The 115,343-nt window shown below is 53.1% G+C and carries 100 protein-coding genes and 2 tRNA genes (2 of these 102 cut by a window edge); 71 read left to right on the top strand and 31 right to left on the bottom strand.

Annotated features, from left to right (window positions below):
- The 7 genes from OGX99_RS13675 to OGX99_RS13645 all read left to right on the top strand — a co-directional run.
- Positions 1-196, top strand: partial view of an ankyrin repeat domain-containing protein gene (locus tag OGX99_RS13675; RefSeq protein WP_252838629.1) — the 3' end only. Its footprint begins 410 nt before the window's first position; 196 of the gene's 606 nt are visible here — the last part of the coding sequence; its start codon lies off the left edge, out of view; it ends in the stop codon at positions 194-196.
- An 84-nt stretch (positions 197-280) separates the two neighbouring features.
- Complete coding sequence (locus tag OGX99_RS13670) at positions 281-1,111, top strand: oxamate carbamoyltransferase subunit AllH family protein (protein WP_252838630.1); 831 nt, start codon at positions 281-283, stop codon at positions 1,109-1,111.
- Positions 1,089-2,636: an acyl-CoA synthetase FdrA gene (fdrA, locus tag OGX99_RS13665; protein WP_151224291.1), complete on the top strand. Its 1,548-nt coding sequence runs from the start codon at positions 1,089-1,091 to the stop codon at positions 2,634-2,636. Before OGX99_RS13670 ends, fdrA begins: the two co-directional genes overlap by 23 nt.
- Entirely contained in the window at positions 2,636-4,051 is a 1,416-nt protein-coding gene (locus OGX99_RS13660; RefSeq protein WP_151218301.1) for a YlbE family protein, read from the top strand. The genes fdrA and OGX99_RS13660 overlap by 1 nt, the downstream gene beginning before the upstream one ends.
- A gap of 120 nt (positions 4,052-4,171) precedes the next feature.
- Positions 4,172-5,722: a permease family protein gene (locus OGX99_RS13655; RefSeq protein WP_286538377.1), complete on the top strand. Its 1,551-nt coding sequence runs from the start codon at positions 4,172-4,174 to the stop codon at positions 5,720-5,722.
- A 26-nt stretch (positions 5,723-5,748) separates the two neighbouring features.
- On the top strand, positions 5,749-6,699 hold the full coding sequence (locus OGX99_RS13650) for a carbamate kinase family protein (RefSeq protein ID WP_151218300.1): 951 nt from the start codon (positions 5,749-5,751) through the stop codon (positions 6,697-6,699).
- Positions 6,700-6,711: 12 nt separating this feature from the next.
- Positions 6,712-8,094, top strand: a complete 1,383-nt coding sequence (locus OGX99_RS13645; RefSeq protein ID WP_286543880.1) for an amidohydrolase family protein — start codon at positions 6,712-6,714, stop codon at positions 8,092-8,094.
- 45 nt (positions 8,095-8,139) lie between these two features.
- Here OGX99_RS13645 and OGX99_RS13640 read toward each other — a convergent pair whose 3' ends face one another.
- Positions 8,140-9,027, bottom strand: a complete 888-nt coding sequence (locus OGX99_RS13640; RefSeq protein WP_151218298.1) for a nickel/cobalt efflux protein RcnA — start codon at positions 9,025-9,027, stop codon at positions 8,140-8,142.
- Positions 9,028-9,147: 120 nt separating this feature from the next.
- Between OGX99_RS13640 and rcnR the strand changes: the two genes are divergently transcribed.
- Positions 9,148-9,420, top strand: a complete 273-nt coding sequence (gene rcnR / locus OGX99_RS13635; RefSeq protein ID WP_003825567.1) for a Ni(II)/Co(II)-binding transcriptional repressor RcnR — start codon at positions 9,148-9,150, stop codon at positions 9,418-9,420.
- A 54-nt stretch (positions 9,421-9,474) separates the two neighbouring features.
- On the opposite strand, the gene OGX99_RS13630 is transcribed toward rcnR, so the two are convergent.
- Together OGX99_RS13630 and OGX99_RS13625 are read right to left on the bottom strand one after the other, a co-directional pair.
- Positions 9,475-10,704, bottom strand: a complete 1,230-nt coding sequence (locus OGX99_RS13630; protein ID WP_187253155.1) for an amino acid permease — start codon at positions 10,702-10,704, stop codon at positions 9,475-9,477.
- 142 nt (positions 10,705-10,846) lie between these two features.
- Positions 10,847-11,302, bottom strand: a complete 456-nt coding sequence (locus tag OGX99_RS13625) for a multidrug/biocide efflux PACE transporter (protein ID WP_040232158.1) — start codon at positions 11,300-11,302, stop codon at positions 10,847-10,849.
- Positions 11,303-11,403: 101 nt separating this feature from the next.
- On the opposite strand from OGX99_RS13625, the gene OGX99_RS13620 reads away from it, so the two are divergent.
- From OGX99_RS13620 to araE, 5 genes are all read left to right on the top strand, one after another.
- Positions 11,404-12,288 (top strand): LysR family transcriptional regulator, encoded by an 885-nt coding sequence (locus OGX99_RS13620; RefSeq protein WP_210905335.1) that lies wholly within the window; start codon positions 11,404-11,406, stop codon positions 12,286-12,288.
- A 102-nt stretch (positions 12,289-12,390) separates the two neighbouring features.
- A complete protein-coding gene (locus OGX99_RS13615; RefSeq protein ID WP_151224288.1) occupies positions 12,391-13,569 on the top strand; it encodes an acetyl-CoA C-acetyltransferase in 1,179 nt (392 codons plus the stop codon).
- A gap of 468 nt (positions 13,570-14,037) precedes the next feature.
- Entirely contained in the window at positions 14,038-14,874 is an 837-nt protein-coding gene (gene kduI / locus OGX99_RS13610; RefSeq protein WP_151218295.1) for a 5-dehydro-4-deoxy-D-glucuronate isomerase, read from the top strand.
- Positions 14,875-14,932: 58 nt separating this feature from the next.
- The gene (gene kduD, locus OGX99_RS13605; RefSeq protein WP_003033923.1) at positions 14,933-15,694 is read left to right on the top strand and encodes a 2-dehydro-3-deoxy-D-gluconate 5-dehydrogenase KduD; all 762 of its coding nucleotides are present in this window, start codon (positions 14,933-14,935) and stop codon (positions 15,692-15,694) included.
- Positions 15,695-16,009: 315 nt separating this feature from the next.
- Positions 16,010-17,428: an arabinose-proton symporter AraE gene (gene araE, locus OGX99_RS13600; RefSeq protein ID WP_151218398.1), complete on the top strand. Its 1,419-nt coding sequence runs from the start codon at positions 16,010-16,012 to the stop codon at positions 17,426-17,428.
- Positions 17,429-17,507: 79 nt separating this feature from the next.
- Here araE and OGX99_RS13595 read toward each other — a convergent pair whose 3' ends face one another.
- Entirely contained in the window at positions 17,508-17,834 is a 327-nt protein-coding gene (locus tag OGX99_RS13595) for a cupin domain-containing protein (RefSeq protein WP_151218294.1), read from the bottom strand.
- 141 nt (positions 17,835-17,975) lie between these two features.
- Here OGX99_RS13595 and OGX99_RS13590 point away from each other — a divergent pair, with 141 nt between their 5' ends.
- Complete coding sequence (locus OGX99_RS13590; RefSeq protein WP_151218397.1) at positions 17,976-18,683, top strand: aspartate/glutamate racemase; 708 nt, start codon at positions 17,976-17,978, stop codon at positions 18,681-18,683.
- Here OGX99_RS13590 and OGX99_RS13585 read toward each other — a convergent pair.
- Positions 18,655-19,590, bottom strand: coding sequence for a LysR family transcriptional regulator (locus OGX99_RS13585; RefSeq protein ID WP_151218293.1), 936 nt, complete (start codon positions 19,588-19,590; stop codon positions 18,655-18,657). The genes OGX99_RS13590 and OGX99_RS13585 overlap by 29 nt on opposite strands.
- A 118-nt stretch (positions 19,591-19,708) precedes the next feature.
- On the opposite strand from OGX99_RS13585, the gene lysA reads away from it, so the two are divergent.
- The gene (gene lysA / locus OGX99_RS13580; protein WP_210905333.1) at positions 19,709-20,965 is read left to right on the top strand and encodes a diaminopimelate decarboxylase; all 1,257 of its coding nucleotides are present in this window, start codon (positions 19,709-19,711) and stop codon (positions 20,963-20,965) included.
- A 40-nt stretch (positions 20,966-21,005) separates the two neighbouring features.
- On the opposite strand, the gene OGX99_RS13575 is transcribed toward lysA, so the two are convergent.
- Positions 21,006-22,016: a LacI family DNA-binding transcriptional regulator gene (locus OGX99_RS13575; RefSeq protein WP_151218291.1), complete on the bottom strand. Its 1,011-nt coding sequence runs from the start codon at positions 22,014-22,016 to the stop codon at positions 21,006-21,008.
- A gap of 13 nt (positions 22,017-22,029) precedes the next feature.
- Positions 22,030-23,058, bottom strand: a complete 1,029-nt coding sequence (galR, locus tag OGX99_RS13570; RefSeq protein ID WP_187253150.1) for an HTH-type transcriptional regulator GalR — start codon at positions 23,056-23,058, stop codon at positions 22,030-22,032.
- Positions 23,059-23,655: 597 nt separating this feature from the next.
- Between galR and aas the strand changes: the two genes are divergently transcribed.
- Together aas and lplT are read left to right on the top strand one after the other, a co-directional pair.
- Complete coding sequence (aas, locus tag OGX99_RS13565; protein ID WP_187253149.1) at positions 23,656-25,815, top strand: bifunctional acyl-ACP--phospholipid O-acyltransferase/long-chain-fatty-acid--ACP ligase; 2,160 nt, start codon at positions 23,656-23,658, stop codon at positions 25,813-25,815.
- On the top strand, positions 25,808-27,001 hold the full coding sequence (lplT, locus tag OGX99_RS13560; RefSeq protein ID WP_151218290.1) for a lysophospholipid transporter LplT: 1,194 nt from the start codon (positions 25,808-25,810) through the stop codon (positions 26,999-27,001). Before aas ends, lplT begins: the two co-directional genes overlap by 8 nt.
- 87 nt (positions 27,002-27,088) lie before the next feature.
- Here the strand turns inward: lplT and OGX99_RS13555 are convergent, their stop codons facing one another.
- The 4 genes from OGX99_RS13555 to mutH form a co-directional block, all read right to left on the bottom strand.
- Positions 27,089-28,129, bottom strand: a complete 1,041-nt coding sequence (locus OGX99_RS13555; RefSeq protein WP_151224285.1) for an NADP(H)-dependent aldo-keto reductase — start codon at positions 28,127-28,129, stop codon at positions 27,089-27,091.
- 106 nt (positions 28,130-28,235) lie between these two features.
- Positions 28,236-28,454 carry a lipoprotein YgdR gene (ygdR, locus tag OGX99_RS13550; protein WP_000758660.1) on the bottom strand — a complete coding sequence of 73 codons (219 nt, stop codon included), beginning with the start codon at positions 28,452-28,454 and terminating at the stop codon, positions 28,236-28,238.
- 144 nt (positions 28,455-28,598) lie between these two features.
- Positions 28,599-29,312 (bottom strand): TerC family protein, encoded by a 714-nt coding sequence (locus tag OGX99_RS13545; RefSeq protein WP_187253148.1) that lies wholly within the window; start codon positions 29,310-29,312, stop codon positions 28,599-28,601.
- Between the two features lie 74 nt (positions 29,313-29,386).
- Positions 29,387-30,082 (bottom strand): DNA mismatch repair endonuclease MutH, encoded by a 696-nt coding sequence (gene mutH, locus OGX99_RS13540; protein WP_210905331.1) that lies wholly within the window; start codon positions 30,080-30,082, stop codon positions 29,387-29,389.
- Between the two features lie 684 nt (positions 30,083-30,766).
- On the opposite strand from mutH, the gene rppH reads away from it, so the two are divergent.
- The 12 genes from rppH to recD all read left to right on the top strand — a co-directional run bounded on the left by rppH (position 30,767) and on the right by recD (position 49,146).
- The gene (gene rppH, locus OGX99_RS13535) at positions 30,767-31,297 is read left to right on the top strand and encodes an RNA pyrophosphohydrolase (protein ID WP_003825602.1); all 531 of its coding nucleotides are present in this window, start codon (positions 30,767-30,769) and stop codon (positions 31,295-31,297) included.
- A 12-nt stretch (positions 31,298-31,309) separates the two neighbouring features.
- Positions 31,310-33,556: a phosphoenolpyruvate--protein phosphotransferase gene (ptsP, locus tag OGX99_RS13530; RefSeq protein ID WP_151218287.1), complete on the top strand. Its 2,247-nt coding sequence runs from the start codon at positions 31,310-31,312 to the stop codon at positions 33,554-33,556.
- 189 nt (positions 33,557-33,745) lie between these two features.
- The gene (gene lgt, locus OGX99_RS13525) at positions 33,746-34,621 is read left to right on the top strand and encodes a prolipoprotein diacylglyceryl transferase (protein WP_100271949.1); all 876 of its coding nucleotides are present in this window, start codon (positions 33,746-33,748) and stop codon (positions 34,619-34,621) included.
- 6 nt (positions 34,622-34,627) lie between these two features.
- On the top strand, positions 34,628-35,422 hold the full coding sequence (gene thyA / locus OGX99_RS13520) for a thymidylate synthase (protein ID WP_151218286.1): 795 nt from the start codon (positions 34,628-34,630) through the stop codon (positions 35,420-35,422).
- Between the two features lie 183 nt (positions 35,423-35,605).
- A complete protein-coding gene (locus tag OGX99_RS13515) occupies positions 35,606-36,076 on the top strand; it encodes a prepilin peptidase-dependent protein (RefSeq protein ID WP_151218285.1) in 471 nt (156 codons plus the stop codon).
- On the top strand, positions 36,067-36,630 hold the full coding sequence (locus tag OGX99_RS13510; protein ID WP_151218284.1) for a prepilin peptidase-dependent protein: 564 nt from the start codon (positions 36,067-36,069) through the stop codon (positions 36,628-36,630). Before OGX99_RS13515 ends, OGX99_RS13510 begins: the two co-directional genes overlap by 10 nt.
- Positions 36,627-37,034, top strand: a complete 408-nt coding sequence (locus tag OGX99_RS13505) for a DUF2509 family protein (RefSeq protein ID WP_286543858.1) — start codon at positions 36,627-36,629, stop codon at positions 37,032-37,034. Before OGX99_RS13510 ends, OGX99_RS13505 begins: the two co-directional genes overlap by 4 nt.
- Positions 37,019-37,342, top strand: coding sequence for a prepilin-type N-terminal cleavage/methylation domain-containing protein (locus OGX99_RS13500; protein ID WP_151218282.1), 324 nt, complete (start codon positions 37,019-37,021; stop codon positions 37,340-37,342). Before OGX99_RS13505 ends, OGX99_RS13500 begins: the two co-directional genes overlap by 16 nt.
- A gap of 12 nt (positions 37,343-37,354) precedes the next feature.
- Positions 37,355-40,723, top strand: coding sequence for an exodeoxyribonuclease V subunit gamma (recC, locus tag OGX99_RS13495; RefSeq protein ID WP_286543855.1), 3,369 nt, complete (start codon positions 37,355-37,357; stop codon positions 40,721-40,723).
- A 179-nt stretch (positions 40,724-40,902) separates the two neighbouring features.
- Positions 40,903-43,791: a pitrilysin gene (gene ptrA, locus OGX99_RS13490; RefSeq protein WP_187258942.1), complete on the top strand. Its 2,889-nt coding sequence runs from the start codon at positions 40,903-40,905 to the stop codon at positions 43,789-43,791.
- Positions 43,784-47,329, top strand: a complete 3,546-nt coding sequence (gene recB / locus OGX99_RS13485) for an exodeoxyribonuclease V subunit beta (RefSeq protein ID WP_151218279.1) — start codon at positions 43,784-43,786, stop codon at positions 47,327-47,329. The genes ptrA and recB overlap by 8 nt, the downstream gene beginning before the upstream one ends.
- A complete protein-coding gene (gene recD, locus OGX99_RS13480; RefSeq protein ID WP_286543851.1) occupies positions 47,326-49,146 on the top strand; it encodes an exodeoxyribonuclease V subunit alpha in 1,821 nt (606 codons plus the stop codon). Before recB ends, recD begins: the two co-directional genes overlap by 4 nt.
- 47 nt (positions 49,147-49,193) lie before the next feature.
- On the opposite strand, the gene argA is transcribed toward recD, so the two are convergent.
- Complete coding sequence (argA, locus tag OGX99_RS13475; RefSeq protein WP_008785703.1) at positions 49,194-50,525, bottom strand: amino-acid N-acetyltransferase; 1,332 nt, start codon at positions 50,523-50,525, stop codon at positions 49,194-49,196.
- 233 nt (positions 50,526-50,758) lie between these two features.
- Here argA and amiC point away from each other — a divergent pair, with 233 nt between their 5' ends.
- Positions 50,759-52,012, top strand: coding sequence for an N-acetylmuramoyl-L-alanine amidase AmiC (gene amiC, locus OGX99_RS13470; RefSeq protein WP_032937467.1), 1,254 nt, complete (start codon positions 50,759-50,761; stop codon positions 52,010-52,012).
- Positions 52,013-52,086: 74 nt separating this feature from the next.
- Here the strand turns inward: amiC and OGX99_RS13465 are convergent.
- Positions 52,087-52,163, bottom strand: a tRNA-Met gene (locus OGX99_RS13465).
- Positions 52,164-52,211: 48 nt separating this feature from the next.
- Positions 52,212-52,288, bottom strand: a tRNA-Met gene (locus tag OGX99_RS13460).
- Between the two features lie 205 nt (positions 52,289-52,493).
- Here OGX99_RS13460 and mltA point away from each other — a divergent pair.
- Together mltA and tcdA are read left to right on the top strand one after the other, a co-directional pair.
- On the top strand, positions 52,494-53,591 hold the full coding sequence (mltA, locus tag OGX99_RS13455; protein ID WP_187253140.1) for a murein transglycosylase A: 1,098 nt from the start codon (positions 52,494-52,496) through the stop codon (positions 53,589-53,591).
- A 108-nt stretch (positions 53,592-53,699) separates the two neighbouring features.
- Positions 53,700-54,506: a tRNA cyclic N6-threonylcarbamoyladenosine(37) synthase TcdA gene (tcdA, locus tag OGX99_RS13450; protein WP_286543848.1), complete on the top strand. Its 807-nt coding sequence runs from the start codon at positions 53,700-53,702 to the stop codon at positions 54,504-54,506.
- 44 nt (positions 54,507-54,550) lie between these two features.
- Here the strand turns inward: tcdA and csdE are convergent, their stop codons facing one another.
- Both csdE and csdA read right to left on the bottom strand, forming a co-directional pair.
- Positions 54,551-54,994 (bottom strand): cysteine desulfurase sulfur acceptor subunit CsdE, encoded by a 444-nt coding sequence (csdE, locus tag OGX99_RS13445; RefSeq protein WP_286543845.1) that lies wholly within the window; start codon positions 54,992-54,994, stop codon positions 54,551-54,553.
- On the bottom strand, positions 54,994-56,199 hold the full coding sequence (csdA, locus tag OGX99_RS13440) for a cysteine desulfurase CsdA (RefSeq protein ID WP_286543842.1): 1,206 nt from the start codon (positions 56,197-56,199) through the stop codon (positions 54,994-54,996). Before csdA ends, csdE begins: the two co-directional genes overlap by 1 nt.
- A 192-nt stretch (positions 56,200-56,391) precedes the next feature.
- On the opposite strand from csdA, the gene OGX99_RS13435 reads away from it, so the two are divergent.
- The 4 genes from OGX99_RS13435 (at position 56,392) to rlmM (ending at position 59,411) form a co-directional block, all read left to right on the top strand.
- Complete coding sequence (locus tag OGX99_RS13435; RefSeq protein WP_151218272.1) at positions 56,392-56,619, top strand: YgdI/YgdR family lipoprotein; 228 nt, start codon at positions 56,392-56,394, stop codon at positions 56,617-56,619.
- Between the two features lie 366 nt (positions 56,620-56,985).
- Positions 56,986-57,903, top strand: a complete 918-nt coding sequence (gcvA, locus tag OGX99_RS13430) for a glycine cleavage system transcriptional regulator GcvA (protein WP_151218271.1) — start codon at positions 56,986-56,988, stop codon at positions 57,901-57,903.
- Between the two features lie 19 nt (positions 57,904-57,922).
- Entirely contained in the window at positions 57,923-58,318 is a 396-nt protein-coding gene (locus OGX99_RS13425) for a DUF423 domain-containing protein (RefSeq protein ID WP_005130969.1), read from the top strand.
- Positions 58,311-59,411 (top strand): 23S rRNA (cytidine(2498)-2'-O)-methyltransferase RlmM, encoded by a 1,101-nt coding sequence (gene rlmM / locus OGX99_RS13420; protein ID WP_003034040.1) that lies wholly within the window; start codon positions 58,311-58,313, stop codon positions 59,409-59,411. The genes OGX99_RS13425 and rlmM overlap by 8 nt, the downstream gene beginning before the upstream one ends.
- Positions 59,412-59,445: 34 nt before the next feature.
- On the opposite strand, the gene fucR is transcribed toward rlmM, so the two are convergent.
- The 5 genes from fucR to fucP form a co-directional block, all read right to left on the bottom strand.
- Positions 59,446-60,174, bottom strand: coding sequence for an L-fucose operon activator (gene fucR / locus OGX99_RS13415; protein ID WP_151218270.1), 729 nt, complete (start codon positions 60,172-60,174; stop codon positions 59,446-59,448).
- 57 nt (positions 60,175-60,231) lie between these two features.
- Positions 60,232-60,654, bottom strand: a complete 423-nt coding sequence (gene fucU, locus OGX99_RS13410; RefSeq protein WP_187253135.1) for an L-fucose mutarotase — start codon at positions 60,652-60,654, stop codon at positions 60,232-60,234.
- A gap of 1 nt (position 60,655) precedes the next feature.
- Positions 60,656-62,074: an L-fuculokinase gene (gene fucK, locus OGX99_RS13405; protein ID WP_278238605.1), complete on the bottom strand. Its 1,419-nt coding sequence runs from the start codon at positions 62,072-62,074 to the stop codon at positions 60,656-60,658.
- 105 nt (positions 62,075-62,179) lie between these two features.
- Positions 62,180-63,955 (bottom strand): L-fucose isomerase, encoded by a 1,776-nt coding sequence (gene fucI / locus OGX99_RS13400; RefSeq protein WP_151218267.1) that lies wholly within the window; start codon positions 63,953-63,955, stop codon positions 62,180-62,182.
- 31 nt (positions 63,956-63,986) lie between these two features.
- Complete coding sequence (gene fucP / locus OGX99_RS13395) at positions 63,987-65,297, bottom strand: L-fucose:H+ symporter permease (RefSeq protein ID WP_151218266.1); 1,311 nt, start codon at positions 65,295-65,297, stop codon at positions 63,987-63,989.
- Between the two features lie 562 nt (positions 65,298-65,859).
- Between fucP and fucA the strand changes: the two genes are divergently transcribed.
- Positions 65,860-66,507: an L-fuculose-phosphate aldolase gene (gene fucA / locus OGX99_RS13390; protein WP_151218264.1), complete on the top strand. Its 648-nt coding sequence runs from the start codon at positions 65,860-65,862 to the stop codon at positions 66,505-66,507.
- Between the two features lie 12 nt (positions 66,508-66,519).
- Entirely contained in the window at positions 66,520-67,668 is a 1,149-nt protein-coding gene (gene fucO / locus OGX99_RS13385; protein ID WP_151224279.1) for a lactaldehyde reductase, read from the top strand.
- Positions 67,669-67,742: 74 nt separating this feature from the next.
- On the opposite strand, the gene xni is transcribed toward fucO, so the two are convergent.
- From xni to queF, 5 genes are all read right to left on the bottom strand, one after another.
- Entirely contained in the window at positions 67,743-68,498 is a 756-nt protein-coding gene (gene xni, locus OGX99_RS13380) for a flap endonuclease Xni (protein ID WP_187253131.1), read from the bottom strand.
- Between the two features lie 110 nt (positions 68,499-68,608).
- On the bottom strand, positions 68,609-69,976 hold the full coding sequence (locus tag OGX99_RS13375) for an L-serine ammonia-lyase (RefSeq protein ID WP_151218261.1): 1,368 nt from the start codon (positions 69,974-69,976) through the stop codon (positions 68,609-68,611).
- Positions 69,977-70,029: 53 nt separating this feature from the next.
- Positions 70,030-71,319, bottom strand: coding sequence for an HAAAP family serine/threonine permease (locus OGX99_RS13370; RefSeq protein WP_151218260.1), 1,290 nt, complete (start codon positions 71,317-71,319; stop codon positions 70,030-70,032).
- Between the two features lie 562 nt (positions 71,320-71,881).
- Positions 71,882-73,246 carry a nucleotide 5'-monophosphate nucleosidase PpnN gene (gene ppnN, locus OGX99_RS13365; protein ID WP_151224277.1) on the bottom strand — a complete coding sequence of 455 codons (1,365 nt, stop codon included), beginning with the start codon at positions 73,244-73,246 and terminating at the stop codon, positions 71,882-71,884.
- Between the two features lie 113 nt (positions 73,247-73,359).
- On the bottom strand, positions 73,360-74,208 hold the full coding sequence (queF, locus tag OGX99_RS13360; protein WP_151218259.1) for an NADPH-dependent 7-cyano-7-deazaguanine reductase QueF: 849 nt from the start codon (positions 74,206-74,208) through the stop codon (positions 73,360-73,362).
- A gap of 68 nt (positions 74,209-74,276) precedes the next feature.
- Between queF and syd the strand changes: the two genes are divergently transcribed.
- The 8 genes from syd (at position 74,277) to OGX99_RS13320 (ending at position 82,647) form a co-directional block, all read left to right on the top strand.
- Positions 74,277-74,822, top strand: coding sequence for a SecY-interacting protein (syd, locus tag OGX99_RS13355; RefSeq protein WP_286543837.1), 546 nt, complete (start codon positions 74,277-74,279; stop codon positions 74,820-74,822).
- Between the two features lie 632 nt (positions 74,823-75,454).
- Complete coding sequence (locus OGX99_RS13350) at positions 75,455-75,784, top strand: YqcC family protein (RefSeq protein ID WP_151218257.1); 330 nt, start codon at positions 75,455-75,457, stop codon at positions 75,782-75,784.
- Positions 75,784-76,566, top strand: a complete 783-nt coding sequence (truC, locus tag OGX99_RS13345; RefSeq protein ID WP_151218256.1) for a tRNA pseudouridine(65) synthase TruC — start codon at positions 75,784-75,786, stop codon at positions 76,564-76,566. Before OGX99_RS13350 ends, truC begins: the two co-directional genes overlap by 1 nt.
- 19 nt (positions 76,567-76,585) lie before the next feature.
- Positions 76,586-77,035, top strand: coding sequence for a flavodoxin (locus tag OGX99_RS13340; RefSeq protein WP_003846536.1), 450 nt, complete (start codon positions 76,586-76,588; stop codon positions 77,033-77,035).
- A 342-nt stretch (positions 77,036-77,377) separates the two neighbouring features.
- Complete coding sequence (gene gudP, locus OGX99_RS13335) at positions 77,378-78,730, top strand: galactarate/glucarate/glycerate transporter GudP (RefSeq protein WP_003034105.1); 1,353 nt, start codon at positions 77,378-77,380, stop codon at positions 78,728-78,730.
- Positions 78,731-78,732: 2 nt separating this feature from the next.
- Positions 78,733-80,061, top strand: a complete 1,329-nt coding sequence (locus OGX99_RS13330; RefSeq protein WP_286543833.1) for an enolase C-terminal domain-like protein — start codon at positions 78,733-78,735, stop codon at positions 80,059-80,061.
- 20 nt (positions 80,062-80,081) lie between these two features.
- Positions 80,082-81,422: a glucarate dehydratase gene (gudD, locus tag OGX99_RS13325; RefSeq protein ID WP_151218254.1), complete on the top strand. Its 1,341-nt coding sequence runs from the start codon at positions 80,082-80,084 to the stop codon at positions 81,420-81,422.
- 82 nt (positions 81,423-81,504) lie between these two features.
- Complete coding sequence (locus OGX99_RS13320; RefSeq protein WP_151224275.1) at positions 81,505-82,647, top strand: glycerate kinase; 1,143 nt, start codon at positions 81,505-81,507, stop codon at positions 82,645-82,647.
- Positions 82,648-82,690: 43 nt separating this feature from the next.
- On the opposite strand, the gene barA is transcribed toward OGX99_RS13320, so the two are convergent.
- Positions 82,691-85,447, bottom strand: coding sequence for a two-component sensor histidine kinase BarA (gene barA, locus OGX99_RS13315; RefSeq protein WP_278238607.1), 2,757 nt, complete (start codon positions 85,445-85,447; stop codon positions 82,691-82,693).
- A gap of 57 nt (positions 85,448-85,504) precedes the next feature.
- Here barA and rlmD point away from each other — a divergent pair, with 57 nt between their 5' ends.
- The 5 genes from rlmD to eno all read left to right on the top strand — a co-directional run bounded on the left by rlmD (position 85,505) and on the right by eno (position 93,251).
- Positions 85,505-86,803 (top strand): 23S rRNA (uracil(1939)-C(5))-methyltransferase RlmD, encoded by a 1,299-nt coding sequence (rlmD, locus tag OGX99_RS13310; protein ID WP_286543827.1) that lies wholly within the window; start codon positions 85,505-85,507, stop codon positions 86,801-86,803.
- A 100-nt stretch (positions 86,804-86,903) separates the two neighbouring features.
- Positions 86,904-89,138 carry a GTP diphosphokinase gene (gene relA / locus OGX99_RS13305; protein ID WP_151218250.1) on the top strand — a complete coding sequence of 745 codons (2,235 nt, stop codon included), beginning with the start codon at positions 86,904-86,906 and terminating at the stop codon, positions 89,136-89,138.
- A gap of 73 nt (positions 89,139-89,211) precedes the next feature.
- Positions 89,212-90,003, top strand: coding sequence for a nucleoside triphosphate pyrophosphohydrolase (mazG, locus tag OGX99_RS13300; protein ID WP_151218249.1), 792 nt, complete (start codon positions 89,212-89,214; stop codon positions 90,001-90,003).
- 224 nt (positions 90,004-90,227) lie between these two features.
- A complete protein-coding gene (pyrG, locus tag OGX99_RS13295) occupies positions 90,228-91,865 on the top strand; it encodes a glutamine hydrolyzing CTP synthase (RefSeq protein WP_003034127.1) in 1,638 nt (545 codons plus the stop codon).
- Between the two features lie 87 nt (positions 91,866-91,952).
- Positions 91,953-93,251: a phosphopyruvate hydratase gene (gene eno, locus OGX99_RS13290; RefSeq protein ID WP_151218248.1), complete on the top strand. Its 1,299-nt coding sequence runs from the start codon at positions 91,953-91,955 to the stop codon at positions 93,249-93,251.
- 55 nt (positions 93,252-93,306) lie between these two features.
- Here the strand turns inward: eno and OGX99_RS13285 are convergent, their stop codons facing one another.
- Entirely contained in the window at positions 93,307-94,131 is an 825-nt protein-coding gene (locus OGX99_RS13285) for a MurR/RpiR family transcriptional regulator (protein ID WP_151218247.1), read from the bottom strand.
- A gap of 166 nt (positions 94,132-94,297) precedes the next feature.
- Here OGX99_RS13285 and OGX99_RS13280 point away from each other — a divergent pair, with 166 nt between their 5' ends.
- The 3 genes from OGX99_RS13280 (at position 94,298) to queE (ending at position 97,286) form a co-directional block, all read left to right on the top strand.
- Complete coding sequence (locus OGX99_RS13280) at positions 94,298-95,854, top strand: maltose/glucose-specific PTS transporter subunit IIC (RefSeq protein ID WP_151218246.1); 1,557 nt, start codon at positions 94,298-94,300, stop codon at positions 95,852-95,854.
- On the top strand, positions 95,854-96,543 hold the full coding sequence (locus tag OGX99_RS13275) for an N-acetylmannosamine-6-phosphate 2-epimerase (RefSeq protein WP_151224267.1): 690 nt from the start codon (positions 95,854-95,856) through the stop codon (positions 96,541-96,543). Before OGX99_RS13280 ends, OGX99_RS13275 begins: the two co-directional genes overlap by 1 nt.
- Before the next feature lie 71 nt (positions 96,544-96,614).
- Entirely contained in the window at positions 96,615-97,286 is a 672-nt protein-coding gene (gene queE / locus OGX99_RS13270; protein WP_187253124.1) for a 7-carboxy-7-deazaguanine synthase QueE, read from the top strand.
- Positions 97,287-97,382: 96 nt separating this feature from the next.
- Here queE and queD read toward each other — a convergent pair whose 3' ends face one another.
- A complete protein-coding gene (gene queD, locus OGX99_RS13265) occupies positions 97,383-97,745 on the bottom strand; it encodes a 6-carboxytetrahydropterin synthase QueD (protein ID WP_151218235.1) in 363 nt (120 codons plus the stop codon).
- 305 nt (positions 97,746-98,050) lie between these two features.
- On the opposite strand from queD, the gene cysJ reads away from it, so the two are divergent.
- From cysJ to cysH, 3 genes are all read left to right on the top strand, one after another.
- Positions 98,051-99,850 (top strand): NADPH-dependent assimilatory sulfite reductase flavoprotein subunit, encoded by a 1,800-nt coding sequence (gene cysJ / locus OGX99_RS13260; protein WP_286543822.1) that lies wholly within the window; start codon positions 98,051-98,053, stop codon positions 99,848-99,850.
- A complete protein-coding gene (cysI, locus tag OGX99_RS13255) occupies positions 99,850-101,562 on the top strand; it encodes an assimilatory sulfite reductase (NADPH) hemoprotein subunit (protein WP_286543819.1) in 1,713 nt (570 codons plus the stop codon). Before cysJ ends, cysI begins: the two co-directional genes overlap by 1 nt.
- An 81-nt stretch (positions 101,563-101,643) precedes the next feature.
- Complete coding sequence (gene cysH / locus OGX99_RS13250) at positions 101,644-102,378, top strand: phosphoadenosine phosphosulfate reductase (RefSeq protein WP_286543817.1); 735 nt, start codon at positions 101,644-101,646, stop codon at positions 102,376-102,378.
- 44 nt (positions 102,379-102,422) lie between these two features.
- Here cysH and OGX99_RS13245 read toward each other — a convergent pair whose 3' ends face one another.
- Entirely contained in the window at positions 102,423-103,466 is a 1,044-nt protein-coding gene (locus OGX99_RS13245) for an aminopeptidase (protein ID WP_252838655.1), read from the bottom strand.
- A 254-nt stretch (positions 103,467-103,720) separates the two neighbouring features.
- Between OGX99_RS13245 and cysD the strand changes: the two genes are divergently transcribed.
- The 12 genes from cysD (at position 103,721) to rpoS (ending at position 113,539) form a co-directional block, all read left to right on the top strand.
- Positions 103,721-104,629, top strand: a complete 909-nt coding sequence (gene cysD, locus OGX99_RS13240) for a sulfate adenylyltransferase subunit CysD (protein WP_151218231.1) — start codon at positions 103,721-103,723, stop codon at positions 104,627-104,629.
- 9 nt (positions 104,630-104,638) lie between these two features.
- Complete coding sequence (gene cysN / locus OGX99_RS13235; protein WP_252838656.1) at positions 104,639-106,066, top strand: sulfate adenylyltransferase subunit CysN; 1,428 nt, start codon at positions 104,639-104,641, stop codon at positions 106,064-106,066.
- A complete protein-coding gene (gene cysC / locus OGX99_RS13230; RefSeq protein WP_187253121.1) occupies positions 106,066-106,671 on the top strand; it encodes an adenylyl-sulfate kinase in 606 nt (201 codons plus the stop codon). Before cysN ends, cysC begins: the two co-directional genes overlap by 1 nt.
- A gap of 47 nt (positions 106,672-106,718) precedes the next feature.
- Positions 106,719-107,042 carry a DUF3561 family protein gene (locus tag OGX99_RS13225; RefSeq protein WP_151218229.1) on the top strand — a complete coding sequence of 108 codons (324 nt, stop codon included), beginning with the start codon at positions 106,719-106,721 and terminating at the stop codon, positions 107,040-107,042.
- A 214-nt stretch (positions 107,043-107,256) separates the two neighbouring features.
- Positions 107,257-107,568, top strand: a complete 312-nt coding sequence (ftsB, locus tag OGX99_RS13220; protein ID WP_252838657.1) for a cell division protein FtsB — start codon at positions 107,257-107,259, stop codon at positions 107,566-107,568.
- A gap of 18 nt (positions 107,569-107,586) precedes the next feature.
- Entirely contained in the window at positions 107,587-108,282 is a 696-nt protein-coding gene (ispD, locus tag OGX99_RS13215) for a 2-C-methyl-D-erythritol 4-phosphate cytidylyltransferase (RefSeq protein WP_151218227.1), read from the top strand.
- A 66-nt stretch (positions 108,283-108,348) separates the two neighbouring features.
- The gene (gene ispF, locus OGX99_RS13210) at positions 108,349-108,828 is read left to right on the top strand and encodes a 2-C-methyl-D-erythritol 2,4-cyclodiphosphate synthase (RefSeq protein ID WP_151224260.1); all 480 of its coding nucleotides are present in this window, start codon (positions 108,349-108,351) and stop codon (positions 108,826-108,828) included.
- Positions 108,825-109,874, top strand: coding sequence for a tRNA pseudouridine(13) synthase TruD (gene truD / locus OGX99_RS13205; protein WP_151224259.1), 1,050 nt, complete (start codon positions 108,825-108,827; stop codon positions 109,872-109,874). The genes ispF and truD overlap by 4 nt, the downstream gene beginning before the upstream one ends.
- A complete protein-coding gene (surE, locus tag OGX99_RS13200; RefSeq protein ID WP_151218225.1) occupies positions 109,855-110,616 on the top strand; it encodes a 5'/3'-nucleotidase SurE in 762 nt (253 codons plus the stop codon). Before truD ends, surE begins: the two co-directional genes overlap by 20 nt.
- Positions 110,610-111,236, top strand: a complete 627-nt coding sequence (locus OGX99_RS13195; protein WP_286543804.1) for a protein-L-isoaspartate(D-aspartate) O-methyltransferase — start codon at positions 110,610-110,612, stop codon at positions 111,234-111,236. The genes surE and OGX99_RS13195 overlap by 7 nt, the downstream gene beginning before the upstream one ends.
- Before the next feature lie 120 nt (positions 111,237-111,356).
- A complete protein-coding gene (gene nlpD / locus OGX99_RS13190; protein ID WP_151218223.1) occupies positions 111,357-112,484 on the top strand; it encodes a murein hydrolase activator NlpD in 1,128 nt (375 codons plus the stop codon).
- Positions 112,485-112,546: 62 nt separating this feature from the next.
- On the top strand, positions 112,547-113,539 hold the full coding sequence (gene rpoS, locus OGX99_RS13185) for an RNA polymerase sigma factor RpoS (RefSeq protein WP_000081498.1): 993 nt from the start codon (positions 112,547-112,549) through the stop codon (positions 113,537-113,539).
- Positions 113,540-113,636: 97 nt separating this feature from the next.
- On the opposite strand, the gene OGX99_RS13180 is transcribed toward rpoS, so the two are convergent.
- Positions 113,637-114,041, bottom strand: a complete 405-nt coding sequence (locus OGX99_RS13180; RefSeq protein ID WP_151224257.1) for a MarR family winged helix-turn-helix transcriptional regulator — start codon at positions 114,039-114,041, stop codon at positions 113,637-113,639.
- A gap of 157 nt (positions 114,042-114,198) precedes the next feature.
- Here OGX99_RS13180 and OGX99_RS13175 point away from each other — a divergent pair, with 157 nt between their 5' ends.
- Together OGX99_RS13175 and OGX99_RS13170 are read left to right on the top strand one after the other, a co-directional pair.
- A complete protein-coding gene (locus OGX99_RS13175) occupies positions 114,199-114,792 on the top strand; it encodes a non-oxidative hydroxyarylic acid decarboxylases subunit B (RefSeq protein ID WP_252838659.1) in 594 nt (197 codons plus the stop codon).
- Positions 114,792-115,343, top strand: the 5' end (the start) of a protein-coding gene (locus OGX99_RS13170) for a non-oxidative hydroxyarylic acid decarboxylases subunit C (protein WP_187258912.1). 876 nt of this gene lie beyond the right edge of the window; 552 of the gene's 1,428 nt are visible here — the first part of the coding sequence; its start codon is at positions 114,792-114,794; the stop codon falls past the right edge of the window. The genes OGX99_RS13175 and OGX99_RS13170 overlap by 1 nt, the downstream gene beginning before the upstream one ends.

Below are 115,343 nucleotides of genomic sequence, written 5' to 3'. Positions count from 1 at the left end.
TGTCGGCTGGACGCCGCTGCTGGAAGCCATCGTGCTGAATGATGGTGGTGCGAAGCAGCAGGAGATCGTCAAGCTGCTGCTCGACCATGGTGCGAATCCGCACATGACGGATAAATACGGTAAATCCCCGCTGGAACTGGCGCGGGAGAAAGGTTACCACGAAATTGCCGAGCTGCTGATTGCGGCCGGAGCCTGACCGAGGAGCGCCACTATCGCTACGCCATCACGGCGATGTGTACGGGCGTTAACCGCAGACGGCGCGTTTCTCGCTTTCCGGGGAATGGCACGGGTTGAACAGGTTTTTTCCCGCGCAGTAAACCTGTTAATACCTGAACAGCAGCAACTGCTGACGTTACTGAGTGAAGATTGTGATAACGCGCCTAACAGCTGTCGGCTGGCGCTGACGCATTGTGAAGACCTGTTTCACTCTGGTGAATGGGTCAGTTTTTCCGAGTCGGGGATAGCCGTTGGCAACGATAAATGGATAGAAACCTCCGGTTGTCTGCGGTGGCGCATACCACGGTGGACGCCAGATACAGTAAGCCTCGCTACAGTCTACTGGCAGCGCTGGGAAGGGGTTATCCGCCAACAGCTAACAAGCGACGACACATTATTTCTGTACCAGGGTGATAACCCGTTTTATCAGGAAATCACCCGTCAATTACTCAATCGCCGACAAAGATTACTGACGGCGTTGCATACAGGAGAAAATATCTCTACAGCGGTCAGTTATTTAATTGGTCTGGGGATTGGTCTGACGCCTTCATCTGATGATTATTTAGTGGGCTTAAGCACTATTCTATTTATTCCTGGACATCCGCTGAGGAAATATCGTGAAGATTTTTTAGCAGCCTTACAATGTGCCGGAAATAATACGACGCTACTCAGCAAAATAACGCTGGAGGAAGCTTTTCATCAACGTTTTCGGGAAAGCGTTGGGCGGCTGGTAAAACATATTATTACTGAGCAACACCCCGTTTCTACACAATATATTATTGACATTAAAAATATTGGCTCAAGTTCTGGCTGCGACATGCTGTATGGCATGGCGGATGCCTGTGCCCTGAGCTACAGGTCCGGAGGGAATTATGTCGATCAGGATAGTTGTTAAAAAGAATACGTATTTTGATTCTGTCTCACTGATGTCTATCTCTACACGCGCAAATAAGCTCGATGGCGTTGAGCAGGCGTTCGTAGCTATGGCGACAGAAATGAATAAGGGCGTGCTGAAGAATCTTGGCTTGCTCACGCCTGAGCTGGAAGAGGCGAAAAGTGGCGATCTGATGATTGTCATTAAAGGTGCCAGCGAAGCGGCGAACGACCAGACGCTGGTGGCGATTGAAGAACTGTTTACGCATAAAGAGCAGGGCGGCCAGCATGAAGCGCGCTATGCCACGCTCGCCAGCGCGAAGAAACATGTTCCTGACAGCAACCTGGCGGTGATCTCGGTCAATGGACTGTTTGCTGCGCGTGAAGCGCGTCAGGCGCTGCAAAATAACCTCAACGTGATGCTGTTCTCTGACAACGTCTCTCTTGAGGACGAGCTGGCACTCAAGCAGCTGGCGCATGAAAAAGGGCTGTTGATGATGGGGCCAGACTGCGGAACCGCCATTATTAACGGCGCGGCGTTGTGTTTTGGCAACGCGGTGCGTCGCGGCAACATCGGAATTGTCGGTGCGTCTGGTACCGGAAGTCAGGAACTGAGCGTACGCATTCACGAGTTTGGCGGCGGGATTTCCCAACTGATTGGTACCGGTGGACGCGATCTGAGTGAAAAGATTGGCGGCCTGATGATGCTTGACGCGATTGGCATGCTGGAGGCTGATCCGCAAACGGAGATCATTGCGCTGATCTCCAAACCGCCTGCGCCAGCGGTGGCGCGCAAGGTGCTGGAACGCGCGCGCGCTTGCCATAAGCCCGTTGTGGTGTGTTTCCTTGGGCGTGAAGCCGCTCCTGCGGATGAAAAAGGCCTGCTGTTTGCACGCGGCACCAAAGAAGCGGCGCTGAAAGCGGTGCTGCTGACCGGCGTTAAAAAAGAGAGTTTGGATCTACATCCGCTCAACTGGCCGCTGATTGAAGAGGTCCGCGCCCGTCTGACCCCGCAGCAAAAGTATATTCGCGGCTTGTTCTGCGGTGGCACGCTGTGCGATGAGGCGATGTTTGCCGCCATGGAAAAACACGCGGAAGTTTACAGCAACATTCATCCGGATCCGGCGTTCCGCCTGCAAGATCTCAACCGCAGCGTCGGGCATACCTTCCTCGATTTCGGTGATGATGATTTCACCAACGGTAAACCGCACCCGATGATCGATCCCACCAACCGCATTAGTCGTCTGTTGCAGGAAGCGCGCGATCCTGAAGTCGGCGTGATCGTGATGGACTTCGTGCTTGGATTTGGAGCGCATGAAGATCCGGTCGGTGTGATGCTCGACGCGATCGTTGAAGCCAAAGCGATCGCTGCCGCAGACGACCGTCCGCTGGAGATCCTCGGCTACGTGTTGGGCACCTCCCTCGATACGCCGTCACTGGAAAAACAGTGCCAGATGCTGACCGATGCTGGCGTCATCTGGGCGAGCAGTAGCACCAACACCGGATTGCTGGCGCGTGAATTTATCTGTAAAGGGGAGGAAGCCTGATGAGCCAGACACTGTTTAACCAGCCGCTGAATGTGATTAATGTCGGCATCGCGATGTTCAGCGATGACCTGAAAAAGCAGAACGTACCCGTGACTCAGCTCGACTGGACACCGCCGGGGCAGGGCAACATGCAGGTAGTGGCCGCCCTGGACGAGATTGCCGATTCGCCGCTGGCAGACAAAATCGCTGCCGCTAACCAGCAGGCGCTGGAACGTATTATCCAGTCGCATCCGGTGCTTATTGGCTATGACCAGGCAATCAATGTCGTGCCGGGGATGACCCGCAACACCATCCTGCACGCCGGACCGCCGATCCGCTGGGAAAAAATGTGCGGCGCAATGAAGGGCGCGGTAACCGGGGCGCTGGTGTTTGAAGGCCTGGCGAAAGATCTGGATGAAGCCGCCGAGCTTGCCGCCTCCGGCGAAATTATCTTCTCTCCGTGCCACGAGCATGACTGCGTTGGTTCTATGGCGGGTGTGACGTCGGCGTCGATGTTTATGCACATCGTAGAGAACAAAACCTACGGCAACCGCGCATATACCAATATGAGCGAGCAGATGGCGAAGATCCTGCGCATGGGAGCGAACGATCAGAGCGTTATAGATCGTCTGAACTGGATGCGTGATGTGATGGGACCGATGTTGCGCGATGCCATGAAGCTGGCGGGAGAAATCGATCTGCGCCTGATGTTGGCACAGGCGCTGCACATGGGCGATGAGTGTCATAACCGCAACAACGCCGGGACGGCGCTGCTGATTCAGGCGCTGACGCCGTGGATTATTCAGACCGGTTATCCGGTTGAGCAGCAGCGTGAGGTGTTCGAATTCGTCCTTAGCAGCGATTACTTCTCCGGGCCGACCTGGATGGCAATGTGTAAAGCGGCAATGGACGCCGCCCACGGTATTGAATACAGCACCGTGGTGACGACGATGGCGCGTAACGGCGTTGAGTTCGGTCTACGCGTCAGCGGGTTGCCGGGGCAATGGTTTACCGGTCCGGCGCAACAGGTGATAGGTCCGATGTTTGCGGGCTATAAGCCGGAAGATTCCGGTCGTGATATCGGCGATAGCGCGATTACCGAAACCTACGGCATTGGCGGTTTTGCCATGGCGACGGCACCGGCTATCGTGGCGCTGGTGGGGGGAACGGTCGAAGAGGCGGTCGATTTCTCTCGCCAGATGCGCGAAATCACCCTCGGTGAAAACCCCAACGTCACGATTCCGCTGCTGGGTTTTATGGGGGTACCGACCGCGATAGATATTACACGCGTAGGCAGCACCGGTATTTTGCCGGTGATTAACACCGCAATTGCGCACAAAGACGCAGGGATCGGCATGATCGGCGCCGGAATAGTCCACCCGCCGTTCGCCTGTTTTGAAAAGGCGATCCTCAACTGGCGTGACCGCTACTGCTAATAACAATAATCGGGGCTAACGGCGTTAGCCCCACAGTAGCAAAGCGCAAAACGTTGCTTACCTGCAGGGCTGGGCGATCCCTGAGATCGCAAACGATGCTTAACCTGTGAAGGATATTCCATGAACAGCATAAAACTAGAATGGAAACGTGGTGACTGGGCGGCTTACTTCGGGCTGATGACCAACAACCTGACTAACCTGCTGACAATGATGGGGCTGCTCATTTTTGTCGTCGGGATCCCTACCGAAATTGTGTATGGGCGCATTGCGCCTGCCTTTGGTCTGGCGGTGCTGGTGGCCAGTGTCTGCTATGCCTGGTTTGGCCTGCAGATGGCAAAGCACACAGGGCGTAATGACGTGACGGCACTGCCGTCCGGACCGAGCGCACCGTCAATCTTTACCGTCACCTTCCTGGTACTGATGCCGGTTTATCAGCAAACCAAAGATGCCAACTTCGCGATCCAAATCGCGCTGGTGTGGTGTTTTGTCGAAGCGTTGATCCTGGTGGGCGGCTCCTTCCTGGGCGAGACCATCCGCAAGATGATCCCACGTACGGTACTGCTTTCTTGTCTGTCCGGCCTGGGACTGTTGCTGCTGGCGATGAACCCGATGCTGCAGGCATTTGAAGCGCCGACCGTCTCTTTCATCGTCTTGTTACTGATCTTCATTAACTGGTTCGGTAAGAAGCCGATTTTTGCCCGCATTCCTACCGGCTTACTGCTGCTAATTGCCGGTACGGCCCTGGCGTGGATCTCCGGTTTGCAAAGCCCGGAAGCGATTAAATCCTCGATGTCTTCCTTTGGCTTCAATCCGCCGGAAATTCATGTCGACAGCTTCCTGCAAGGTTTGCCGCACGCGCTGCCGTATCTGGCCTCTGCGGTCCCTTTGGGTCTGGCGAACTACATTTTTGACCTCGAGAACATTGAAAGCGCACATGCGGCAGGTGATGAGTACAACACCCGCAAGGTGATGATGGCGAACGGTTTCGCCTCCATGCTTGGCTGCATGCTGGGCAACCCGTTCCCGGTGACCGTGTATGTTGGGCATGCGGGCTGGAAAGCGATGGGCGCCAGCATCGGCTATACCTTGGCATCTGGTATCACCATGTTCCTGGTGCCGCTGTTTGGCCTGGGCGCGTTTATGCTCGCCATTATTCCGATGACTGCGATCGTGCCGATTCTGGTGTTTATCGGCGTAGTGACCGCCAATCAGGTGGTGCGAGAAACGCCCAAAGTCGAGGTTCCCGTGATCTTCATCTGCCTGTTCCCGTGGATCGCTAACTGGGCGCTAACCATCGTCAACAGCGTGATGGGCGCTGCCGGAACATCTGCGGGGAAACTGGGGAGTGATCTGCTGCACAGCAAAGGTGTCTATTACGACGGACTGGTGCATCTGGGTAGCGGCGCGCCGCTGGCCAGTATGCTGTGGGGCTGCGTCGCTATCTTCGCCATTATGAATAAGCCGTTACGCGGGTCGATTGCCGCAGCCTTTGGGGCGCTGTTATCGCTGTTTGGCGTGATCCACTCCCCGGCGGTTGGCTTTGCTGAAGGCAGCTCGATGATGTTTGTTGTGGCCTACCTGATGATGAGCGGCATGTTTGTCCTCAAGCATGTTCTTGATAGCCGTGAAGCGGTGACTGCGCCTGAGCAGGAACCGTCAAAAACGACCTGAATCGCCTGTAAGCGGAAGATAACACTATGAAAGAACTTGTGGTCGTTGCCATTGGCGGCAACAGCATTATCAAAGATAACGCCAGCCAGTCGATTGAGCACCAGGCTGAGGCGGTGAAGGCAGTGGCGGATACGGTGCTGGAGATGCTGGCATCGGACTACAACATTGTGCTGACACACGGTAACGGGCCGCAGGTAGGGCTGGATCTCCGGCGTGCGGAAATCGCGCACGAACGTGAAGGACTGCCGCTTACCCCACTGGCAAACTGCGTCGCCGATACGCAGGGCGGCATCGGCTATTTGATCCAACAGGCGCTGAACAACCGTCTGGCACGACGCGGCGAGCAAAAGGCGGTCACGGTGGTCACGCAGGTGGAGGTCGACAAAAACGATCCGGGCTTTGCTAACCCGACCAAGCCTATCGGGGCGTTCTTCAATGAAGCGCAGCGTGACGAGCTGCTGCGAGTCAACCCGGGCTGGCATTTTGTGGAGGATTCGGGGCGCGGCTACCGCCGGGTTGTGGCCTCCCCTGAACCAAAACGTATTGTTGAAGCAGAGGCGATCAAAACGCTGACACAGCAAGGCTTTGTGGTGATTGGCGCGGGCGGTGGCGGGATCCCAGTGGTGCGTAGCGATCAGGGGGATTACCAGAGCGTGGACGCAGTGATTGATAAAGATCTCTCCACGGCGCTGCTGGCGCAGGAGATTCGCGCCGACATTCTGGTGATCACCACCGGCGTCGAGCAGGTCTGTATTCATTTTGGCAAACCCAATCAGCAGGCGCTGGATACGGTGGATGTCGCCACGATGACGCGTTATATGCAGGAAGGGCATTTCCCGCCGGGCAGCATGTTACCCAAGATCGTTGCCAGCCTGACGTTCCTGGCGCGTGGCGGTAAGCGGGTGATCATCACCACGCCGGAATGCCTGCCCGCCGCACTGCGCGGTGAAACGGGCACCCATATTGTCCATTCCTGAGAGGAGATGCGAATGAAGGAAAGTAACAGCCGTCGTGAATTTTTAAGTCAGAGCGGAAAAATGGTGACCGCTGCCGCGCTGTTTGGCGCAGTGGCCCCGGTCGCGTATGCTGCTAATCCTGTCGGGAACACCTGCGGGGCGAAGAGCACAATGACGATTAATGATAAGCACTATTACCTGGATAACGTCCTGCTGGAAGTGGGGTTTGATTACGAAAACTCGGTGGTGGTGCATACCCGTACCGTGCTGCAAACTGTTGAAGTCCAGGACGGGAAAATTGTTGCGCTGCGCGAGAATAAGCAGCATCCGGATACGACGCTGCCGCACTACGATGCAGGTGGAAAGCTGATGTTGCCCGCCATGCGCGACATGCACATCCATCTGGATAAAACCTTTTACGGCGGTCCGTGGCGTTCACTGAACCGCCCGGCGGGCACCACCATTCAGGATATGATTCGTCTGGAACAAAAGCTGCTGCCTGAACTCCAGCCTTATACCCAGGAGCGCGCGGAAAAGCTCATCGATCTGCTGCAATCCAAAGGCACCTCGATCGCCCGCAGCCATTGCAATATCGAACCGGTTTCTGGGCTGAAAAACCTGGAAAACCTGCAGGCGGTACTGGCGCGTCGCCAGTCGGGTTTTGCCTGCGAAATCGTGGCGTTTCCACAACATGGCCTGCTGTTATCAAAATCTGAACCACTGATGCGCGAAGCGATGCAGGCGGGGGCGCATTATGTCGGTGGTCTGGACCCAACCAGCGTGGATGGGGCGATGGAAAAATCACTCGATACCATGTTCCAGATAGCGCTCGATTACAACAAAGGCGTGGATATCCATCTGCATGAAACCAGTCCGGCAGGCGTAGCGGCGGTGAATTACATGGTGGAAACGGTTGAGAAAACCCCGCAACTGAAAGGCAAGCTGACCATCAGCCATGCGTTTGCGCTGTCTACGCTGAACGAACAGCAGGTGGATGAACTCGCAACCCGCATGGCGGCGCAGCAGATTACCATTGCTTCGACGGTGCCGATTGGCACGATGCACATGCCGCTAAAACAGCTGCGCGACAAAGGCGTGGAAGTGATTACCGGGACCGACAGCGTGATTGACCACTGGTCGCCGTACGGCCTGGGGGATATGCTGGAAAAGGCGAATCTGTACGCGCAGCTCTATATTCGCCCGAACGAACTCAATCTGTCGCGGGCGCTGTTCCTTGCAACCGGCGATGTGCTGCCGCTTAACGATAAAGGTGAGCGCGTCTGGCCGAAAGCGCAGGATGAAGCCAGCTTTGTGCTGGTGGATGCCTCCTGCTCAGCGGAAGCGGTCGCGCGAATCTCTCCACGTACCGCGACCTTCCATAAAGGGCAACTGGTGCGGGGGAATGTCGCAAGCTAGTTTGGTTTTCCGCGCAGCGGCAATCGCTGCTGCGCGCTCTTACCGTTAACCGACGATCCCCAGATAGCCGTGAACCCCCATATATACGCCGACCATCGCGATGAGTGCGCTGGAAAAATAGGGCGCTTTACGCGCCAGTGTGTTAAACCCGTTCCAGCGTTTGGCCGCCTGTTGCACGCTGATTGCCGCGGCCACGCCCACCGTTACCAGCGTTATCGCCAGCCCGAGGCTGAAGCACAGCACCATGGTGGCACCCAGCGTGAAGGCTTTGAGCTGGATGCATATCAGCAGCACCGTAATGGCAGCAGGGCACGGGATCAGCCCACCGGTCAGACCGAACAATAATATTTGGCCGTTGGTGACCTCTTTGCCCGCAAAGCGGCGCTGAATATCGGTGGCATGCGCCCGTTCGTGGGCGTCCTGATACGCTTTCGAACCCTCGCTCAGCCCTGCTAACGCGGCATGGTTATGATCGTGGTCATGATGATGGTGATGATCGTCATCGTGGTCATGATGGTGGTGATGGTCGTCATGATCATGGTGGTGGTGATGCCCGTGATCGTGGTCGTGATGCGTCTGGGCCAGCCAGTTCTGCTCTCCCTGCCAGGTTCGCCAGAACATCCAGAACGCGGTACCAAGAATAATAATTGCCGAGATAAACTGCAGCCAGGGCTCGACGGTCTGGGCAGTAAACGCTTTGCTGATATACATCCCGCCGAGTGCAATCAACCATACCACAGCGGTATGCGACAGCGTTGCCGCCAGTCCCAGCATCACCGCCTGTTTGATGGTTCCCTTAATGGCGATAATAAAGGCCGCCATCATCGTTTTGGAATGCCCCGGTTCAAGGCCGTGTAACACACCCAATAAGATCGCACTGGGAATGAAAAACCAGGCGTTGCCTTGCTGAAGAAGCGTAGAAAATTCACTCATGAGAATGATTCTTAGTTGTTTAATTTCGCCTGATTCTACTCCCCCCCAGTATCAAATACTACCCCCCAGTAGAACGACAATGATATTGTCGCTGTAGTCAGACGTTAAAAAGGTATTGCTATGTCACATACGATCCGCGACAAACAAAAGCTGAAAGCCCGAACCAGTAAGATTCAGGGGCAGGTGGCGGCATTGAAAACCATGTTGGATGAACCGCATGAATGCGCGGCAGTATTGCAGCAGATAGCGGCAATTCGCGGGGCGGTAAACGGATTAATGCGCGAAGTGATTAAGGGGCATCTGACCGAGCACATTGTTCATCAGGGCGATGAAATTAAGCGTGAAGAAGATTTAGATGTAGTTCTGAAGGTACTGGATTCGTACATCAAATAAATCAGTTTAACGGCTCATCCACTTACCGAGGAATGAACCGTTAAACAACACGTTCTAGCCAAAAAACATCACAGATACACACAGCAGACCGACAATCAACGTGACCAGGTTACCCACTGAACGGTACGGTTTCAGCGCCGGGATTAGATAGGTAGATAATGTCGGCATGATAAACAGAATCATGGCGATCAGCGGTCCACTTATCGCGTAAATCATTGAAATAGCATTAGGGTTAATGCAGCAGATGATAAACGTAATGGCCGAAACCAACATAATGGACAGGGCGCGGTTAAAAGCCCGGCTTTTCTTCACTCCCACCTGATGCAACGACGTTTTTACCACTTCCGTTGCCCCTTCAATCACGCCAAAGTAGGTGCCGAGGAACGATTTTGACATCGCTACAACGGCGACAACGATCCCGGAAATCGACAGCCAGGCCGGCGCGTTTGGCATCATCGAAAGCGCTGACAGAATGGTCACGCCTTCATTTTTTGCATCCTCGATATAGTTTGTCGGAATCGAAAGCAAACAGCTGAAAACGAAAAACAGTACGCTCAGGCAGATGATGACGTAGGCTACCTTCATGATTTTTTTGCATTTACCCATGGCCTGCTCGCCGTATTTCTCACGACGGTCGATGGCGAACGTAGAGATAATTGGCGTATGGCTAAAAGCGAAAACCATCACGGGAATAGATATCCAAACCTGATGAAGCGTGTGCTGATCGAAAGACATCTGGCCGGTGAGTAGCGTTGGCTGCCAGCTTCCGGTCAGGTAGAGCGAAAGGAATAAAAAGTATGCGATGAGCGGAAACACCAAAAAGCCCATCACCCGGATGGTAGCTTGTCGACCCATCAGAAAAATTAAATTCAGCACCAGTACCACGCCCAAACTGACCAGCATACGCACGCGAAGATCTATCTCGAAATGTTTTGCCAGCTGTTCGGTGAGTGAATTGGTTATCGCCACGGCGTAGATCAGTACCACCACAAAGAAGGCAATAAAATAGAGGGTGGTGATCAGACTGCCGATCTTCTTACCGTAGTAATGGGTGACTGCGCCGGTGATCCCTTCACCTGCAGAGGTTTTTGACGACAGGATAAACTGGCACAGCGCCTTATGCGGCCAGTAGGTTAAAGGCCAGGCGACGAGTGCGGTGATAAACAACACCACCGCGCCTGCAGAACCCAGCTGTATGGGAAGGAAGAGGGTTCCTGCGCCAACGGCAGTCCCATATAGTGCGAAGCTCCAAAGAGTCTCTTCTTTTGACCAAAATTTCGACATTATTTGAACGTATCAACTATAAAATAAACAAAAAGAAGCGCAATTTACCACAAATGGCAGGGGCTGGGGGAGGTGTGAACAAGCTGGAGGGGGATTGGATGAAAAGCCGGAACCAAGAAGATTCCGACTATTGTTTGAGTTATCAGGCAGTAACGCGCTGCTGGCGGCGCTTCATAACGCGCTCGCGTAACGTGTCATATGCCCAGTTATAAAACATGGTGTATGGCAGGAAGAACAGGAAGAAACCAATTTCCAGCGTGAATGCCTGAAGCAGGCTGACGTTCAGCACATACGCCACGATGCTCACCCCGATCACAATAAAACCACTCTCAAAACCTAAGGCGTGGAATGCCCGTACTTTCGCCGTACGTTTCACCAGATGTGACGGCCATAAGCGGTCAAACAGAGCGTTATAAATGATATTCCAGATCATCGCCGTGGTAGCGAGAATAATGGTCAGTCCGCCCATTTCCAGCACCGAGCGCTGCATCAACCATGCGGTGGTTGGTGCGAGGATCGCGGTGGCAATGCCTTCAAAGCAGACGGCATGAAAAATGCGCTCCATTAACGAGCGACGTTGGACTGTATCGTGTTGCATAACCTAAAACCTTCTTTGATGCCTGGATAACGGAATGGTGGCAATTTTATCGTTTTATGTGATATCTAAAAGATAGTATCCATCGATAAAGTAGATAGTTCATGCGTTACTCTCCTGAAGCGTTAACGGCATTTGTAGAGACCGTTTCCTGCGGCTCATTTTCTGCTGCGGCCCGTCGGCTACGCAAAAGCCAGTCCACCATCAGTACAGCCGTTGCGCATCTGGAAGCCGACCTTGGTTTTGCGCTGTTTGACCGTTCATCCCGGCAGCCAAAGCTGACCGAAGAAGGTAAGCGGGTGCTGGGCTATGTGCAGGCAATTTTGACGGCCAGTGAGCGCCTTGATGAGGCGGCGATCTCATTGTCGGGTGAAACGGAAGCGCGCCTGACCTTCGTGTTGTCAGACACGCTGCACCCGGATGTGCTGGAAGAACTGATGGTGCAGTTTGACCGCAAGTTTCCTCATACCGAGTTTGAATGTCTGATTGGCGAAGATGAAGACGTGATCGATCTGCTGCAAAAAGGACGTGCTCAGGTGGGGTTGATCGAAGCGCGGGAGGATTACCCGACCGACATGGGGGTCACTCGTCTGCCGATGCAATCATGGATGGGGTTATATGTTGCGGCTTCGCATCCGCTGGCGGGCCAGGAAAAACTGCAGTGGGAACAGCTCCACACCTGGCGCGAGCTGCGTCTGAATACCTATCTGGAAAGCGGTACCAACGTGGCGCGCGGCCCCGTATGGTCTGCTCCCAACTATTTGTTGCTGCTGAGTATGGCGGTTCAGGGATTCGGCTGGTGCGCGCTGCCTTGCGCACTGGTAGAAGAATTTGCGGCAGAAAAACCGTTGGTTCAATTGACGCTGCCCGGCTGGCCAAAGGCTATCTCTATCGATCTGTTGTGGAATAAGAAATCCCCGCCTGGCGTGGCGGGAAGTTGGTTGCGCGACCATTTACAGCAGAGTGGCGTTCAGATGACTAATAAATGATACGAATTTCCTTTGTGATAAAAATCACCGTTTTTAAACAACCTTGATAACTATTTTTAACAATCATCTACTATTGCGAGGTTATTTTGCGCTGAGGTGGTGATGAAAGAGGTTGTGATAGTCGGGGCGTTAAGGACACCGATTGGCTGCTTCCAGGGGACGCTGGCGCGCCACTCTGCCGTTGAATTAGGCAGCATGGTGGTCAGGGCGTTACTGGAACGCACGGGCGTGGACGTTCACGCTGTGGATGAAGTGATCCTCGGTCAGGTGCTTACCGCAGGCGCCGGGCAGAACCCGGCGCGTCAGTCAGCCATCAATGGTGGGTTGCCCAATACCGTTTCAGCTATCACCATAAACGATGTCTGCGGTTCGGGTCTGAAAGCGCTGCATCTGGCGACTCAGGCTATCCAGTGCGGCGAGGCCGACATTGTGATTGCGGGCGGGCAAGAGAATATGAGCCGCGCGCCGCATGTCCTGACTGATAGTCGCACCGGGGCGCAACTGGGTAACAGTCAACTCGTCGACAGTCTGGTGCATGACGGGCTGTGGGATGCCTTCAACGATTACCATATGGGCGTTACCGCAGAAAATCTGGCGCGGGAATATGGCATCAGCCGTGAACTACAGGATGCCTACGCGCTGCATTCGCAACACAAGGCGCGGATGGCAATTGACGCCGGACGCTTCAAAGATGAAATCGTGCCAGTGGTGACGCAGCGTAACGGGCAATCGTTGGTAGTGGATACCGATGAACAACCGCGCACCGATGCAAGCGCTGAAGGGCTGGCGCGCCTGGATCCTACCTTCGACAGACTCGGTTCGGTCACAGCGGGTAACGCGTCATCTATCAATGATGGCGCTGCCGCGGTGATGATGATGAGCGAAGCCAAGGCGCAGGAGCTGAATTTACCCATACTGGCGCGCATTCGCGCCTTTGCCAGTGTCGGGGTCGATCCTGCGCTCATGGGGATTGCTCCGGTCTACGCGACGCGGCGCTGCCTTGAGCGCGTTGGCTGGCAACTGGCTGATGTTGACCTTATTGAAGCTAACGAAGCCTTCGCCGCGCAGGCGTTATCCGTTGGAAAAATGCTGGAGTGGGATGAACGGCGAGTGAATGTGAACGGCGGAGCTATTGCGCTCGGTCACCCGATTGGCGCATCAGGCTGCCGGATTCTGGTGTCACTGGTTCATGAAATGGTGAAACGTCGGGCGCACAAAGGCCTGGCAACGCTGTGTATCGGCGGCGGCCAGGGTGTGGCACTTGCTATCGAACGAGATTAACGATCTTAGATTTACCGTCTTAAACGCCTTTCTAAGTGTTTCGCTGCACCTGTAAAAAAGCCCTCCAGCAGGAGGGCAAGGCCAGTTACAGAAACATACACTCTAAACACATTCAACTTATCAAAACGTTGTTTCATTTCATGTGATTAACTGCGCACTTTGTTAGAAAAGTTGTCTTTTCGACCGATGATTTCGGCTGAATTTTCCATTTTTATCCCCACTCTTAATGAATGACTCAACTTATCTTATTGTTATTTATCATTTTATTTAAAACGGCTTCGCTATTTATACGCGCTGGCGTGATCGCACTTACACTTTTGATAATAAGACGCAGAAAAAGTGAAACAACGTTTTATTTATCATTGAAAACCCATTCCGGGAGGGATATCATGAATGCATAAGATAAAACGGAACAGCGTTTTGTTATTCGTTTAAGCATTCACGGTCAATTTATCACTGGAGGTAAATGTGGACGTAAGACAAAGCATCCATAGTGCGCATGCGAAAACCCTGGACACTCAGGGGCTGCGTAATGAGTTTTTGGTCGAAAAAGTGTTTGTCGCAGATGAATACACCATGGTCTACAGCCACATTGACCGCATCATTGTTGGCGGCATTATGCCTGTGGCCAAAACCGTCTCAGTGGGTGGTGAAGTTGGCAAACAGCTGGGCGTAACTTACTTCCTTGAGCGTCGTGAGCTGGGTGTGATCAACATTGGTGGCCCGGGCACGATTACCGTTGACGGTCAGTGCTATGAAATTGGCCATCGTGACGCGCTGTACGTCGGGAAAGGGGCAAAAGAAGTGGTTTTTGCAAGCATCGATGCGGCGAAGCCGGCAAAGTTTTATTACAACTGCGCGCCGGCCCACACGACTTATCCAACCAAAAAAGTCACGCCAGCAGACGTTGCGCCAGTGACGCTGGGCGATAACCTCACCAGTAACCGTCGTACTATCAATAAATACTTTGTGCCAGATGTGCTGGAAACCTGCCAGTTGAGCATGGGCCTGACCGAACTGGCGCCGGGTAACCTGTGGAACACCATGCCGTGTCATACCCATGAACGTCGTATGGAAGTCTATTTCTATTTCAATATGGAAGAAGATACCTGCGTCTTCCACATGATGGGACAGCCTCAGGAAACGCGTCATATTGTGATGCATAACGAGCAGGCGGTGATTTCTCCGAGCTGGTCAATTCACTCCGGTGTTGGCACAAAAGCGTATACGTTCATTTGGGGCATGGTCGGCGAAAACCAGGTCTTTGATGATATGGACCATGTTGCAGTCAAAGATCTGCGCTAGTAGCGGGCGACAGCCTTGCCTGCCTGTGGCGGGCATTATAAAAAATTAAGGATTTACAATGATTTTGAATGCATTCTCTCTTGAAGGTAAAGTCGCTGTTGTGACTGGTTGTGACACCGGTCTGGGTCAGGGTATGGCGCTTGGCCTGGCTGAAGCGGGCTGCGATATCGTGGGTATCAACATTGTTGAACCGACGGAAACCATCGAACGTGTGACCGCACTGGGCCGTCGTTTTTTAAGTCTGACCGCTGACCTACGTCAAATTGATGGCATTCCGGCGCTGCTGGAGCGCGCGGTGGCGGAATTTGGTCATATCGATATTCTGGTCAACAACGCGGGGCTTATCCGTCGTGACGATGCGATCGACTTCAGCGAAAAAGACTGGGATGACGTGATGAACCTGAACATTAAGAGCGTGTTCTTTATGTCTCAGGCCGCGGCGAAGCACTTTATCGCGCAGGGTAATGGCGGCAAAATTATCAACATCGCCTCTATGCTTTCCTTCCAGGGGGGCATCCGTGTACCGTCTTACACCGCGTCTAAAAGCGGCGTTATGGGTGTCACCCGTCTGATGGCGAACGAGTGGGCAAAACATAACATCAACGTTAACGCAATTGCGCCGGGTTACATGGCGACGAACAACACTCAACAGCTGCGTGCTGATGAACAGCGTAGCGCAGAAATCCTCGATCGTATCCCGGCGGGTCGTTGGGGGCTGCCGAGCGACCTGATGGGGCCTGTCGTGTTCCTGGCATCCAGCGCCTCTGACTACATCAACGGTTATACCGTAGCGGTAGACGGCGGCTGGCTGGCGCGTTAATCAGCTTTCCTGTACCGACAAACCCTGCCATCTGGCAGGGTTTTTTTATATTAGGATCATTAAAATCCATATTGTGGTTATAAATTATTCCATATTACTTTCCCTGTATATGGTTCCTTTATTTTTAATATACATTAATATCAATCAATTAAATTTAATTGAGTGATTATCGATAAATTTTAAAATTGGAATATCCATCACATAACGATGTGGTGCAGCAATTTTATCCATGTTTTTGCCGTTTCCCGCCTGACGCTTCCTGTAAGGGATCCCTTACTTTCAATGCCATGGTTACTCTGTATCTGGCAGGAAAAAATGGTCTCAATTAATAATGATGCTGCTTTAGCGCCGCGCACTGCGCGCGATACGCGACGTATGAATATGTTTGTTTCGATCTCTGCGGCCGTCGCAGGGTTGTTATTCGGCCTGGATATTGGCGTGATAGCCGGCGCATTGCCTTTTATCACCGATCACTTTGTCCTGACCAGCCGTCTGCAGGAGTGGGTGGTAAGCAGCATGATGCTGGGCGCGGCAATTGGTGCGCTGTTTAACGGCTGGCTGTCATTCCGTCTGGGGCGCAAATACAGTCTGATGGCGGGCGCGATCCTTTTCGTCGTTGGATCTCTGGGTTCGGCGTTTGCGTCCAGCGTAGAAATGCTCATTTTTGCCCGCGTGGTGCTGGGTGTTGCGGTGGGGATCGCCTCTTACACCGCGCCGCTCTATCTCTCCGAAATGGCCAGTGAGAACGTGCGCGGCAAGATGATCAGCATGTATCAACTGATGGTGACGCTGGGGATCGTGCTGGCCTTTTTATCTGATACGGCGTTCAGCTACAGCGGTAACTGGCGCGCTATGCTGGGCGTGCTGGCACTTCCGGCGGTGTTACTGATTATCCTGGTTGTTTTCCTGCCAAACAGCCCGCGCTGGCTGGCGGAGAAAGGCCGCCATATCGAAGCCGAAGAAGTATTGCGTATGCTGCGTGATACGTCAGAAAAAGCCCGCGATGAGCTGAACGAAATTCGTGAAAGCCTGAAGCTTAAGCAGGGCGGTTGGGCACTGTTTAAAATTAACCGTAACGTGCGTCGCGCGGTTTTCCTCGGCATGTTGTTGCAGGCGATGCAGCAGTTCACCGGGATGAACATTATCATGTACTACGCGCCACGCATTTTTAAAATGGCGGGGTTTACCACCACTGAGCAGCAGATGATTGCCACACTGGTGGTCGGTTTAACGTTTATGTTTGCTACTTTTATCGCTGTCTTTACGGTAGACAAAGCAGGGCGTAAACCGGCGCTGAAAATTGGTTTCAGCGTAATGGCTATCGGGACGCTGGTGCTTGGTTATTGCCTGATGCAATTTGATAACGGCACGGCTTCCAGTGGGCTGTCCTGGCTCTCGGTTGGCATGACGATGATGTGTATTGCAGGTTACGCAATGAGCGCCGCGCCGGTCGTGTGGATCCTGTGTTCGGAAATTCAGCCGCTGAAATGCCGCGATTTCGGTATTACCTGTTCCACCACCACTAACTGGGTGTCGAACATGATCATTGGCGCAACGTTCCTGACGCTGCTCGACAGCATTGGCGCTGCCGGTACGTTCTGGCTTTACACCGCGCTAAACGTCGCGTTTATCGGGATTACATTTTGGCTCATTCCTGAAACCAAAAACGTCACGCTGGAACATATCGAACGCAAGTTAATGGCGGGCGAGAAGTTAAGAGATATTGGGGTGTAAATGTTGAGACGGAATGTCGGATGACGTCTCATGGAGGCCGGGTAAGCGTAAGCGATACCCGGCTTTTTTATTTAGCACTTTATCCGTGCAGAAAATCTTCGCGAATGGGGGTAAAGGTATCCAGCAGCGTTCCCGGTGTTAAGCAGACGCAGCCATGCATAACATTGGGCTGTTTATACAGGGTGTCGCCTGCTCTAACGATATGTTTTTCGTCACCGATGGTAAATTCAAACTCACCGGACAACACGTAAGTCAGCTGCTCGTGCGGGTGATTGTGCATCGGGCCGATTGCACCTTGCTCAAAGTTTACCTCAACCGCCATCATGTTACCGTCGTGAGCAAGAATGCGCCGGGTAACGCCATTGCCCAGATCTTCAAGCGTGGTCTCTTTATGAAAAATAAACATCCGGCCTCTCCGTTAAATAATAAAACAATGTTTCATTAAATTTATATCATAATAAATCAAAAGAAAATATTGACTAATAGTTGTGGAAAGTTGATCGCATCTTTGGTCCACTGAAAAAACAACAACGAATAAGGGGAAATGATGAAAACGATCGGTCTGTTAGGTGGTATGAGCTGGGAATCCACCATTCCTTATTATCGACTCATTAATGAAGGGATTAAACAGCGTTTGGGTGGTCTGCACTCTGCGCAGATTCTGTTGCACAGCGTGGATTTTCACGAGATTGAAGCCTGTCAGTCAAGCGCTGACTGGCAGCGGGCCGGGGAGATCCTCGCGCAGGCCGCCATCGGACTTCAGCAAGCCGGAGCGGAAGGGATCGTGCTGTGTACCAACACCATGCACAAAGTTGCTGAGGCGATTGAAACTGCCTGTGATGTGCCGTTCTTGCATATTGCCGATGCGACGGGCCGGGCGATACAAAAGCAGCAGATGCGCAACGTGGCGCTACTGGGCACGCGTTACACCATGGAGCAGGATTTTTATCGCGGGCGCTTACAGGCTGAATTTGGCATCAGCACGCTTACTCCTGAAGCTGATGACCGTCAGAGAATAAACCAGATTATTTTCGACGAATTGTGTCTCGGTGAGTTCAATGAAACCTCCCGCGACTATTACCTGAGCGTCATTGATCAGTTGGCGAAACAGGGCGCGCAAGGGGTGATCTTTGGCTGTACCGAGATTGGTCTGTTAGTTCCAGCCGAGCTAAGCCCACTCCCGGTTTTCGACACGGCGGCAATCCATGCGCAAGATGCGGTGGCGTTTATGCTTTCGTCTGTGGATGCAAAATAGCCTCCAGCGGATCGATAAGCCTAGGGAGATGGGCTTGCAGATGTGCTGTAAAAGCATCAACCAGCGCTGAGGCGGGGCGATGAAGTGGGTGAATCAGACTGACCGTAAAGGGTACTGAAATACTGAAGCGGCGGATAACGACTCCGCTGCTGGCGTAATCCAGTGCGGTGAGTGGGTTGACCACTGAGATCCCCACACCCGCCCGCACCATCGCGCAAATCGAAGCGGCGCTGTGGGTTTCTATCACCATACGGCGCTTCACCTGATGCTCGTTGAAAAGGGTATCTAGTAGCTGGCGGTAACTGTCGGTCCGCGACAAGCTGATGTAGTTCTCTCCCTGAAAATCCTGCGGCGTTAATACCGCTTTCTTGGTCAACGGATGCCCCTGTGGCAGTACACATACTTCATCCAGCGCCAGCAGCTCGGTGCGTTTTGTTCCGGCAGGCGTTTGCAACGTTTCCGTTAACCCCAGATCGTGGCGCTGTGCCGACAGCCACTCTTCCAGCAGCGGCGATTCCTGCGGCACTATCTGAATATTGACCTGCGGATAGCGCGCGAGAAATGGCTGCAGCAGCGGCGGTAAAAAGGACTGTGAGAATACCGGCAGACAAACAATCGATAATTCTCCCTGGCGAAACTCACGCAGGCTCTCAGCGGCGCTCACAATTCTGTCCAGGCCATACCATGAACGTTGCACCTCTTCAAACAGACGTAGCCCCTGTACCGTTGGGTGCAGTCGCCCGCGGCTACGCTCAAACAGTGTTAACCCCAGCACTTTTTCGAATCTTGCCAGTTCCCGACTGACGGTGGGTTGTGAGGTGTGGAGCATGCGTGCGGCTTCCGTCAGATTGCCTGCGGTCATGATGGCGTGGAAAATTTCGATGTGACGCAGGTTAACGGCGGGCATAGCTAATCCTCGAATGATCTAATCCATATCATTTTTGCATAGACTCACGATAAAACGATATTTTTTATTCTTTTTGGGCTGTGGCGTAATCATAAAAAAGCCACTATCGGAGCACAGCATGCCACGCCCACTCAACAGCACAGACACCGACCTGACCGCCGACAATCTGTTACGCCTGCCCGCAGAATTTGGCTGCCCGGTATGGGTTTACGATGCGCAAATCATTCGGGCGCAGATTGCCAAACTCAAACAGTTTGACGTGGTGCGTTTTGCCCAGAAGGCATGTTCGAACATTCATATTCTGCGCCTGATGCGTGAGCAGGGCGTGAAGGTTGATTCCGTCTCGCTTGGCGAGATTGAACGTGCGCTGGCGGCAGGCTTTGTGCCGGGGAAAGATGAGATAGTCTTTACCGCCGATATGATTGATAAAGCGACGCTTGCGCGGGTACATGAATTGAGTATTCCGGTAAATGCCGGGTCGGTAGACATGCTGGAGCAACTGGGCCAGGTCTCGCCGGGCCATCGCGTGTGGCTGCGCGTAAACCCAGGCTTTGGGCATGGGCACAGTCAAAAAACCAATACTGGCGGCGAAAACAGCAAGCACGGCATCTGGTATAGCTCACTCCCTGCGGCGCTGGAAGTGATTCAGCGCTATAAGCTGAAGCTGGTGGGGATTCATATGCATATCGGCTCCGGCGTAGACTACGCGCATCTGGAGCAGGTATGCGGCGCGATGGTGCGCCAGGTGGTTGAATTTGGTCAGGATCTGGAGGCGATCTCCGCGGGGGGCGGTTTATCAATTCCGTATCGCGAAGGTGAAGAGGCGATCGACACCGATCACTACTTTGGTTTGTGGAGCGCCGCACGAGATCAAATAGCTAAACATCTGGGACACGCCGTCAAACTGGAGATCGAACCCGGGCGCTTCCTGGTGGCGGAAGCAGGCGTGTTGGTGGCGCAGGTGCGTAGCGTAAAAGAGATGGGCAGTCGTCACTTTGTGTTGATCGACGCGGGTTTCAACGATCTTATGCGCCCGGCCATGTACGGTAGCTATCACCATATCTCCGCGCTGGCGGGGGATGGACGTTCTCTGGATCATGCGGCGCAAATTGAGACGGTGGTGGCCGGGCCGCTGTGTGAATCCGGTGACGTGTTTACCCAGCAGGAAGGCGGAAATGTGGAGACTCGTCTGCTGCCTGCGGTGGTGCCGGGTGATTATCTTGTGCTGCATGATACCGGGGCGTATGGAGCTTCAATGTCGTCAAACTACAACAGTCGCCCGCTGCTGCCGGAGGTTCTGTTCGATAACGGCGTGGCGCGACTCATTCGCCGTCGTCAGACTATTGATGAGCTGTTAGCGCTGGAACTTATTTGATTGAATGCCGGATGGCGCTTGCCTGCCATTCGGCATTTAATTACTTAAAGTACGGTCCGGGCGTTACTGAATCACGCAACACCAGTTTGCCGGTAAACGGTGGGATCGGCTCCACGCTTTCGCCGTTGGCCAGCCGGATAGCCTGGTCGATGGCCGTAGTTATCATGGTATCAATCGGCAGATAAACGGTAGACAGCCCCGGCTCCAGCCATTTGGCGCTGGGTGCGTCATCAAAACCAAACAGTGAGACGTCCATTGGGATCCTCAGTCCGGCCTGATGTAACGCTTTTGATGCACCTAATGCCATGTCATCGTTACAGGCGAACAGGGCGCTGAATTTTACCCCTTCCTCCAGCAGTTCAAGACACGCTTCGTAGCCTCGTGTCATCGTGGAATCGCCGTATTTGATCTTGCTCGGATCCCAGGGAATACCGTTTTTTTCCAGCGCCTTACGATACCCCATCAGACGTGATTTGCCGGTAGGGGTATGCCCTGGCACGGTGATGCAGGCAATATCGCGATGTCCCTGCGAGATCAGATAATTAACCGCCTGATACGCGGCGTCTTCTTGTTCGAAGAAAATCGCGCGATCCCGGGCCTGACTGACATCCCGGTTAATGACCAGCAAGGGCATATCAATGCTGTTCATCAGCGACAAAATCGCCTTTTCACTCATATAGCGGGTATAGAGAATAATGGCGTCGCACTGCCTGTCAGCCAGCATTTGTACGGCTTCCAGCTCCCGCTCCGGCGTGTCGTGGCCGTCGGTGACGATCAACTGCTTGCCGTGAGACTCCGTCTGGCGCGAAGCCTGTTGCAGCAGGCGACCAAAGTAGAAGCCATCAAATGTGGAAACCACCAGACCAATGCTGTTGCTGGTGCGATTCGCCAAAGAGCGCGCTAAAAAATTGGGCCGATAATCGAGTGCCTGCATGGCCTTAAACACTTTCTGGCGCGTGCTCTCTTTTACCTGACCCGTGCCATTCAGCACGCGCGAAACGGTCGCTTTTGAGACGCCTGCGTGTCGTGAAACGTCCAACATCGTAGTCATGACGCAATCCTGGTTAATCGTTTGACGTTGAATTCCCTGGCTCTGTCAGCGTCGAAACGGAATGGCGACGCACCAGAGTTGGGTTAAAGATGTGGGTAATTTCAGGCTCGGGACGCTTCTCCGCCAGCGCGAGTGCCAGTTCGGCGGCCTGGGTTGCCATCGTCACGATGGGATAGCGTACTGTGGTCAGACGTGGGCGAACATAGCGGGAAATTAGCACGTCATCAAAGCCAATCAGCGATATTTCTCCCGGCACATCAATGCCATTGTCATTCAATACGCCCATGGCGCCAGCCGCCATTGAGTCGTTGTAGCAGGCTACCGCAGTGAAGTTTTTGCCACGGCCAAGCAACTCGGTCATTGCCTGTTCACCGCCGCTTTCATCCGGTTCGCCGAATGTCACCAGCCGATCGCTTACCGGTATATTGCTCTCCGCCAGCGCGTCGTAATAGCCTTGCAAACGATCTTCTGCATCTGAAATCGTGTGATTGGAACACAGATAACCGATGCGCGTATGGCCTTGCTGAATAAGGTGTCGGGTAGCGAGCCACGCGCCGAATCGGTCATCGAGGGCAACGCAGCGTTGTTCGAATCCCGGAAGAATTCGGTTAATCAAAACCATACCGGGGATTTGCTTCATTAATGAAGCCAGTTCAGCATCCGGGATAATTTTGGCATGGACAACAAGTGCTGCACAGCGGTGGCGAATGAGCTGTTCAATCGCTTGACGTTCCTTCTGTTCGTTATGGTAGCCGTTGCCAATCAGCAAAAAATTTCCGGTGTTATAGGCCACCTGCTCGACAGCTTTAACCATTGCCCCAAAGAATGGATCGGACACATCACCGACCACCAGGCCGATGGTTTCTGTTGATTGTTGTGCCAGCGCCCGCGCATTGGCATTGGGGTGGTAGCTGAGTGATTCCATTGCACTCGTTACGGCCAGACGCGATGCTTCGCTGGCTTTAGGGGAGTCATTGATCACGCGAGAAACGGTGGCGACTGATACACCAGCCAGTCGGGCTACATCCTTTATGGTCGCCATGATAGTACCTGTTGTGGGTAAACGCTTACATTCCGTCAGTGTTACGGAAAATGGCTGACTGTTCAAGCAGATTGCCCGTCAGGACGTCGCAAATGTGAGCGCGCGCGAGCGAGGCAAGACAGAAAAACAGGAAATGCTAATTTTTGCTTACACTTTGCGATGCGCTGTTGCGATTGTTAGCTGGTGGGAGAACGGAGCGGATTGCTAGAGTTGGGATCCCAGAGGTATTGATAGGTGAAATCAACTTTCGGGTTGATCACTAGAATTACACCAGCCTGCGCAGATGCGCAGGTTTTTTTTATTTTCAGCCTGTCTGTAACAGTAACCGATAATTTACACAACTCGTTGCATTTGGGTTCATTCCTTTGCGTTTTCGCGCTGGCGTATCTGGCTGCTGACGACCACAATCAAGATCCCAGAGGTATTGATTGGTGAGATTATTCGGTACGCACTTCGTACCTGTCTCTTGCACCGACCTGCGCGGATGCGCAGGTTTTTTTTCGGATTGTATTTACCAGTAATCTGTCGCGCCCCTTCTCCAACTCGTATACTCTCCCACCATTGATGGTTATATAATTAATGGCACAGGGAGTTGAGATGCTATTTGGCCTTTTTCGTAATCTGTTTCGCGTGCTTTTCCGCGTTCGCGTCACGGGCGATGTCAGCGCGCTACAGGGAGAACGCGTTCTAATCACTCCCAACCATGTCTCATTTATAGACGGCATCCTGCTGGCACTCTTTTTACCGATTCGTCCCGTCTTTGCTGTTTACACCTCGATCAGCCAGCAATGGTATATGCGCTGGCTAACCCCGCTGATTGATTTCGTGCCGTTAGACCCAACCAAACCGATGTCGATTAAGCATCTGGTTCGCCTGGTCGAACAGGGTCGTCCGGTGGTTATTTTCCCGGAAGGGCGTATTTCTACCACCGGTTCGTTGATGAAAATATATGATGGTGCCGGGTTTGTTGCCGCTAAGTCGGGAGCGACGGTCGTTCCTGTACGCATCGAGGGCGCAGAGCTTACCCGCTTTAGCCGCCTGAAAGGTCTGGTTAAACAGCGATTTTTTCCGCGTATTCAACTGCATATCTTGCCGCCGACCCAAATGCCGATGCCGGAAGCGCCGCGTGCTCGCGATCGCCGTAAAATCGCCGGTGAAATGCTGCATCAAATTATGATGGAAGCCCGCATGGCGGTACGCCCGCGTGAAACGCTGTACGAGTCGCTACTGGCGGCAAAATACCGTTTTGGCGCAGGCAAAAACTGCATTGAAGATGTTAACTTTACGCCGGACAGCTACCGCAAATTGCTGACGAAGACACTCTTTGTGGCCCGTATTCTGGAGAAATATAGCGCCGAAGGCGAAAAAATCGGCCTGATGCTGCCAAATGCGGGGATCAGCGCAGCGGTTATTTTTGGCGCGATTGCGCGTCGACGCATTCCGGCCATGATGAACTACACCGCGGGCGTGAAGGGATTGACCAGCGCCATTACTGCGTCCGAAATCAAAACGATCTTCACTTCCCGACAATTTCTCGATAAAGGCAAACTCTGGCACTTGCCTGAACAGCTTACCCAGGTGCGCTGGGTTTATCTGGAAGACTTAAAAGCTGATGTGACCTTTAGCGATAAGCTGTGGATCTTCTCACATCTGCTGGCTCCGCATCTGGCACAGGTAAAGCAGCAGCCGGAAGAGGCTGCGGTGATCCTCTTTACGTCTGGTTCGGAAGGCCATCCGAAAGGTGTGGTCCACAGCCACAAGAGCATTCTGGCGAACGTTGAGCAGATTAAAACGATTGCCGATTTCACCGCCGATGACCGCTTTATGTCGGCGCTGCCGCTGTTCCACTCTTTTGGCCTGACGGTGGGATTATTCACGCCATTACTGACCGGCGCAGAAGTGTTTCTTTATCCCAGCCCGCTGCATTACCGCATTGTGCCGGAGCTGGTCTATGACCGGAACTGCACCGTGTTGTTTGGTACGTCAACGTTCCTCGGCAACTATGCGCGTTTCGCGCATCCGTATGACTTCCACCGCCTGCGCTATGTGGTAGCGGGAGCGGAAAAACTGCAGGACAGCACAAAGCAGCTGTGGCAGGAGAAATTTGGCCTGCGCGTTCTTGAAGGCTATGGCGTGACGGAATGTGCGCCGGTGGTGTCGATCAACGTACCGATGGCGGCAAAATCCGGCACGGTAGGGCGTATCCTGCCTGGTATGGATGCCCGACTGTTGGCCGTGCCGGGCATTGAGGATGGTGGGCGTTTACAACTGAAAGGTCCTAATATCATGAGCGGCTATCTGCGCGTTGAAAAACCGGGCGTGCTGGAAGTGCCGACGGCAGAAAATGCGCAGGGTGAGATTGAGCGCGGCTGGTACGACACCGGAGACATTGTACGCTTTGATGAAAACGGCTTTGTCCAGATCCAGGGGCGCGCCAAACGTTTTGCGAAAATTGCCGGAGAGATGGTCTCACTGGAAATGGTTGAGCAACTGGCATTGGCGGTGTCTGCAGACAAAATGCATGCCACGGCGATCAAGAGCGATGTCAGCAAAGGTGAGGCCCTGGTGCTGTTCACTACCGACAGCGAACTCACGCGAGAAAAACTACAGCAGTATGCGCGGGCGCACGGCGTACCTGAACTCGCCGTACCGCGTGATATACGCCACCTGAAGCAACTTCCATTACTTGGCAGCGGTAAGCCGGATTTTGTTACGCTGAAAAGCTGGGTCGACGAGGCGGAAAAACAACATGAGTGAGTCAGTGCACACTAACACGTCAATCTGGTCCAAAGGGATGATGTCCGTGATCGCCGCGCAGTTTCTGTCGGCGTTTGGCGATAACGCGTTGCTGTTTGCTACACTGGCGCTGCTGAAGGAGCAATTTTATCCGGACTGGAGTCAGCCAATCCTCCAGATGGTGTTTGTGGGCGCTTACATTCTGTTTGCGCCCTTTGTTGGACAGGTGGCGGATAGCTTTGCCAAAGGCAGGGTGATGATGTTCGCGAACGGCCTGAAGCTGCTGGGAGCGGCGAGTATTTGCTTTGGCATTAATCCGTTCCTCGGGTACACGCTGGTGGGGATTGGCGCGGCGGCGTATTCACCGGCCAAGTATGGCATTCTCGGTGAACTGACCACCGGCGACAAACTGGTGAAAGCCAACGGCCTGATGGAAGCTTCCACCATTGCTGCGATTTTGCTCGGGTCCGTCGCTGGCGGCGTTCTGGCCGACTGGCACGTGATTGCTGCGCTTTCTGCTTGTGCACTGGCCTATGCAGGCGCGGTGGTCGCTAACGTGTATATTCCGAAGCTCGCCGCGGCTCGCCCAGGCCAGTCCTGGCATCTGGGCAAAATGACGCGCAGTTTTTTCTGTGCCGCAACCTCACTGTGGCGCAATGGTGAAACGCGTTTCTCATTGGTCGGAACCAGCCTTTTCTGGGGCGCGGGCGTCACGCTGCGTTTTCTGCTGGTGCTGTGGGTTCCGGTGGCGCTCGGCATCACCGATAACGCCACGCCTACCTATCTCAATGCCATGGTAGCGATCGGGATTGTTGTCGGCGCAGGGGCGGCTGCGAAACTGGTGACGCTGGAAACTGTGTCGCGCTGTATGCCTGCGGGGATACTGATCGGCGTCGTGGTGCTGATTTTTTCTCTTCAACATTCGCTGCTTCCGGCCTACGCGTTGCTGCTGCTTATCGGCGTGTGTGGTGGGTTCTTTGTGGTGCCGCTGAACGCGTTACTGCAGGAGCGGGGTAAGAAAAGCGTCGGTGCGGGCAATGCGATTGCGGTGCAAAACCTGGGCGAAAACAGCGCGATGCTGCTGATGCTGGGTATTTACTCACTGGCGGTTCTGGTGGGGATCCCGGCGGTCGCGATTGGGATTGGGTTTGGCGCGCTGTTTGCGCTGGCGATTGCGGCGCTGTGGATTTGGCAGCGCCGCCGGTAACATTGCCGGATGGCGGCGTTGTCTTATCGGCCTACAGCAAGAACGATATGGAGGCCGGATAAGCGCAGCGCCATCAGGTACACATCATCACGGTGCAGGATAGGTATACACCTGATGCACCGCTTCAATCTCTGCCAATACCTCTTCGCTCAACTCCAGATGTAGACTTTCAACGTTGGTTTTTAGCTGCTCCATCGTCGTGGCGCCCAGCAGGGTGCTGGCGACAAACGGCTGACGCCGCACGAATGCCAGCGCCATTTGCGCAGGATCCAGATTATGGCGTTTCGCGATATCGACGTAGGCAGCGACGGCTTTTTGCGTTTGCTCGCCGCTGTAGCGTGTGAAGCGGCTAAACAACGTATTGCGTGCGCCGGCAGGTTTCGCGCCGTTCAGGTATTTACCGGTTAACGTACCGAAGCCCAGACAAGAGTATGCCAGCAGTTCAACGCCTTCATACTGGCTCACTTCCGCCAGTCCAACCTCAAAGCTGCGGTTCAGCAGGCTGTAGGGGTTCTGGATGGTGACGATACGCGGCAGATCGTGTTTGTCCGCCAGGTGCAGATAGCGCATTACGCCAAACGCGGTTTCATTGGACACGCCGATGTAGCGAATTTTCCCGGCACGCTGAAACTCTGACAATGCATCCAGCGTGTCCAGCAGGGAAACGACCGGGGCGGAGTCCGTCCAACTGTAGCCTAACTTACCAAAGCAGTTGGTCGGGCGCTGTGGCCAGTGAACCTGATACAGATCCAGATAATCGGTTTGCAGCCTTTTCAGGCTGTCGTGCAGCGCTTCACGGATATTTTTACGATCCAGCGCCTGATTCGGGCGAATGCCGCTGTCGTTGTTACGTGATGGTCCACTGACCTTAGAAGCCACAATCAGCTTTTCACGGCTGCCATGTTTGGCAAGCCAGTTACCTACGTATGTTTCAGTAAGACCCTGGGTTTCAGGACGCGGCGGAACCGGATACATCTCGGCAACGTCGATCAAATTTATGCCTTGAGCGACGGCATAATCGAGCTGTGCATGGGCGTCGGCTTCGCTGTTTTGTTCACCAAACGTCATTGTGCCCAGCCCCAGTGTACTGACTTCCAGCGAGCTGTGGGGTATACGGTGATATTGCATAGCCGTTTCCTTTTTATAATCACGACATAAGGATTATAAAAATGGCTGAGGGAAGAGAAAAAGGGAAGTAAAATTGTTAAGGCCAGCGCGCTGCTGACCTCAACCATCAGCGTTCAATGATTTGAGACACATCATCGCGGTTAATCTGCATCGCATTGCCCTGCTGGTCGTGATAGCTCACCAGACCGGTATCATCGTCAATTTCTGGTTTTCCATCGGTCAGGATCATTCGACCATCTTTTGTCGCCATTACATAATCGCTGCTGCATCCGGAAACGGCAAAAGCCAGTCCTACGGCGGAAATCAAAACTGCCCATTTTTTCATCTGCTTATCCTCACATGGCCTGCGTCTTTCAATAGTTTAGTAATAACGCGAAGTTGTGCAGGGTGAAAGCAGTAAAATCTTAAACTGTGAGAAGAGGTAGGTGTGGTGGGCATTCGCTCCCCTTGCGGGGAGCGATGAATTTTATCAGAGCGGATTTTTTTTATTACGCCACAGGTTCAGGGTCTCTACCGCGATAGAGAAGAACATGGCGAAATAGATATATCCTTTCGGAACGTGGACGTCGAAACTTTCCAGAATTAGCGTAAAACCGACCAGAATCAGGAACGAGAGTGCCAGCATTTTCACCGAAGGGTGTCGATCGACAAACTCGCCAATCGGACGTGCAGCAAACATCATTACACCTACGGCAATCACCACCGCCGCCATCATAATAAACAGATGGTCAGACAGGCCAACCGCAGTAATTACGGAATCCAGGCTGAAGATAATGTCTAACAACATGATCTGCACAATTGCGCCCAGGAAAGAAGATACGCGGGTTTTCAGCCCCTCTTCCTCACCTTCAATGGATTCGTGGATCTCCTTACTGGCTTTCCAGATCAGGAACAATCCCCCCAGTAGAAGGATCAGGTCGCGTGCGGATATCTCCTCACCAAACACTTCGAATAACGGGTTTGTCAGCCGCGTTACCCAGGCGATAGAGGCCAGCAGTGCCAGACGCATGATCATCGCCGCTGCAAGCCCAATACGTCGGGCATGATTGCGTTGCGCTGTCGGGAGTTTAGCTACAACCAGAGAGAGGAAAATAATATTGTCGATCCCAAGAACGATCTCCAGCAGCGTCAGCGTACCGAGCGCAAGCCAGGCGTTAGGATCGGTTATCCATGCAAATAACATCGAACAAAGTCCTGCCAAAAAAAAGAAGCGGTAATTATAGGCCCGTAACGCAGCGGGTGAAAGGCCGGAGGAGGCTATTGCGCCTGGAATAAGAAATGTCGCTCAAGCAATGCGTGGGTGAAGTTCTTTTTCAAGTAAAAACCGCGGGGCAGGGTCAGGATGGGTTCGCCATGGGCGCCAATGGCCTCGGTAAGCGCCCGGGCGTTAGCGGCCTTAGGACGCAGTTGCAGTACTTCCCCATGGCGAGCGGTGATGCGTTCGACGTGGCCTAGCACAATCATGTCCATTAACTCTTCCCAGTCCAGACGCAATTGCTGGTCTTCCTCTTCGCTCGGGCTCCATAGCAGGGGAGAACCGACGCGGCGCTCAGCCAGCGGGATGCTGCGTTCGCCTTCTACCGGGATCCACAAGACGCGTTTAAGTTTGTGCCGCACATGGCTGGTTTCCCAGGTGACGCCGGTATTGCCGGTTAATGGCGCAACGCACACAAAGGTGGTTTCCAGCGGTCTGCCAAGATTGTCCACAGGGATTGTCTTCAACTCCACGCCCAGCGCTGCGAAGTCCTGTTCCGGTTTACTGCCCGCGCTGGCGCCGAGCCAGATTTCCAGTAGCACGCCAATCCAGCCTTTATCGCGCTTAAGATCCTTTGGCGTGACGAGCCCCGCCATCGCCGCCAACTCTCCCAACGTGTAGCCTGAAAGCTGCCGCGCCTGGCTCAGCAATTGGGCTTCAGATTCAGGTGGAGAAAGCAACGGATGCAGTTCTGACATCGGGATGACCCTTAGGTGAAAAAATGAGCAATGATTTTATACCGTGTGGATAGAGTTTATCTTTTTCCACATGCTTTATTCAATTCTATGATTTATATTGGTTTTTAAATTCACTTGCGCAGAGTTGCGCAACAGCGAAGCGGGTTTTCCAATTCTGGTCACTGACAATGAACAGGATCTTACACCATGTTATCCACAGAAAGATGGGATAACTGTGAAAAACCCCTACTACTGTTTCAATTTACAGCCTTGACGTGCGACGAAAATCGAATTTTCACACAAATTGTGCCTAACTTATTGGCATAATCTGTGGATAAAACCGACGCTGGTCGATCTTTCATCAGCCTGAAGATCGTGTGCGTGATGCATATCACATTTCCATGCGTTTATTTGCGCTGAATGGTTTTAACTTGATGAATATAGAAGACTATTTTTACTCTGTGACGAATGTCTTATTCGGACTGTTCTGGGTTTTCCCATAGTAATTCCGTACTTCTTCACAACTATATCCACAGAAAAGGTGAATAAAATCGCCTTCGTTGCCCTTCTTCTGTTTATAACTCTGCCCTTAACTGTGAGTTATTCAATTGTTATTAGAATATCGCACCCTTAACAGAGTGGTTTACCGCCCCTCAGGAGTGTGAAACAATCGTTTGTATATAAGGTTTATGTTGAGGTAGTCCGGTGATTGATGACGATGGCTACCGCCCGAATGTAGGGATAGTAATTTGTAACCGCCAGGGGCAGGTCATGTGGGCCCGGCGATTTGGTCAGCACTCCTGGCAATTCCCGCAAGGTGGGATAAACGCAGGAGAGACAGCAGAGCAGGCGATGTACCGGGAACTCTTTGAAGAAGTGGGGCTCAGCCGTAAAGATGTACGGATCCTTGCTTCTACTCGTAACTGGTTGCGTTACAAGTTACCGAAACGTTTGGTGCGTTGGGACACGAAGCCGGTTTGTATCGGCCAGAAACAAAAATGGTTTCTTCTGCAATTGGTCAGCAGCGATGCTGAAATTAATATGCAAACCAGCAGTACACCTGAGTTCGACGGCTGGCGCTGGGTGAGTTACTGGTATCCGGTTCGACAGGTGGTGTCATTTAAACGCGATGTCTATCGCAGGGTGATGAAAGAATTCGCAAGTGTTGTCATGGCGCTTCAGGAGAGCACTCCTAAGCCGCAAAGCGCACCTGCGTACAGACGTAAAAGAGGTTAAGCTACGCAAATTATGCTCACCCGCCTGCGCGAAATAGTCGAAAAGGTGGCCAGTGCTCCGCGTCTGAATGAAGCGCTGAATATTCTGGTTACTGACATCTGTCTTGCGATGGATACAGAGGTCTGTTCGGTTTATCTGGCTGACCACGATCGACGTTGTTATTACCTCATGGCGACCCGGGGACTAAAAAAACCGCGTGGTCGCACTGTCGCACTCGCGTTTGATGAAGGTATCGTTGGCCTGGTTGGCAGGCTGGCGGAACCTATCAACCTCGCTGATGCGCAAAAACATCCCAGCTTTAAATACATTCCTTCGGTAAAAGAAGAGCGTTTTCGGGCGTTCTTAGGTGTACCGATCATTCAGCGCCGCCAGCTTTTAGGCGTTTTGGTGGTACAGCAGCGCGAATTGCGCCAGTACGATGAAAGTGAAGAGTCTTTCCTCGTCACGCTCGCCACGCAAATGGCGGCTATTCTTTCGCAATCGCAGCTAAATGCGCTGTTCGGTCAATATCGGCAAACGCGCATTCGTGCATTGCCTGCCGCCCCCGGCGTGGCGATAGCCGAAGGCTGGCAGGACGCGACTCTGCCGCTGATGGAGCAGGTCTATCAGGCTTCAACGCTGGATCCGGTGCTTGAGCGCGAGCGACTCACCGGCGCGCTGGAGGAGGCGGCGAACGAATTCCGCCGCTACAGCAAACGCTTTACCGCCGGGGCGCAGAAAGAAACGGCGGCGATCTTTGATCTCTACTCGCACCTGCTTTCCGATACCCGTTTGCGCCGCGAGCTATTTGCGGAAGTGGATAATGGCTCGGTGGCCGAATGGGCCGTTAAAACGATCATCGAAAAGTTTGCCGAACAGTTCGCCGCGCTGAGCGATAACTATCTTAAAGAGCGCGCCGGTGATTTACGCGCGCTGGGCCAGCGTCTGCTGTTCCATCTTGACGATTCAGTCCAGGGACCGAATGCCTGGCCGGAACGCTTTGTGCTGGTGGCGGATGAGCTTTCCGCCACCACGCTGGCGGAACTTCCTCAGGACCGTTTAGTCGGCGTGGTTGTCCGGGATGGCGCAGCCAACTCTCATGCGGCAATTATGGTTCGCGCGCTGGGTATCCCTACCGTCATGGGGGCCGATATCCAGCCGTCGGTGTTGCATCGCCGTACGTTGGTGGTGGACGGTTATCGCGGTGAACTGCTGGTCGATCCGGAACCGGTATTGATCCAGGAATACCAGCGTCTTATCAGTGAAGAAGTTGAACTGAGCCGCCTGGCGGAAGACGACGTCAACCAACCTGCACAGTTAAAAAGCGGCGAGCGCGTGAAGGTGATGCTCAATGCGGGTCTCAGCCCGGAGCATGAAGAGAAGCTGGGTAGCCGGATCGACGGTATTGGCCTGTATCGCACCGAAATTCCGTTCATGCTGCAAAGCGGTTTTCCTTCAGAAGAAGAACAGGTTGCGCAGTATCAGGGCATGCTGCAAATGTTTAACGACAAGCCGGTGACCCTGCGTACGCTGGATGTCGGTGCCGACAAGCAACTGCCCTACATGCCGATCAGTGAAGAAAACCCGTGCCTCGGCTGGCGTGGGATCCGCATCACGCTCGATCAACCGGAGATCTTTTTGATCCAGGTTCGAGCGATGCTGCGTGCCAACGCGGCAACCGGCAACCTAAGCATTTTGTTGCCGATGGTAACCAGCATTGATGAAGTCGACGAAGCGCGACGTTTGATTGAACGCGCCGGACGCGAAGTGGAAGAGATGATCGGCTATGCGATCCCGAAACCGCGCATTGGCATCATGCTGGAAGTTCCGTCGATGGTGTTCATGCTGCCGCATCTGACAAACCGGATCGATTTTATCTCGGTCGGAACCAACGATCTCACCCAGTACATTCTGGCTGTCGATCGTAACAATACGCGGGTAGCCAGCATTTATGACAGTCTGCATCCGGGAATGTTACGCGCGCTGGCGATGATTGCACAGGAAGCCGAAAGAAGCGGCATTGATTTGCGCTTGTGCGGTGAAATGGCGGGCGACCCGATGTGCGTGGCCATTCTGATCGGCCTGGGTTTTCGCCATTTGTCGATGAACGGTCGTTCGGTGGCTCGCGTTAAATATCTGCTGCGCCACATCGATTTTGATGAGGCGCAAACGCTGGCGCAGCGCAGCCTGGAAGCGCAGATGGCGACAGAAGTACGCCATCAGGTGGCGGCCTTTATGGAGCGCCGTGGCATGGGGGGGCTGATTCGCGGAGGATTGTAAGCCTGATAAGCTTAGCGCTATCAGGCATTACGGGGGTAAAGATTACTTATACAGATCTTTTACATCTTCCCGGCATCCGCTGCGATCCCCTTGTGCTATCATTCGCACCTTTGGAGCGCCTGAATCATGCAGGCGCGCTTATCAATTGCTGTCTGACTTCAGCGAAATAACAAGAACTTGTGGTGACAGATGACCAGTAGCTATCTGCATTTTCCGGATTTCGATCCGGTCATTTTCTCAATCGGACCCGTCGCGCTTCACTGGTACGGCTTGATGTATCTGGTAGGCTTTATTTTTGCGATGTGGCTGGCGACGCGCCGCGCTAATCGTCCGGGCAGTGGCTGGACCAAAAATGAAGTAGAAAACTTATTGTATGCCGGCTTCCTCGGGGTTTTCCTCGGTGGGCGTATTGGCTATGTACTGTTCTATAACTTCTCGTTATTCCTTGATAATCCGCTGTATCTGTTCCGTGTCTGGGATGGTGGGATGTCCTTCCACGGTGGGCTTATCGGTGTGATCCTGGTGATGATTATCTTCGCCAAACGCACCAAGCGTTCGTTCTTCCAGGTTTCTGATTTCATTGCCCCACTGATTCCGTTTGGCCTGGGCGCAGGGCGTTTGGGCAACTTTATTAACGGTGAACTGTGGGGACGCGTTGACCCGAACTTCAAGTACGCCATGCTGTTCCCTGGCTCTCGCACCGAAGATATTTTACTGCTGCAAACTAATCCGCAATGGCAGTCTATTTTTGATACCTATGGCTCGTTGCCGCGCCACGCCTCACAGCTTTATGAGATGGCGCTGGAAGGGGTGGTGCTGTTTATCATTCTTAACCTGTACATTCGCAAACCGCGCCCAATGGGCTCGGTATCCGGTCTGTTCCTGATTGGCTATGGCGCATTTCGTATCATCGTTGAATTCTTCCGCCAGCCAGATGCGCAGTTTACCGGCACCTGGGTACAGTACATCAGCATGGGGCAGATTCTCTCAATCCCGATGATTGTCGCAGGCATTATTATGATGGTTTGGGCGTATCGCCGTAGCCCACAGCAACACGTTTCCTGAGGAACCATGAAACAGTATTTAGAACTGATGCAAAAAGTGCTGGATGAAGGCACACAGAAAAACGACCGCACCGGAACCGGAACGCTTTCCATTTTTGGTCATCAGATGCGTTTTAATCTGCAGGAAGGGTTCCCGCTGGTTACGACTAAACGCTGCCATTTACGCTCGATCATTCATGAGCTGTTGTGGTTTTTGCAGGGCGACACTAACGTGGCCTACCTGCATGAAAACAATGTCTCCATCTGGGACGAATGGGCGGATGAAAACGGTAATTTAGGTCCGGTTTATGGTAAACAGTGGCGCGCATGGCCTACACCCGACGGCCGCCATATTGACCAGATCACTACGGTGTTAAACCAGCTCAAAAATGACCCGGATTCTCGGCGTATCATCGTTTCCGCATGGAACGTTGGTGAGCTGGATAAGATGGCGCTGGCGCCGTGCCATGCTTTCTTCCAGTTCTATGTGGCGGATGGCAAGCTCTCTTGCCAGCTGTATCAGCGTTCGTGCGATGTGTTCCTCGGCCTGCCGTTTAACATTGCCAGCTACGCCTTGCTGGTGCACATGATGGCGCAGCAGTGCGATCTGGAAGTCGGTGATTTTGTCTGGACCGGCGGCGACACGCATCTGTACAGCAATCACATGGAACAAACGCATCTGCAGCTTAGCCGCGAACCGCGCGCGCTGCCGAAGCTGGTCATCAAACGTAAGCCTGAATCCATCTTTGACTACCGCTTCGAAGACTTCGAAATTGAAGGCTACGATCCGCACCCGGGTATTAAAGCGCCGGTGGCTATCTAACCAGCTTCATGCTGACACAACCGACGCCCGTGAGCGTCGGTTTTTTTTATCTAAAATCACGTTCTTCGGCGTAGATTCCTGAAATAGTGCAACGGCCTGCAACGCGACAAATATTTCCCGTAGCTCGCCGTAGAAACCGAATTTCCCGCTCGTTATTCATTTTCCTCACGCCATACTGGCGGCATGAAAAAACAACAAGGCTACACGCTTCTTGAAACCCTGATAGCGATGCTGATCATCGCGGCGCTTGGCGCATCGGGGCTGTATGGTTGGCAGGGCTGGCAGCAGCAACAGCGACTGTGGCAGACCGCCAGCCAGGTAAGAGATTACCTGCTGCAACTGCGTGACGATGCTAACTGGCGTAACCGAGATCATGTCATCAGCGTGGTTCGGGATGGCACATCCTGGTGTTTTGTCAGCTCTGCGGCTTTGCAAACCACGTGTCGACCTGTTTCGTCTTTGGTTTTTACGCCATTGTGGGACGATGTTGAAATGGCAGAGATAACCCCTTCACTGGCCTTTTTTGGCCTGCGCAATACGGCATGGACCGGACATATTCGCCTGAAAAATGCGGCAGGAGAATGGCGCGTGGTGGTGTCTGGCTGGGGGCGGATCAGGCTTTGTGAGCGCGATGAGGCCAGATTATGTCAGTAAGCGAACGAGGTTTTTCTCTGCTGGAAGTGCTAATCGCCATGGCGATTAGCAGCATTTTACTGCTTAGTTCAGTACGATTTTTACCGGCACTGCAGCAAGAGATTCTGCGCAACACACGCCTGTTAGCGCTGGAAGATGAAATATGGCAACGGGTCTACACCGTAGCGAAGCACCTTCAACGGGCAGGGTATTGCCGGGGAAACTGTGTCGGAGAGGGGTTGGTGATATCGGCGAAGGGCGACTGCGTTATTGCTCGCTGGGATGCCAACAGCAACGGCGTTTGGGAGAGCAGTCCCGCGAAAGAGGCCGATGTAATCGGATTTCGTTTACAGGACAAGGTGCTGGAGACCTTGCGAGGAGCAACTGGATGTAATGGAAAAGGGTGGGAGAAAATGACCGATCCAGCCACGATACAGATTGAAGCATTTCAGGTTGAACGGCTGAATCTCAGCGGATATTCACCACTCCTTACTCTGCGTTTGCGCGGAGTGAGCAACGGCGAACCACAAAAGGTTATCGAAGCAGTCTACAGCGTGACAGGATTTAACCTGTGAATCGTGAGCGAGGCGTTTCATCCCTGGGGATGGTCCTGTTGCTGCTGGTGCTCGGTAGCCTACTGCTGCATGGCGTTAACAGACAGGAGGCCAGTTTTGCTTCACGAGTGGCCACGCAAAGTCAGGCTTTGCAGCGCCAGGCGGTGCTGCAATCTGCTATGGAATGGGGACGTATGCAGCCCTGGAGCATACAACAAGCCGTGCAGTGTCGGCGCTATATCACGCAAGATGCCGTAGTTTGCCTGCGACTGCTGAGCATTAATTTCGTGCTGCTCATTGCCCATCATGAAGGGGGATCGCTATGGCGTCAGGGTATTGTCACCGAGGGCAACCTCGAATTTTTAGCGCATGGCTGGAGCGATTTTTGTCCACTAAAGGATCAAGCGTTATGCCAGATCCCCTGAACAGGCAGCGTGGCTTTAGCCTGCCGGAAGTGATGCTGGCAATGGCGCTGATGATTATGATTGTTACTGCGTTGTCGGGATACCAGCGAGCACTGATGAACAGCTTTATCATCAGAAATCAGTATCAACAACTCTGGCGTCACGCCTGGCAGCAAACCCAGTTGTATCAGTTTTCATCGCCTGTGAACTGGCAGGTTAACCGAATGCAGACAACGCGAGCGGGATGTGTCAGCATCAACGTTAAAATATCTTCACCCTTGGGCAGGCAGGGTCAGATGATGCGTCTGCATTGCCCGAATCGTCAGTAGTCAGGAGTCGCTATGTTAAGGGTCTACCACTCCAATCGTCTGGATGTGCTTGAAGCGTTAATGGAATTTATCGTTGAGCGCGAGCGGCTGGACGACCCCTTTGAACCTGAGATGATCCTGGTTCAAAGCACCGGCATGGCGCAGTGGCTGCAAATGACTCTTGCACAGAAGTTTAGTATTGCCGCCAACATCGATTTTCCGCTGCCCGCGAGTTTTATCTGGGATATGTTTGTGCGTGTGCTACCAGACATCCCGAAAGAGAGCGCGTTCAGCAAGCAGAGCATGAGCTGGAAGTTGATGACGCTGTTACCGCAATTGCTGGATGGCGATGACTTTGCATTGCTGCGCCACTATCTGACGGACGATACTGATAAACGTAAGCTGTTTCAGCTCTCCTCACGCGCGGCTGACCTTTTCGACCAGTATTTAGTTTACCGCCCTGACTGGTTGACCCAGTGGGAGGCGGGAAGACGGGTTGAAGGACTTGGCGAGTCTCAGGACTGGCAGGCGCCGTTGTGGAAAGCGCTGGTGGAATATACCGAGGAAATGGGCCAGCCGCGCTGGCATCGTGCCAATTTATACCAACGATTTATTCAGACTCTGGAAAGTGCGTCCGAGTGCCCCCAGGGGCTGCCTTCTCGCGTATTTATTTGCGGCATTTCGGCGTTGCCGCCGGTTTATTTGCAGGCACTGCAGGCGCTGGGTAAGCACATTGATATTCATCTGCTGTTTACCAACCCTTGTCGCTACTACTGGGGAGATATTAAAGATCCTGCCTGGCTGGCGAAGCTGGTGGCACGTCAGCGTCGACACAGTTTTGAAGAACGGCACCTGCCGCTGTTTCGTGATAGTGAGAAAGTCGAAGGATTATTCAATAGCGATGGTGAGCAGGACGTGGGCAACCCGATGCTGGCTTCGTGGGGCAAACTGGGGCGCGACTACATATACCTGCTTGCAGAACTGGAAAATAGTCAGGAACTGGATGCGTTTGTCGACATTACTCCTGACAATCTTTTGCATAATATTCAATCGGATATTCTGGAACTCGAAAACTATGCTGTGGCGGGCGTTACGCTGGAGGAATATTCCCGTAGCGACAATAAACGAAGGCTGGATCTGAACGATACCAGCGTGACTTTTCATGTCTGCCATAGCCCACAGCGTGAGGTGGAAGTTCTTCATGACCGCCTGCTGGCAATGCTGGAAGCGGATCCAACGCTGACGCCGCGCGATATTATCGTGATGGTGGCGGATATCGACAGCTACAGTCCATTCATTCAATCGGTCTTTGGTAGTGCGCCAGCCGAGCGTTACCTGCCATATGCGATTTCTGACCGTCGGGCGCGTCAGTCTCATCCCGTCTTGCAGGCCTTTATCAGTCTGCTGTCGCTGCCGGATAGCCGTTTTGTCTCTGAGGATGTACTGGCGTTACTGGATGTTCCCGTGCTGGCGGCACGTTTCAATATTGATGAAGAAGGGCTGCGCTATCTTCGCTTATGGGTCAATGAATCCGGGATTCGCTGGGGAATTGACGACGATAACGTGCGTGAACTGGAACTTCCGCCTACAGGTCAGCATACCTGGCAATTTGGTTTAACGCGTATGCTGCTCGGCTACGCGATGGAAAGTGCGCAGGGCGAGTGGCAATCGGTATTACCTTACGATGAGTCCAGCGGTTTGATTGCTGAGCTGGTCGGGCATCTGGCCTCTTTGCTGATGCAGCTAAATCTCTGGCGCAGAGGGTTAGCTCAGGAACGACCTCTGGAAGAGTGGCTGCCCGTATGCCGGGACATGCTTAATGATTTCTTCCTGCCGGACGCGGATACCGAAGCGGCGATGACGCTGATTGAACAGCAGTGGCAGGCCATCATCACTGAAGGTTTGGGAGCCGAGTATGGCGAGGCCATACCGCTCTCTCTGTTACGTGATGAGCTGGCGCAGCGTCTTGACCAGGAGCGCATCAGCCAGCGTTTCCTTGCGGGGCCAGTAAATATTTGTACGCTGATGCCGATGCGCTCTATCCCTTTCAAAGTGGTGTGCCTGTTGGGCATGAACGATGGCGTTTATCCGCGCCAGCTTGCGCCGCTGGGTTTTGATTTGATGAGTCAAAAACCGATGCGGGGCGATCGCAGCCGTCGTGATGATGACCGCTATCTGTTCCTTGAAGCATTGATCTCAGCGCAGCAAACGCTCTATATCAGCTACATTGGTCGCTCCATTCAGGACAACAGCGAACGCTTCCCGTCGGTACTGGTGCAGGAGTTGCTGGACTACATCGGGCAAAGCCACTATTTACCGGGTGATGAAGCGCTCACTTGTGATGAAAGCGAAGCCAGGGTCAAAGCGCACATTACTCGTTTGCATACCCGGATGCCCTTCGACGCGCAAAACTATCTCCCGGGGGAACAGCAAAGCTATGCCCGGGAATGGCTACCTGCGGCGAGCCTGTCAGGAAAAGCGCACACGGATTTTGTTCAGCCTCTTCCCTTTGAGATGCCTGAAACACTGACGCTGGAAACGCTGCAGCGATTTTGGGCTCATCCGGTGCGGGCCTTTTTCCAGATGCGTCTGAGGGTCAACTTCCGCTCTGAGGAGAGTGAGATCCCGGACACGGAACCTTTCACCCTTGAGGGATTAACCCGCTATCAGCTTAATCAGCAATTGCTTAATACACTGGTTGAAGAGAACGACGCTGAACGACTGTTTCGCCGTTTTCGTGCGGCGGGCGTGCTTCCCTATGGGCCATTTGGCGAAATTCTGTGGGATACGCAGCGTCAGGAGATGCAGACGCTGGCTGAACGCATTATCGCCTGTCGTCAGCCTTGTCAGAGCATGGAAATCGATCTTACCTGTAACGGCGTGCAAATCACCGGTTGGTTGCCGCAGGTACAAGAGGACGGTTTGTTGCGCTGGCGCCCATCTTTGATCAGCATTGCGCAGGGCGTGCAACTTTGGCTGGAACATCTTGTCTATTGTGCGAGTGGCGGTATGGGAGAGAGCCGATTATTCCTGCGTAAAGACGGGGAATGGCGTTTTCCACCACTGGAAGCAGAACAGGCGCTGCTGTACCTGTCGCAACTCATTGAGGGTTATCGGGAAGGCATGTCATCACCGTTGCTGGTATTGCCGGAAAGCGGAGGCGCATGGATAAAAACCTGTTATGACGCCGCAAATGATGCCATGTTAGATGACGATGAAACGTTGCAAAAGGCGCGCAGTAAGTTTCTGCAGGCCTATGAAGGCAACATGATGGTACGTGGCGAAGGCGATGACATCTGGTATCAGCGTCTTTGGCGTCAACTGGATGCAGGTACGCTGGAGACTATTGTCTTACAGTCGCAGCACTACCTGTTACCGATTTTTCGGTTTAATCAATCATGATGGTTGTATAAAAATTGCGCAATTTAATGGCTTCCACTATGATGCGCATTCTGTCACGGACTGATTCTTACAAAGAGAAGATGCTGACTTGCTCAGCGCAGAGTCTTGCCCTGTTCAGATCACGTATTTATACGTGTTTTGCAGTGAACAGGTGAATACGTTAATGATGAGGTTTGTGAATGCCCCGCAGCACCTGGTTCAGCGCATTACTGTTGTTCGTCGCCCTTTGGGTTCCCGTAAGTCAGGCAGATACCGGTTGGCAGCCTTTAGCTGAAACCATCCGTAAAAGCGATAAAGACACCCGTCAGTATCAGGCCGTACGCCTTGATAACGGTATGGTCGTATTGCTGGTATCCGATCCGCAGGCCGTGAAATCCCTTTCTGCGCTGGTGGTCCCCGTGGGCTCACTGGAAGATCCGGACGATCATCAGGGGCTGGCGCATTATCTCGAACACATGTGTTTAATGGGGTCGAAAAAATATCCACAGCCGGACAGTCTGTCTGAATTCCTGAAAATGCACGGCGGCAGCCATAATGCCAGCACCGCGCCTTATCGTACGGCTTTCTATCTTGAGGTTGAAAACGACGCGCTGGTGGGGGCGGTAGATCGCCTGGCGGACGCTATTGCCGATCCGTTACTGGATAAAAAATATGCCGATCGCGAGCGTAACGCGGTTAACTCCGAGCTGACGCTGGCGCGTACCCGAGACGGGATGCGTATGGCGCAGGTGAGTGCTGAAACCATTAACCCGGCGCACCCTGGCTCGCGTTTCTCTGGCGGAAATCTTGAGACATTAAGCGATAAACCGGGCAACCCGGTGGTGCAGGCTTTACAAAAATTTCATGAAAAGTACTACTCCGCGAACCTGATGAAGGCGGTGATTTATAGCAATAAACCATTGCCAGAGCTGGCGCGGATAGCGGCTGACACCTTTGGACGCGTGCCGAACAGAAATATCGACAAGCCTGAAATTACCGTACCGGTAGTCACTGACGCGCAAAAGGGCGTCATCATCCACTATGTTCCGGCAATGCCGCGTAAAGTGCTGCGTGTCGAGTTTCGTATTGATAACAATAGCGCGCAATTCCGCAGTAAAACCGATGAGCTGGTGACCTACCTGATTGGCAATCGTAGCCCGGGCACATTGTCTGACTGGTTGCAAAAGCAGGGGCTGGTAGAAGGTATTCGTGCGGACTCCGATCCGGTAGTCAATGGGAATAGCGGCGTGTTAGCCATTTCCGCGACGTTAACCGACAAAGGTCTTGCGAACCGCGATGAGGTTGTTGCTGCAATCTTTAGCTATCTCAATCTGTTACGCGAGAAAGGCGTAGACAAACGCTATTTTGACGAACTGGCGCACGTGCTGGATCTCGATTTCCGTTATCCTTCCATCACGCGTGATATGGACTACGTGGAATGGCTGGCAGACACCATGATCCGCGTTCCCGTCGAGCATACTCTGGATGCGGTGAATATTGCCGATCAATACGATGCGAAGGCCGTTGAGCAACGTCTGGCAATGATGACGCCGCAGAATGCGCGTATCTGGTATATCAGCGCGAAAGAGCCGCATAATAAAACGGCTTACTTTGTCGATGCGCCTTATCAGGTAGATAAAATCAGCGACAAAACCTTTGCCGACTGGCAGCAAAAAGCGCAAGGCATTGCGTTGTCATTACCGGAGTTGAACCCCTACATTCCTGATGATTTCACGCTGATTAAGGCGGATAAAAAATACGCTCACCCGGAACTGATCGTTGATGAGCCGGATTTACGCGTGGTGTATGCGCCGAGCCAGTATTTTGCCAGTGAGCCGAAAGCCGATGTCAGCGTGATCCTGCGTAACCCGAAAGCGATGGACAGCGCCCGCAATCAGGTATTATTCGCACTTAACGATTACCTGGCGGGCGTTGCGCTCGATCAGTTAAGCAACCAGGCATCAGTGGGGGGGATTGGTTTCTCTACCAACGCTAATAATGGTTTGATGCTAAATGCTAACGGCTATACCCAACGTTTGCCGCAGCTTTTTCAGGCGCTGCTGAGTGGCTATTTCAGCTACAGTTCAACAGATGAACAACTGGAACAGGCAAAATCCTGGTATGCCCAGATGATGGATTCCGCAGAGAAGGGGAAAGCCTACGATCAGGCTATTATGCCGGTACAGATGCTTTCTCAGGTGCCGTACTTCTCACGCGATGAGCGCCGTAAGCTGCTGCCTTCCATCACCCTGAAAGAGGTAATGGCCTATCGCGATGCCTTGAAAACCGGGGCGCGGCCTGAATTCCTGGTCATTGGCAATATGAGCGAAGCTCAGGCGACGACCATGGCGCGGGATATCCAAAAACAGCTTGGCGCTAACGGGTCACAGTGGTGTCGCAATAAAGATGTGGTTGTAGACAAGAAGCAGTCCGTCATCTTTGAAAAAGCGGGCAGCAGCACGGATTCCGCGCTGGCGGCGGTATTTGTGCCAACTGGCTACGACGAATACACCAGTTCAGCCTATAGCGCCATGTTAGGGCAGATTGTTCAACCGTGGTTCTACAATCAACTGCGTACTGAAGAGCAATTAGGCTACGCTGTATTTGCTTTCCCGATGAGCGTTGGACGTCAGTGGGGAATGGGGTTCCTGTTGCAAAGCAGCGATAAGCAACCATCTTACCTTTGGGAGCGTTATAAAGCGTTTTTCCCGACGGCGGAAGCGAAATTGCGGGCGATGAAACCTGAAGAGTTCGCGCAAATTCAGCAGGCGATTATTGCGCAAATGCTGCAGGCGCCGCAAACGCTGGGGGAAGAAGCCTCGCAGTTAAGCAAAGATTTTGATCGCGGCAATATGCGCTTCGATTCACGTGATAAAATAGTGGCTCAGATTAAACTGCTGACGCCGCAAAAACTTGCCGACTTCTTCCATCAGGCGGTGGTTGAGCCGCAAGGCATGGCGATACTGTCACAGATTTCCGGCAGTCAGAACGGGAAAGCAGAATATGTGCACCCGGAAGGCTGGAAAGTGTGGCAGACCGTCAGCGCGTTGCAGCAAACCTTACCCCTGATGAGTGATAAGAATGAATGATGCCGCTGAGTCCCTTGATCCTCTCCGCTTGCCCCTGACGGGCGAGCGCCTGATTGAAGCCTCTGCGGGCACCGGTAAAACCTTTACCATCGCCGCCCTGTATTTACGTTTGCTGCTTGGACTGGGCGGCTCTGCCGCCTTTCCCCGTCCGCTGACCGTCGAAGAACTGTTAGTGGTCACCTTCACCGAGGCGGCTACTGAAGAGTTGCGCGGTCGTATCCGTAGCAACATCCATGAACTGCGCATTGCCTGCCTGCGTGAAACCACTGACAACCCGCTATACGCCCGTCTGTTAGATGAAATCGCCGATAAAAAACAGGCAGCCCAGTGGCTGCTATTGGCTGAAAGGCAGATGGATGAAGCGGCGGTGTTTACCATTCATGGTTTTTGCCAGCGTATGCTCAGCCTCAACGCCTTTGAATCAGGCATGCTGTTTGAACAACAGCTGATCGAAGATGAATCACTACTGCGTTATCAGGCCTGCGCGGATTTCTGGCGTCGACACTGCTATCCGCTGCCCCGCGATATTGCGCAGGTGATTTTTGAAACGTGGAAAGGGCCGCAGGCGCTGTTAAGGGATATCGATCGCTATCTGCAAGGGGAAGCGCCGGTTATTAAGGCTCCGCCGCCCGATGATGAAACGCTGGCAACCCGGCACGAACACATTCTCGCGCGTATTAATCAAATTAAGCAGCAATGGCGCGATGCCGTTGATGAGCTTGATGGCCTGCTGGAGGCCTCCGGGATTGACCGGCGTAAATTTAATCGCGGTAACCAGGGCAAGTGGATCGAAAAGATCAGCGCATGGGCGCAGGAAGAAACACAAAGCTATCAACTGCCTGATGCGCTGGAGAAATTCTCCCAGCGCTTTTTAGAAGAGCGAACCAAAGCGGGCGGCGTAACGCCTCAGCACCCGCTGTTTGTCGCAATTGATGAACTGCTTAGCGAACCGTTAACTCTCCGCGATTTGGTGATCACCCGGGCGCTGGCGGAGATCCGTTTGGCGGTTGCCGAGGAGAAACGCCGCCGAGGCGAGCTGGGTTTTGACGATATGCTCAGCCGTCTGGATGCGGCGCTGCGCAGTGAAAGTGGTGATGCGCTGGCAACGGCGATTCGTACCCGTTTTCCGGTCGCGATGATCGATGAATTCCAGGATACCGACCCGCAGCAGTACCGTATTTTTCGCCGGATCTGGCAACATCAGCCGGATACCGCGCTGCTGCTGATTGGCGATCCGAAACAGGCCATTTACGCGTTTCGTGGTGCGGATATCTTTACCTACATGAAGGCGCGTAGCGAAGTCAGCGCACACTATACGCTTGATACTAACTGGCGTTCGGCTCCTGGCATGGTCAATAGCGTGAATACGATTTTCAGCCAGATGAATGACGCCTTTATGTTCCGCGAAATCCCCTTCAGCCCGGTCAAATTCGCAGAAAAAAACCAGTCGCTTCAGTTTGTTATACACGGTGAAACGCAGCCAGCCATGAGTATGTGGCTGATGGAAGGGGAAAGCTGTGGCGTAGGCGACTATCAGAACTATATGGCGCAGGTGTGCGCCACGCACATTCGCGACTGGCTTAAGGCCGGGCATTCTGGGGCTGCGCAACTGGTCAGCAGTAAAGCGTCCAGGCCGGTACGCGCCTCGGACATCAGCGTACTGGTTCGTAGCCGCCAGGAGGCGGCGCTGGTCCGTGATGCGCTGACGCAACTGGCCATTCCCTCTGTTTATCTCTCCAACCGTGACAGCGTGTTTGAAACGCTCGAAGCGCAGGAACTGCTGTGGGTACTGCAGGCGGTGATGACGCCGGAGCGTGAGAACACGCTGCGTAGCGCGCTGGCGAGCTCAATGATGGGCCTGAATGCGCAGGATCTTGAAGCGTTAAATAACGACGAAAATGCCTGGGATGCGGTGGTTGAAGAGTTTGATGGCTATCGTCAGATCTGGCATAAACGCGGCGTGATGCCGATGCTGCGCGCGCTGATGTCGGCCCGCCAGATTGCGGAAAACTTGCTGGCGACGGCGGGGGGCGAACGTCGCCTGACTGACATTTTACACATCAGTGAACTGTTACAGGAAGCCGGCTCGCAACTCGAAAGCGAGCATGCGCTGGTGCGCTGGCTATCTCAGCATATTCTTGAACCCGACAGCAATGCCTCCAGTCAGCAGCTCAGGCTCGAAAGCGACAAGCATTTGGTCAAAATCGTCACTATCCACAAATCGAAAGGGTTGGAATATCCGCTGGTCTGGCTGCCGTTTATCACCAATTTCCGCGTCCAGGATCAGGCTTTCTATCACGATCGCAGCTCCTTTGAAGCGGTGCTGGATCTCAGCGATGCCGCGGAGAGCGTTGAGCTGGCCGAAGCGGAACGTCTGGCGGAGGATCTGCGCTTACTCTATGTCGCACTGACCCGTTCGGTATGGCACTGCAGTCTTGGCGTTGCGCCGTTGGTGCGCCGTCGGGGCGATAAAAAAGGGGATACCGATGTGCATCAGAGCGCGCTTGGCCGCCTGTTGCAAAAAGGCGAACCGATGGATGCCGCGGGTCTGCGTGGCGCGATTGAAGCGCTGTGCTGCGATGATATTGCCTGCCAGACGCCAGCACAGCCTGACGGTGAACCCTGGCAGGTTGCGCAGAACGTCAGCGGTGAACTGAGTGCGAAAATACTGCAGCATACGCCCGGCGACAGCTGGCGCGTGACCAGTTATTCCGGTCTGCAACAGCGTGGACATGGTATTGCGCAGGATCTGATCCCGCGACTGGATATCGATGCCGCAGGCGTCGGTGAGGTTATTGAAGAATCAGGACTCACGCCGCATCAGTTCCCGCGTGGCGCTTCGCCGGGTACATTCTTGCATAGCTTGTTTGAAGATCTCGACTTTACCCAACCAGTAGAGCCAGATTGGGTCGAAGAAAAATTGGCGTTGGGCGGTTATGACGCACACTGGACGCCGGTTTTGACCGCATGGTTGGACGCTATTTTGCAGGTGCCTCTCAATGAGAACGGCGTGAGCCTGAGTCAGCTTTCCGCGCGTGAAAAACAGGTGGAGATGGAGTTTTATCTGCCGATTTCGCAGCCCCTGATGGCCAGCCAACTTGATGCGTTGATCCGCCAATACGATCCGCTCTCGGCAGGGTGCCCTGCGCTTGATTTTATGCAGGTGCGCGGCATGCTAAAAGGGTTCATTGACCTGGTATTCCGCCATCAGGGACGTTATTACCTGCTCGATTACAAATCGAACTGGCTGGGCGAAGACAGCTCAGCCTATACACAGCAGGCGATGGCCTCTGCCATGCAGGCGCATCGCTACGACCTGCAGTATCAACTTTATACCCTCGCGCTGCATCGCTACTTGCGCCATCGCATTGCTGATTACGATTATGAACGCCATTTTGGCGGCGTTATCTATCTCTTCCTGCGTGGTGTTGACCGTGAAAATCCGCAGCAGGGAATTTTCGCGACCCGACCAGAGGGGGAGTTGATCGCCTTGATGGACGAGTTGTTTGCCGGTGTGCCGCTGGAGGAGATGTCATGACAATCCAGAAACGATTACTGGAAGCCGTTGAGCAAAAGCAGCTCCGGCCTCTGGATGCCCAGTTTGCACTGGCGGTTGCCGGAAATGATAACCCTGCCGTTGCACTGGCAGCGGCGTTGCTCAGCCGTGAAGCTGGAGAAGGGCACGTCTGCTTACCGCTTTCGCGTCTATCCCGAAGCGAGGACGCGCATCCGCTGTTAAGCGCTTGGCTCGCTGAAGCGGGAGAGCCTGAAGACTGGGCTGAATGCCTGCTGGCCTCCGGGGCGGTAAGCCGTGGCGATCAGCCGACGCCGCTGGTGCTGTACGGCGATCGTTTGTATCTGAACCGGATGTGGCATAACGAACGCGCGGTGGCGCGCTTTTTCGGTGAAGTTAACCACGCCATTGAGGTGGATGAACAACGGCTGACTCACACGCTGGCGGCGCTGTTTCCACCCGTTGAAGGCGTTGACTGGCAAAAAGTGGCTGCTGCCGTAGCGCTGACCCGCCGTATATCGGTTATCTCCGGCGGACCGGGGACCGGAAAAACAACAACGGTGGCGAGGCTTCTGGCGGCGTTGATTCAGATGGCGGACGGTGAACGCTGTCGTATTCGTCTGGCGGCACCCACGGGAAAAGCAGCAGCACGTCTGACCGCCTCGCTGGGCGCGGCGTTGCGTGAACTGCCGCTGACCGATGAGCAAAAGAAGCGCATTCCCGATGACGCCAGTACGTTGCACCGCTTATTGGGGGCTCAGCCTGGTAGCCAACGCCTGCGGCATCATGCAGGAAACCCGTTGCATCTGGACGTGCTGGTAGTGGATGAAGCCTCGATGATCGATTTGCCGATGATGTCGCGCCTTATTGATGCGCTGCCGCCACATGGGCGGGTGATATTTCTAGGCGATCGCGACCAGCTCGCTTCTGTTGAAGCGGGGGCAGTACTGGGAGATATCTGTGCTTTCGTCGGTGATGGTTTTACCCCGGAGCGTGCCCGCCAGCTTAGTCGTCTGACTGAAACCACTATTCCGGCCGGTTCGGGAACTCAGGCGGCTGCTCTGCGTGACAGTTTGTGCCTGCTGCAAAAGAGCTACCGTTTCGGTAGCGATTCCGGAATCGGTCAGTTGGCTGCAGCGATTAATCGTGGTGACAAAGCCGCGATAAAAACGGTCTTCCAGCAGGGATTTAGCGACATCGAAAAACGCTCTCTGCACAGCAGCGAAGATTACTCTGCGATGCTGGAGGAAGCGCTGGCGGGTTATGGTCACTATCTGGATTTATTGCGCGAGCGCGCCGAGCCGGATGCTGTCATTCAGGCCTTCAATGAGTATCAGCTATTGTGCGCCCTGCGGGAAGGTCCGTTTGGCGTGAGTGGTTTGAATGAACGCATTGAGCAGGTGATGGCGCAAAAACGCAAAATTCACCGTGCGACGCATAGCCGCTGGTATGAGGGAAGGCCAGTGATGATCGCGCGCAATGACAGTTCGTTGGGATTATTTAACGGTGATATTGGCATTGCCCTCGATCGTGGGCAGGGTCTGAGGGTATGGTTTGCGCTGCCGGACGGTTCTATCAAATCGGTTCAGCCCAGTCGCTTGCCTGAACATGAAACCACCTGGGCAATGACCGTACATAAATCGCAGGGATCTGAGTTTGACCACGCGGCGTTGATTTTGCCCAACCAGCATTCACCTGTGGTGACTCGCGAGCTGGTCTATACCGCCGTTACCCGCGCGCGTCGTCGTTTGTCGCTGTATGCCGATGAGCGGATATTGAGTGGTGCCATTGCCATCCGCACTGAACGACGCAGCGGATTGTCGGCGCTGTTTAATCAATAACATTTGCTGGCCGGATAAGGCAGTTATGCCGTATCCGGCAACGATCACTACCCTAAATCCGCCATCAGCACTTTTGACCGCCGTTGATAGTTGTACATCTCTTTTTTACTTTCCGGCAGCAGGTCGATATCCACCGGCGTGAAGCCTCGCTCCTGGAACCAGTGAATGCTGCGTGTGGTCAGCACGAACAGCTTGCTCAGCCCCATTTGCCGGGCCTGCGCCGCGATCCGCTCCAGCAACACTTCCCCGCGGGACGAACTACGGTAGTCGGGATGCACAGCCACGCATGCCATTTCACCAATCCGCTCTTCCGGGAAAGGGTACAGAGCGGCGCAGGCGATAGTCAGGTTATCGCGCTGAATAATGGTGAATTTGTCGATCTCCATTTCCAGTTGTTCGCGCGAGCGGCGGACCAGAATACCTTGCTGTTCCAGCGGGCGGATAAGCTCCAGAATCCCGCCGATATCGTTAATGGTAGCGCGACGGATCTGCTCGGCGCTTTCCATTACAATCTGCGTCCCGATGCCGTCGCGGGAGAACAGTTCCTGCAGCAAGGCGCCATCTTCCTGATAGCTGATCAGATGGCAGCGGCGTACGCCACTGCGACAGGCTTTCACTGCTCCGCGCAGGAAACGCACCGTACCGGAGCTGTAATCGCCTTTCTCTTCCTGCAACTCAACGCGAGCCTGAGCTTCGTTAGGAAACAACTCGGAAATAATATCGCCATCATCGTTGGTGACACCCTGAGACGAGCAAAAACCGATCATTTTCTCTGCCTTCAGTTTGATAGCCAGCTGCGTGGCGACCTCTTCTGACGTCAGATTAAAGCTCTCACCAGTGACGGAAACGGCGACCGGGCCCATCAGCACAATCGCGCCGCTGTCCAGCTGGCGGTGAATAGCATCTTCATCAATACGACGAATACGCCCGCTATGGCAGTAATCTACGCCGTCATCAACGCCCAGCGGCTGGGAGATAATAAAATTACCACTGACCACATTGATATGCGCCCCCTGCAACGGCGTATTATTCAGGCTCATCGACAGGCGGGCGGTGATATCAAGCTGAAGTAGCCCCGCAGCCTGTTTGACCAGCTCCAGGGTTTTCGCATCGGTGACGCGCGTGTTTTTGTGGTACACCGGCTCATGATGATGCGCCGCAAGATTGGCATCAATCTGCGGGCGTGCGCCATAGACCACGACCAGGCGGATGCCGAGGCTATGAAGAAGACCAATGTCATTTACGATACTGGAAAAGTTTTCATGCTCGATGGCTTCACCGCCCAGCATAATGACAAACGTTTTTCCCCGATGGGTATTGATATAGGGAACAGAATGGCGGAATCCCTGTACCAGTTCGGTTCTACGCTCCTTCACCACGGCACACCCTCATTGCATGATTATTCGTAATTTGTGTATTTTTATTCTGTTTTGGTCCTGTGCGCAAGCGTAATTTTTACTCATGCTGAAGATTTTTATCAGTAATACCGTGAATATAAAAAGAATGTTTACCCTTTTATAGATGACAGATTATGCGTCATTCGCTAAAGTTTCCGGTCAATTCGGACGTTTTACGTATTACTCAATACAGATTTCTTTTGCTCGGGAGAAGCATGTCGGGATCCAACTCAGCAATCAGTCGCCGCCGTTTACTGAAAGGTGCGGGTGCTATGTGGCTTTTAAGCGTCAGCCAGGTTGGTTTGGCTGCCGCGAGTCAGGTCGTTGCCGTACGTATCTGGCCTGCGTCCAGCTATACCCGCGTCACGGTGGAATCTAACCGTCTGCTGAAATACAAACAGTTTGCCCTGAGTAATCCTGAGCGTGTGGTTGTGGATATTGAAGACGTTAATTTGAACTCGGTGCTCAAGGGTATGGGAGCACAGATTCGTCCTGACGATCCGTATATTAAGTCGGCGCGCGTTGGCCAGTTTGATCCAAAGACCGTGCGGATGGTGTTCGAGCTGAAACAGAATGTGAAGCCGCAACTTTTTGCGCTGGCTCCGGTGGCGGGCTTTAAAGAACGTCTGGTGATGGACCTCTATCCTGCAAATGCTCAGGATGTCCAGGATCCGCTGCTGGCATTGCTGGAAGATTACAACAAGGGCGATCTGGATAAACAGGTGCCACCTGCACAAAGTGGCCCGCAGCCGGGTAAAGCGGGGCGCGATCGTCCCATTGTCATTATGTTGGATCCAGGCCACGGCGGAGAAGACTCCGGTGCGGTGGGGAAATACAAGACGCGTGAAAAGGATGTGGTGCTGCAGATTGCCCGCCGCCTGCGAGCCCTCATAGAGAAAGAGGGCAACATGAAGGTCTTTATGACGCGAAATGAAGATATCTTCATTCCGCTTAAAGTCCGCGTGGCGAAAGCGCAGAAGCAGCGCGCAGACCTGTTTGTCTCTATTCACGCCGATGCCTTTACCAGTCGACAGCCCAGCGGTTCGTCGGTGTTTGCGCTCTCGACCAAAGGCGCAACCAGTACCGCTGCGAAATATCTGGCGCAAACCCAGAACGCCTCGGATCTCATCGGTGGCGTTAGCAAGAGCGGCGACCGCTACGTCGACCATACTATGTTCGACATGGTGCAATCCCTGACCATCGCCGACAGCCTGAAGTTTGGTAAAGCGGTATTAAATAAGCTTGGTAAAATCAACAATCTGCATAAGAACCAGGTTGAACAAGCCGGGTTTGCGGTGCTAAAAGCGCCGGATATTCCGTCCATTCTGGTAGAAACAGCGTTTATCAGTAACGTTGAGGAAGAGCGCAAACTCAAAACGGCGACCTTCCAGCAGGAAGTTGCAGAGTCGATTCTGGCGGGGATTAAAGCCTACTTTGCCGATGGGGCGACGCTGGCGAGAAGGGGATAACAAAAAAGCGCTGAAAAGCGCTTTTTTTACGGATTGCAGATACAAAAAAACACCCGTTAAGGTGTTTAATGTGTTGGTTGCGGGGGCCGGATTTGAACCGACGACCTTCGGGTTATGAGCCCGACGAGCTACCAGGCTGCTCCACCCCGCGTCCGTCATTACTCTTCCATCGAGTAACGTTACTGCTTCTGATTTTAATTGGTTGCGGGGGCCAGATTTGAACTGACGACCTTCGGGTTATGAGCCCGACGAGCTACCAGGCTGCTCCACCCCGCGTCCGTGGATGCGCACTATACTCTGCTAATGATTTCATGCAACCCTTTTTTCACCCTGATCACGTTTTTAGGGTGAAAATGAACAAAAACAACGCATTCTGGATTGTTTTTTGCGCAAAATTTGCGTTCGGATAGGTATACGCATTTCATTAGGTTCGGGGGTTTGTTATCTTCGTCTCGCATTCAGGCAACATAAGACGAGAACAATGAAAGGACGTTGGGCAAAATATCTTCTGGCGGGAGTAGTAGTCGCGATGCTCGCCGCGTGTTCCTCAAAACCCACCGATCGTGGGCAGCAGTATAAAGACGGGAAATTTACCCAGCCTTTCTCACTGGTGAATCAGCCTGATGCGGTTGGTGCGCCAATTAATGCCGGTGATTTCGCCGAGCAGGTTAATCAAATTCGCAGCGCATCGCCACGTTTGTACGGTAACCAGAGCAACGTTTACAACGCTATCCAGCAATGGCTACGTGCGGGCGGCGATACGCGCAGTATGCGCCAGTTTGGTATCGATGCCTGGCAAATGGAAGGGGCGGACAACTACGGTAACGTCCAGTTTACGGGCTACTACACGCCGGTAATCCAGGCGCGCCATACGCGTCAGGGCGAATTTCAGTACCCTATCTATCGCATGCCGCCAAAACGTGGGCGCTTACCCAGCCGTGCCGAGATTTATGCGGGTGCCCTGAGCGACAATTATATTCTGGCGTACAGCAACTCCCTGATGGATAACTTCATTATGGATGTTCAGGGCAGTGGTTACATCGATTTTGGCGATGGCAGCCCGCTGAACTTCTTTAGCTATTCCGGGAAAAACGGTCACGCCTATCGCAGTATCGGGAAGGTACTTATCGACCGTGGTGAAGTGAAAAAAGAAGATATGTCGATGCAGGCCATTCGTCATTGGGGTGAAACCCACAGCGAAGCCGAAGTGCGTGAGCTGCTGGAGCAGAACCCATCGTTTGTCTTCTTTAAACCGCAATCTTTTGCGCCGGTCAAAGGGGCCAGCGCGGTACCGCTGATTGGTCGCGCATCCGTGGCTTCTGACCGCAGCATCATTCCTGCGGGCACAACGTTACTCGCGGAAGTTCCCTTACTGGACAATAACGGCAAGTTTACCGGCCAGTACGAACTGCGCCTGATGGTGGCGTTGGATGTGGGCGGGGCGATTAAAGGGCAACACTTCGATATTTACCAGGGCATTGGAGCCGACGCTGGACATCGTGCGGGGTGGTATAATCACTACGGTCGTGTGTGGGTACTGAAAACCGCGCCGGGTGCGGGTAACGTGTTCAGCGGTTAATTGCCGGATAGTGCTGTGCTTATCCGGCCTGGATTATTAAGTAGGCCTGATAAGGCGCAGCCGCCATCAGGCAGTCATATTGCTCGGTATTAATGAATTTGAGGTGTTATGTCTGTGGTTATAAGTGATGCCTGGCGTCAGCGTTTTGGCGGTACGGCGCGTCTGTATGGCGAAAATGCGCTGCAACTGTTTGCCCAATCGCACGTTTGTGTGGTCGGGATTGGCGGCGTGGGATCCTGGGCGGCGGAAGCACTGGCGCGCACCGGCATTGGCGCCATTACGCTCATTGATATGGATGATGTGTGCGTCACCAATACTAACCGCCAGATCCATGCTCTACGCGATAACGTTGGTTTAGCAAAAGCTGAGGTGATGGCGGAACGTATCCGCCAGATTAACCCAGAGTGCCGGGTTAACGTGGTCGATGATTTTGTTACGCCGGACAACGTTGCAGAATATATGAACGCGGGATTTTCGTATGTCATTGATGCGATTGATAGCGTGCGTCCAAAAGCGGCGCTGATCGCTTACTGCCGGCGTAACAAAATCCCGCTGGTGACGACCGGTGGTGCGGGCGGGCAGATCGACCCGATACAAATACAGGTCGTTGATTTGGCAAAAACCATCCAGGATCCGCTGGCGGCCAAACTACGTGAGCGGCTGAAAAGCGATTTTGGCGTGGTGAAAAACAGCAAAGGCAAACTGGGCGTGGATTGTGTGTTCTCGACCGAAGCGCTGGTTTACCCGCAAGCAGATGGCTCTGTATGTGCGATGAAAGCGACGGCTGAAGGGCCGAAACGTATGGATTGTGCATCCGGATTTGGCGCGGCCACGATGGTGACCGCTACCTTTGGTTTTGTTGCCGTTTCACACGCACTGAAGAAGATGATGGCGAAAGCGGCGCGTCAGCATTGAGTTTGATATGCCGGATGGTGACTTCGCTCTCCGGCAAACAACCCTCAAATTTGTCGGGCAACCTCAAAAATCGCCTCGTTCAGGGCATGCAGCCCCTGGCTACGCGAGGCGCTGAGCTGCGTGCGTAAACCCAGCTCGTCAAATAATGCCATTGGCGAATGCGCCAGTAACTCGGTGGCCGTTTTACCTTCGACGGCCGTGAGTAAGACGGCCAACAGCCCGCGCACAATGCGACCTTCGCTATCGCCGAAGAAATGCAGAGTGCCATTCTCATGAAAGCTATGCCCCAGCCAGACGCGGTTTTCGCAGCCCGCAATCTCTTTGGCCTGAGCCTTTAGCGCATCCGGAAGCGCAGGAAGCTGCTTCCCCAGCAGAATCAACTGGCGATATTTATCTTCCCATTGGGTGAGCGGGATAAAGATATTGCGCAATGTATCTTCAGTTACGGTTGTGCCAAACGGGTGTCCGGCGAACAGAGGGCTTGTCATTAATCCACCAATATTTCCAGGGCGCGGTCAACGGCTGCGACCAACGCTTCCACATCATTTTGCGTATTATAAGGTGCAAATGAGGCGCGTAGCGTCCCGGATACGCCCAGTTCTGCCAGCAGAGGCTGAGCGCAGTGTTGTCCTGCACGCAGCGCAATACCATATTCGGCCAGCAGCGTCACCATGTCGCTGTGATGAACACCTGCGAAATCAAAGGCTAACAGACTGGAGTCCTGGCAGCGGAAGGACCGAAAACCGGGGCGTTTCGCCAGCGCATCTTCTGCCAGCGTCGCCAGACCACGGCTCCAGTTTTCAGCCTGTGCAGCATCAATGTCATCCAGCCATTCGAGCGCTGCGCTTAGCCCGATAACGCCAGCAACGTTAGGCGTCCCGGCCTCAAGCTTCCATGGCGCAGCCTGAGTGGTGAAACCGTCAAAACTGACTTCACTAATCATCTTACCGCCGCCGAGCCAGGGGGACATGGCTTTCAGCAGTTCCGGTTTTCCGTACAGCACGCCAATGCCAGTGGGGCCGTACAGCTTATGGCCCGAGAACGCATAGAAATCAATATCTAACTGCTGAACGTCGGCAGGGAAATGGACAATCCCCTGAGCGCCGTCGACCATCACCACCATCCCAGCAGCATGGGCGAGCGTAATGGCGCGGACCAGGTCCGGACACCCCCCGGTGACGTTCGACATCTGTCCGAGCGCCAGAATGCGGCTGCGTGGGGTGATGAGTTGCGCGAGGCGCTCAACGTCTGGCAAGAACTGGGCGTTGAGCGGCAGTCTGACGACCTTAGCCCCCGTTTGTTGCGCAACCATTAGCCAGGGAACAAGGTTGGCATGATGTTCCGCCACGCTAACGATAATTTCATCGCCCGGTTGTAAACGCGGCCGCGCATAGCTTTGGGCAACCATATTGATAGCTTCCGTCGTGCCACGGGTCCAGACGATTGTTTTGTCATCCGGCGCGTTAATCAGCCGTGCGACTTTTTCCCGCGCGGCTTCATAGCGAGCGGTCAGGCGCTGTGCTTCGGTAAACTGGCTGCGATGGACGTTCCCGGCGCTGAGGCTATAAAACTGATGGGTGGCCTCAATTACCGCCTGCGGCTTCAGCGCTGTGGCAGCGCTGTCGAGATAAACGCCTGCATCGTTGAGTGCGGGAAATTGTGCGCGAAACTGCGCGGGGTTAAAAGCGTTCATGGTATTCCTCAGTTCAGTAACCCGATCGTGGCGCAAAAAGGGCGCTGATACAAGGGTTGTGCTAACCATCGGAATACTCTGGATATCCTGGCAAAGTCTGCGTAGTGTCTTATGCTAATTAGCGTTAGGCTAGCAATTTAGCCTGTTACGGAGTGTGTTTTTAATAGCATAAATCGCTTTAAGGAGAAGAAGATGAAAAAGACTGCCGCAATTATCTCTGCTTGTATGCTGACTTTTGCCCTGAGCGCCTGTTCCGGTTCGAATTACGTGATGCACACCAACGATGGTCGAACGATCGTATCTGATGGTAAGCCACAGACCGATAATGATACGGGGATGATTTCGTATAAAGACGCTAATGGCAACAAACAGCAGATTAACCGTACCGATGTGAAAGAGATGGTTGAGCTGGATAACTAACCGGTCGTCGTCCATCGACAAAGCGTCTGACAAAAAAAAGCACCGCAATTTGGCGGTGCTACATTAATCACTATGGACAGACAGGGTAAATGTACAGGAAGTGAAAAAGGGTAGCTTTGCTACCATGGTCTGAATCGCAGACCAATTGCAAACACAACAACACAACATCACAACCGTAAGCCAAAAGCCCACCAGAACACGCATTCCGATAAAACTTTTCGTTCCGGCTTCAGGAAGTGCCGCCACTATAGGTATTTGCTGGTAGAACCTCAACGGACAATTTATAATGGCTCAGATAAAAAAAACTAATAGGTTACACCCTGTTAGCTAATTGTTAAATTGATTTAACATCAAAGCCTAAAAGTCATGTCAAAACGATTACCACCCTTAAATGCGTTGCGTGTTTTTGATGCTGCAGCGCGTCATTTGAGCTTTACGCGCGCAGCAGAAGAGCTTTTTGTGACGCAGGCCGCAGTAAGTCATCAAATCAAGTCACTCGAGGATTTCCTGGGGCTGAAGCTGTTTCGTCGACGCAATCGATCTTTACTGTTAACGGAAGAAGGCCAAAGCTACTTTCTCGACATCAAAGAGATTTTTTCGCAATTAACCGACGCGACGCGTAAACTTCAGGCACGCAGTGCAAAAGGCGCGCTTACGGTTAGTTTATTGCCCAGTTTTGCGATCCAATGGCTGGTGCCCAGACTCTCTAGCTTTAATTCAGCTTATCCGGGAATCGATGTCAGGATCCAGGCGGTGGACCGTCAGGAAGACAAACTGGCCGATGATGTTGATGTGGCGATTTTCTACGGACGAGGCAACTGGCCGGGTCTGCGCGTTGAAAAATTGTACGCAGAATATTTATTGCCGGTCTGCTCGCCGCTATTACTTACCGGTGATAAACCGCTAAAGACACCCGAAGATTTGGCAAAACACACACTGTTGCACGATGCCTCGCGCCGCGACTGGCAGGCTTATACGCGCCAGCTTGGCCTGAACCACATTAACGTACAGCAGGGACCCATCTTCAGCCATAGCGCCATGGTGCTCCAGGCTGCTATCCATGGACAGGGAATTGCGTTGGCTAATAACGTCATGGCGCAGTCCGAGATTGAAGCCGGACGTCTGGTCTGTCCGTTTAATGATGTTCTGGTCAGCAAAAACGCATTTTATCTGGTTTGTCATGACAGTCAGGCAGAACTGGGTAAAATAGCCGCCTTTCGTCAGTGGATTCTGGCGAAAGCGGCCACGGAACAAGAAAAATTCCGCTTTCGTTATGAACAATAATTTTACGTAGGGTATTCACATGACCAGCCGTTTTATGCTGATTTTTGCCGCCATCAGTGGCTTTATCTTTGTGGCGCTGGGCGCCTTTGGGGCACATGTTCTGAGTAAAACCCTCGGGGTCGTTGAAATGGGGTGGATCCAGACAGGCCTCGAATATCAGGCTTTTCACACGCTGGCCATCTTTGGCCTGGCCGTCGCCATGCAGCGACGCATTAGCATTTGGTTTTACTGGAGTAGCGTGTTTCTGGCATTAGGGACGGTGCTGTTTAGCGGCAGCCTTTATTGCCTCGCGCTCTCTCATTTACGCCTGTGGGCGTTTGTTACCCCCGTTGGCGGCTTCAGTTTCCTTGTGGGTTGGGCGCTGATGCTAGTGGGTGCTATTCGATTGAAACGTAAGGGCGTTAGCCATGAATAAGGTAGTACTGTTGTGTCGCCCGGGTTTTGAAAAAGAGTGCGCCGCAGAAATTACGGATAAAGCAGGACGTCGGGAAATCTTCGGGTTTGCCCGGGTGAAAGATAATGCGGGTTACGTCATCTTCGAATGTTATCAGCAGGACGATGCCGAAAAGCTCGTGAAAGAGTTGCCGTTTAGCTCGCTGATTTTTGCCCGTCAAATGTTTGTGGTGGGAGAGTTGCTGCAATATTTGCCGCCGGAAGACCGTATTACGCCGATTGTCGGCATGTTGCAGGGCGTGGTGGAGAAAGGTGGTGATCTGCGTGTCGAAGTTGCTGACACCAATGAAAGCAAAGAGCTGGTGAAATTTTGCCGTAAATTTACCGTACCGCTACGTGCGGCACTGCGCGAAGCGGGCGTGCTGGCAAAGTATGAAACGCCAAAACGTCCGGTGGTTCACGTCTTCTTTATCGCACCTGGCTGTTGCTATACCGGCTATTCCTGGCCTGACAATAACTCTCCGTTCTACATGGGGATTCCGCGTCTGAAGTTCCCGGCGGATGCGCCGAGCCGATCAACGCTGAAGCTGGAAGAAGCGCTGCACGTGTTTATCCCTGCCGATGAGTGGGATGAGCGTCTGGCTAACGGAATGTATGCGGTGGATTTAGGAGCGTGTCCTGGCGGTTGGACTTATCAGTTGGTTAAACGCAATATGTGGGTTTATTCCGTGGATAATGGCCCGATGGCGCAAAGCCTGATGGATACCGGGCAAGTTACCTGGCTGCGTGAAGACGGATTTAAGTATCGCCCAAACCGCAACAACATTTCGTGGATGGTGTGCGACATGGTGGAGAAACCCGCAAAGGTTGCCGCCCTGATGGCGCAGTGGCTGGTCAACGGCTGGTGTCGTGAGACGATCTTTAACCTCAAACTGCCGATGAAAAAACGCTACGAAGAGGTGTCGCAAAACCTGGCTTACATTCAGGCGCAGCTTGACGAGCATGGCGTAAATGCCCAGATTCAGGCGCGTCAGCTGTACCATGATCGTGAAGAAGTAACCGTACACGTGCGCCGTCTGTGGGCTGCCGTCGGTGGTCGTCGCGACGAGCGATAAGTTAACATTGCAGGCCGGATGAAGCGTAAACGTCTTATTCGGCCTGAATTGTTTCAATCAGCGGCGTATCTGAAACGATATGCGTCACGTCATCCAGATGCCCAATCCGGGCCTCCCCCGAACGATTAAACTTACTTTTATCGATCAGCAATAAAGATTGTGCTGAGCGCTTAAGCAGAATGGACTTGAAGTCGGCGTTGGTGGCATTGGAGTCCCAGAGCGCACCGTCGTTGTCGATCCCCTCACAGGAAAAAATAAACAGGTCAATCTCAAGAGATTTGAGCTGCGAGATGAGCGAGGAGTTAACGTAGCAACCGTATTTTCGCTCAAGGCGACCGCCGGAGCTGATGAGTTGAATGTGTTCACGCTTAGCCAATTCCTGGCAAATGGGCTGGCTGTTGGTAAAAACGTGAATGTTGATGTCCGGTAGCTGTCGCGCCAGGTACCAGCATGTTGAGCTGGCGTCTAAGGCTATCACCATACCTTCTTCGATCCACGCCAGCGCTTCGCGGGCAATATCCGCTTTGTGGGCATAGTGGCTTTTGAGTCGCATATGAAACGGATCGCCGCTGTCCTTGTTTTCCCGGTGAATAACTTTCGCCCGCCCGTGATTACGTAGCACTTTTCCCTGGGTCTGTAACTCACTGAGATCGCGGCGGATGGTCTCTTTGCTGACGTTCAGTTGCAACGCCAGAGCTTCGGTTGTCAGGCTTTTATGGTTAGTAAGCAGATCTACGATTGCCTGCTGGCGCGCCGCTTTCATGTTCTGATCCTCATTATATGATGAATGCCCGTACCAGACGGGCATTCTGACCAGAGATTACGGCGTTACCCCTTTTTTTAAAAGAATATTCCCGTACTTTGCCCGCTCTCCTGTGATAACGATCGCAAACGCCTTTTGTGCGCGTTCATAGAAGGCGTAGCGATCAATACGCGTAATGTCCGGGCAAGGGGTCTGTAGTGAAAGCGCCTGACGGTAGCGAGCCTCGACGTCAGGATCAAGGGCGTCTCCTTCAACAGCGGCCATCATCACCAGCGGTGGGGCATAGCTGTCCAGTTCAAAGAGTGGAATAACCGCCTGCAGCAGGTCGCTGACTATCAGGCCGTCAGCGCGAATAACCTGCGGCCCCATGCTGTGGGCCGGGAAGTGGGCATCGGAAAAGATAATCTCATCGCCGTGGCCCATTTCAGCCAGCACCTTCAGCAGGTCGGGCGAAATTAAGGGAGATATCGTTTTGAGCATGTTACTCGACTCCTGTGTGTTCGGATTCGGTTTGCGGATAAAAGTAACGGTACTGATACCGCACCTGCGCGCGCGCCTGTTCGGGAGAGGAAAATTCCCCGATGCCTGACCAGGCAAACATCGCGGCGCCCGCTACGGTGGTTTCGGCATCATCCAGCACTTTGACCGGCATTTTGAGCACGTTCGCTTTGATCTGATTCCACAATGCGTTGCGGCTTCCCCCGCCAACCAAAAGCAGCTCGGTCGCTTGGAAGTGACCGATTTTTTCCAGCGTGTGCAGATTTCGCTGCAGTTGTTCTGTCAGCCCTTCCAGCGCGGCGCGATAGAAGTGTCCGCGGGTAGTATTGAGGGTGACGCCTTGCCAGCCCGCATTTTGACAGGCCAGCAGGTCGCAGTGCATCTTCACGCCTTCGGCACCTGCCGGGATTGCCCTGGCTTCGTCAATCAGGGTTTGCCATGGGGTATCAGCAGTCCACAACAACTTGCGTACCCATTCGAGGACTCCGGAAGCCAGCCACTGCATACCGGGGTTATTCAGTCCGGGCTGGCTATCCAGTTCACAGGTTGAACCCGCATAATGGCTAAGCTGGGAGGTATCCACCTGCGCACTGCGCACCATCAGAATTTCCCATGTACCGGAAGAGAGCACCGGTTCATTTGGCTGGGCTCCAGCGCCAAATAGCGCAAATTGCGTGTCGTGTCCGGCAGATATGACCGGAATACCCGCCGTAAGCCCAAGCAGGCTGGCGGCCTCCTGTTGCAGAACGCCTATCTGTTCTCCCGCTTCAACCAAACGTGGGAACAGACGGCGCGGTATACCCGTTGCCTGTAAGATGTCATGACTAAAATCGCGCTGCTGGATGTCCAGCATCTGGCTGGTGCCCGCCATGGTGATATCGGTAGTGAACTCGCCGGTTAAACGGTGGTTAATGAGCGACGAGATGAATAGCCAGGCGTGCGCCTGTTCCAGTAGTTGCGGATGGTTTTCTTTTAGCCAAACTAGTTTATACAGTGTGTTGAAGCTAAACGCGCCGACGCCGGAAATTTCCTGCAGCTGCTGCGGTGACATGTAGCGGTGGATATTCTCCATTACCGCCGTGGTGCGTGGGCATTTCCAGCTGATCACCGGATAGAGTTGTTTGCCATTTTTATCAACCAACGCGCCGTCTACGCCAAAGGTGGTGACGGCGATCGCACGAACCTGGCAGGCGGCCAGTTGCGCAGAGAGCCGCTGACTGCAGTCGGCAAAACGTTGCAGAATGGCCTCCAGCGACCACTGATGCCAGGTGCTGTTTTCAGCAGCGATGTCACTGGCGTTTGGGGTCGACGCACGAGCGACAATCTTTCCCTGTCGGTCAACGGCGATAGCCCGTACGTTGGTCGCGCCACAGTCGAGGACCAGGATAACGTCTTGTTTCATAAAAACTCCTGAAACGTTGCCGGATGATGGGGTTAAAGCCGTATCCGGCCTACAAAAGCCACTGCTGTAAGGCCCGGTAAGCTTGCGCCACCGGGCTGAGTCGCATTAACGCTTATAAAGCGGGCCATAGTTCTGGCAGGCGCGGTAATCCTGGCCTTCAGTATCCATACCATGGGCAGCCCAGGAGGAAGGGCGGTAAATTTTCTCATCGATCACGTTGTGCATACACACCGGGATACGCAGCATGGCGGCAAGAGTGATGAAGTCCGCACCCACGTGACCAATCGTCAGTACGCCGTGGTTTGCGCCCCAGTTAGCCATCACGGAATAGACATCGCTGAATGGACCTTTACCGGTTAAGCGCGGGGCAAACCAGGTGGTCGGCCAGGTGGAGTTGGTGCGCGCATCAAGCTGGTCATGCATGTCTTTCGGCAATTCCACGCTCCAACCTTCGGCGATTTGCAGCACCGGTCCCAGGCCCTTGATGATGTTGATGCGGGTCATGGTGAACGGCACGCCGCCTTCGGTCAGGAAGCGAGAAGAGTAGCCGCCCCCACGGAAGTATTCGTGAATAGCAGGACACCATTCGGTTGCCGCCAGGCAATCATCCGCTTCTTTCTGCGAGATTTCCCAGTGCGGTTTCATGGTTGGTTTCCCTTCGCCGTCGCGCTGTTTGCAGGAGCCGTCCAGCGCTGCGGATCCGGAGTTAATCAGGTGAATGATGCCGTGCTCAGCAAGGCCGGTCAGCGGTTTACCCGTGACGCGTTCAACCGCCTCTGGCGACCAGTAGGTACGCACATCGGCAAAGACCTGCGCCGTGCCAGTAAGTTGATGACCGAACAGCATCGCTACACCGTTCAGGCTGTCATTTTCGGTGGCGACAACAAACGGTTCACGTATCCCATTCCAGTCAAAAGAGCTGTTGAGCAGCGCTTCGGCGGTGTCACCATTCGGATATTGATCCGTCCAGTGACGTTGACCCTGAAAGCCTGCGGCAATCGCGTTGTAACCCAGAGATTCTTCGACCAGACCTTTGTCTGCCAGCTTCTGGTTACCCTGCATCATGTCGCGAATGCACATGGCCATCAGCAGACTCTCTTTCAGTACCGCGCGGCTCTGTTCTGCATTGCGTTTATATTGCTGCGCGTTCTGATCCTCGCCGTAGCGGAAGTTTTTGTCCGCCCACGCCAGCGCCATTTCCAGCTCGGTTTCATCATATATTTTCTGGTCAATACGACGACGCAACTCGGTCATATCCACCGCCTGCACCTTCATGCCCAGCCAGGATTCAAAGAAGTTATGGTCGACGATAGAACCTGCAATACCCATAGACACGCCACCGACAGACAGATAGCTTTTGCCTTTCATATTGGCAACGGCTAAACCCGCGCGGGCAAAGCGCAGCAGTTTTTCTTCAACATCAGCAGGAATCGAGGTGTCGTCCGCGTCTTGTACGTCATGACCATAAATGGAGAACGCAGGAAGACCTTTCTGGTTGTGGGCTGCCAACGCGGCCGCCAGATAAACGGCCCCCGGACGTTCCGTGCCGTTGAAGCCCCAGATAGCTTTCGGGCGCATCGGATCCATATCGATGGTTTCGCTCCCGTAGCACCAGCATGGGGTAACGGTAATTGTCACGCCCACGTTTTGACTGCTGAATTTTTCTTCACAAGCGGCAGATTCAGCCATCCCGGCGATGCAGGTGTCGGCAACCACACATTCAATTTGTGCGCCACAGGCATGCCGAAGTTTTTCCGTGATCAGCGTGGCGGTGGCTTTAGCCATATTCATGGTTTGTTCTTCGAGAGACTCACGTACACCCATACGACGTCCGTCAATAACCGGGCGAATACCAATTTTTGGTAAGCTGATTTTTTTCATCACAGATTCCTCACGTTATTCGGATAAATATTTAGTTGGCTGCCGTTTGTGAGCGGAAGCGGGCAAAAATAAAGATGATGGCGAAGCAAAGTGCTGGGACCAGTTCTGCTGTAGGGATATTGCCAGCGGCGTCGCTGACAAAACCCATTACTGGCGTCACAATGCCGCCGCCAATAATGGTCATGACAATAAAAGACGAGCCGTATTTGGTGTCCTGTCCCAGGTTTTTGATCCCCAAAGAGAAAATGGTTGGATACTGAATCGACATAAATGCGCTGCATAACGTCAGAGCCAACAGGCCGATTTGACCACCGGTGAAGGCGGAAATCAGGCACAAGACCATGGCGAGCAGGGCATAAGCGGCCAGCACTTTATGCGGCGCGAAGCGGCTGATAAGCCATGTGCCGGAGAAACGACCGATAAAAAAGCACACCATGGTGCCGGTCAGATAGTTAGCGGCGAAACCTGGGGTCATGCCAGGGATCTCTTCGATAGCGTAACGGATCAGGTAGCTCCAGCAGGCAGTTTGCGCGCCGACGTAGCAGAATTGCGCCAGCACAGCCCAACGCCAGTGACGAATACGCACCAGACGGGAAAGGGATGCGGAGAATGAACTCTGAGCGTTGTCACTGTGGTCGTCACTTTGCAGGGTCGGAAATTTTGTAAACATAATCAGCAGGGCGACCAGTAAAACGACCGCGACGATGATCATATAAGGGGTTTGTACCGATAAAACCAGGCTGTGCTTGTAGGCACTCAGTTGTTCCGGAGCCATTTTATCGAGTACGTCCTGAGATTGATGCGGCACATTAGACAAAATAAGACTTTGCCCAAAAACGACCGCAATAATGGCACCAAATGAGTTAAAAGTTTGTGCCAGATTGAGTCGGAAGTGGCCGCCGCTTTCCGGGCCCAGTACCGTTACAAACGGGTTGGCTGCAGTTTCAAGGCAACCTAAACCAGCAGCGATAATAAATAAACCAATCAGGAACAGGGTGTAATTCATTACCTCGGCTGCGGGCCAGAATAATGCCGCGCCGACGGCGTATAAAAATAGTCCGGTAATAATCCCTGCTTTGTAACTTAATTTTTTCATCAGGATCCCTGCCGGGATTGGAATGATGAAATAACCAAAATAAAAAGCAGATTGAATCAGGCCAGCTTGAAAGTTAGTCAGTGTAAAAGCTTGCTGAAACTGTGGTAATAAGATGTCATTAAGATTATTAGCAACAGCCCAAAGAAAAAACAGAGAGCAGAGTAACGCGAAGGGAATGACATAATTTTTTGTCTGCCCCCGGTCTACTGCACGAAAACTTTGCGTTTGTATTGATGTGTTTCCCATAGCATCCTCATCAGTTCATAAGCATGTTCAACAGCTTAAGAGTAAGGCGGGTGATTTCACCAACCTGCTAATCCAGGTGAGTTCCGGTAATCTGCCAGCCAGAATTGGCCTTCACAAATGAACTCATGAATTCATTTTCAAATAAAAAACGGCTATTAATATGATGACGGTCACACTTATGCTCAGGGCGTGAGTTTATGTGATTATCATCACTTTAATTTCTGTAAAATAATGACCGTTTGAGAAATAAGTTATTAAAACCCACAGAGTAAATGCCCGAATTAATTAGTTGGGAAGAAAACGGGCAGCTTTAACAAATTATTCGCAAATGACCGTTTTATAATGCTTTCATTAAGAACGGACATTTTTACAATATGATATTTATCCTGCTTTTTTTTATTTTGTGTTATTAGTTGATGAAGGTCACAAAATCCAGTGCTAAAAATTCCCTTCTCTTTATTCAGCATGATGATAGTTAGCAAATAGCCGCCTAATTCAACAGAGCGCCGAGGTATTAGCAATGTTCTGTTGTCGCATTTTGACTCACTGAGAGAGGTAAGTAATGGAACGAAATACGCTGGCACGGCAGATTATCGATACCTGCCTGGAAATGACCCGTCTGGGGTTGAATCAGGGGACTGCGGGTAACGTAAGCGTGCGCTTTCAGGACGGGATGTTAATTACCCCGACGGGCATTCCATATGAAAAACTCACTGAATCCCACATTGTCTATATCAATGCTGAGGGACAGCACGAAGAAGGGAAGTTACCTTCCAGCGAGTGGCGGTTCCATATGGCAGCCTATCAAACACGTCCGGATGCTCAGGCGGTGGTTCATAACCACGCCGTACATTGCACGGCTGTTTCTATTCTCAATCGTCCAATCCCGGCAATCCATTACATGATTGCGGCGGCGGGGGGAAACTCTATTCCGTGTGCGCCTTATGCGACGTTTGGCACACGAGAGCTGTCAGAGCACGTTGCGGTAGCGTTGAAAAACCGTAAAGCGACGCTGTTGCAACATCATGGTCTGATCGCTTGTGAAGAAAATCTGGAAAAAGCTCTGTGGTTAGCCCATGAAGTGGAAGTGCTGGCGCAGCTTTATCTCAGTACGCTGGCGATCACCGATCCGGTTCCAGTGCTGGACGACGAGGCTATTGCTATTGTGCTGGAAAAATTCAAAACATATGGATTGCGTATTGAAGAATAGGAGATAAATACGATGGCGAACAGAATGATTCTGAACGAAACGGCATGGTTTGGCCGGGGAGCTGTTGGCGCATTAACCGATGAAGTTATCCGTCGCGGTTATCGCAAAGCGTTGATTGTGACAGATAAAAATCTGCTGCAGTGCGGCGTTGTCGATAAGGTGACTTCCCGAATGGATGCTGCAGGTCTGGCATGGGAAATCTATGCTGGCGTTATTCCTAATCCAACCATTGCAGTGGTGCAGGAAGGATTGGGGGTTTTTCAGCGAAGTGGCGCAGACTATCTGATTGCCATCGGCGGAGGCTCCCCGCAGGATACCTGTAAGGCGATTGGCATTATCAATAATAACCCTGAGTTTGCCGATGTACGCAGCCTTGAAGGGTTATCACCGACGCGTAGCCCGAGTGTGCCGGTTATGGCTATCCCAACCACCGCGGGAACGGCAGCAGAAGTGACCATTAACTATGTGATCACTGACGAAGAAAATCGGCGTAAGTTTGTTTGTGTTGATCCACATGACATCCCACAGGTGGCGTTCATCGATGCTGACATGATGGACGGCATGCCTGCTGCGTTAAAAGCCGCGACCGGCGTGGATGCACTGACGCATGCTATTGAAGGATACATCACGCGGGCGGCGTGGGCGTTGACCGATGCGCTGCACATCAAAGCCATTGAAATTATTGCCGGGGCATTACGCGGTTCGGTTGCAGGTGAGAGCCAGGCAGGTGAAGCAATGGCGCTGGGCCAGTACGTAGCCGGGATGGGCTTTTCAAACGTCGGTCTGGGGCTAGTGCATGGCATGGCACATCCGTTAGGTGCGTTTTATAACACGCCGCATGGCGTAGCGAATGCTATTTTGCTGCCGCACGTGATGCACTACAACGCCGAATTCACCGGAGATAAATTCCGCGATATCGCCCGGGTGATGGGGGTTAAGGTTGAAGGATTAACGTTGACAGAAGCGCGGAAAGCAGCAGTGGATGCCGTCTTTGCGCTTAACCGCGATGTAGGGATCCCCCTGCACTTACGCGACGTTGGTGTACGTAAAGAGGATATACCTGCGCTGGCGCAAGCGGCATTAGACGATGTTTGTACCGGTGGAAACCCGCGTGAAGCGAGTCTTGGTGATATCGTCGAGCTGTACCATACTGCCTGGTAATCACCTGGCGTTTATCTGGCCTACAGGGGGACGATAAGTAGGCCGGATAAGCGCAGCGCCATCCGGCAATAAGACTACCGCGCTAGCCGTAGCTGTTGTAGGTTTCCATCGATATGTAAGTCCGTTTGCAGCCGTGCGATATCACGACACAGAAACGCCATCTCGTGGTGTATCTCCAGTTTCTTGCGCCACTTCTCCGGTACCTCATCAAGATGCGCGTAAATCCCTTCCAGATGCTGAAACTGAACGAGTAGCTGGGTCGCACTTTTCGGACCAATGCCCGCGACACCGGGCACTTTTGAGCTGCTTATTCCTGCCAGTCCCCAGTAGTCCGGCAATTGTTGCGGAAGCACTCCGAACTCTTTCTCAATGAATGGGGCATCCAGCCAGCGCTTCTGGAAGTAGTCGCGAATGCGCAGCGTAGGGGAGAGCAACTGGCAATAGCCTTTATCAGTGGAGACAATCGTGGCCTGGTGCCCGGCTTGAGTCACCTTTACCGCCAGTGTGGCGGCTAAATCATCGGCCTCATTACCGCTCGACACCCAGCAGCAGACGCCACGCTGTTCAAAAGCGGCCCGTAAGGCGGGCATTTCCTGGTGCAATTCATCAGGCATCGGCGGGCGGCCGGCTTTATAGTCAGGCAATCGTTGATGACGCCAGCCGCTGTTGCGCGCTTCGTCATCAAATACCGCCACGGCGTGGGTAGGCTGACTGTGCACAATCAGCTGATCGAGCGCGTGCTGACACGTCTCCACGCAGGGTGAACCCTGTACGGCGTGAATGCGGCGGATAAGATTCAGTGCATCGACAATGAGCAGGTGGACGGCCACAGTGTTCTCCCTAACAAATCAGTCTGTAGGGTAACATTCACGGCGGGTGGAGGCGAATAGTTGGCAGCAAAACAGGAAGAGGCCTCGCAAAAGAGACCTCTTCAGGGGACTTAATCGCAGGTGACAATCTTCATTGCCAGACCGCCGCGAGAGGTTTCGCGGTATTTGGCGTTCATGTCTTTACCGGTTTCGTACATGGTCTCGATAACTTTGTCGAGGCACACGCGCGGCTCACTGGTACGGCGCAGCGCCATACGTGCGGCGTTAACCGCTTTCACGGACGCAATCGCGTTACGCTCAATGCACGGTACCTGTACCTGGCCGGCAACCGGATCGCAGGTCAGACCCAGGTTGTGTTCCATACCGATTTCCGCCGCGATGCACACCTGCATTGGGCTACCGCCAAGCAGTTCAGCCAGACCGGCCGCTGCCATGGAGCAGGCCACGCCGACTTCACCCTGACAGCCAACTTCGGCGCCAGAGATAGAGGCGTTCATCTTGTACAGTGAACCAATGGCGCTCGCGACCAGCATGTAGCGTGCCAGCGAGTTAGCGTTCACTTCGCGGATAAACTTGTCGTAGTAAGCCAGCACGGCAGGAACAATCCCGCATGCACCGTTAGTTGGCGCAGTGACTACGCGTCCACCGGCTGCGTTTTCTTCATTTACGGCCAGTGCGAACATGTTGATCCAGTCAACAACCGCCATCGGATCAGTGGTGGTTTTATCGCTACTAACCAGCATACGACGCAGCGCCGCCGCACGACGAGGAACGCGCAGTTTGCCCGGCAATACGCCTTCGGTGGTGATGCCGCGCTCAATGCCGCTGCGCATGACTTCCCAAACGTTGGCAAAGTGTTGTTCCAGCTCTTCTTTGCTGTGCAGCGCCAGTTCGTTTTGCATCATCAGACCGGAAAGCGACAGGCCGGTTTCCTGGCAATGACGTTGTAAATCAGCTGCAGATTTATACGGATACGGCACGTTTACCGGAGAGTTATTCGGTAAACCAAAATGTTCTTCATCAACGATGAACCCACCGCCAATGGAATAGTATGTCTGGCTGTAAATGGCTTTTTCGCCTGCCAGTGCGGTAATACGCATCCCGTTTTCGTGTAGAGACAAATTGTCCGTATGGAAGTTCATGCACTTGTCGACCGGGAATTCGACCTCATGTTGGCCGTCCGCCAGTAGCAAACGTCCATGAGTATTCACATCCTGGATAAAGGCCGGGATGGCATCAATATCGACGGTATCCGGCAGATTACCCGCCAGGCCCATAATAATCGCGATGTCGGTATGGTGACCTTTCCCCGTCAGAGACAAGGAGCCATAGACATCAACCACTACGCGGGTTACGTCAGTGAGAATTCCGCGTGCAATCAGGTCATCCGTGAATTGTTTGCCTGCTTTCATCGGGCCAACAGTATGGGAGCTGGAAGGGCCAATGCCGATTTTGAAAATATCGAATACGCTAATCATGAGGCGTCCATTGTGTATCGAGGTGCGCCGCCCCAAGGAGCGGCGCAGGGGAATTAACTGAACAGAGAGTAGAAAATAGCGGAGATAGCGATCAGGCCCATAATGACAACGAAGACGTTGCTGATATGGCCGCTGTACTTACGCATTGCCGGTACTTTCTGAATGGCATACATCGGCATCAGGAACAGAATCATCGCGATGATTGGGCCACCCAGGGTCTCAATCATACCGAGGATGCTCGGGTTCAGCGTTGCCACAATCCAGGTGGTGACCAGCATGAACAGCGCAGTGATTTTGTTCAGTTTGTTGATTTCGATGGATTTGCCTTTACCACGCAGAGACTTAATCACCATACCGTTGAAACCTTCACGCGCGCCCAGGTAGTGGCCGAGGAAGGATTTGGTGATAGCGATAATCGCGATGATCGGTGCCATCCAGGCAATGATCGGTGCGTTAAAGTGGTTCGCCAGGTAAGACAGGATAGAGATGTTCTGCTCTTTCGCCGCAGCCAGATCCGCCGGGGTCAGGCTGAATACGCAGCTGAAGACGAAGAACATAACGGTCAGTACCATCATGATGTGAGCGAATGCCAGAATCTTGGAGCATTTCTTCTCAGCTTCATCACCGTATTCTTCACGTTTCGCCACGGCGAAAGAGGAGATGATCGGTGAGTGGTTGAAGGAGAACACCATTACCGGAATTGCCAGCCACAGGGTCAACAGCAGACCGTTGCCGGTGGTTGCTGCAGAGTCAAAGGACAGGGTTTCCAGAACCGCGCCGCTCCACTGAGGGATCAGGTACAGCGCCAGCAGCATCAGGGCTGCAACGAACGGGAATACCAGGATGCTCATCGCCTTCACGATCATCTGCTCGCCGAAACGCACGATGGTCATCATGCCGACAATCAGGATCAGAGACAGAATTGCGCGCGGTGGCGGCGTAATGGCCAACTGGTGGGTCAGGAAGCTTTCCACGGTATTGGTGATTGCTACGCTGTAAACCAACAGAATCGGGTAGATAGCGAAGAAATAGAGCAGAGTAATCAGTTTACCCGCGCCAACACCGAAGTGTTCTTCTACTACTTCAGTGATGTCTTCACCCGGATTTTTACCGGACAGCACAAAGCGAGTCAGGCCGCGGTGTGCAAAGAAGGTCATCGGGAAAGCAAGGATCGCCATGATGATCAGCGGAATCATACCGCCTACGCCTGCGTTGATCGGCAGGAACAATACACCCGCGCCAATCGCCGTGCCGTAAAGGCCCAGCATCCACATGGTGTCTGTCTTGCGCCATGCGCTGCGGGTCTGGCCCGTAACGATAGTGCTGGTTTGAGTGTTTTCCATCTATTTCTCCTGGAGGAAGCTTAAAAAGTCGGGTTTTGGGTCAATCCAATGAAAAAGAACCCGACTGTAAATCAAAATTCGTTGAGCGATTTTTTATGTAATTTTTCGCCGTAATAATTTGCGGGCGGAAAGATACATTTAAGTAATGAATCTATCAGTGATCGCGATCTCAAATGCAATAATCCACCTTTTATGTGGATAAATTTGGACCATTAAGCTGTTAAAAAATAGTCAAAGCGAATTTACTGGCGCGAAGGCTAACATTAACGACATATATCATGAAAGCGAAGGTGCGGGGATACGAGGGTTACGCTACAAAAGATGTTGTTTTTAGAGGAATTTAGCGATTGATAATAATTTCCTAAGATAAATCACGGTTGGATTTTGTAGGCAATCGTTTGCCTTGCTTGTCATTTTTAAAGAAAAATCACTGATATCTATATAATGTTCCGAGCTATGTGACTGGTATCACTAAAAAAAGCCGGGTGGCTGATGCGCCAGCCCCGGCTTCGGTATGGACAAAATTGTCACCGCAAAAGCGACTGCTCGCGGATGTAGGTGGTCAGGCGCTAATCTCGTAGCAAGGGATATACGCAGAGCCTGGTAACTTCATGCGATGCTGTGCGACAAAGCCCTGCAGGAGATCGTCCATGCGGCGCATCATTTCGCGGTCGCCGTGGATTTTATACGGGCCAAACTCTTCAATGGCGCGGATCCCAACTTCCTTCACGTTACCCGCCACAATCCCCGAGAATGCACGGCGCAGGTCGGCCGCCAGTACTTCAACGGGCTGATCCGGGTACAGCTTCAGGTTAGCCATGTTTTCATGGGACGGCTCGAACGGCATCTGCAAATCAGGTGCAATACGAATCGACCAGTTAAAGCTATAGGCATCACCGGTGTCGCGGCGGTTCTCTTTCACCAGCGGCATCGCTTTTTTCATCAGGCGCGCCACTTCCGCAGCGTCGTCAATGATAATGCGATAGTGGCGACGCGCGTCTTCTCCCAGCGTGTGCACAATAAATTCGTCCAGCACGCGGAAGTAGTCGGCGCTCTCTTTTGGTCCGGTCAGGATCAGCGGCAACACCTGATCTTTGTTCGCCGGGTTCATCAGGATCCCCAGCAGATACAACAGCTCTTCTGCTGTCCCTACGCCGCCCGGGAAGATGATAATACCGTGGGCGATGCGTACGAATGCTTCCAGACGTTTTTCAATGTCCGGCATGATGATCAGTTCGTTAACCAGCGGGTTAGGTGGCTCAGCGGCAATGATTGACGGTTCGGTCATGCCAATAAAGCGGCTGTCTTTGTATCGCTGCTGGGCGTGACCGACCGCAGCGCCTTTCATTGGCGCTTCCATCGCCCCCGGACCGCAGCCGGTGCAGATGTTCAGTTCGCGCAGGCCTAACTGGGTGCCGACGCGACGAGCGTACAGGTACTCATTTTCGTTGATTGAGTGACCGCCCCAGCAGACGACCATATTAGGCGCTTCACCAACGTGTAGCGCGCGGGCATTACGCAGGATCGAGAATACCAGGTTGGTAATATGCACCGAGCTTTCGAGATCCAGATGCTGAAAACGGCCGGCGTTATGGATTTGGCCATTGACGAACAGAATGTCGCGCAGCACGGCGAACAGGTTGGCCTGCAGCGCGCGAATAATGCGTCCATCAACAAACGCATCTTCAGGCGGGTTGATCAGTTCCAGCTTCACGCCCCGTTCGCGGCGCAGCACGTTTATGTCGAAACTTTCAAAGCGTGACAGCAGCTCTTTGCTGTTGTCGGTCAAACTGCCGGAGTTCAGAACGGCAAGCGAACAGTTACGAAACAGTTGATACAGGTCGCTGCTGGCCGTGCGTTTAAGCAATTCGACTTCCAGCTGCGACAACATGTCCATTGAGCCAAGTGGGCTAATATGTGTAATCAAGTAAACTCCTTACGGGACGAGAGACATCATCCTCTATTGATTACAATAGCCCTGGCTTATGACCTTTCACAACCTTGCGCGCGGAATTCGACACGCAAAATTGAGAAAAAAGATTACTGACGTACCAGACGACCGGTTGCCGGAGTGAAATCGGTGTTAGTGCGCCATGGGTTAATGTCCAGGCCGCCACGTCGCGTGTAGCGCGCGTAGACGCTCAGTTTCTCCGGCTGGCAGAAGCGCAGAATGTCATTGAAAATGCGTTCCACGCACTGTTCATGAAACTCATTATGGTGGCGGAAGGAGACCAGGTAACGCAGCAGCTTCTCTCTGTCGATTTTACGTCCGCGATACTGAATTTGTATGGAGCCCCAGTCTGGCTGGTGGGTGATTAAACAGTTGGACTTCAGCAGATGGCTGACCAGCGTCTCTTCCACCGCTTTTTCACCGCTTACGGCATTTTCCAGATACTCAGTGCTGAACTGGTAGTTATCGATGACGATATCCTGATTGTCGATACAGGTGCCGTTAAAGTGGGCTATCGGCTGCCCTTCCATTTCGTCAAGGCGGAACAGCGCCACGCTGACATGGCCCTGAGCACAGGCGCGCAGGTCGTTTTCCAGCGTCTGGCGTACCGCTTCCCAGGAGTCAAAACGGGTCTGGTTAAAACTGTTCAGGTAAAGCTTAAAGCTTTTCGATTCAATCAGGTTGACGCTGGTGTAATCCAGTTCTACATGACCGACCGCGACCTGTGGTAAACCGTTGGCATTCAACCATGACAACTCATACAGCGTCCAGATATCGGCACCGTGAAAAGGCAGATTGTCAGCTTTTAAATCCAACGGATCGCGATTCAGGCTGCGTGGCACGCCCTGAAGCAGGCTGGCATCGTAATTATCCCGGTAATCTGTTGATTTACCGAGAGTCAGGCCGTCAAGCGCCTGATGATTTTCATAAGAGGACATGTTTCACCGTCATAAACCAGATACACTATGCGACAAGTGTATCCTGGCTTTTGTGAAGAGAGAAATCAGTGGACGAATTGACAGCGCAGGCGTTAACAGCCTTTACGACGCGTTATTGCGACGCGTGGCATGAGAAAAATGACAGCTGGCCGCTCAGCGAAGAGCTGTATGGCGTACCCTCTCCGTGTATCATTTCTTCCACAGGCGATGCGGTTTTCTGGCAACCACAGCCTTTTGTTGGCGAAGAAAACGTCAGTGCGGTTGAACGCGCTTTTGATATTGTGATACAACCTGCCATTCACGCTTTTTATACCACTCAGTTTGCCGGGGACATGCACGCACAATTTGCGGATGAGAAACTTACTCTTCTGCAAACCTGGTCTGAAGATGACTTCAGACGCGTACAGGAAAACCTGATTGGCCACTTGGTTACGCAAAAACGCCTTAAGCTCTCTCCTACGCTTTTTATTGCCACACAGGACAATGAGCTTGACGTCATTTCGGTGTGCAATCTGTCCGGTGAAGTGTGCAAAGAAACGCTGGGAACCCGTAAACGGACGGTACTTACGGCCTCACTTGCGGAATTCCTCACTCAACTTAAGCCAGTTCTGTAATCCAGTTTACTCTGAACCTTGTGAGAGATCTCTTACAAACCCTGTAGGACATTGTCAGATAATGAGTGAAGACTTAACGAATGGGTAAAAATTTAATTCCTTATTATTCATGTTGTTAATGTTTTATTTTCCGCTTTCATACGAAAATAATCTTAAGGGTATGTCTATAAGCGTCTTGTAAGATAAGGCGAAACAGGCGATTCTATACCTGTCGACAAGGAGTCGTACAACGAAGAGAACATCAGGATGATGGCTTTTCGGCAGGACACACCAGGATGGTGTTGCAAGGACAGGCTTCAGGACGAAGCAAAGAGGAAAACGCTGGATGCGTTAAAGGACACCTCCAGGATGGAGAATGAGAGCCGGTCAGGATGTTCGGCGGGTCAGGATGGCCAGGACACTTCAGGATGAAGTTTTCATATCGGGGTGATGTGAGCAGGATGCAAAAGTTCAGGATGAACGCGGTCGCAAGACCACAGGAAAAGTTGTCACGGATGAGCAGGGAGCACTAAAAGTAGCTGGAATGCTGCGAAACGAACCGGGAGCACTGTTTTTACAGTGCTCCCTTTTTTTATTTCCCTTCACTAGTGCTATTCTTCGCGCCAGATTTTTTCATCATTGAGGTTAATTTCATGACGACTCATGACCGTGTGCGCCAGCAGTTACACACGCTTGAAGCGCTACTGCGTGAACATCATCACTGGCGGATGGATGAGCCCGCAGAGCATCTGTTTACCAGCACGCAGCCTTTTTGTATGGATACCATGGAGCCGGTTGAGTGGCTGCAATGGGTATTGATTCCGCGCATGCATATGCTGCTCGATAACGCGCAGCCGCTTCCGCAGGCTTTTGCCGTCGCACCGTATTACGAAATGGCGTTGGCTGCCGATCACCCGCAACGCGAAATTCTCCTGGCGGCATTGCAGGAGCTGGATGCGCTGTTTACCAGTGATAACGCCTGATGCTGGAGATTCTCTATCAGGACGAATGGCTGGTTGCAGTCAATAAACCATCTGGCTGGTTGGTTCACCGCAGTTGGCTCGACCGGGATGAAAAAGTGGTGGTGATGCAAACGGTGCGCGACCAGATTGGTCAGCACGTTTTTACCGCCCATCGACTCGACAGACCAACCTCCGGCGTACTTCTGATGGGGCTATCCAGCGAAGCCGGACGGTTGCTGTCCCAGCAGTTTGAAGAGCATAAAATTCACAAGCGCTATCATGCGATTGTGCGTGGCTGGTTGATGGATGAGGCCGTGCTGGATTACCCGTTGGTAGAAGAGCTGGATAAGATCGCCGATAAGTTTGCCCGTGATGATAAAGGCCCACAGCCTGCCGTCACCCATTATCGCGGCCTGGCAACGGTAGAAATGCCGGTGGCGACCGGACGTTATCCGACCACCCGTTATGGACTGGTGGAGCTGGATCCTAAAACCGGTCGAAAACACCAACTCAGACGCCATCTGGCGCACTTGCGCCATCCGATTATTGGCGACAGCAAGCACGGTGATTTACGGCAAAACCGCAGCGCCGCGGAGCATTTCGGTTGTCAGCGATTAATGCTGCATGCCAGCCAGCTTGCGCTGACCCATCCTTTCACCGGCGAACCGCTGGTTATTCGCGCCGGGCTGGATGACGTCTGGATGCAGGCATTGTCACAATTTGGCTGGCGTGGACTTCTCCCTGAGAATGAAAGGGTTGAGTTCGTCGAGCGGTCAGGTCAGGATGAGCAGATAGATTCTTAAGTCGCAGGAGATTACGGTTATGGCGGAAATTGGAATTTTTGTCGGCACGATGTACGGAAACGCACTGCTGGTTGCTGAAGAGGCCGAGGCAATTTTGACGGCACAGGGTCATAAAGCCACGGTGTTTGAAGATCCGGAGCTCAGCGACTGGCAGGTATATCAGGATAAATATGTGCTGGTGGTGACCTCAACGACCGGGCAGGGCGATCTGCCCGATAGCATCGTGCCGCTGTTTCAGGGGATCAAAGATAATCTCGGTTTCCAGCCTAATCTGCATTACGGGGTCATTGCGCTGGGCGACAGCAGCTACGTTAATTTCTGCAATGGTGGCAAACAGTTTGATGCGCTGTTACAGGAGCAAAGCGCACAGCGCGTGGGGGAAATGTTGCTGATTGACGCCAGCGAACATCCTGAACCAGAAAGCGAATCCAACCCCTGGGTAGAAAACTGGGGAACCTTGCTCAAATAATCTCTCGCCCGTACGGGCATACAACCCCCATTTGAACCGTAGGCCGGGCCAGGCGAAGCCGCCACCCGGCAATAAAACCCCAATTACGTGAACTAACTTCCACTGCTTTGGGCTTATGCCCCAAACAAATTCTTACTGCCTCTCTAATGTTGTGTTCATGCACGGTGAGGGTAAGAGCCACTCCTTCATATACTTTTCCCGTCAGTTCCCGGAAAGGCAGCGAGTCAGAATAAAACGGCCCTGAGCTGTACCAAAACTGCCACACACTAACCTCTCATTCTGATCACCCTACAGGTGCTGTACAGAATGAACTGGCGACAGCCAAGATTCAGGAGTGCAACAATGAGTTCATTAAGTCAGGCGGCGAGCAGCGCGGAAAAACGCACTAACGCTCGCTACTGGATAGTGGTGATGTTGTTTATCGTCACATCCTTTAACTACGGCGATCGCGCCACTTTATCTATTGCCGGTTCGGAGATGGCCAAAGACATTGGCCTGGATGCCGTCGGGATGGGGTACGTCTTCTCCGCATTCTCATGGGCCTATGTTATCGGTCAGATCCCTGGCGGCTGGTTGCTCGACCGCTTCGGTTCAAAACGTGTTTATTTCTGGTCCATCTTTATCTGGTCCATGTTTACCCTGCTACAGGGCTTCGTCGATATCTTTAGCGGCTTCGGCATTATCGTTGCGCTGTTTACGTTGCGATTCCTTGTCGGTTTAGCTGAAGCACCTTCCTTCCCTGGCAATAGTCGAATAGTTGCGGCATGGTTCCCGGCACAGGAGAGGGGCACGGCAGTCGCAATCTTTAACTCTGCGCAGTACTTTGCCACCGTTATTTTTGCGCCAATCATGGGGTGGCTGACCCACGAAGTGGGCTGGTCGCATGTGTTCTTCTTTATGGGCGGCCTCGGGATTGTTATCAGCTTTATCTGGCTGAAGGTGATTCATGAACCAAACCAGCACCCGGGCGTAAACCAAAAAGAGCTGGAGTACATTGCTGAAGGCGGGGCGCTGATCAACATGGATCAGGCGGCCGCCAAAGCTAAAGTGCCGTTCAGCGTGAAGTGGGGGCAAATCAAACAGCTGCTGGGCTCACGGATGATGATCGGTATTTACATCGGGCAATACTGCATTAACGCGCTGACCTACTTCTTTATCACTTGGTTCCCGGTTTATCTGGTGCAGGCTCGCGGTATGTCGATTTTGAAAGCCGGTTTTGTCGCTTCGGTTCCGGCCATTTGCGGATTTGCAGGCGGCGTGCTCGGGGGCATTATTTCCGACTGGCTGATGCGTCGTACCGGTTCGCTGAATATCGCCCGTAAAACGCCAATCGTACTCGGCATGCTGCTGTCGATGGTGATGGTGTTCTGTAACTACGTCAACGTGGAGTGGATGATCATCGGCTTTATGGCGCTGGCCTTCTTCGGCAAAGGTATCGGTGCCCTGGGCTGGGCCGTGATGGCCGATACCGCGCCTAAAGAGATCAGCGGTCTGAGCGGCGGTTTGTTCAACATGTTTGGCAACATCTCCGGCATCGTCACGCCAATTGCTATCGGCTACATCGTAGGGACCACCGGCTCGTTTAATGGCGCGTTGATTTACGTCGGGGTGCATGCGCTGATTGCGGTGGTGAGCTATCTGGTGCTGGTGGGTGATATTAAACGTATCGAACTGAAACCTGTCGCAGGACAATGATGATGACAACACAATCAAGCCCCGTTATTACCGATATGAAGGTCATCCCGGTGGCCGGTCATGACAGCATGCTGCTAAATATTGGCGGTGCGCACAATGCATATTTCACCCGCAATATTGTGGTTCTTACCGATAACGCCGGCAATACCGGCGTCGGTGAAGCGCCGGGCGGCGAAGTGATTTATCAGACGCTGGTTGACGCTATTCCGATGGTTTTGGGTCAGGAAGTCGCGCGCCTGAATAAGGTGGTTCAGCAGGTGCACAAAGGTAATCAGGCCGCTGATTTTGACACCTTTGGCAAAGGCGCCTGGACGTTTGAGCTACGGGTAAACGCGGTGGCAGCGCTGCTCGACCTGTTGGGTAAGGCGCTCAACGTACCGGTCTGTGAACTTTTAGGGCCGGGCAAGCAGCGCGATGCGGTCACCGTGCTCGGCTATCTGTTCTACGTGGGCGATCGCACAAAGACCGATTTACCGTATCTGGAAAGCACGCCGGGAAACCATGAGTGGTATCACCTGCGTCACCAGCACGCAATGAATAGCGAAGCCGTGGTACGTCTGGCCCAGGCTTCTCAGGATCGCTACGGTTTTAAAGACTTCAAACTCAAAGGCGGTGTACTGCCTGGCGAGCAGGAAATCGACACCGCTCGTGCGCTGAAAAAATGCTTCCCGGATGCGCGTATTACGGTTGATCCCAACGGTGCCTGGTTGCTGGATGAGGCCATCTCCCTGTGTAAAGGCCTGAACGATGTGCTGACCTACGCCGAAGATCCGTGCGGCGCTGAACAGGGCTTTTCCGGGCGCGAAGTGATGGCCGAGTTCCGCCGTGCAACTGGTTTACCGGTAGCAACGAACATGATAGCCACCAACTGGCGTGAGATGGGCCATGCGGTGATGCTGAACTCAGTCGATATTCCGCTGGCCGATCCGCACTTCTGGACCCTTTCCGGCGCGGTACGCGTGGCACAGTTATGCGATGACTGGGGACTGACCTGGGGCTGCCACTCTAACAATCATTTTGATATTTCGCTGGCGATGTTCACCCACGTTGGCGCCGCTGCGCCGGGCACCCCGACGGCTATCGATACCCACTGGATCTGGCAGGAGGGCGATTGCCGTCTGACCAAAAATCCGCTGGAGATTAAGAACGGGAAAATTGCTGTTCCTGACGCGCCTGGACTGGGCGTAGAGCTGGACTGGGATCAGGTTAACAAGGCTCATGAAGCCTACAAGAGACTGCCCGGTGGTGCGCGTAATGACGCGGGTCCAATGCAGTATCTGATACCCGGATGGACTTTTGACCGTAAACGTCCCGTTTTCGGCCGCCACTAATTTTGAATAAGGACTTAATGATGAGTGCACAATTTACTACCCCAGTCGTGACCGCGATGCAGGTGATCCCGGTTGCGGGTCATGACAGTATGCTGATGAACCTGAGCGGCGCACATGCTCCATTCTTCACGCGTAATATTGTGATTATCAAAGATAACTCCGGCCACACCGGCGTGGGTGAAATTCCCGGCGGAGAAAAAATCCGCAAAACGCTGGAAGATGCGATCCCGCTGGTGGTAGGCAAAACGTTAGGTGAATACAAAAACGTGCTGAATGCGGTACGCAATACTTTTGCCGATCGTGATGCGGGCGGTCGCGGTTTGCAGACCTTTGATTTACGTACCACTATTCATGTGGTTACCGGGATCGAAGCGGCCATGTTGGATCTGCTGGGTCAGCATTTGGGTGTTAACGTCGCCTCTCTGCTGGGTGACGGACAACAGCGTAGCGAAGTTGAAATGCTGGGTTATCTGTTCTTTGTCGGCAACCGTAAAGCGACGCCGCTGCCGTACCAGAGTCAGCCGGATGAGAAGTGCGACTGGTATCGCCTGCGTCATGAAGAGGCGATGACTCCGGATGCGGTAGTGCGCCTGGCGGAAGCTGCGTATGAGAAGTATGGTTTCAACGACTTTAAACTGAAAGGCGGCGTGCTGGCCGGGGAAGAGGAAGCGGAATCTATCGTTGCGCTGGCGAAGCGTTTCCCGCAGGCCCGCGTGACGCTGGATCCAAACGGCGCGTGGTCGCTAAATGAAGCGATTAAAATTGGTAAGTACCTGAAAGGATCGCTGGCGTATGCGGAAGATCCTTGTGGCGCCGAGCAGGGCTTCTCCGGTCGTGAAGTCATGGCGGAATTCCGTCGTGCCACTGGCCTGCCGACCGCCACCAATATGATCGCCACCGACTGGCGTCAGATGGGGCATACCCTGTCATTGCAGTCAGTGGACATCCCGCTGGCGGACCCGCATTTCTGGACGATGCAGGGTTCTGTCCGCGTGGCGCAGATGTGCCATGAATTCGGGTTAACCTGGGGCTCGCACTCTAACAACCACTTTGATATTTCACTGGCGATGTTTACGCATGTTGCGGCGGCGGCTCCGGGCAAAATTACCGCGATCGATACCCACTGGATCTGGCAGGAAGGTAACCAACGCCTGACCAAAGAGCCGTTTGAGATTAAAGGCGGCATGGTGCAGGTACCGGCAAAACCGGGTCTGGGTGTGGAGCTGGATATGGATCAGGTGATGAAAGCCCACGAGCTGTATCAGCAACATGGGCTGGGGGCGCGTGATGATGCGATGGGCATGCAGTATCTGATCCCTAACTGGACGTTTGATAATAAGCGTCCGTGCATGGTACGCTAAGTGAGATGGGACCGCTCCCAATTGGTGGGCGGTTTTTCTCCTGGTGTATGCTTAACACAGTCAACATGCGTAAGGATGCTTTATGAAAATAGTAATCGCACCGGATTCCTATAAGGAAAGTTTGAGTGCGCTTGAAGTGGCAACGGCTATTGAGATGGGATTTCGTGAGATCTGGCCTGACGCGGATTACGTGAAGCTCCCGGTCGCCGACGGCGGTGAGGGAACGGTCGAAGCGATGGTTGCCGCAACACAAGGTCACCTTGTGCATGTTGATGTTACCGGCCCTTTGGGCAACACGATTCGGGCATTTTACGGTTTATCTGGTGATGAGCGTTCGGCGTTTATCGAAATGGCTGCCGCCAGTGGGCTGGAGCAAGTTCCCGTGGGGTTACGCGATCCGCTGAAAACCACTTCCTGGGGAACCGGGGAGTTAATCCGTCATGCGCTGGACGCTGGCGTTGAGCATATCATTATCGGGATTGGCGGCAGCGCCACCAATGATGGCGGCGCGGGGATGGTACAAGCGCTGGGAGCAAAATTGCTGAATGCGCAAGATAACGATATTGGCCATGGCGGTGCTGGCCTCGAATCGCTCTCGCGGATTGATATATCTCAGTTAGACCAGCGCCTTGCCGCGTGTCGTATTGAAGTGGCTTGCGATGTCACCAACCCGTTGACCGGTGAAGAGGGCGCTTCTGCGGTTTTTGGCCCGCAAAAGGGGGCGACGCCGGAGATGATTACCCGCCTCGATCGGGCGCTTTCGCACTATGCGCAGCTGATCGCTCGCGATCTGGACGTCAACGTGCTGGATCTGGCCGGCGGTGGTGCTGCTGGTGGTATGGGGGCGGCGCTGTATGCCTTCTGTGGCGCACAGCTACGCTGCGGTATTGAGATAGTGACGGATGCGTTACATCTTGACGCCTGCGTTGCGGATGCGGACTTAGTGGTTACTGGTGAAGGACGCATCGACAGTCAGACCATTCACGGTAAGGTTCCGGTTGGCGTGGCAAAAGTTGCAAAGCGTTACAACAAACCGGTGATTGGTATTGCTGGTAGCCTGACGGCCGATGTCGGTGTTGTGCATGAGCATGGGCTGGATGCAGTTTTCAGCGTTATCTATACCATTTGTACGCTGGATGAGGCGTTGAAGAACGCGAGTGAGAATGTCCGAATGACAGCGCGAAACGTGGCTGCGACGCTCAAAGCAGGGCAGCAATTACGTTGAATTTTCAGGCCGGATGCGGTGCTCATTCCGCATCCGGCGATTTTTACCCTAATAAGCGCTTTGCTTCACGGGCAACGTTATCCATTTCATCCAGAAGCTCTAAAAACTCAGGTTCCAGCTCTTCTTCTTTGGTCCCGCTACGTAATTGCTGCTCAATAAGCTGACACAGGTTTTTCATGCGGGGAACGCCGCTATAACCGCAGCTACCGTGCAGCTTATGGATCATATCCACCAGCCCTTCAGGGTTTTCACCGACCAGCTGTTCTTCAATTTTATTACGTACCTCGGGCAGAAAATCGAGCAGCATTTGCAGCATATCCCGCGCCAGATCGTTTTTACCTGCGGCTTGTCTTAATGCCAACTGCCAGTCGAGCGTGGTATTCGGATTGACGATCGGCTCAACGGGGTCAACGGCGAGCGCCCTAAGCGCTGCGCTTGCGCCGGGTTTATAGCGTAACAGCAGATTATGTAGCTTATCTTCCTCGATAGGCTTCGCCAGGTAATCGTTCATCCCGGCGCTGAGCAACTTCTCTTTCTGCCCGGCCATAGCATGCGCGGTGACCGCAATGACCGGCGTCTGTTGTTGATGAGGAAGCTGGTGGATCAGCTCGCAGGCGCGAATACCGTCCATGTCTGGCATCTGAATATCCATCAGGATCAGATCAAACTGCATCTGTTTGGCGCGATCCACTGCCTGGTGCCCGCTGTCGCAGAGCACAACTTGCTGCACTTTATCCTCCAGCAGTGCGCCAATAAGCTTGAGGTTCGCCGGGTTGTCGTCCACTGCCATGACGGTCATCGCGATTTTGCTCTCGTCTGACAACAGCGGATCTATGCTGTGGTTCAGTTGACAATACTCTGTCAATGCAGGCAGTAAACGGGTTGAGGTGAGCGGTTTCAACAGGCACGCCGCCGCGCCGCCCTGTTTCAATTTCTCGGCGTTAATTTGCGCATGGCAAGGCAAGGCCAGTAACAAAAAGTCGGTCATCGCCGCTGCGCTTGCCAGGCGCTCATGCTGCATGGTGAGCGGTTCGCGTAACGTGACCGGTACGCCAAGCAACAGAATATCGTAGTGATCCTTCGGCAGCCCAGAGAATGAAGGGCTGTAAATCACCTCCAGCGGCGTTTCACTCAAGATATCTAATGTGCATTGTGCTGCAGTGGCGTTAGGTTCGACGTAAGCCAGTCGCTTACCGGCCAGACAAAGCGTGGTTGAGCGATCAATGAGAACGTTAGGGTTGAGATCGAGGCTGATATGGAACCAGAACGTGGATCCCCGGTTCGGCTGACTGTGGAAGGAGATATCTCCGCCCATTTCATTGACCAGTTTTTGCGTAATGACCAGGCCCAGTCCGGTACCGCCGTGGCGGCGGGAAATACTGGCATCCGCCTGGCGGAAGGCCTGGAACAGGCGTGACTGATCGCGCTCGGGGATACCAATTCCGGTATCGCGGATTTGCACTTCAATTTGTACTTTTGTATTACTGAGCGCGCGTTTCTCGACCAATATATCGATATTACCGCCTTCGGTAAATTTGATGGCATTGCCGACCAGATTAGTGATCACCTGCTGTAAGCGCAGCGGATCGCCGATGACGTTGTCCGGTACGTCATTCTTAATATTCAGCGTCAGCTCAAGCCCTTTATCGTGGGATGAGTGCGCTAACAGCGTGACGACGTCATCGAGTGTGCTGCGCAGCGGGAATGGGATACTTTCCAGAATCAGCTTGCCCGCCTCAAGTTTGGAGAAGTCGAGCACATCATTGATGATGGCCAGCAGATTGTTGGCCGAGCGTTCAATCGTATTCAGGTGATCGCGCTGCGTGGTGTTGAGCTCGGTTTTTAGTGTCAGACGGGTGAAACCAATCACGCCATTGAGCGGGGTTCGCAGCTCGTGCGACATGTTAGCCAGAAACTCAGACTTAATACGCGCCGCTTCCTGGGCGCGCTTTTTAGCCAGATCCAGTTCGACGTTCTGGATTTCCATCTGTTCCAACGTTTCGCGCAGATCAGAGGTGGCCTGATCGATGTTGTGCTGCATCTCTTCATGGTAGGCCGCAAGTGACATCGCCATCGAGTTAATGCCATTTTTGAGCATATCCAGCTCGCCCAGCATGAAACCCTCCACGCGGCTATCGAGCTGTCCTCGTCGTATTCGGTCAACGGTATTCACCATATTGCGAATCGGGCCGGTCACGTCGCGCATCAGGCGCCAGCCAAAAATTAACGCAATCCCGATACAAAACAGCATCATTACGCTGGAGATAAAAATCTCTTTATACTGCTGCAATCTTACTGACTTAAGGTCTAACTCCAGCGCCACGTACCCCAACATATTTTTGTCATTTTTCGCGTCGCTTAAGGCAGATTCATCCGGCGAATACCTTTCCGAGATAATCGGGGTGCGCAGGATCATGATATCTCCGAGTCGCGTGACGCTCAGCTTACGGGGAAACGGTGACCCGGTAGCCAGCTGCATTTCAGACGGATCGAGATGAAAATTGGATGTGACAAACAGTCGGTTATTTTCGTCATAGACAGAAATTGCCCGCACGATATCGGAATGGCGACGATGCAGTACGCTGATCAGTTGGCCGATGGATTCCCTGTTTTGCAGGTTCATGCCATATTCGCTGGAGACCGCGAGTGGCTCAATGATGCTGGCGCCAGCATCTTCCAGTTGACGCTGCAAGTCGTTATAGCGATGCACAACAAAAAAGATACTGAGCAGCAAACCAATCAGGACGGTCGGGGCCAGGATCAGAATCATCATGCGTGCGCGCAGGCTGTAGTTGGTCATGGAGTTCCGTTATGGGACAATTAGGGTCACACTGTTAAAAAGAGACATATCTCGTCGATGGCGCAATTCTACTCTGCAAAACGACGCGTGACGACGCGTCAGATCATAACCGTTACCGTCAATGACCTCGATCCTTTTGGTCAGGGTGTTGCTCGCCATAACGGAAAGGCGTTGTTCATACCGGAATTGCTACCTCAGGAAAGCGCCGAGGTGGTGATTACCGAAGATAAAAAACAGTTCGCCCGCGCGCAAGTAAAACGACGTTTGAACAACAGCCCTGAGCGTGAAGTGCCACGTTGCCCGCATTTTGGCGTGTGTGGTGGCTGCCAGCAACAGCATGCCAGCATCTCGTTACAGCAGCGTAGTAAAAGCGCGGCGTTGTCGCGTTTAATGAAATGTGAAGTGTCGGATGTTATAGCTGATACGCCGTGGGGCTATCGTCGCCGTGCACGTTTGAGCCTGAGCTATCGGCCAAAAGAGCAAAAATTGCAGATGGGTTTTCGCAAATCCGGCTCTAACGACATTATCGATGTCAAACAATGCCCTGTTTTGGTGCCCCAGCTTGAGGCGCTATTGCCCCACATCAGGGCGTGCCTGGAAAGTCTACAAGGGTTACGCCATCTTGGGCATGTCGAACTGGTGCAGGCAGGGAGCGGAACCCTGATGATTTTGCGCCACACGGCGCCATTAAGTGCTGTGGATAAAGAAAAACTGGAATGCTTTTCGCATTCTCAGGGGCTGTCTTTGTTTCTGGCCCCGCAAAGCGAGATACTGGAATCAATATCAGAAGAATCGCCCTGGTATGATTCAAATGGACTACGGTTAACCTTCAGCCCGCGTGATTTTATTCAGGTCAATGAAGGGGTAAACCAGCAAATGGTGGCCCGAGCGTTGGAATGGCTCGATGTTCAACCAGGAGAGCGTGTGCTCGATCTGTTCTGCGGAATGGGCAATTTTACTCTGCCGCTGGCGACCCGAGCTGCAAGCGTGGTCGGCGTGGAAGGGGTACCGGCGCTGGTGGAAAAAGGCCGGGAAAATGCGCTGAATAACGGATTACACAATGTGACATTCTTTCATGAAAACCTTGAGGAAGATGTTACCCGGCAGCCTTGGGCTAAAAACGGATTCGACAAAGTTTTGCTCGATCCTGCGCGTGCGGGTGCTGCTGGTGTGATGCAACATATTATAAAATTAGAACCTATACGCGTTGTTTATGTATCCTGTAACCCGGCAACGCTGGCTCGTGACAGCGATGCTTTGCTCAATGCGGGATATGCCATCCGGCGGCTGGCGATGCTCGATATGTTCCCGCACACAGGACACCTGGAATCAATGGTCCTGTTTGAGTGTTTGTAATGAACTTAATACCCATTGGATTTCGGGTTGTAATGCTGTGTGAAAAACAATGGGTTCGGCTTGTCGACTTCGACAGGCCATGCCCCTTAAGGAGAGGACGATGGTTGCGGTAAGAAGTGCACATTTAAATAAAGCTGGTGAGTTTGATCCAAAGAAATGGATCGCGAGTCTGGGGATCTCCAGCCAGCAGTCGTGTGAACGCTTAGCCGAAACCTGGGCGTACTGCCTGCAGCAAACACAGGGGCATCCGGATGCAGAGCTGCTGCTGTGGCGTGGCGTGGAGATGGTAGAAATCCTCTCTATGTTGAGCATGGATATCGACACGTTGCGCGCAGCAATGCTTTTCCCTCTGGCTGATGCCAACGTCGTCAGTGAAGACATCCTGCGCGAGAGCGTGGGCAAATCCATTGTTCATCTTATCCACGGTGTGCGTGACATGGCGGCGATACGCCAGCTTAAAGCCACGCATACCGATTCAGTCTCTTCCGAGCAGGTCGATAACGTCCGCCGCATGCTGCTGGCTATGGTGGATGATTTCCGCTGTGTGGTCATCAAGCTGGCGGAGCGCATTGCACATCTGCGTGAAGTGAAAGACGCACCGGAAGATGAACGCGTTCTGGCAGCAAAAGAGTGCACCAATATCTATGCCCCGCTGGCTAACCGGTTGGGTATTGGGCAGTTAAAATGGGAGCTGGAAGATTACTGCTTCCGTTATCTGCACCCGGCTGAATACAAACGTATTGCCAAGCTGCTGCATGAACGTCGTATCGATCGCGAACACTACATTGATGAATTCGTCGGTCATTTGCGCTCAGAGATGAAAACGGAAGGCGTCAAAGCCGAAGTTTACGGACGTCCGAAGCACATCTACAGCATCTGGCGCAAAATGCAGAAAAAACAGTTAGCCTTTGATGAACTGTTCGATGTGCGCGCGGTGCGTATCGTGGCGGAGCGTTTACAGGATTGCTACGCCGCGCTCGGAATAGTACATACTCACTATCGCCATCTGCCGGATGAGTTCGATGACTACGTCGCGAACCCGAAACCCAACGGCTACCAGTCAATCCATACGGTTGTGCTGGGGCCGGGCGGGAAAACCATTGAAATTCAGATCCGCACCAAACAGATGCACGAAGATGCCGAACTGGGCGTTGCTGCGCACTGGAAATACAAAGAGGGCACAGCCTCAGGCGCGGCACGCTCCGGTCATGAAGATCGTATCGCATGGCTGCGTAAACTGATCGCCTGGCAGGAAGAGATGGCTGATTCCGGCGAAATGCTGGATGAAGTCCGTAGCCAGGTCTTTGATGACCGGGTTTACGTCTTTACGCCGAAAGGCGACGTTGTAGATCTGCCTGCAGGCTCCACGCCGCTCGATTTTGCTTATCACATCCACAGCGATGTGGGCCATCGTTGCATTGGCGCGAAAATTGGCGGGCGCATCGTACCGTTTACTTACCAACTGCAGATGGGCGATCAAATTGAAATTATCACCCAGAAACAGCCAAACCCAAGCCGCGACTGGTTGAATCCTAACCTCGGCTACGTGACCACCAGTCGTGGGCGTTCGAAGATCCACGCCTGGTTCCGTAAACAGGATCGCGATAAAAATATCCTGGCGGGTCGCCAGATCCTCGACGATGAGCTGGCGCATTTAGGTATTAGCCTGAAAGAAGCGGAAAAGCACCTGCTGCCGCGCTACAGCTTCAATGAACTGGATGAGCTTCTGGCGGCGATTGGTGGAGGCGACATCCGCCTTAACCAGATGGTGAACTTCCTGCAGGCGCAGTTTAATAAGCCAAGCGCTGCAGAGCAGGATGCCGCCGCGCTGAAACAGCTTCAGCAGAAAACGCAAGCGCCGCAGAGCCGCCGTAAAGACGATGGTCGCGTGGTGGTTGAAGGGGTGGGTAATCTGATGCACCACATCGCTCGCTGTTGCCAGCCGATTCCAGGTGATGAAATTGTCGGGTTTATCACTCAAGGACGTGGTATTTCGGTCCACCGGGCGGATTGCGAACAGCTGAATGAACTGCGCTCGCATGCGCCGGAACGTATTGTTGACGCGGTTTGGGGCGAAAGCTACTCGGCAGGATATTCGCTGGTGGTTCGCGTCCAGGCTAACGATCGCAGCGGCTTGTTGCGTGATATCACCACTATTCTTGCCAACGAGAAGGTGAACGTGCTGGGCGTTGCCAGCCGGAGTGATACCAAACAACAGCTTGCCACCATCGATATGACCATCGAAATCTACAACCTGCAGGTGCTCGGACGCGTGCTCGGCAAGCTTAACCAGGTGCCGGATGTGATCGACGCACGCCGTCTGCACGGTAATTAATACGAACGTAGGCCGGATGGCGGCATAAATGCCTTATCCGGCCAACAGTTACTCAAATCTCCAGGATTGTCACATGAACCAAATCGATCGGCTGCTCGGTATAATGCAGCGCCTGCGTGATCCGGAAAACGGCTGTCCGTGGGACAAAGAGCAGACATTCGCCACTATTGCCCCTTACACTCTCGAAGAAACCTATGAAGTGCTGGACGCGATTGCGCGTGAAGACTTCGATGACCTGCGTGGAGAACTGGGTGACCTGCTGTTTCAGGTGGTATTTTATGCCCAGATGGCGCAGGAAGAAGGGCGCTTCAACTTTGATGATATCTGTGCAGCGATAAGCGATAAGCTTGAACGTCGCCACCCACATGTTTTTGCTGATGTTTCTGCCAGTAACAGCACCGAGGTGCTAACCCGTTGGGAGCAAATCAAAACCGAAGAGCGCGCTGAGAAGGCACAGCATTCCGCACTCGACGATATTCCCCGTAGTTTACCGGCGTTAATGCGTGCACAAAAAATCCAGAAACGCTGCTCAAATGTTGGCTTCGACTGGAAAACATTAGGACCGGTTGTCGACAAGGTTTACGAAGAGATCGATGAAGTCATGTTTGAGGCGAGGCAGGCTGTTGTCGACCAGGCTAAACTGGAGGAGGAAATGGGCGATCTGCTGTTTGCCACGGTCAATATGGCGCGCCATTTAGGCACTAAAGCAGAGACCGCATTGCAAAAAGCGAACGAGAAATTTGAGCGACGTTTTCGTGAGGTTGAACGAATTGTGGCGGCTCGGGGTCTGGAAATGACTGGTGTTGATCTGGAAACTATGGAAGAAGTCTGGCAACAGGTAAAACGGCAGGAAATTGATCTCTAAGGGATTTCATCGGTCAAGGGCGATTTGTGTGATTTTTTAAATAACAAGCGCTTGATTTACGTCAAAAACATTTACCCCAAAGGGGCTATTTTCTCACTCCCGATGTTAATGTGAGCCTGGTGAAGAGGAGGAATAATGAAAGTTTGTGGCGCTCGTCATGTTCGGGTATACTACTTTCCCGTCTTGGTAATTCCATCGTTTCACCCTAACTTCTCAGGTCCAGCATGACAACGAACTATATTTTTGTGACCGGCGGGGTCGTATCCTCTCTGGGAAAAGGCATTGCCGCAGCCTCCCTGGCAGCCATTCTTGAAGCCCGTGGCCTCAATGTGACCATGATGAAACTGGATCCGTACATCAACGTTGATCCAGGTACTATGAGCCCAATCCAACACGGGGAAGTGTTCGTTACCGAAGACGGCGCTGAAACCGACCTGGACCTGGGTCACTACGAGCGTTTCATTCGTACTAAAATGAGCCGCCGCAACAACTTCACCACGGGTCGTATTTACTCCGACGTTCTGCGTAAAGAACGCCGTGGCGACTACCTGGGCGCTACCGTTCAGGTTATCCCGCACATCACGAATGCCATTAAAGAACGCGTTCTGGAAGGCGGTGAAGGTCATGATGTTGTTCTGGTTGAAATCGGCGGAACCGTTGGGGATATCGAATCTCTGCCGTTCCTTGAAGCGATTCGCCAGATGGCCGTAGAAATTGGCCGCGAGCACACGCTGTTTATGCATCTGACGCTGGTTCCGTACATGGCGGCGGCAGGTGAAGTCAAAACTAAACCGACTCAGCACTCGGTAAAAGAGTTGCTTTCTATCGGTATTCAGCCAGATATCCTGATTTGTCGCTCCGATCGCGCAGTTCCGGCTAATGAACGTGCAAAAATTGCATTATTCTGTAACGTTCCGGAAAAAGCGGTGATTTCTCTGAAAGATGTCGATTCCATCTATAAAATTCCGGGCCTGTTGAAATCCCAGGGCCTTGACGATTATATTTGTAAACGATTCAGCTTGAACTGTCCGGAAGCTAATCTGTCAGAATGGGAACAGGTTATCTACGAAGAAGCGAATCCGGCAGGCGAAGTGACTATCGGTATGGTCGGCAAGTACATTGAACTGCCGGATGCCTATAAGTCAGTTATCGAGGCACTGAAGCACGGTGGTCTGAAGAATCGTGTCACCGTCAACATCAAGTTGATCGATTCGCAAGATGTCGAAACGCGCGGCGTTGAGATCCTGAAAGGTCTTGATGCAATCCTGATCCCAGGCGGCTTCGGCTACCGTGGTGTTGAAGGTAAAATCGCGACAGCGCGCTTTGCGCGTGAGAACAATATTCCTTATCTGGGCATTTGCCTGGGTATGCAGGTTGCGTTGATTGAGTTTGCACGTAACGTAGTGGGTATGGACAACGCCAACTCCACGGAATTTGTGCCAGACTGTAAGTATCCGGTGGTGGCTCTGATTACCGAATGGCGCGATGAAGACGGTAACGTCGAAGTCCGTACCGAGAAGAGCGATCTGGGCGGCACAATGCGCCTTGGCGCGCAGCAGTGTCAGTTGAGCGACGATAGCCTGGTTCGTCAACTGTACGGCGCGCCGACAATTGTTGAACGCCATCGCCACCGCTACGAAGTCAACAATATGCTGTTGAAACAGATTGAAGCTGCGGGTCTGCGTATTGCAGGCCGTTCCGGTGATGATCAGTTGGTCGAGATCATTGAGGTACCGAATCATCCGTGGTTCGTGGCCTGTCAGTTCCACCCGGAATTTACTTCCACGCCACGTGATGGACACCCGCTGTTTGCCGGCTTTGTGAAAGCCGCCAGTGAACATCAGAAGCGTCAGGCGAAGTAAGAAGTAAATAAGTTAGAACGGCAATGCACCCTTCAGGGTGCATTGTTTGTCTGGAGTTTTAGTTTAACTTGTACTGAGGAAAATCTAATGTCCAAAATCGTTAAAATCATCGGTCGTGAAATCATCGACTCCCGTGGTAACCCGACTGTTGAAGCCGAAGTACACCTGGAAGGTGGTTTCGTTGGTATGGCAGCAGCTCCGTCAGGTGCTTCTACTGGTTCCCGCGAAGCACTGGAACTGCGCGATGGCGACAAATCCCGTTTCATGGGTAAAGGCGTACTGAAAGCTGTTGCAGCTGTGAATGGCCCGATTGCTCAGGCTCTGCTGGGTAAAGATGCTAAAGATCAGGCTGGCATCGACAAGATCATGATCGATCTGGACGGTACTGAAAACAAATCCAACTTCGGTGCAAACGCCATCCTGGCTGTTTCTCTGGCTGCTGCTAAAGCTGCTGCCGCCGCTAAAGGCCTGCCGCTGTATGCTCACATCGCTGAACTGAACGGCACTCCGGGCAAATACTCCATGCCGGTTCCGATGATGAACATCATCAACGGTGGTGAGCACGCTGACAACAACGTCGACATCCAGGAATTCATGATTCAGCCTGTTGGCGCTAAAACCCTGAAAGAAGCTGTACGTATGGGTTCTGAAGTGTTCCACAACCTGGCTAAAGTTCTGAAAGCCAAAGGTATGAACACTGCAGTGGGTGACGAAGGCGGCTATGCGCCGAACCTGGGTTCCAACGCTGAAGCTCTGTCCGTAATCGCTGAAGCGGTTAAAGCAGCTGGCTACGAGCTGGGCAAAGACATCACTCTGGCGATGGACTGTGCAGCGTCTGAATTCTACAAAGACGGTAAATACGTTCTGGCTGGCGAAGGCAACAAAGCGTTCACCTCTGAAGAATTCACCCACTTCCTGGAAGAACTGACCAAACAGTACCCGATCGTGTCCATCGAAGATGGTCTGGACGAGTCTGACTGGGATGGTTTCGCATACCAGACTAAAGTACTGGGCGACAAAATCCAGCTGGTTGGTGACGACCTGTTCGTAACCAACACCAAGATCCTGAAAGAAGGCATCGAAAAAGGCATCGTTAACTCCATCCTGATCAAATTCAACCAGATCGGTTCTCTGACCGAAACTCTGGCTGCGATCAAAATGGCGAAAGACGCTGGCTACACCGCTGTCATCTCTCACCGTTCTGGCGAAACTGAAGACGCTACCATCGCTGACCTGGCTGTTGGTACCGCTGCAGGCCAGATCAAAACCGGTTCTATGAGCCGTTCTGACCGCGTTGCTAAGTACAACCAGCTGATTCGTATCGAAGAAGCTCTGGGTGAACAAGCACCGTACAACGGTCGTAAAGAGATCAAAGGTCAGGCTTAATCCTGTTCTTTAGCTCTTAACGTAAAAACCCGCGGCGGCGGGTTTTTTTATGTCTTTAAAGCAGTAGCGGTAAGGTCGCGCTGGCGGTTTGCTGGCTCACATCACTATACTTTTCATCCAGCGCAATCAGCGATGTGGTGAGCAGTTCTACCAACAGCATTACTCCCACTTTGGCGTTTAGCGCGCCAGCACTCAATGGACCTTCTGGTTTGGCTGCGACCAGTTGAATATCGCTCAGCGAGGCCAGCGGACTGCGTGGCGTATTACTCAGTGCCAGCACGCGCACGCCTTGCTTACGCGCCAGTTTTACGACGTGCAGCAGATCGCGGGTAGAGCCAGAACTGGATATCGCTACCACGAGCGTGTTTTTGCTAAGCGTAGTGGCATTCATGGCTGCGCGGTGCATGTCGCTGAACAGTTGCGCGGGTTTGCCCAGACGCAGGAGCTTGTAATGTAAATACTCCCCCAGAATGGCGCTGGCAGCCACGCCATAAATCTGTACCGACTGAGCCTGATGTAGCGCCAGAGCGGCAGCTTCCAGTAATGTCCTGTCGAGTAATTTTGCTGTGTCCTGCAGCGCTTGTACGGATTCATTGACTACATTGTCAATTTCATCACCGCTGTGCTCTACCGGCTGTTCTTGCTGGAGATCGAGCGCGAGCGCCATCTTAAATTCGTTGTAACCCTTACACCCCAGCGTACGGCACAGGCGCGTAACGCTTGCCTCGCTGGTATCGCTTTCGCGCGCCAGTTCGGTAATCGTCAGGTAGACAACTTTTGCCGGATCGCTGAGCACGAACTCACCCAGCTTTTGCTGTGTTCGGCTATATCCATCAACGCTCTGGCGCAATCTTAGCAGCAGGTTTTCATTTTCTGACATGCAAAATCCTTAATGCGTTTCTCTGCTGATAGTGTGGCGGAAAGCAGGGGAGAGATGCCAGTCATTTTAAAAAAGTATGATCGGCTTCCTGGTTTTTGATGATAATTTTCATTTTTAAAAATAAATATGGTAAAAATTTTCATCATTAATCGGGAGAGATGAAAAAATGATGCAAATGTTTAGCGGCGCCTCATCAGGGGCATGGTTTGAAAAAGCGCAACGGTTTGGCAAATCGTTCATGCTGCCGATTGCGGTATTGCCCGCTGCCGGATTGTTGTTAGGGATTGGTGGTGCGCTGTCGAATCCAAATACATTAACGGCTTATCCGTTTTTGGATGTCGACTGGTTGCAGGCAATCTTCACAATCATGACCAGTGCCGGTTCCATTGTGTTTGCCAATCTGTCGGTGCTCTTTGCGGTGGGTGTCGCGGTGGGGCTGGCGAAGACAGATAAAGGCACTGCCGGGCTCGCGGCGTTGCTGGCATTTCTGGTGATGAATGCCACCATCAACGCCTTATTGACGCTCAACGGAACGCTGGCCCACGAGAATCCCGGTGCCGTAGGTCAGGGGATGACGCTGGGTATTCAGACGCTGGAAACGGGCGTATTTGGTGGGGTGGTGATTGGGCTCGTCACCTGCGCGCTGCATAGCCGTTTCAATAAAGTCTCGCTGCCTCAGTTTCTTGGTTTCTTCAGCGGTTCACGCTTTGTACCGATTATTAGCTCCCTTGCTGCGATAGTCGTGGGTGCCGTCATGACGGTGGTCTGGCCGCATTTCCAGAAACTCATTTTTGGACTGGGTGGTCTGGTGGATGCGACCGGTTATCTGGGTACATTACTTTACGGCTTCATCCTGCGTATGCTTGGCCCACTGGGGTTACACCATATCTTTTATTTGCCGTTCTGGACTACAGCGCTTGGCGGGAGTGAAATCGTCAACGGCCAGTTGGTTGAAGGTACGCAGCGAATTTTCTTTGCCCAACTTGCCGATCCGAATACGCAGCAGTTCTATGCGGGTACCTCGCGCTTTATGTCCGGGCGCTTTATCACTATGATGTTCGGCCTGCTTGGCGCATGTCTTGCGATGTACCATACTGCAAAACCAGAGAACAGAAAGCTTGTCGCTGGACTATTGCTGTCAGCGGCGCTGACCTCTTTCCTGACAGGGATCACTGAGCCTATCGAGTTCTCCTTCCTGTTTGTCGCCCCCGTGTTATACGTCATTCATGCCTTTTTCGATGGTCTGGCGTTTATGATGGCGCATATTTTACATATCACCATCGGGCAAACCTTTTCGGGTGGGCTTATCGATTTCCTACTCTTTGGCGTACTACAGGGGGAAGCTAAAACCAACTGGATGTACGTCCCCATGGTGGGGATCCCGTGGTTCTTCCTTTACTACTTCACCTTCCGCTATTTGATTAACCGCTTTAACTGGCTGACGCCTGGCCGTGAAAACGTAACCCCGATTGAATCCGGTCTGCCGCAAACTGAACGCGCAGCGGCAGTCATCGCCGGGCTGGGAGGCAAAGAGAATCTGGAAGAGGTGGACTGTTGCGCCACGCGCTTACGTGTGACGGTGAAAGAGAGCAGCAAGGTAGATGAAGCTGCGCTGAAAGCGACTGGAGCGCGTGGTGTAATTATTCGCGGCAACGGTGTTCAGGTGATTTATGGCCCGCATGTCACCATCATTAAAAACGAAGTCGAAGAGATCTTATCGTAATGAAAACTGTACTGGATTCCCTGAAAGGTAAATTAATCGTCTCCTGCCAGGCGCTGGAAAATGAGCCCCTGCACAGTCCGTTTATTATGTCGCGTATGGCGCTGGCGGCAGCGCAGGGCGGCGCGGTAGGTATTCGCGCGAACAGCGTGGTGGATATTCGCGCGATCAAAGAGAGCGTCTCCCTGCCGGTGATTGGGATTATCAAGCGCGATTATCCGGGCAGTGATGTGTTTATCACGGCCACGCTCCAGGAAGTGGACGAGCTGATGACCGTTGAGCCGGAGATTATTGCTCTGGATGCGACAGCGCGCCTGCGCCCTGGTGGACAAACGCTGGAAGAATTAGTTATGCAAATCCGCGCTCGCTACCCGTCTGTGCTGCTGATGGCGGATATCGCCACAGTAGACGAGGCTGCGACAGCCGAACGTTTGGGTTTTGACTGCGTCGGCACCACGCTCTATGGCTATACCGCAGACACTGCCGGACATGTGCTGGCGGAAAACGACTGCGGTTTTTTGCGTGAGGTATTGGCGGCGGTCAGCGTGCCTGTTGTGGCAGAAGGAAACGTCGATACTCCGGAACGTGCCGCACGATGCCTGGCATTAGGCGCCCATACCGTAGTGGTTGGGGGGGCTATCACGCGTCCGCAGCAGATAACGGCGCGCTTTGTCGCGGCGATCGCCTCGTAAAGCATCGATGGGGCATGATACTTTGGCGGGGATCTGCGATAATTATCGTTTATCCCCATATTGAGAGCGCTATGCAGTACCCGATTAACGAGATGTTCCAGACCCTGCAAGGTGAGGGTTACTTTACCGGCGTCCCCGCCATTTTTATTCGTTTACAGGGATGCCCGGTTGGCTGTGCCTGGTGCGATACCAAACACACCTGGGATAAGCTTGAGGATCGGGAAGTTTCCCTGTACAGCATCCTGGCTAAGACCAAAGAGAGCGATAAATGGGGGGCGGCGAGCAGTGAAGATCTGCTGGCGGTCATTCAGCGCCAGGGCTATACCGCCCGTCATGTGGTGATAACCGGTGGTGAGCCCTGCATTCATGACCTGATGCCGCTGACTGATCTGCTGGAAAAGAACGGCTTTAGTTGCCAGATTGAAACCAGCGGTACCCACGAAGTGCGCTGTACGCCGAATACCTGGGTGACTGTATCACCGAAGGTAAATATGCGTGGCGGCTATGATGTGCTGTCACAGGCGCTGGAGCGCGCGAATGAAATCAAACATCCGGTTGGTCGCGTTCGCGATATTGAAGCGCTGGATGAACTGTTGGCAACGTTGAGCGACGACAAACCGCGCATCATTGCCTTGCAACCAATCAGTCAGAAAGAAGATGCGACGCGTTTATGTATTGAAACCTGTATTGCGCGCAACTGGCGTCTGTCGATGCAGACTCATAAGTATCTGAATATAGCCTGATAATTCTGCCGGGGGATTTCACTTACCCGGCCACAGTTTGCTGGTCATTACAGACCGGATAAGACCGCGATGCGTCCCTATCCGGTAATACTACAATCACTCGCCGCGATACACGCAGCCCGCTGTGCAGGTCTCTTTCACCATTACGGCACTCAGCAGAGGGACAATCGGTTTAACCTGATCCCAAATCCATTTTGCCAACACTTCACTGGTTGGGTTTTCTAGGCCAGGAATATCGTTCAGATAATAGTGATCGAGTCTGTCGTAGGTCGGCTTAAACGCCGCTTTTAACTCAGAAAAATCCATGATCCAACCGGTATGCGGATCGACTTCACCGGTAATTTCAAGACGCACCATAAATGAGTGACCATGCAGGCGACCACATTTATGCCCTTCTGGTACATGTGGCAGGCGATGAGCGGCTTCGAAGGTGAAATCTTTAAACAAGGTGGTGGACATTTTTTACTCTCAAGAATGCGAAAAACCGCCGTAGGGTACCGTAAAGTACAATTTTTATCATTAGTTAAAAGGGCGCTAAGCATCAGAACGCTATATTTACGCTGTTAATGTTTAATAACTTTTTAAATATCATATAGTTATTAAATCGTTTTTGTCGTTAATGACTATAACTAAAACAGGTTAGTCCATTTGGTTATTTGTTATTTCTATCCCTTCTTTAATTGTTACTATCCCCGCCGTTAACCTTATCTTCAGTTTGGGTTTTATTGCTGAAATCCGCTTTGCTTACTGGAACATGACAACGCATGACGACACAGGCCCCACCTTCCGCTTTGCTACCGCTAAACCCGGAGCAACTGGCACGCCTTCAGGCAGCCACGACTGACTTCACTCCCGCACAGCTCGCGTGGGTTTCTGGCTATTTCTGGGGCGTGCTGAATCAGCAGCCAGGCAGCAATGCGGTGGCACCAGCGCCTGCCGCTCAAATTCCTGGTATTACGCTTATCTCCGCCTCGCAAACCGGTAATGCGCGTCGAGTGGCGGAAGCCCTGCGTGATGATCTTATCGCTGCGAAGCTCAATGTCACTCTGATCAACGCTGGCGACTATAAATTCAAACAAATCGCCAATGAAAAACTGCTGATCGTGGTGGCATCGACGCAAGGGGAAGGTGAACCGGCGGAAGAAGCCGTGGCGTTGCATAAATATCTGTTCTCGAAAAAAGCGCCGAAGCTTGAGAACACTGCTTTTGCCGTGTTTGGTTTGGGCGATACCTCCTATGAATTCTTCTGCCAGGCCGGTAAAGATTTCGACAGTAAACTGGCTGAACTGGGCGGTGAGCGTCTGCTGGAGCGGGTGGATGCTGATGTCGAATACCAGGTCGCTGCCGCGCAGTGGCGCGAGCGTCTGGTTGAGGTTCTGAAAGCGCGTGCGCCGGCTGTACCGTCTGTGCAAGTTGCGGCGAGCGGTGCGGTAAACGAAGTTCACACCAGCCCATATACCAAAGAAGCGCCGCTGGCGGCGTCACTTGCGGTGAATCAGAAAATCACCGGTCGCGACTCACTAAAAGATGTGCGCCATATCGAAATCGATCTCGGCGATTCCGGTCTGCGCTATCAGCCCGGCGACGCGCTGGGCGTGTGGTATCAGAACGATCCCGCGCTGGTCAAAGAGCTGGTTGAACTGCTGTGGCTGAAGGGCGATGAACCGGTAACGGTTAATGGCAAAACGCTGCCTCTGGCCGAAGCGTTGCAGTGGCATTTCGAGCTGACGGTCAACACTGCAAATATCGTGGAAAACTACGCCACGCTGACGCGCAGTGAGTCGCTGCTGCCGCTGGTGGGCGATAAAACGCAATTGCAGCATTACGCCGCGACCACGCCAATCGTTGATATGATGCGTTTCTCCCCGGCACAACTGGACGCTCAGACGTTAGTTGATCTTTTGCGCCCGCTGACCCCGCGTTTGTACTCCATTGCTTCCTCCCAGGCGGAAGTCGAAAGTGAAGTGCATGTGACTGTCGGCGTAGTGCGTTACGACATTGAGGGGCGCGCCCGCGCTGGCGGTGCCTCCAGCTTCCTCGCCGACCGCGTGGAAGAAGAAGGTGAAGTTCGCGTGTTCATTGAACACAACGACAACTTCCGTTTGCCGGCAAACCCGCAGACACCGGTGATTATGATTGGCCCGGGTACGGGAATTGCACCGTTCCGCGCCTTTATGCAGCAGCGTGCGGCCGATGGCGCGGAAGGTAAAAACTGGTTGTTCTTCGGCAACCCGCATTTCACCGAAGATTTCCTCTACCAGGTTGAATGGCAGCGCTACGTCAAAGAGGGCGTGTTGAGCCGGATCGATCTCGCTTGGTCTCGCGATCAAAAAGAAAAAATCTACGTACAAGACAAACTGCGCGAACAGGGCGCGGAACTGTGGCGCTGGATTAACGACGGTGCCCACATTTATGTCTGCGGCGACGCCAATCGCATGGCGAAAGACGTTGAGCAGGCGTTGCTGGAAGTGATTGCTGAATTCGGTGCAATGGACATCGAAGCGGCGGATGAATTTTTAAGTGAGCTGCGCATTGAGCGCCGTTATCAGCGAGATGTCTACTAATGAGCGAAAAACACCCAGGGCCTTTGGTGGTCGAAGGTAAACTGACTGACGCCGAGCGCATGAAGCGTGAAAGTAATTTCCTGCGCGGCACCATCGCGGAAGATCTCAACGACGGTCTCACCGGCGGTTTCCACGGCGATAACTTCCTGCTGATCCGTTTCCACGGTATGTACCAGCAGGACGACCGCGATATTCGTGCCGAACGTGCCGAGCAGAAGCTGGAGCCGCGCCACGCGATGCTACTGCGCTGCCGTTTGCCGGGCGGGGTGATCACTCCAACCCAGTGGAAGGCCATCGACAAATTTGCCGCGGATAACACCATTTACGGCAGCATCCGTCTGACTAACCGTCAGACCTTCCAGTTTCACGGCATTCTGAAGAAGAACGTCAAGCCGGTGCATCAGATGCTGCATTCGGTCGGGCTGGACGCACTGGCGACCGCCAACGACATGAACCGTAACGTGCTGTGCACCTCTAACCCATATGAGTCGCAGCTGCATGCGGAAGCCTACGAGTGGGCGAAGAAAATTTCTGAACATCTGCTGCCGCGCACGCGCGCCTATGCGGAGATCTGGCTCGATCAGGAAAAAGTTGCTACTACCGATGAAGAACCGATCCTCGGGGCGACCTATCTGCCGCGTAAGTTTAAAACCACGGTGGTGATCCCGCCGCAGAACGATATCGATCTGCACGCCAACGACATGAACTTCGTGGCGATTGCCGAAAACGGCAAGCTGGTAGGCTTTAACCTGCTGGTCGGCGGCGGTCTCTCAATCGAGCACGGCAACAAGAAAACCTATGCCCGCACCGCGAGCGAATTCGGCTTCCTGCCGCTGGAGCACACCCTGGCGGTGGCAGAAGCGGTGGTCACGACTCAGCGCGATTGGGGTAACCGTACCGACCGTAAAAACGCTAAAACCAAATACACCCTTGAGCGCGTCGGCGTCGATACCTTCAAGGAAGAAGTTGAGCGTCGCGCGGGGATCAAATTTGAGCCGATCCGCCCGTACGAGTTCACTGGCCGCGGCGATCGCATCGGTTGGGTGAAAGGGAGCGACAATAACTGGCACCTGACGTTGTTTATTGAAAATGGCCGTATTCTGGATTATCCAGGCCGTCCGCTGAAAACGGGGCTGCTGGAGATCGCGAAGATCCACAAAGGCGATTTCCGCATCACTGCCAACCAGAACTTGATCATCGCTGGTGTACCGGAAAGCCAGAAGACGAAGGTAGAGAAGCTGGCGCGCGATCATGGACTGATGAATGCGGTAAAACCGCAGCGTGAAAACTCGATGGCCTGCGTGTCGTTCCCGACTTGTCCGCTGGCGATGGCCGAAGCCGAACGCTTCCTGCCATCGTTCACGGATAAAGTGGAAGCGATTCTGGAAAAACACGGCATTCCCGACGAGCATATCGTGATGCGCGTTACCGGTTGTCCGAACGGCTGCGGTCGCGCGATGCTGGCGGAACTGGGGCTGGTGGGGAAAGCGCCGGGTCGCTATAACCTGCATCTGGGCGGTAACCGTATCGGCACACGTATTCCGCGTATGTTCCGCGAGAACATCACCGAGCCGGAAATTCTTGATTCCATCGATGAGCTTGTCGGGCGCTGGGCGAAAGAGCGCGAAGCGGGTGAAGGCTTCGGTGACTTTACGGTGCGTGCGGGCATTATTCGCCCGGTGCTCGATCCAGCGCGGGATTTCTGGGAATAATGTGAATTGCCGGATGGCGCGCTTATCAGACCTACAGACCTGCTACGCGCGCCATTTGGCAAGGCAAACAGCGAGGAACTTATGTCCAAACTCGATCTCAACGCGTTGAACGACCTGCCAAAAGTCGAGCGCGTGCTGGCGCTGGCCGAAACCAACGCCGAACTGGAAAAACTGAGTGCCGAGGATCGCGTGGCGTGGGCGCTGGAAAACCTGCCAGGTGAATATGTGCTGTCATCAAGCTTCGGTATTCAGGCAGCAGTGAGTCTGCATCTGGTGAATCAGATCCGCCCGGATATCCCGGTGATCCTGACCGATACCGGCTACCTGTTCCCTGAAACCTACCAGTTTATTGACGAGTTAACGGACAAACTCAAGCTGAATCTCCAGGTTTATCGCGCGAAAGAGAGCGCCGCCTGGCAGGAAGCACGTTACGGTAAGCTGTGGGAACAGGGCGTTGAAGGCATTGAAAAATACAATGACATCAACAAAGTCGAGCCGATGAACCGGGCGCTACAGGAACTCGACGCGCAAACCTGGTTTGCTGGTTTGCGTCGCGAACAGTCCGGCAGTCGTGCGCATTTGCCGGTGTTGGCTATTCAGCGTGGCGTGTTTAAAGTGCTGCCGATTATCGACTGGGACAACCGTACGGTTTACCAGTATCTGCAAAAGCACGGCATGAAATACCATCCGCTGTGGGACCAGGGCTATCTGTCAGTCGGCGATACGCATACCACCCGCAAATGGGAGCCGGGAATGGCGGAAGAAGAGACGCGGTTCTTTGGGCTCAAGCGCGAGTGCGGGCTGCACGAAGGGTGACAGCTAGCAGCCCGGTAACGTTTACATATTACCGGACTGCTTCTTCAGGATTTATCTGCTTTCGCCAGTTCTTTTACCAGCGGCAGCATAATGCGTACCACGTCGCGGCTACGGCGCTCTATCCGGCCCGGTAAGGCTTTATCGATATGCTGCTGGTTATCCAGTCGCACATCATGCCAGCTGTTGCCAGCCGGGAACGAGGCGCTTTTGGCGCGCTGTTGGTAGCCATCTTTCTTGCCCAGGCTCCAGTTAGTCGCTTCAACGGAGAGCACGGCAATACCCGCGTCGTCGAAGACTTCCGAATCGTTACAACATCCTGTTCCCTTCGGATAGTCTTTGTTCTGGCCCGGATTGGTACTGGCTACAATCCCGCGACTATGCGCGATAGCCAGCGCCCGGTCGCGCGTCAGTTTTCGAACTGCTTCCGGGGTTTTCTTACCGCTGTTGAAATAGAGTTTATCCCCGACGATCAAATTATCGAGGTTAATCACCAGCAGCGTGTTTTTCTTCTCGGCGGCACTCATTCGTTTCAGAATGTTTTCTGCGCCGAGTTTGCCTTCTTCCTCGCCGCTGGTGGCAATAAATCGGATGCCGTACTGCGTCGGCACGTCTTTGAGTTTTTCCGCCAGTTCCAGCATTACGCCAACGCCTGCAGCGTTGTCGTCGATACCTTGCAGGGTTAACCCACCCAGATTGGCATCTGAATCGGCGTCGCTTTGTGCAGCGTAGGTGTCGAGATGCGCCATGATAATAATCTGCTGCGGCGCTTTACCTTCATGTGCTGCAATAACGGTGCTTCCCGTTACGTTATGCCAGTTTTTACGGTTATTTTTGGCGGTATAAACATAACGGCTATTAAACGTCCGAATATCACTGCTGTAGCCCATCTGCTGGAATTGCTGACGTATATAATCAGCAGATAACATTTCAGCCGGAGATCCCGTCACGCGGCCCGGGAAAAACGTTGCGATATATCGAGCCTGGGTATTTGCGATATCTCCAGGTTTGGAGGATGTTGCCTGTGCTGGAAGGATAAAACACGCGCCGAGCGCCATGGCAGCAATAAGGTGGCGCGTTGCGGAAAACATAATGAGTCCTTAAATACCAAGCAGAAATTTTCAGCCGCTAGTATGAAACTGTGATCGAGGTAAAACAATTTCATTTGCTCCTAAATGCCCGAAATCCGGTAGCTTAAGCACTTTTTGATATTTGCTTTTCCGGATCGTTATTCCTTTGAGGAACTACTCATTCCAATTCGTAATTTCATTCGCCCTCTTGCCCTCCCTATAGTCAGGTTATCTGAGCATCGTTAGCAAAATAACGGCATTACATAGGAACGGTTATGGATCAAAAACGACTTACCCACCTGCGGCAACTGGAAGCGGAAAGCATCCATATCATTCGTGAGGTGGCCGCCGAGTTTTCTAATCCGGTGATGATGTATTCCATCGGCAAAGATTCCAGCGTAATGCTGCATCTGGCGCGTAAAGCGTTTTATCCTGGCACGCTGCCGTTTCCTCTGCTGCACGTTGATACCGGCTGGAAATTCAGCGAGATGTACGAATTTCGTGACCGTACGGCGAAAGCCTATGGCTGCGAACTGCTGGTGCATAAAAACCCGGAAGGGGTGGCGATGGGCATCAACCCGTTTGTCCACGGTAGCGCCAAACATACCGACATTATGAAAACCGAGGGGTTGAAGCAGGCGCTGAACAAATACGGTTTTGACGCCGCGTTCGGTGGCGCTCGCCGTGACGAAGAGAAATCGCGCGCTAAAGAACGCATCTATTCTTTCCGCGATCGTTTTCATCGCTGGGACCCGAAAAACCAGCGTCCGGAACTGTGGCACAACTACAACGGACAAATTAATAAAGGTGAAAGTATTCGCGTATTCCCGCTCTCCAACTGGACCGAACAGGATATCTGGCAGTACATCTGGCTGGAAAACATCGACATCGTACCGCTGTACCTGGCGGCGGAGCGTCCGGTGCTGGAACGCGACGGCATGTTGATGATGATTGATGACGACAGAATCGATCTGCAACCTGGGGAAGTGATTAAAAAACGCATGGTACGTTTTCGCACGCTCGGCTGCTGGCCGCTGACGGGGGCGGTGGAGTCGCATGCGCAGACGCTGCCGGAAATTATCGAAGAGATGCTGGTCTCAACCACCAGTGAACGTCAGGGCCGCGTGATTGACCGCGACCAGGCGGGCTCCATGGAGCTGAAGAAACGTCAGGGGTATTTCTAAGGAGCCGCCATGAATACGACACTTGCACAACAAATTGCTAATGAAGGCGGCGTTGAAGCCTGGATGGTTGCCCAGCAACACAAAAGTCTGCTGCGCTTTTTAACCTGCGGTAGCGTGGATGACGGGAAAAGTACCCTGATTGGTCGCCTGCTGCATGACACGCGTCAGATTTACGAAGATCAGCTTTCATCGCTGCACAACGACAGCAAACGTCACGGCACCCAGGGCGAAAAGCTCGATCTGGCGTTATTGGTTGACGGCTTACAGGCCGAGCGTGAGCAGGGCATCACCATCGACGTGGCTTACCGTTATTTCTCTACCGAGAAGCGTAAATTTATCATTGCGGATACCCCGGGTCATGAGCAGTACACCCGTAACATGGCCACCGGTGCGTCGACCTGCGACCTGGCGATCCTGCTGATCGATGCGCGTAAAGGCGTGCTGGATCAGACTCGTCGTCATAGCTTTATCTCCACGCTACTTGGGGTCAAACATCTGGTGGTGGCGATCAACAAAATGGATCTGGTGGGCTTTAGCGAAGAGACATTTAACCGCATTCGCGAAGATTATCTTACTTTTGCTGAACAGTTGCCGGGCAACCTGGATATCCGGTTTGTGCCGCTCTCTGCGCTGGAAGGCGACAACGTGGCTTCGCAAAGCGACAGCATGCTGTGGTACAGCGGTCCGACGCTGCTGGAAGTGCTTGAAACCGTTGAGATTCAACGTAGTGTTGATACGCAACCGATGCGTTTCCCGGTGCAGTATGTGAACCGACCGAATTTGGATTTTCGTGGTTATGCCGGAACGCTGGCCTCCGGTAGCGTGAAGGTCGGGCAGCGCGTCAAAGTGCTGCCGTCCGGCGTTGAGTCCAGCGTAGCGCGGATCGTCACGTTTGATGGCGACTTGCAGGAAGCGCATGCGGGAGAAGCGATAACCCTGGTATTGAAAGATGAGATCGACATCAGCCGGGGCGATCTGCTGCTTGATGCCGGTGAGGCGTTGCCGGCGGTACAAAGCGCTGCCATTGATGTGGTTTGGATGGCGGAACAACCACTGTCGCCTGGACAGAGTTACGACATCAAAGTTGCAGGCAAGAAGACCCGCGCACGCGTTGATAGCGTGCAGTACCAGGTCGATATTAATAACCTTACCCAACGTGACGTTGAAGCGCTACCGCTAAACGGCATCGGTCTGGTTAATCTCACCTTTGATGAGCCGCTGGTGCTGGATACCTATCAACAGAACCCGGTAACGGGCGGGCTGATTATTATTGACCGCCTGACCAACGTTACCGTTGGCGCGGGGTTAGTACGTGAGCCAATCATTCAGGAGCACGCGGCGGCTTCTCAGTTCAGCGCGTTTGAGCTGGAGTTTAATGCGCTGGTGCGTCGCCACTTCCCACACTGGGGCGCGCGCGATCTGCTGGGAGGACAATAATGGCGCTGCATGACGAAAACGTCGTCTGGCATGCCCATCCTGTTACACCGCAACAGCGGGAACAACGCCACGGTCATCGTGGTGTTGTGCTGTGGTTTACCGGGCTGTCAGGTTCCGGTAAATCCACGGTAGCAGGGGCGCTGGAAGAAGCGTTGCATAAGCTGGGGGTGAGTACTTATCTTTTGGATGGCGATAACGTGCGTCACGGTCTGTGCAGCGATCTTGGATTTAGTGATGCCGATCGTAAGGAGAATATTCGTCGGGTTGGTGAAGTGGCTAACCTGATGGTGGATGCGGGTCTTGTGGTGTTGACCGCCTTTATCTCGCCGCATCGTGCCGAGCGCAAAATGGTCCGCGAGCGGGTTGGCGAAGGGCGTTTTATTGAGGTTTTTGTCGATACGCCATTAGCAACGTGTGAAGCACGCGATCCAAAAGGGCTGTATAAAAAAGCGCGGGCGGGTGAGTTGCGCAATTTCACCGGAATTGATTCAGTATACGAAGCGCCTGAATCGCCAGAGATTCATCTTAATGGTGAACAATTGGTAACAAATTTGGTACCCCAATTATTAGACCTGCTGAGGCAGGAAGATATTATCAGATCCTGAGACACCCGAGCTCACATGCCCGGTCAGTCACGGTCACAGGATTAGATATGCGTAACAGCCATAACATTACTATTACAGAGTCGGATACCTTCGCCGCCGACGACGAAACCACCTGGTCACTACCGGGGGCCGTGGTCGGTTTTATCGCGTGGTTGTTGGCGCTGGGATTCCCGTGTCTGATGTATGGCCCTAATACACTGTTTTTCTTCATTTATACCTGGCCCTTTTTCCTCGCATTGCTGCCCGTGGCGATTGTCGCGGGTATTGCTTTGCACTCGCTATTGAAGGGACGGTTGCTGCTGAGCATTATCTGCACCCTGTTGGTGGTTGGGGCGATGTTTGGCGCACTATTTCTATGGTTGCTGGGTTAGGTAAACGCCCTTTTTTAACAATCGCCACGTTGTTCACTCTCTGGTCATAATTCAAACCGTAACCAACAATGAGATTATGTTCTCCTTACACGGGGTATACGTAACAATGGGCAAATGTGGTACATTTGCCCGCGTTGTCGCGGCATTCCCGACCGTTGATGTAAAGTTGTCTGCGGAAATTATGGGATGTTAATGCCGTTTTTCAGGGGGCAGGATGGGTAAACTAACGCTGCTGTTGCTGGCTTTATTAGTCTGGCTGCAGTATTCGCTGTGGTTCGGTAAGAACGGCATACATGACTATAGTCGCGTCAACGATGATGTTGCTGCGCAGCAAGCTACAAACGCGAAACTTAAAGCGCGTAACGATCAGCTTTTTGCCGAAATTGACGATCTCAATGGCGGACAAGAGGCTATTGAGGAGCGTGCGCGCAACGAACTTAGTATGATTAAGCCGGGCGAAACCTTTTATCGTCTGGTGCCTGACGCGTCTAAACGCGCTCAGACTGTAGGGCAAAACAATCGATAAACCGTCCAGGGATTTAACATGGCAGCCACTTTATTGGACGTTTGCGCCGTGGTGCCGGCTGCCGGGTTTGGCCGCCGAATGCAAACAGAGTGTCCTAAGCAGTACCTCTCTATAGGCAATAAAACCATTCTCGAACACTCGGTTGATGCGCTGCTGGCGCATCCCCGGGTGACGCGAGTCGTCATCGCTATCAGCCCAGGCGACAGCCGCTTTGCCCAACTTCCACTTGCTGCGCACCCGCAAATTACCGTGGTGGATGGCGGCAACGAGCGTGCCGATTCTGTCCTTGCCGGTTTGCAAGCCGCAGGGGGGGCCCGTTGGGTGCTGGTGCATGATGCCGCGCGTCCGTGTCTGCACCAGGATGATCTGGCCCGTTTGCTGGCAATCAGCGAGTCCAGCCGTACCGGTGGGATCCTTGCCGCACCGGTACGCGACACAATGAAGCGCGCGGAGCCGGGGCGAACAGACATAGCGCATACGGTCGATCGCAACGATTTATGGCATGCGTTGACGCCGCAGTTTTTCCCACGCGAGCTGTTGCACGACTGCCTGACGCGTGCGCTCAATGAAGGCGCAACCATTACGGACGAAGCCTCGGCGCTGGAATATTGCGGCTTTCATCCACAGCTGGTTGAAGGACGTGCTGACAACATCAAAGTCACCCGCCCGGAAGACCTGGCGCTGGCGGAATTTTATCTGACCCGAACTATCTAGACACTTTATCCTTCACGCTGCAACGAGGCAGCTTGAAGGATGATGTGTATACCAGGAGAAGACATAATGCGAATTGGACACGGTTTCGACGTACACGCTTTTGGCGGCGTTGGCCCAATTATCATTGGTGGTGTGCGCATTCCGTATGAAAAAGGATTGCTGGCGCATTCTGATGGCGATGTGGCGTTACATGCGCTAACCGATGCTCTGCTTGGCGCGGCCGCGCTGGGGGATATCGGTAAACTCTTCCCGGATACCGACCCGGCCTTTAAAGGTGCAGATAGTCGTGAATTATTGCGTGAAGCCTGGCGGCGTATTCAGGCCAAAGGCTATACGCTTGGTAATGTGGATGTGACGATTATTGCTCAGGCGCCGAAGATGCTGCCTCACATTCCGCAAATGCGTGTGTTTATTGCCGAAGACCTCGGCTGCCATATGGAAGATGTTAACGTGAAAGCGACCACCACGGAAAAACTCGGTTTTACCGGGCGTGGGGAAGGGATTGCCTGCGAAGCGGTGGCGTTACTCATTAAGGCAACGAAATGACTGCGTTTGAAGATCTGACGTATCTCCATGGCAAACCACTGGGCCATGGCGTCCTGAAAGCAAACCCGGAAGACTTTGTCGTCGTCGAAGATTTAGGCTTTGAACCGGATGGCGAAGGCGAGCATGTTTTGGTGCGTATCCTGAAAAACGGCTGTAACACCCGTTTTGTCGCTGACGCATTGGCGAAGTTCCTGAAAATTCACGCCCGTGAAGTCAGCTTTGCCGGGCAGAAAGATAAGCATGCGGTCACGGAACAGTGGCTGTGCGCGCGCGTGCCGGGCAATGCGATGCCTGATTTAAGCAAATTTGAGCTTGAAGGTTGTAAAGTGCTGGAGTACGCGCGCCACAAGCGTAAGCTGCGTTTAGGGGCGCTGAAAGGCAACGAATTTACGCTGGTGCTGCGTGAGGTGAGTGAGCGAAATGATGTTGAAGCGCGTTTGCAGGCGATTAGCGAGCGCGGCGTACCGAACTATTTTGGCACTCAACGTTTTGGTATCGGCGGCAGCAACCTGCAAGGAGCGTTGCGTTGGGCGCAAAGCGATGCGCCGGTGCGCGATCGCAATAAACGCAGTTTTTGGTTGTCGGCGGCCCGTAGCGCGTTGTTTAATCAGATAGCCAGTGAACGCCTGAAAAAAACAGACTTTAATCAAGTTGTTGACGGCGATGCGCTACAATTATCGGGGCGCGGAAGCTGGTTTGTCGCCACACAGGAAGAACAAACTGAATTACAGCGTCGCGTCGATGAGAAAGAATTGATGATAACAGCGGCATTGCCGGGCTGCGGTGAGTGGGGAACTCAACGCGACGCACTGGCGTTTGAAGAAGCCGCTGTTGCTGATGAAACCGCGCTGCAGTCTCTGTTATTGCGCGAGAAAGTCGACGCGTCGCGTCGCGCTATGTTGCTGTATCCACAACAATTAAGCTGGAACTGGTGGGATGACGTAACCGTTGAGTTACGTTTCTGGCTACCGGCAGGTAGCTTCGCCACCAGTGTTGTAAGGGAACTTATTAACACAATGGGTGATTATGCGTATATTGCTGAGTAACGATGATGGGGTCCACGCACCCGGTATACAAACGCTGGCGAAAGCGCTGCGTGAGTTTGCTGATGTACAAGTGGTTGCCCCGGATCGTAACCGCAGTGGCGCGTCTAACTCGCTGACGCTGGAGTCCTCACTTCGCACGTTTACCTATGATAACGGCGATATTGCCGTACAAATGGGTACGCCTACCGACTGCGTCTATCTGGGTGTGAACGCATTAATGCGTCCGCGTCCGGACATTGTCGTTTCTGGTATTAACGCGGGTCCAAATCTGGGTGATGATGTCATCTATTCCGGTACCGTTGCGGCGGCGATGGAAGGTCGTCACCTCGGGTTCCCTGCGCTGGCTGTTTCACTTGATGGTCATAAACACTACGATACCGCTGCGGCGGTCACCTGCCGTATCTTACGGGCGCTGAGTCGTGAACCGCTGCGCACCGGACGCATTTTAAATATCAACGTGCCGGATTTACCGCTGGATGAGATTAAAGGGATCCGCGTCACCCGCTGCGGCAGTCGTCATCCGGCGGATCTGGTTATTCCACAGCAGGACCCGCGCGGCAATACGCTGTACTGGATCGGGCCACCGGGAGAAAAATGCGACGCCGGGCCGGATACGGATTTTGCCGCGGTCGATGAAGGCTATGTTTCCATCACGCCGCTGCATGTCGATTTAACCGCATACGGCGCACATGAAGTGGTTTCTGACTGGTTAGACAGCGTGGGAGTCGACACGCAATGGTAAGCAGACGCGTACACACTCTTCTTGAACAATTACGTGCGCAGGGCATCAGAGATGAGCTTGTTCTCGATGCGCTCGCCGCCGTGCCGCGTGAAAAATTCATTGATGAGGCGTTTGAACATAAGGCCTGGGACAATATTGCCCTGCCGATTGGTCAGGGGCAGACGATTTCGCAGCCTTATATGGTAGCGCGGATGACCGAACTGCTGGAGTTAACGCCGCAGTCTCGGGTGCTGGAAATTGGAACTGGCTCTGGCTACCAGACGGCGATTCTGGCGCATCTGGTGCATCATGTGTGTTCCGTTGAACGCATTAAAAGTTTGCAGTGGCAGGCGCGTCGTCGCCTGAAGCAGCTTGATTTACATAATGTTTCGACCCGTCATGGTGATGGATGGCAAGGCTGGCACGCGCGAGCCCCGTTTGACGCTATCATTGTAACGGCTGCGCCGCCTGAGATCCCAACCGCATTGATGATGCAGTTGGATGAGGGCGGCATTCTCGTCTTACCCGTGGGCGATGAGCACCAGTTTTTGAAACGGGTGCGTCGTCGGGGAGGCGAATTTATTATCGATACCGTGGAGGCCGTACGTTTCGTTCCCTTAGTAAAAGGGGAGCTTGCGTAGATATCGGCTGTGAATACCTGGAGTTTTCCTGGATATTCTGGAACAGGTAAGCGTATTGTGACGATGCCTTGCACGGTGATTACGTCATGGGTTTTAACCAATTTTTTTCCTGGGGGATAAATGAGCGCGGGAAGCCACAAATTTACCGTTAGCCGTATTGCGGCATTGTCACTGGTTTCATTATGGCTGGCAGGTTGTTCAAATACCTCGAATCCACCAGCACCGGTCAGCTCGGTTAACGGCGCTGCATCAACGAATACCAGCTCCGGCATGCTGATTACGCCTCCACCAAAAATGGGCTCGACGTCGACGGTACAGCAGACGCCACAGATCCAGCCGGTGCAGCGGCCAACCACACAGCCAACACAAATTCAGCCTGTAGCAGAGCAACCTGTACAGATGGAAAACGGTCGTATTGTATACAATCGTAAGTATGGGAATATTCCGAAAGGTAGCTATACGGGCGGCAGTACTTATACTGTTAAGAAAGGCGATACCCTTTTCTATATTGCCTGGATCACCGGGAACGATTTCCGTGACCTCGCACAACGCAATAACGTTCCGGCCCCGTATGGCCTGAATGTCGGTCAAACTCTGCAAGTGGGCAACGCGTCTGGCGCACCGATTACTGGTGGTAATGCCATCACCCAGGCGGATGCAGCACAGCAAGGAGTTGTGACCAACCCTGCACAAAATTCCACCGTTGCTGTTGCTTCGAAACCAACAATTACGTATTCTGAGGATTCAGGTGAACAAAGTGCTAATAAAATGTTGCCGAACAACAAGCCTGCTGGGACTGTAGTCACAGCGCCTGTAACGGCTCCGGCAGTTAGCGCAACCGAATCAACTGCAAGCTCAACGTCAACCAGTTCGCCAATCTCTACCTGGCGCTGGCCGACTGACGGCAAAGTGATCGAAAACTTTGCGGCTACCGAAGGTGGCAATAAAGGAATCGACATTGCAGGCAGCAAAGGACAGGCTATTGTCGCGACCGCAGATGGACGCGTCGTCTATGCCGGTAACGCGCTGCGTGGTTACGGTAATCTTATTATCATCAAACATAACGATGATTACCTGAGTGCCTACGCCCATAACGATACAATGCTGGTCCGGGAACAACAAGAAATCAAGGCGGGGCAGAAAATAGCTACCATGGGTAGTACCGGAACCAGTTCAACACGCTTGCATTTTGAAATTCGTTACAAGGGGAAATCCGTAAACCCGCTGCGCTATTTACCGCAGCGATAATTCGGCGGAACCAGGCTTTCACGTGCTAGTTCCGTTAGGGATCACGGGTAGGAGCCACCTTTATGAGTCAGAATACGCTGAAAGTTCATGATTTAAATGAAGATGCGGAATTTGATGAGAACGGAGTAGAGGCTTTTGATGAAAAAGCCTTGAGTGAAGAGGAACCCAGTGATAACGACCTGGCTGAAGAAGAGCTGTTATCGCAGGGGGCCACACAGCGTGTGTTGGACGCGACTCAGCTTTACCTTGGTGAGATTGGTTATTCACCACTGTTAACAGCCGAAGAAGAAGTTTATTTTGCGCGTCGTGCACTGCGTGGAGATGTCGCATCTCGCCGTCGCATGATTGAAAGTAACCTGCGTCTGGTGGTGAAGATTGCTCGTCGTTATGGCAATCGTGGTCTGGCATTGCTGGACCTGATTGAAGAGGGCAATCTGGGGCTTATCCGTGCAGTCGAGAAGTTTGACCCGGAACGCGGGTTCCGCTTCTCAACATACGCAACCTGGTGGATCCGCCAGACGATCGAACGGGCAATTATGAACCAAACCCGTACGATCCGACTGCCCATTCACATTGTAAAAGAGCTGAACGTCTATCTGCGTACCGCGCGTGAGTTGTCGCATAAACTGGACCACGAACCGAGCGCAGAAGAGATTGCTGAACAACTGGACAAACCGGTTGATGACGTCAGCCGTATGCTCCGACTCAACGAGCGTATTACCTCGGTAGACACCCCGCTGGGTGGCGATTCCGAAAAAGCGTTGCTGGATATTCTGGCCGATGAAAAGGAAAACGGTCCGGAAGACACCACGCAAGACGATGATATGAAACAGAGCATCGTCAAATGGCTGTTCGAACTGAACGCCAAACAGCGTGAGGTGCTGGCACGTCGCTTTGGTCTGCTGGGGTACGAAGCTGCGACACTGGAAGATGTGGGTCGTGAAATTGGCCTCACTCGTGAACGTGTTCGCCAGATTCAGGTTGAAGGTCTGCGTCGTCTGCGTGAAATTCTGCAGACTCAGGGGCTGAATATCGAAGCGCTGTTCCGCGAGTAAGCACTAGTTCTATCAAGAAAGGCCAGTCTCATTGGGACTGGCCTTTTTCTTTGACGATGTGTCCAGGCCGGGTAAGGAATAGCCGCAATCCGATAAATTACCCCATCATCTTACGCACCAGACGTGTGAACTGCTCACGCTCTTCATCAGATAACCGCCCCAAAAACTCATCATCTACGTCATTTCCCAGTGGGGTTGCGCTGGCCAGTAACGCTTCTCCTTGCGCGGTCAAATAAACAAACCGCCGACGCTTATCTGCCGGGTCGTGCTCACGCCTGACCAGATCGCGTTTTTCCATTCGGCTCAGCATTTCCGCAAGCGTCGCCTTGGTACAGACTGCTGCCTCGGTCAGGGTAACCTGTTCAATTCCAGGCTGTTCGGCAATGGCGCGCATCACCGCATACTGCGGTTTGGTCAGATCCGGTAATTCATGTTGCCAGCGAGCCGTATGCTGCTGAAAAAGCTGACGTAAAAGGTGGAAGGCTGTGTTTCTTAACGGCATGAGAGCTCCGGAATATCTGTCAGTCTCTATCTTAACGGGTAACGCGTCATAGTTTAACCATTGCTGCTTTAGCAATCTGTGCGAGGTGCTCTTGTCCGGAATGCATCGAGGGAGTATTTTAATAAAATGTTCGTACACGAACAAAATTGAGGGCGAAATGAGACTGATTGTAGGAATGACCGGGGCGACCGGCGCACCGCTTGGTGTGTCGCTACTGCAGGCGCTGCGGGCAATGCCGGGGGTAGAAACCCATCTGGTGCTGTCAAAGTGGGCCAAAACCACCATTGAACTGGAAACACCATACAGCGTCCGTGATGTGTCAGCGTTAGCCGATTATTGCCACAACCCGGCGGACCAGGCGGCGACCATCTCCTCCGGATCGTTTCGTACTGACGGCATGATCATTATCCCCTGCAGTATGAAAACCCTTGCCGGTATTCGTGCTGGCTATGCGGAAGGACTGGTGGGGCGCGCCGCTGATGTGGTGCTGAAAGAAGGGCGCCAGCTGGTACTGGTTCCGCGTGAAATGCCGCTTAGCACTATTCATCTGGAAAACATGCTCGCGCTTTCGCGCATGGGCGTCGCGATGGTCCCGCCGATGCCTGCGTTTTATAACCACCCGCAAACGATTGATGACATCACGCAGCACATTGTGGCTCGCGTGCTCGATCAGTTTGGTCTGGAACACCCCAACGCCCGTCGCTGGCAGGGATTACGACAGGCGCAGAATTTTGCACAGGAGAATGAATAATGGCATTTGATGACTTGCGCAGCTTTTTACAGGCGCTGGACGACCAGGGACAATTGCTGAAAATCAGTGAAGAGGTCAACGCTGAGCCGGATCTGGCTGCGGCGGCTAACGCGACCGGGCGTATTGGCGACGGTGCGCCAGCGCTGTGGTTTGACAATATTCGTGGTTTTACTGACGCCCGCGTGGCGATGAATACCATCGGCTCGTGGCAGAATCATGCCATTTCATTAGGCCTGCCGCCCAATACGCCGGTGAAAAAACAAATTGATGAGTTTATCCGTCGTTGGGATAAATTTCCGGTTACGCCGGAGCGTCGTGCCAATCCGGCTTGGGCTGAAAACAGTGTTGATGGTGAGGAGATCAACCTGTTTGATATTCTGCCGCTGTTTCGCCTGAATGATGGCGATGGGGGATTCTATCTCGATAAAGCCTGCGTGGTGTCGCGCGATCCGCTGGATCCGGATAACTTCGGAAAGCAGAACGTCGGCATTTATCGTATGGAAGTGAAAGGGAAACGCAAACTTGGCTTGCAACCGGTGCCGATGCACGAT

It is taken from the genome of Citrobacter sp. Cu096 (genome assembly GCF_030332285.1).
Taxonomy (GTDB): domain Bacteria; phylum Pseudomonadota; class Gammaproteobacteria; order Enterobacterales; family Enterobacteriaceae; genus Citrobacter; species Citrobacter meridianamericanus.
This window is presented reverse-complemented; position numbering and strand designations above follow the sequence as displayed.

Bases quoted from the DNA above. Each gene is read 5' to 3' on its own strand.
- OGX99_RS13630 (WP_187253155.1), bottom strand. From the start codon at position 10,704: ATGTCGAAATTTTGGTCAAAAGAAGAGACTCTTTGGAGCTTCGCACTA.
- lysA (WP_210905333.1), top strand. From the start codon at position 19,709: ATGCCACGCCCACTCAACAGCACAGACACCGACCTGACCGCCGACAAT.
- thyA (WP_151218286.1), top strand. From the start codon at position 34,628: ATGAAACAGTATTTAGAACTGATGCAAAAAGTGCTGGATGAAGGCACA.
- ygdR (WP_000758660.1), bottom strand. From the start codon at position 28,454: ATGAAAAAATGGGCAGTTTTGATTTCCGCCGTAGGACTGGCTTTTGCC.
- eno (WP_151218248.1), top strand. From the start codon at position 91,953: ATGTCCAAAATCGTTAAAATCATCGGTCGTGAAATCATCGACTCCCGT.
- lplT (WP_151218290.1), top strand. From the start codon at position 25,808: ATGAGTGAGTCAGTGCACACTAACACGTCAATCTGGTCCAAAGGGATG.
- OGX99_RS13640 (WP_151218298.1), bottom strand. From the start codon at position 9,027: ATGAGTGAATTTTCTACGCTTCTTCAGCAAGGCAACGCCTGGTTTTTC.
- mltA (WP_187253140.1), top strand. From the start codon at position 52,494: ATGAAAGGACGTTGGGCAAAATATCTTCTGGCGGGAGTAGTAGTCGCG.
- fucO (WP_151224279.1), top strand. From the start codon at position 66,520: ATGGCGAACAGAATGATTCTGAACGAAACGGCATGGTTTGGCCGGGGA.
- OGX99_RS13500 (WP_151218282.1), top strand. From the start codon at position 37,019: ATGCCAGATCCCCTGAACAGGCAGCGTGGCTTTAGCCTGCCGGAAGTG.
- kduD (WP_003033923.1), top strand. From the start codon at position 14,933: ATGATTTTGAATGCATTCTCTCTTGAAGGTAAAGTCGCTGTTGTGACT.
- queE (WP_187253124.1), top strand. From the start codon at position 96,615: ATGCAGTACCCGATTAACGAGATGTTCCAGACCCTGCAAGGTGAGGGT.
- aas (WP_187253149.1), top strand. From the start codon at position 23,656: ATGCTATTTGGCCTTTTTCGTAATCTGTTTCGCGTGCTTTTCCGCGTT.
- ispF (WP_151224260.1), top strand. From the start codon at position 108,349: ATGCGAATTGGACACGGTTTCGACGTACACGCTTTTGGCGGCGTTGGC.
- amiC (WP_032937467.1), top strand. From the start codon at position 50,759: ATGTCGGGATCCAACTCAGCAATCAGTCGCCGCCGTTTACTGAAAGGT.
- OGX99_RS13340 (WP_003846536.1), top strand. From the start codon at position 76,586: ATGGCGGAAATTGGAATTTTTGTCGGCACGATGTACGGAAACGCACTG.
- galR (WP_187253150.1), bottom strand. From the start codon at position 23,058: ATGGCGACCATAAAGGATGTAGCCCGACTGGCTGGTGTATCAGTCGCC.
- OGX99_RS13275 (WP_151224267.1), top strand. From the start codon at position 95,854: ATGAAAACTGTACTGGATTCCCTGAAAGGTAAATTAATCGTCTCCTGC.
- OGX99_RS13330 (WP_286543833.1), top strand. From the start codon at position 78,733: ATGACAACACAATCAAGCCCCGTTATTACCGATATGAAGGTCATCCCG.
- OGX99_RS13515 (WP_151218285.1), top strand. From the start codon at position 35,606: ATGAAAAAACAACAAGGCTACACGCTTCTTGAAACCCTGATAGCGATG.
- cysD (WP_151218231.1), top strand. From the start codon at position 103,721: ATGGATCAAAAACGACTTACCCACCTGCGGCAACTGGAAGCGGAAAGC.
- mazG (WP_151218249.1), top strand. From the start codon at position 89,212: ATGAACCAAATCGATCGGCTGCTCGGTATAATGCAGCGCCTGCGTGAT.
- OGX99_RS13650 (WP_151218300.1), top strand. From the start codon at position 5,749: ATGAAAGAACTTGTGGTCGTTGCCATTGGCGGCAACAGCATTATCAAA.
- csdA (WP_286543842.1), bottom strand. From the start codon at position 56,199: ATGAACGCTTTTAACCCCGCGCAGTTTCGCGCACAATTTCCCGCACTC.
- OGX99_RS13195 (WP_286543804.1), top strand. From the start codon at position 110,610: ATGGTAAGCAGACGCGTACACACTCTTCTTGAACAATTACGTGCGCAG.
- queD (WP_151218235.1), bottom strand. From the start codon at position 97,745: ATGTCCACCACCTTGTTTAAAGATTTCACCTTCGAAGCCGCTCATCGC.
- OGX99_RS13545 (WP_187253148.1), bottom strand. From the start codon at position 29,312: ATGTTATTTGCATGGATAACCGATCCTAACGCCTGGCTTGCGCTCGGT.
- relA (WP_151218250.1), top strand. From the start codon at position 86,904: ATGGTTGCGGTAAGAAGTGCACATTTAAATAAAGCTGGTGAGTTTGAT.
- lgt (WP_100271949.1), top strand. From the start codon at position 33,746: ATGACCAGTAGCTATCTGCATTTTCCGGATTTCGATCCGGTCATTTTC.
- surE (WP_151218225.1), top strand. From the start codon at position 109,855: ATGCGTATATTGCTGAGTAACGATGATGGGGTCCACGCACCCGGTATA.
- cysN (WP_252838656.1), top strand. From the start codon at position 104,639: ATGAATACGACACTTGCACAACAAATTGCTAATGAAGGCGGCGTTGAA.
- cysJ (WP_286543822.1), top strand. From the start codon at position 98,051: ATGACGACACAGGCCCCACCTTCCGCTTTGCTACCGCTAAACCCGGAG.
- OGX99_RS13375 (WP_151218261.1), bottom strand. From the start codon at position 69,976: ATGATTAGCGTATTCGATATTTTCAAAATCGGCATTGGCCCTTCCAGC.
- cysI (WP_286543819.1), top strand. From the start codon at position 99,850: ATGAGCGAAAAACACCCAGGGCCTTTGGTGGTCGAAGGTAAACTGACT.
- OGX99_RS13180 (WP_151224257.1), bottom strand. From the start codon at position 114,041: ATGCCGTTAAGAAACACAGCCTTCCACCTTTTACGTCAGCTTTTTCAG.
- rlmM (WP_003034040.1), top strand. From the start codon at position 58,311: ATGAATAAGGTAGTACTGTTGTGTCGCCCGGGTTTTGAAAAAGAGTGC.
- OGX99_RS13175 (WP_252838659.1), top strand. From the start codon at position 114,199: ATGAGACTGATTGTAGGAATGACCGGGGCGACCGGCGCACCGCTTGGT.
- OGX99_RS13425 (WP_005130969.1), top strand. From the start codon at position 57,923: ATGACCAGCCGTTTTATGCTGATTTTTGCCGCCATCAGTGGCTTTATC.
- gudD (WP_151218254.1), top strand. From the start codon at position 80,082: ATGAGTGCACAATTTACTACCCCAGTCGTGACCGCGATGCAGGTGATC.
- OGX99_RS13625 (WP_040232158.1), bottom strand. From the start codon at position 11,302: ATGCAACACGATACAGTCCAACGTCGCTCGTTAATGGAGCGCATTTTT.
- OGX99_RS13320 (WP_151224275.1), top strand. From the start codon at position 81,505: ATGAAAATAGTAATCGCACCGGATTCCTATAAGGAAAGTTTGAGTGCG.
- OGX99_RS13575 (WP_151218291.1), bottom strand. From the start codon at position 22,016: ATGACTACGATGTTGGACGTTTCACGACACGCAGGCGTCTCAAAAGCG.
- fucA (WP_151218264.1), top strand. From the start codon at position 65,860: ATGGAACGAAATACGCTGGCACGGCAGATTATCGATACCTGCCTGGAA.
- pyrG (WP_003034127.1), top strand. From the start codon at position 90,228: ATGACAACGAACTATATTTTTGTGACCGGCGGGGTCGTATCCTCTCTG.
- truC (WP_151218256.1), top strand. From the start codon at position 75,784: ATGCTGGAGATTCTCTATCAGGACGAATGGCTGGTTGCAGTCAATAAA.
- recC (WP_286543855.1), top strand. From the start codon at position 37,355: ATGTTAAGGGTCTACCACTCCAATCGTCTGGATGTGCTTGAAGCGTTA.
- OGX99_RS13285 (WP_151218247.1), bottom strand. From the start codon at position 94,131: ATGTCAGAAAATGAAAACCTGCTGCTAAGATTGCGCCAGAGCGTTGAT.
- OGX99_RS13620 (WP_210905335.1), top strand. From the start codon at position 11,404: ATGCGTTACTCTCCTGAAGCGTTAACGGCATTTGTAGAGACCGTTTCC.
- OGX99_RS13280 (WP_151218246.1), top strand. From the start codon at position 94,298: ATGATGCAAATGTTTAGCGGCGCCTCATCAGGGGCATGGTTTGAAAAA.
- cysC (WP_187253121.1), top strand. From the start codon at position 106,066: ATGGCGCTGCATGACGAAAACGTCGTCTGGCATGCCCATCCTGTTACA.
- OGX99_RS13510 (WP_151218284.1), top strand. From the start codon at position 36,067: ATGTCAGTAAGCGAACGAGGTTTTTCTCTGCTGGAAGTGCTAATCGCC.
- OGX99_RS13225 (WP_151218229.1), top strand. From the start codon at position 106,719: ATGCGTAACAGCCATAACATTACTATTACAGAGTCGGATACCTTCGCC.
- queF (WP_151218259.1), bottom strand. From the start codon at position 74,208: ATGTCCTCTTATGAAAATCATCAGGCGCTTGACGGCCTGACTCTCGGT.
- OGX99_RS13350 (WP_151218257.1), top strand. From the start codon at position 75,455: ATGACGACTCATGACCGTGTGCGCCAGCAGTTACACACGCTTGAAGCG.
- OGX99_RS13585 (WP_151218293.1), bottom strand. From the start codon at position 19,590: ATGCCCGCCGTTAACCTGCGTCACATCGAAATTTTCCACGCCATCATG.
- OGX99_RS13645 (WP_286543880.1), top strand. From the start codon at position 6,712: ATGAAGGAAAGTAACAGCCGTCGTGAATTTTTAAGTCAGAGCGGAAAA.
- gudP (WP_003034105.1), top strand. From the start codon at position 77,378: ATGAGTTCATTAAGTCAGGCGGCGAGCAGCGCGGAAAAACGCACTAAC.
- ptsP (WP_151218287.1), top strand. From the start codon at position 31,310: ATGCTCACCCGCCTGCGCGAAATAGTCGAAAAGGTGGCCAGTGCTCCG.
- fucU (WP_187253135.1), bottom strand. From the start codon at position 60,654: ATGCTCAAAACGATATCTCCCTTAATTTCGCCCGACCTGCTGAAGGTG.
- OGX99_RS13660 (WP_151218301.1), top strand. From the start codon at position 2,636: ATGAGCCAGACACTGTTTAACCAGCCGCTGAATGTGATTAATGTCGGC.
- cysH (WP_286543817.1), top strand. From the start codon at position 101,644: ATGTCCAAACTCGATCTCAACGCGTTGAACGACCTGCCAAAAGTCGAG.
- fdrA (WP_151224291.1), top strand. From the start codon at position 1,089: ATGTCGATCAGGATAGTTGTTAAAAAGAATACGTATTTTGATTCTGTC.
- tcdA (WP_286543848.1), top strand. From the start codon at position 53,700: ATGTCTGTGGTTATAAGTGATGCCTGGCGTCAGCGTTTTGGCGGTACG.
- fucP (WP_151218266.1), bottom strand. From the start codon at position 65,297: ATGGGAAACACATCAATACAAACGCAAAGTTTTCGTGCAGTAGACCGG.
- gcvA (WP_151218271.1), top strand. From the start codon at position 56,986: ATGTCAAAACGATTACCACCCTTAAATGCGTTGCGTGTTTTTGATGCT.
- recB (WP_151218279.1), top strand. From the start codon at position 43,784: ATGAATGATGCCGCTGAGTCCCTTGATCCTCTCCGCTTGCCCCTGACG.
- csdE (WP_286543845.1), bottom strand. From the start codon at position 54,994: ATGACAAGCCCTCTGTTCGCCGGACACCCGTTTGGCACAACCGTAACT.
- OGX99_RS13370 (WP_151218260.1), bottom strand. From the start codon at position 71,319: ATGGAAAACACTCAAACCAGCACTATCGTTACGGGCCAGACCCGCAGC.
- rpoS (WP_000081498.1), top strand. From the start codon at position 112,547: ATGAGTCAGAATACGCTGAAAGTTCATGATTTAAATGAAGATGCGGAA.
- barA (WP_278238607.1), bottom strand. From the start codon at position 85,447: ATGACCAACTACAGCCTGCGCGCACGCATGATGATTCTGATCCTGGCC.
- fucI (WP_151218267.1), bottom strand. From the start codon at position 63,955: ATGAAAAAAATCAGCTTACCAAAAATTGGTATTCGCCCGGTTATTGAC.
- nlpD (WP_151218223.1), top strand. From the start codon at position 111,357: ATGAGCGCGGGAAGCCACAAATTTACCGTTAGCCGTATTGCGGCATTG.
- rlmD (WP_286543827.1), top strand. From the start codon at position 85,505: ATGGCGCAATTCTACTCTGCAAAACGACGCGTGACGACGCGTCAGATC.
- OGX99_RS13245 (WP_252838655.1), bottom strand. From the start codon at position 103,466: ATGTTTTCCGCAACGCGCCACCTTATTGCTGCCATGGCGCTCGGCGCG.
- rcnR (WP_003825567.1), top strand. From the start codon at position 9,148: ATGTCACATACGATCCGCGACAAACAAAAGCTGAAAGCCCGAACCAGT.
- ptrA (WP_187258942.1), top strand. From the start codon at position 40,903: ATGCCCCGCAGCACCTGGTTCAGCGCATTACTGTTGTTCGTCGCCCTT.
- OGX99_RS13595 (WP_151218294.1), bottom strand. From the start codon at position 17,834: ATGTTTATTTTTCATAAAGAGACCACGCTTGAAGATCTGGGCAATGGC.
- fucK (WP_278238605.1), bottom strand. From the start codon at position 62,074: ATGAAACAAGACGTTATCCTGGTCCTCGACTGTGGCGCGACCAACGTA.
- ispD (WP_151218227.1), top strand. From the start codon at position 107,587: ATGGCAGCCACTTTATTGGACGTTTGCGCCGTGGTGCCGGCTGCCGGG.
- mutH (WP_210905331.1), bottom strand. From the start codon at position 30,082: ATGTCAGAACTGCATCCGTTGCTTTCTCCACCTGAATCTGAAGCCCAA.
- OGX99_RS13615 (WP_151224288.1), top strand. From the start codon at position 12,391: ATGAAAGAGGTTGTGATAGTCGGGGCGTTAAGGACACCGATTGGCTGC.
- araE (WP_151218398.1), top strand. From the start codon at position 16,010: ATGGTCTCAATTAATAATGATGCTGCTTTAGCGCCGCGCACTGCGCGC.
- truD (WP_151224259.1), top strand. From the start codon at position 108,825: ATGACTGCGTTTGAAGATCTGACGTATCTCCATGGCAAACCACTGGGC.
- fucR (WP_151218270.1), bottom strand. From the start codon at position 60,174: ATGAAAGCGGCGCGCCAGCAGGCAATCGTAGATCTGCTTACTAACCAT.
- recD (WP_286543851.1), top strand. From the start codon at position 47,326: ATGACAATCCAGAAACGATTACTGGAAGCCGTTGAGCAAAAGCAGCTC.
- OGX99_RS13655 (WP_286538377.1), top strand. From the start codon at position 4,172: ATGAACAGCATAAAACTAGAATGGAAACGTGGTGACTGGGCGGCTTAC.
- OGX99_RS13555 (WP_151224285.1), bottom strand. From the start codon at position 28,129: ATGCAATATCACCGTATACCCCACAGCTCGCTGGAAGTCAGTACACTG.
- OGX99_RS13435 (WP_151218272.1), top strand. From the start codon at position 56,392: ATGAAAAAGACTGCCGCAATTATCTCTGCTTGTATGCTGACTTTTGCC.
- OGX99_RS13590 (WP_151218397.1), top strand. From the start codon at position 17,976: ATGAAAACGATCGGTCTGTTAGGTGGTATGAGCTGGGAATCCACCATT.
- ftsB (WP_252838657.1), top strand. From the start codon at position 107,257: ATGGGTAAACTAACGCTGCTGTTGCTGGCTTTATTAGTCTGGCTGCAG.
- OGX99_RS13670 (WP_252838630.1), top strand. From the start codon at position 281: ATGGCACGGGTTGAACAGGTTTTTTCCCGCGCAGTAAACCTGTTAATA.